Genomic DNA, 114,043 nt, shown 5'->3' with positions numbered 1-114,043 from the left:
CGCCCTGGCTATTGAGCTGCGCTGTGTTGTCGTTCTGAGTGGGCGATGTCCCAGTCTTCGGCCGGCAATTGTCATCATTGCCATTGTTGTTACCGAGCGAGTTGCTGCCGCCATTGACCGACCCGGTCGAATTGTTGTCGGTGCCGCCGCCGTTCGGGCCGCTGCCCTGGCTGTTGTGGGAGCCTGTTCCGCTCTGACCATTCGTATTGCCGGACATGCCGGTGCCGTTGCCGCCTGAATTGCTGCCTCCAGTGCCAGCGCCGCCGGACTGTGCAAAGGCCGATGAGGCCATGCCGAGAGCAAGCAACGACATAGCAATGATTCTCATGCGCATGATTTTCTCCTTGGGTTTCCTTACCGAGGGTCAACCATGCGGATATGAGAATGTTCCGATCACAAAAAATTCAGGAGCTTCTGGCCCTCACGCCTTGCGCCACCAATCGCGGCTCTCGTCGGCGATCTCAATTCCCGCAATGTCGGCGCGGACGAGCCAGTCGGCAACCGCCCTGCCCCTGACCACGAGTTCGGGCGCGATATCTGCAAGCGGCATCAGTACGAAACCTCGCTCCGTCATGCGCGGATGCGGCAGTTCCAGCCTTGGCGCATCCTGCTCGACGCCTTCATAAGTCAGCACATCGATATCGAGCGTGCGTGGTCCCCAGCGCTCGATACGCTCGCGCTTCATCTGCCGCTCGATGGACAGGCAGAGGTCAAGCAGCGCTTCCGGAGAAAGGCGTGTTTCCACCGCCGCGCAGGAGTTGAAGAAATAGGACTGGTCAGTCTTGCCCCAGGGCGGCGTCCGGTAAAGCCTCGACACGGCAGCCACTCGGCAATCCGGATGAGAGGCCAGCGCCGCAAGCGCCGACGCCATGGACTTGACCGGATCACCAATATTGCCGCCCAGGCCGAGCGTTGCGAGACGGAACGATTTATCAGGCACGATGCTCAACGGTCACCTGCACGAAGTCGAGCACGCCGGGGATCGGCGCATTCGGCTTGCGCACGGTGATCTTGGCCCGGATGATTTGCGGGAATGTCTTACAAAGCCCCTTGGCGATATCGAGCGCCAGCGCCTCGATCAGGTAACGCCGCTGGCCGACGACAATCTCCTCGATGATGGTGAAGGCGGTGCCGTAATGGACGGTCTCGTCGATGGAGTCGCTTTCCAGCGCACTGCCCGCTTCCACTTCCAGTTCCGCATCCACGAAAAAACGCTGGCCGAGAAATTCCTCCTCGGCATGCACGCCATGGCGAGCGAAGAAGGCGCAATTCTGCATCAGGATCGTATAGGTGCTCATGTCGGCCTCCCCCTAAAGCATGTCGCGCAAAAGTGTACAGCGGTTTTGCGATTAAGACATGCGAAACAAGACTGAAAGCATGTCGCGCAGAAGCATATGGCGGCTCTGCGATAATGACATGCGGAAAACAAAGACTTAAAGCTTGGCGGGCAAATCTGAAAGATCGCAGCTCGTTTTAGAATTATCGTTTCGTGCTGCCAGCATAGCATCGGCTACGGCAAGCGCATCCCTGTTGATTGCGACATTGTGTACCCGGAAAACAGCGGCCCCCTGCAGCCTGAGAAGCGCGCTCGTCGCAGCCGTCGCCACATCGCGCTCTGCCGGCTCCCGGCCGGTGATGGTGCCGAGAAACCGCTTGCGCGACGTGCCGGCGAGAAGCGGCAGGCCGAAGCGATGCAGCTCCTCGAAACGCGCCATCAGCTCGAGATTCTCGTCGGGCGTTTCCTTGGCAAAGCCGAAGCCGGGATCGAGAACGATACGGTCGCGCAGGACGCCGGCAGCAGAAGCGATCGCCAGCGAACGCTCCAGAAAGAAGACCTGGTCTTCGATGATATCGGCAAGCTTCTGCCGGTCGCGGCCGGTATGCATGATGCAGAGCCCCGCCCCGGTCTCGGCCGACAGCGCGGCAATGGCCGGCTCCTTCTGCAGGCCGAAGACGTCATTAACGATATGTGCGCCAGCACCCACGGCAAGCCGTGCTGTTTCTTCCCGATAGGTATCGACGGAAATCAACGCCTGTGTGTCTTTCTTGAGCGCCTCGATAACCGGCAGCACGCGCGACTGTTCCTCCATCGGACCGACCGGGGCGGCATTCGGCCGCGTAGACTCACCGCCGATATCGAGGATTTCGGCGCCGTCTGCGATGGCCTGCAGCGCATGCTCGACGGCGGCGTCGACCGTCTGGTAACGCCCGCCGTCCGAAAAGGAATCCGGCGTCACGTTGATGATGGCCATGATCACCGAGCGCTTGCCGAGCTCGATCTCGCGGCCATGCGCCAAGCGCCAGAAACTGCTGTCGAGCTGCTTCACCAGTCTAATCCCGTTGCTAGCGAAAAAAGCCGCTATCCGATATTGCGCTTGCGGTGGCTATGCCCCAAGCTCCGCCAAACTTCAACACGGGTTCAGTTCAGAATGCCGCTTGCATTGCGTTATATGCGCCTTTCCATAGCCTTTTCCATGACTGCCTTTTTTCTCTGCGGCCCCGCGGCAGCGGAAGTCGTTGCAACGAAAAGCTATTCCTACTTCGACATCAAGGGAAAGACGGCTGATGAACTGGACGACGAACTGAGCCGCCGCGGTCCGACGGCAAACGGCTCTTCCGCTCGCCACCCCGGCGCCACCAAGATCCGCTTCGGCGGCGAGGCGACCTATATCCAGGAAAATGGCCGTTGCCGCGTCGGCAATGTCAAGGTCACCGTCCATACACAGATCATCATGCCACGCTGGAGCAACCGCAAGGGCGCGAGCCGCGAGCTGTCGATGATCTGGGACGCGCTGTCGAGCGATATCAGGCGTCACGAGGAGCGCCATGCCGAAATCGCCCGCACCCAGGCACGCGTCATGGAGCGTGAACTCAAGGCACTGCCGTCGCAGCGCAATTGTGAGGCCATGCAGGAACTCGTTTCGAATGAGTCGGCTCGCGGAATAGAGGAGCATGACAAGCTGCAGGCCCGATTCGACCGCGTCGAGGCCGTCAATTTCCAGAATCGCATGCTGAGATTGCTCAACAACAGACTCGGCGGCAAGGGCGGCGAAAGATAAGCTTTTTTCCCGCTCGAAGCGAGCGAATATCGTTAGCTGCGCAATGAAACTTGTGCGGAACTTGTGCGCTTCCCAGCCTTTTACCGATCATTTTTCATTCTGGTAGACTCAACCGTAACGCGGTAATATGACTATATTAGAAAGTGCAGTAAGGCAGCTGGCTTTCGTGATTGTGTTCTCCTGGCGCGTTCCGAAGCCGCGGGTGTTCCTCCCTCATCCGTAGGTAATGCGCCCGCCTCGCCTCGCCCGCCCCTGGCGTGCGAGGCTCTCTTTTTGGAAAGAGCCGCGGCAGTATTGGAGTTAAGCTTGCCGTTCCGGGACGTGGACGATGAGGCCATCATAGGCGGCCTTCATCTTGATTTGACAGGAAAGCCGTGAGGTCGGGCGCACGTCAAAAGCGAAGTCCAGCATATCCTCTTCCATCGCTTCCGGCGCGCCGACGACCTCACTCCACTGCTCGTCGACATAGACATGACAGGTCGCGCAGGCGCAGGCGCCGCCGCATTCGGCCTCGATGCCGGGCACGGAATTCCGGACCGCATTCTCCATTACGGTGGAGCCTGGATCGACATCGAGGTCGAAGCGCGTTCCGTCAAAGGCGACGATAGTCAGTTTAGGCATCAGGAGTATTCCGGTTTCTTTGGGTGGGCGAATTTTCTTCCGACAATTCGGCGCATCAGTCAACATCGCCGGTCACCCTCGAACCTCGCAGATCGGGACAGGTTCCGCCATTCTCAATGCGTCATCGAGGAGGTCGTAAAAAGACCCGCCGTTCCCTATTGGAACAGCGGGCCTGAAGTCGTTTGCAGCCTGTCCTGCCTTATCCCCGGCAGAGTTTCAGAATGAAATTTTCGGCGTCCACAACAGCCGCACCGAGCGCCGCCATTGCGGCGATATCGCCATTATCCTTTTCGACGGCTTCCGCCGACTGCGAAACCCTAAACGCGCCGACGGCACTCGCGGCCCCTTTCAGGCGGTGCGCGGCCGCACCAACCTTCATCGTCTCGCCACTTGCAATCTCTTGCAGGCAGGCACGCGCCTGACGCGCAAACATCTGGAGAACCTCGATTTCCACCGCCTTGTCGCCCATCGTCTGGCGTGCAAGATGGACAAGGTCGATCGGACGAACCTTTGAGGGTGAAGGCCCTTTGGAATTGTCAGGTGTTTCGAACGCAACGCTCACTGCTGCCATTTGCCAATTCTCCTGCCTTACATCACCCGCGCTTTGATACTGTTGTGCGGTCGGAGAATGGACATCGCGTTAAATTCCGGCACATCCGACGCGGAAATCTGACCGTATGGTTAACATCCCTTAAATGTCGCTAAAATATCGGCTTTTGAGCCGCTTCTGAAATTCAAAGGTGTTAACAACGGGTTAAGAGGCGTGGAAACGCAAGGGTTCATTAATTGTGTAAGGCACCCAGATGTGTCACTACGATACTGTTGAGGCGAGCTCATGCCGCGCGCCTTTGCCGATAGAGTGGATAATGGTAGTGTTTTGATACCTTTCGTTTGAAAAATCGACTATCTACTCTGAAATGACATGCTTATCCGTCCGTCTTGGATGGAGGCTGGAACGGCGAAGGTTCTTCCGGGCGAAGGCGGTGGCCCGGACGCGCTGCCGGACTGGCCGGGAATAGCGAGGCGTATCGGAATGGCGAATAATAAGTACAATGAATCGATTGAGGACAAGGCGTTCAAGGCATTGGACGAGGCACTCCAGATCGATTTTGGCCAGGAGGACGCCCCGTCTCGCCGCGGTAATGCGTCCCACGCCCCGGAGGCAAATGTGACTGACCCATCCAACGCCCGTAATCAGTCTCAGGAAGAAGCGCAACGCCGTCGCGGCCGCACTGCCCGCACGGGTGATCAGCAGGCTCCAAGGTCGCCGGCCTTTGCCCCCGCCAATGATGCCAACCGCAATTCACCCGCCTCGCTTTTGAAGTCGCTGGAAAACGGCTCCAGCCGTCCTGCCTTGCGCACGGCCACTCTCGTCTCCATTTTGTGGGTGGTCTTCGGTCTCGGGCTGATGTTCATGCTCTACGCGCAGCAGATCGCTCAGATCCGCTCGCTGACCGATCTTGCCGCCTTGCCGGGGGTGATCGCCGGCACCGTCGGTATCATCGTGCCGGTCCTGATGTTCTATGCCTTCGCCATCATGATCGCGCGCGCCCAGGACATGCGCAATGCCGCCCGCTCTATGGCCGAGGTGGCACTCCGTCTTTCCGAGCCGGAAACCATCGCTTCCGAACGTATTATGACGGTCGGCCAGGCCGTGCGCCGCGAAGTCTCGGCGATGAACGAAGGCATCGAGCGCACCATTGCGCGCGCCTCCGAACTCGAAACGCTCGTGCATTCCGAAGTGAATGCGCTGGAGCGCTCATATGCAGATAACGAATTGCGCGTGCGTGGCCTCGTCCACGAGCTCGGCTCCGAGCGCGAAGCAATCGTCAATCACGCTGACCGCATTCGCTCTTCAATTGCCGGCGTACATGATCAGCTCAAAGAAGAACTGTCGCTTGCGACAGAAGAGATCGCCATCCGTCTTGCGACCTCGGGCGAAGCCTTCGCATCGCTGATCGATACGCGCTCTGCTGCGATTATGGAGAAGTCCGACAGCGCCATCCAGTCGCTTGGCACGCTGCTGGCCGCCAAGACCGATACGCTCCTCAATACGCTGACCGCCTCGGGCCTCGCGATCGGCAATGAATTCGACAACCGCCTGGATGCGCTGACCAATACGATCAATGAACATGGCGAGCGCCTGCTCACCCAGTTCGAAACGCGCGCCTCCACGATGGACGCCAGCACCGAGCGCCTGAACGCCGCACTGCAGGAGCGCACCCAGCAGCTCAACGAGATCCTGGTTTCCCGCACCCGTGAGATCAATCAAAGCCTGACATCGGGCGAGCGCACGATCACGGGAACGCTCGACGACGTGCTCTCCAGGCTGAACGCAGCGCTCGACGAAAAGGGCGCGAGCTTCCGCCAGAGCTTGCAGTCGACCGCCGACGATGCGGTCATGGATCTCGACGTGCGCTCCGGATTCTTCGAGGAACGCCTGCAGACGACCGTCGCCCAGCTTTCGACCGCCTTCGACGAACGCGTGGCCGAATTCACCGACGCGTTCGATAAGCGTGCCGGTTCGCTCGACACAAAGCTCATCGAAAGCCTCACCCGCATCAACGAGACGCTGTCTGGCAATGCCGATTCCATCGAAGGCATCCTCAATACCAATATCGATCGCCTCGGTTCGTCCATGAGCGAGCAGTCGCTGGCGCTGGCGACCACCTTTGCGACCGGGCAGGAAGTGTTGGAAAGCACGCTTGCCAACCGTGCGGAAGAGATTACCTCAGCCCTGGCGACCCGCACCGGCGAACTGAGCTCTGCCCTTGGCAATGCCACGTCCGAAATCTCGCTCGCACTTGCAGCCGGCACCTCCGAGATGCGGAACAACCTTGTCGCCCGGGCAAACGAATTCCGTGAAACACTCCAGGCGACCACGACAGAACTCGCCACTGCTGTCGATAAAGGCACCGAGAAGGTCACAGGGGCATTCGGCGGTCGCGCCGAAGAGCTGAGCAGCGTTCTCGCTGCCCGTGCCGCTGAGATCACCGATGCGCTGCAGACTGCCCATACCGGCCTCGACAGCGTGATGGCCGAACGCGGCGGCGCGCTGATCGGCGCTCTCGCCGACCATCACAGCCGTTTCGATGAGGCGCTCGCGAGCCGCTCGGAAGCCATCATCAATACGGTCTCAGGCACGCATGACCGTCTTGCCGAGACCCTCGACGAGAAGGCGATGGCGCTGGCGATCTCGCTGAACGAGACGCAGTCGCGCATTGAAGACACGCTCTCGACCCATTCGGAATCGCTCATCAACGCCGTCTCCGGCACGCATGATCGGCTCGCTGACACGCTCGACGAAAAGGCGATGGCGCTTGCCATTTCGTTGAACGAGGGCCAGGCGCATATCGAGGATACGCTTTCGACCCGTTCGAAGGCCATCATCGATGCCGTTTCCGGCACGCATGACCGCCTCTCCGATACGCTCGACGAAAAGGCGATGGCGCTCGCCATCTCGCTGAGCGAAGGTCAGGCCCGCATAGACGATACGCTGGCGACCCGTTCGGAGGCACTTATCAGCGCCGTCTCCGGCACCCATGACCGCCTCACCGAGGCGCTTGATGAAAGGGCCATGGCTCTTGGCATCTCGCTGAACGAGACGCAGTCTCGCATCGAGGACACGCTGACAAGCCATTCGGAATCGCTCATCAACGCCGTCTCGGGCACGCATGACCGTCTTTCCGAAACCCTCGACGAAAAGGCGATGGCGCTTGCCATCTCGCTGAACGAGAGCCAGAACCGCCTGGAAGACACGCTAACGGCCGGTACCAATGCTCTTGCCAATGCGGCTACCGGCACACATGACCGGATCGCCGCAGCGCTCGGAGAAAGCCAGCTCCGCATCGAGGAAGCGCTCACCAATCGCGCCGAATCCATCGTTCAGGCTGTTACGAACAGTGCGGACCGCCTCGCCGATACGCTCGACGAAAAGACAATGGCGCTCGCCATCTCGCTCGACGACGGCCAGAGCCGCTTCGAATCCGCTCTCGAAAATCGCAGCAATGCCATCATGGACACCGTTGCCAGCGCCGAAGAGCGCGTTGCTGGCGCCTTCGCCGACCGGACAGAGGCGATCCGCGCGGCCTACACGGACAATCAGGCCCGTCTCGAAACCGCGCTTGCCGAACACAGCGCTACACTCTCGGAAGCCCTGGATGCCGGCGGTGCGCGAATGGAAGGCATCATCGGCAGCATGACGGGCCGCATCGAGGATGGCCTGACTGAGGCCCAGAAGCGGATGGCCGCCCTTGCCAACGATGCCGCAAGCAGCGTCGAAGGCGGTCTCGCCGCAGCGCACGACCGCATCCGCGCTACGCTCGACGACCGTACCAATGCCATCAAGCTGACGTTGACCGAGGCCCATAACCTTATCAACGATACGCTCTCCGAACAGGCGACCTCGATCGGCACGTCGGTTGCGACGAGTGTCAGCATGCTCGAAATGTCGCTGGAAGATCGCGAGGCTGCGATCCGCCAGGCGATCGACAGCAGCGCCCAGACGCTCGAGGATCGCATGCGCGAAGGTGCGGGCCAGATCGCCGGCCGCTTCCAGGAAGCAGCCAACACGATCTCGCGTTCCGCAGCCGATTTCTCCGGCCATCTCGATCATTCCGTCGACAATCTCACCGGACGTTTCGCTGAAACCGGCGCCCGCGTCGAAGCCGGCCTTGCCGCCATCGAAGCGCGCATCGCCGACGGTGTCGGCGGCGTGGCGGATAAACTCGATGCTGCGGGCAATAATTTCTCCGGCGTATTGGACGACGGCATCTCCCGCCTCGGCGCAATCGGCGACGATGCAGCCCAGCGCATCGCCGCAACGCTCGGCAACAGCGCCGCAAACTTGACGCATGCGCTCGACAGCCGCAGTGCCAGCCTGACCGAGGCCCTCGATAGTCACACCGCCCGCCTGACGGACGCTTTCGACGGCCGCAGCGCCAGCCTGACGGAAGCACTGCGTTCTGGCACTGCCAACCTCACCCAGGCGCTCGATAGCAGCAGTGCAAACCTTACTCACGCGTTGGACAGCCGTCGGGCACAGCTTGCCGAAACGCTCGACAGCGGCAGCGCGACCATGGCGCAGTCGATTGACGGCCGCACTGCGGCGCTGAGTGACGTGATGGATCGCGGCAACGCGCGCATCGAAGAGCGTCTTTCCACCATGGACCGCGCTCTGACCGTTGGTCTGGATGCCGTCAATCGCACGATCGAAGGCAAGGCAGCCGGCCTCGCCGCAAGCCTGCGTAGCGCCGTCGCCGAAGCGGCCGAAGGCATGGATGGCGAAGCCGCGAAGTCCTCGGAACTGCTCAGTCGCACGGGCCAGCAGTTCGCCGAAGCAATGGACGAACGCTCCGCGCAGATCGTCAACCGTGTGGCTGAAGCCCAAAGCCGCCTCGCCGGTCAGGCTGCCGCCGTTGCCCAGACCTTCTCCGAAGCCGGCAATGTCATCGTCAGCAAGGTGGCGGAAGCAGAAAACATCGTCAGCAGCCAGGTCAGTGCCATCAACAACGCGCTTGCCGATGCGGGCCAGACGCTGGAAGCGCATGGCAATTCGATCCGCTCGACGCTGGCGGATGCCGGCAGTCAGATCACATCGAGCATGGCCGAAGTAGACCGGGCGCTCGAAGCCCGCAGCAGTATTATCCGCTCCAGCCTGGAACAGCGTGCCCGCGAAATCGATACGACGCTCACCGATATCGACAAGGCGCTGGAAGCACGCGGCAACTCGATCCGTACAACGCTCGACGAGCGCACCCGCGACTTGAACTCTATGCTTGCCGGCCGCTCCACCGAACTGACGCGCATCTTGGACGAGACGGCGCGTCCGATCATTGATCGCTACACCGATGCCGGCCAGGAAGCTGCAGCTCGCATCACCGCAGCCGCAAGCCTCAGCGCCGACCGTCTGCGTGCCGAAAACGATGCACTCACCCAGGCTGTCGCTGCACGCGCCGAAAACGTCGCCAATGCGGTCGCCGCCATCGAGAACAGCCTGACAAACAACGTCAACGGCCTCGTCCAGCGCCTGTCGGAAAGCAGCGCCGTAATGGCCGACATGATGACGCGCGCCGCCGATCAGCTGAGCGGCGTCGACAGCCGTCTCGGCGATACGACGACACGGTTCACCGACTCTGCCGCCAAGGCCGCCGAAATGGTCTCCGCTTCGACCCGCCTTCTCGAGGGCAAGGTCGATCGCCTCTCGGATATTTCCGGGCAGACGCTTGCCCAGGTCGGCAGCATCATCGGCCGCTTCGACGACCATTCGAAGGTTCTGGGCCAGGCCTCGCAGCTTCTCGCCGCCGCCCAGTCCGGCCTCGTTTCGACACTGGAAGAGCGTGAGACTGCCCTCCAAACGCTGGCAGCCGGCCTGGTTCAGCGTTCGAGCGAAATCGAACGGACCATGCGCGGCCTCGGCGGCATGATCGAAACGGTATTCGAACGCGCCGAGCAGCGCTCCAACCAGGTCACCGGCGCCTTGCGCCAGAGCGTTCAGGCTTCGTTTGCCGATATCGGCCGCGTGCTTTCGGACACCGAGAAGCGCGCCGAGGAAGCAGCCTCCACCATGCGCGAAGCGATTAACCGCGCCGGAGAGGAAGCCAATGCGACGATCGACAGCAGCTTTGCCAATGTCGAGCGCCGCTCGGGCGACCTTACCAACCGCCTGCGTGGCGGCCTGACGGCCTCGCTGTCGGAAGTCGAGCGCATGCTGGGCGAAGCAGGCCGCGCTTCCGACAGTGCGGCGCAGAACCTGCGTGAATCGCTTCGCGATGCAATCGATGAAGCCGTCAGCCGCTTCTCGGGCGCAACGGAGGAGATCCGCCGCTCCGCAGCCGATATTCGCAGCGAACTCGACAGCACCCGCGCCGAACTGAAGCGCGGCGCCTTCGACCTGCCGGAAGAAGCCAAGGAAAGCGCATCCGCTATGCGCCGCGCGGTCGCCGAGCAAATCAAGGCCCTGCAAGATATCTCGCAGATCGTCGGCCGCTCCAGCCAGCGGCTGGAACTCTCCGAACCGGTCGCTCGCACACTCGCTCAGGCCGAGCCTGCGCCGCGTGTCGCCCAACCGGTGATCCCGACGGCGCCGGCCCCGCAGCCGGCACCGACGGCACGTCAGTCGATCGAGTCCATGGGCCTGCGCGGCGCCATCTCACCCGCCGCGGCAGCAGCTCCGGCTCCCGCTCCCCAACGTCCGGTCGCGCAGGCTCCCCAGCCGGCGCCGGTTCGCCAGGAGGCTCCTCGTACGGAAGCCGCCAGCGGCGGCTGGATCAGCGACCTCTTGCGCGGCGCCTCGCGCGACGAGACGGAAGAAGCTCCGCGCGCTCCGGCCCGTCCGGCAACGGAAGCTGCCGCTCCGGCTCCTGCTCCCGCCCAGCGCGCCAATGACAGTCGCAACCCGCGCCACGTCGTCGAATCGCTGAACTCGCTCTCGGTCGATATCGCCCGTGCCATCGATCATGACGCATCGGTCGATCTTTGGCGCCGCTACCAGCGCGGCGAGCGCGACGTCTTCACCCGTCGCCTCTACACGCTAAAGGGTCAGCAGACCTTCGACGAGATCAAGCGCAAGTATGATCGCGAGCCGGAATTCCGTACCGCTGTCGACCGCTACATAGGCGACTTCGAAAAACTGCTCGCCGATGTCGCGCGCACCGATCCGAACCGCACTGTGACGCAATCCTATCTGACCTCGGATACCGGCAAGGTCTATACGATGCTCGCCCACGCTGCAGGTCGCCTGAGCTGAGCGGCGCAAAAGATCGGTGAGACAAAAAGGGTCATCTGTGGATGGCCCTTTTTTATTGCTCGAGCTCCTTCATTCCGTCACAAACATTCCCGATCCGCGTGGATCGACGGGGGGCAGCAGGCCCTCAAGCCAGAGTTTCGCCAAGCCAAGTGCTTGCCACGATAGAGACCGTAGACATTGATGACCAAGATGACCTCCCGGCTGATAGTCGCCGCCTTTTCGTCCGTATTTCTTCTGGGCGCGTTCATTGAGGCTGAAGCCGGCCAAGCAAGCTTCCTTGTGGACGTACAGTCCGGCCAGGTTCTGGAAGCGTCCAATCAGGATGATTTGAATTATCCGGCGTCGCTGACGAAGATGATGACGCTCTATCTCACTTTTGAGGCGCTGCGCGACAAACGCCTGACCTGGGATCAGAAGATCACTATGTCGGAGAATGCCGAGAGCAAGGAGCCCTTCAAGCTCGCGATCGGCGCCGGCCGTAAGGTCACCGTCAGGGAGGCGGTCGAAAGCATCGTCGTTCTCTCGGCCAATGACTCTGCTGTGGCGCTCGCCGAGCAACTCGGTGGCTCCGAACAGACCTTCGGGACGCTCATGACGGAAAAGGCCCGTCTGCTCGGCATGAAGGACACGGTTTTCAAGAACCCGTCGGGCCTGCCTGACCCGGAACAGGTCACCACGGCGCGTGACATGGCAACGCTCGGCGTTTCGCTGATGCGTGACTTCCCCGAGGAATTCAAGCTCTTCTCCATGCGCGGCTTCCAGTTTCGCGGCATGAAGTTTCGCGGCCATAACAACCTCATGTACCGCTACAACGGCGTCGACGGCATCAAGACCGGCTTCACCGATGCGTCGGGCTACAATGTCGTGACATCCGCTGCCAAGGATGGCCGCCGCGTCGTCGGCGTCGTCATGGGCGAAAAGACCGCCAACCTGCGCGACGACAAGATGGCCGGCCTGCTCGACAGCTACCTGCCTTCGGCCGCAAACGCGACCGCATCGGCAACGGGCGGCAACCCGACGATGACGGACGCCCAGCCGACCAAGTAAGCCCTCCGAACCGGAAACGAAAAAGCCCGAAACCGTCTGACGGTTTCGGGCTTTTTGTTGAAAGGCGAAGGCTCAGATCAACTTCAGCGTCCAGCCAACAATCTGGTCGGTGACCGATGTAAAGGCACGGCCCAACCCCTTGACGAAACTCACGTTGTCACCGCCTGCCGGAGCGGTTGCCCGGAAGACCTGCTGGGCGCGCACCGTGCCGTTGCGATCGTTGAGGATCTTGGCGGAAATCTCCACCACAGCCTTGTTGCCGGATGCCGCGTCAATCTCGAAGGAGCGGATGTCGGTCACGAGTTGATAGTCGATTGCAAGTCCCTGCCCCGGCTTTCCGACGCCGCCGAGCTTGCCGGAATTCTCGAAGGCTTGGACAAGTTTCGATTGCACCATCCGTGGCAGCGTATCACTCCACTGGGAGCGTGACAGATACTGAATTTCCGAGGGTGAAACGCGGATGACGATCTGGTCGCTGTTCAGCGCCTTCAAAGCCGTAGGATCGGCAATCAGGATCTGCTTGTTCTTGGCCGAAGGACCGGTGCCATCCACTGATGCTGCTGAAAGATCAAAGGTGTCGTTCTTGGCCGTCGATCCACAGCCGGTCAGAAGCGCTGCTGTCAGCGGCAAAATAATCGCCGTTCCACGGACCCAGGAACGGCGCGACATCACATGCGATAGACCCATATTACGCTACCCCTGACCTCTGTTTTTCTTTCCCGCAATTCCGGACCTAAAACCGCTACACACTTTTCCTGGAATTGCGCTAGCGCCGCGTGCGCCCATCATATTGCTTGACCGTTGGCCCGCCGAAGATGATCCGCTGCGGGTTCTGGTCGAAATTGGTAATGGCATTGTTGAGGTTGTTTGCCGTGCCGCGCAGTTCATTGACCAGCGTCTCGACATCGCGCAAGCCGCTGCCCGAGAACCGCTGCAGATTGTCGGCAATCGGCCCGATGCGCCCATTGAGATTGTCGGCGACCTTCTTGAAGGATTCCAGCGTGGCGCGTGCCTCAGTGAACAGCGAGTTGGTATTGTCGGAGCCGAGCAGTGCATCGACCTTGATGAGGATGCCGTCGACGCGCGTCGAAGCCGAATTGAGCTTGTTTGCCATCTGCTGGACGTCCTTGATCGTCTGATCGATGTCTTTCCGACGGTCCGCCACCGTATTCGAGACATCGCGGATCGACGCGACGGCCGCGCGCGCATCCTTCGTTGCCTGCGCGATGTCGTCGACGGAACCCTTGACCTTGTTGGGGTCGATGGCCGCAACCAGCGTATCGACACGATCGAGCGTCACCTGCGCCTTCTTGCCGAATTCGTTATAGGTCGTCACCGTCTGATCGATCTTGGCGACTAGGCCCTTGAGATTACCCGAGGCATCGGCCACATCACGGCTGACCTTTTCTGCATTGCCCAGGATCGTATTAATCTTCTGCGCATCGACCGCCTTCACGAGATCCTCGACCGCAGCAAGGGTGGAGTCGACGCGGCCCGAGACATTGCGCACCGTATTGGAGAGGTCGCCGACGCTCTGAAGGAAGCTGTCGATATTGCCGGAGTTCTTGGCAAGCGCGTCGGAGAAGGTTTCGGCATTCTGCAATGTCTTGGTCAGCGGCCCGCGCGCATCGCGGACAAAGCCCTGCACGTCGCCGACGGCATCATTGGCGCGGTCGAGGATCTTGTCAGCGGTTGCAAGCAGGTTGGTGACGCTCGACTGGTCGGCGACGATAACGGCACGTTTGCCGCTTTCCAGCGCCTGCTGGAGAATGTTCTTCTCTTCCTTGCGTCCGCCCGAAAGCTCGATATAGGCCGCACCCGTCAGGCCCTGGATTTCGAGAGCCGCCTTGGTGGAGGGGTAGATCGGCGCATCCGAGCGCACTTCGGTAAAGGCCAGCGAATATTGCGGGTCGTCGGCATCGATCGAGAGCGTCAGCACCGAGCCGACCTGAATACCGTTGAAGCGCACGGGTGAACCGACGCTGAGGCCGTTGGCGGAGCCTGGAATGCGCACGATCAGCTCGGCCATCGGCCCGCTGCGGCCGTATTCGGCCATCCAGTAGACGAAGCCGAATGCGGCCGCGATCACCAGAACGGTGAAAAAGCCGACGATCGTATAATTGGCCCTGGTTTCCATCGTCTCCGGTCACTTCCCGCTGTCATGCTGCGCCTGTGCCGGCGCGTGTTCCTGCGGCACGATCGAACGCGCCCGCTTGCCTTTGAAGTAAGCCTGAACCCACGGGTCGTCATAGGCCAGCATGTCGTCGATCGTCCCTTCCACCATTACCCGCTTCTTTCCGAGCACGGCAATACGGTCGCAGACCGAAAACAGGCTGTCGAGATCATGGGTGACCATATAGACGGTTAACCCCAGGCTATCGCGGAGATTGGCGATCAGCTCGTCGAATTCCGCAGCACCAATGGGATCGAGGCCCGAAGTCGGCTCGTCCAGGAAGACGAGTTCAGGATCGAGCGCCAGAGCACGGGCGAGAGCCGCACGCTTGATCATGCCGCCCGAAAGCTCGGACGGATATTTGTCGGCAGCATCCGCTGCCAGGCCGACCATCCGAATCTTCAGGTGCGCCAGCTCGTCCATCAGCGAACTTGGCAGGTCCAGATATTCGCGCATCGGCACCTGGATATTCTCTTTCACTGTCAGTGAGGAGAAGAGCGCGCCCTGCTGGAAGAGGACACCCAAGCGCATGTCGAGCGCATTACGCTCCGGCTCGTCCAGTTCGTCGAAATCCTGCCCGAGTATCTTGATCGTGCCGGAGCGGCGCGGCAAGAGGCGCAGAACGGTGCGCATCAGCACCGACTTGCCGGTGCCAGAAGCGCCGACGAAGCCGAGGATTTCGCCGCGGTAAATATCGAGATTGAGCTTGTCGAGGACGACCTTGGGCCCAAAAGCGACCGTCACGTCACGCGCCGACAGCACGATGTCGCGATTGTCGTTCTTGATCGTTTCGATCGGTTGCTGATTCACGTCGCCCGCCATGTCAGAAATCGATCGCTGCATAGAACATCGCAAAAAGACCGTCCATCAGGATGACGACGAAAATCGCCTTCACGACGGAGGCTGTAACATGCTGGCCGAGCGATTCGGCGCTGCCGCCGACCTTCAGGCCCTCGACTGCCGCGACGATGCCGATGACGAGCGCCATGAACGGCGCTTTGATCATGCCGGCAAGCACGGTCGAAAGCGTCACCGCCTCATGCAGGCGTGAGAGGAAAGTGGCGAAGGTAATGCCCGAATAGGCATAGGCGACACCGGCAGCGCCTGCCAGCGAGGCGAAGTTGGCTATCACCGTCAGAAGCGGCAAGGCCACGGTCAGCGCCACCAGCCGCGGGAAGATCAGAACGCCGATCGGATTGAGCCCCATCACCTTCAGAGCGTCGACTTCCTCGCGCATTTTCATGGAGCCGATTTCGGCTGTTATTGCACTGCCCGAGCGGCCCGCGATCATGATGGCAGTGAGGAGCACGCCGATTTCACGCAACTGCAGGATGCCGACGAGATCGACGACAAAGATTTCCGCGCCGAAATAGCGAAGCTGGAATGCGCCCTGCTGCGCGATGATCGCGCCGATCAGGAAGGACATGAGCAGGATGATAGGAACGGCGCGAACGCCCATATGATCGATCTGGTTGACGATCGAGGCCGGCGAAACGCCGCTGCCGCGGCCGAATTTCATCTGCGCGCCGCGCACCGCCGAACCAAGGATATACATGGAGGCGGCGACATTATCCCAGACGTCTAAGGTCATCCGCCCGATCGGCGCGAAGATGCGCTGAGCGATCGAAAGCTTTTCCTTCTGTTCCGGTTCCTGTTTTTCCGGTTCTTTAGAGAAGGTGGCGATCAGTTCGTCGATATGCTGGTTCGTGCCTTCGAAACGAACCGTCCGTCCGGCTGCCTCTTGTTGTTTCCTTAGCCGGCAAAGCAGCCAAATTCCTGCCGTGTCGATATCGGTTACGCCGGAAAGGTCGAGCGTCAGGTCGCCACTGTTGTTCCGCGCCAGCTTCTCGAAATCCTGCAGGACGAGATGGATGGTGGCGCTGCGCCAGTTACCTTCTAGATGCACATGCTGGTCCGAGCCCTCGACTCGGTCGTCCACATGCAGCGAGGCGGCGTTGCGTTTCTCGGACTTCAAAATATTTGTGTCTTTCAATGCTTGCAGCGACAGTCGCGACTCGCGAACATTATATTCGCCGCCCGGCGCGTTAATATACAGAAGCAACGGGCAATTTCCATGCTCGCAGGAGAGCAAATATGCCGCGCCACCTTGATATCCAAATGAATTCATTCCCGATTGCGGGCACCTTTACCATTTCGCGGGGGGCAAAGACCTCGGCTGAGGTGATCACCTGCACGCTCACGGAATCAGGCGCCGGGGGGCTGGGCGAATGCGTGCCCTATCGCCGCTACGGTGAGACGATCGAAAGCGTCATAGCCCAGATCGAATCGGCCCGACCGCTGATCGAGGCGGGCATCTCGCGCGCCGAATTGCTGCATGCCATGCCGCCGGGGGCCGCCCGAAATGCCATCGACTGTGCCCTCTGGGATCTCGAAGCCAAGCTGACCGGCAAGAGCGTCGCCTCCCGGCTCGATCTCCGCAAGCTGAAGCCGCTGACCACGGCCTACACGATCTCGCTCGGCGAACCCGATGTCATGGCGGCCCAAGCTCGCGAACATGCGCAGCGCCCGCTCCTGAAGGTCAAGGTCGGCACCGGCGATGATGAAAGCCGTATTCGCGCCGTGCGTGAAGCCGCACCGAACGCGGCCATAATCCTCGATGCCAATGAGGGCTGGGCGGAAGACCGGCTCGAACATCACCTGCGCATCGCTGCCGAAGTCAATATTGCGCTGGTCGAACAGCCGCTGCCGGCCGGGCGTGACGACATGCTGGCGGAGATTGCGCGCCATGTTCTCGTCTGCGCCGATGAAAGCGTGCATCACACCGGCGATCTCGCAAGCCTCGCCGACCGTTACGACGCCATCAACATCAAGCTCGATAAAACCGGCGGCCTGACGGAAGCGCTGGAAATGAAGGAGGAGGCACAGCGGCTCGGCTTCTCCATCATGATCGGCTGCATGGTCGGCACCTCGCTCGCCATGGCGCCCGCAGTGCTTCTGGCGCAGGACGCCGATTTCGTCGATCTCGACGGTCCGCTGCTACTGGCGCGCGACCGCGAGCCCGGCCTGACCTATGCCGGCTCCCTCGTATTTCCGCCCGAAGCCAGCCTCTGGGGCTGAAGATAATAGGCAATGATGACGAGGCCGAGCCCGAAAGCCGCGACGAGCGCCATGATGTAATAGCTGGTGAGACCGAAAGCGGCATAGATATAGCCGGACGCGATGGTCATCAGCCCCGAAGCCATGCCGATATGGAAGAAATAAGCGCCCTGGGCCGAAGCTTCCTGCGTTTCCTGCACCGTGGCGACGATGCGCCGCTGCACACCGGTATGCACGAAAGCATAGGTGAAGCCGTGCAGGCATTGCAGCATCAAGAAGCCGATGAAGCTCGTCTCCGTCGGAAAGAACACCCAGCGGCAGATGCTGACGGCGCACCCGAAACGGATCAGCGTCCACGCGTTGAAACGGCGATTGAGGCGCCGCGACAGGAAAAATACCGTCACCTCGGAAGCAACCCCCGCACTCCAGAGAAGGCCGACTTCGGTGCCGGAGAAGCCGAGCTGGTGCCAGTAGATCGAGGAAAAGGCATTGAGCAGCGCATGGCTTGACTGCTGGATCGAAACGCCGAGCAGCAGGAGCAGCAGATGCGGCTCGCGAAGCCCGCTGCCCGTCGTCGCCGGAAGATTGATAGGCTGGCCGCGCCGCCGCGTTGGCCCGATCCGCGGACAGAAGATCGCCATCGTAATGGTCAGCACGAAGCCGAAGATCATCACCGGCAGCACCATTTCGCCGCCCCAGCGCCCGACGAGTTCACCGCCGACGAGCGTCGATATGATGAAGGCGATCGAGCCCCAGACGCGCATGGAACCGTAATCCAGCCCCCAGCGGCGCACACCAGAAATCACGATCGATTCGACGACAGGCACATAAGGCGCGAAGGTCGCGCCTTGCAGCGCAAAGACGACCAGCACCGGCCAGAAATTCGTCGTCCAGAAGAGCGCGATCGCCGTCAGCAGCGACAGGATGCCCGACCACAAGAGCACATGCGCCCGCTCCTGCATGCGGTCGGCAAAGACCGCCACGATCGGCGCCACGAGAACGCGAACCACCATCGGCACGGCGAGGATAGTGCCGATCTGATGATCGTTGAATTGGTGCGTGGAAAGCCAGACGGGAAAGAAGGGCAGGACGATACCGTTGACCAGCAGCGGCGCGCTATAGCAAAGCGCGCTGAGCTGCCGGAAGCGCGGCGGCGCTCCCTCACCCGTGAAGGAATTTTGTGCGGGAATCATGATGGACCTGGAAGGAAACTCAGCGTTGCCTAACACATCCAATCAAACACGACTATGGCGAGAAATAGTCTTATCGAACCGATTCAAAAAATAAGCCGAAACGATTTAAAAAATAAATAGGGCCTGTCGCCAACCGGCAACGGCTAAATTGATAGTGCAACGGCAGCGACTGCCGGTGCGGTACGCACACATTAATCATGCAGCCTGCGGGGCGAGGCCGCCCTCTTCAATGAGTTCGACGGATGTCAGCGCCGGCACATTGCTGGTGAGCGCACGCCAGGTGATGAGTTCGAACCTGCCGTCTTCATGTTCCGCGATCGCCGTGCAGCTTTCGACCCAGTCGCCGGTATTGATATAGCGAATGCCATCCATGTCCTCCATCACGGCATGGTGGATATGGCCGCATATGACGCCGTCGGCACCACTCTTGCGGGCCTCCTCGGCCACCACGCGCTGGAACTCGCCGATGAAATTGACGGCGTGCTTGACCTGCAGCTTCGCCCAGGCCGAAAACGACCAGTAAGGCATGCCGAGCCGGCGGCGCACAGCGGCGAGAACCACATTGATACGGATCGCCGTGTCATAGGCCCAGTCGCCGAGATAGGCGAGCAGACGGGCGTTGCGCACGACGACATCGAATTCATCGCCATGCAGGATCAGGTACTTCTTGCCGTCGGCGCCGTCGTGAATGATGCGGTCGACGACTTCGATGCCGCCGAAATGCGTGCCCGGAAAGGCACGCAGGAATTCGTCGTGATTGCCCGGGATGTAAACGACGCGGGTACCCTTGCGCGCCTTGCGCAGGAGTTTCTGGACCACATCGTTGCAGACCTGCGGCCAGTACCAGCTGCGTTTCAGGCGCCAGCCATCGACGATATCGCCGACGAGATAGACGGTGTCCGCCTCGTGATAGCGGAGAAAATCCAGCAGGAAATCTGCCTTGGCGGCCTTGGAGCCGAGATGCACATCGGAAATGAAGAGGGTGCGGAAGCGCCGGGGTTCCATCATGTCTGTCACAAGCCTTTCCGCTCGTGTCCCATCGTTCTTCGTCTCGCCTTCCAAAATCAGACTCGTGTATCAGGAAGATGACAAACCGCAGGAAAGCCCTGCAAAGCCGTTCAGTCCGCTGGCCAATGTCCGCTCCGGTTGACCGTCAGGGCCAAAAAACTTCCCTGCCGCTATTTCCGTACTGTCCAGGCCGGTCGATTGATGTATGGAGGAGTCTTCAAAAGACTTCGAAGGACGATTGGACGCGGCGATGGATCACCAGGATAAAGCCCAGGAAAAGCACAAGACGGACAAAAACCTGACGGGCGGAAGCCTCGATGATCAGGCGCTTTTCTTCCACCGCTATCCACGCCCCGGCAAGCTGGAAATCCAAGCAACCAAGCCGCTCGGCAACCAGCGCGATCTGGCGCTTGCCTATTCTCCCGGCGTTGCCGCCCCCTGCCTCGCCATTCGCGACAATCCTGAAACTGCGGCCGATTATACATCGCGCGCCAACCTCGTTGCCGTCATCTCCAATGGCACCGCCGTGCTCGGCCTCGGCAATATCGGCCCGCTGGCTTCCAAGCCCGTCATGGAAGGCAAGGCTGTTCTCTTCAAGAAATTCGCCAATATCGACGTCTTCGATATCGAAGTGGATGCGACCGACGTTGATCAGATGGTCGCGACCGTCGCCTCGCTGGAGCCGACCTTCGGCGGCATCAATCTTGAGGATATCAAGGCGCCGGAATGCTTCCGCATCGAGAAGCAGCTGCGCGAGAAGATGAAGATCCCGGTCTTCCATGACGACCAGCATGGCACCGCGATCATTGTTGCCGCCGCCATCCTCAACGGCCTCGAACTCGCCGGCAAGAAGATCGATGAGGTGAAGATCGTCGCCTCCGGCGCCGGTGCCGCCGCCCTTGCCTGTCTCAACCTGCTGGTGACACTCGGCGCAAAACTCGAAAACATCTGGGTCCACGATCTCGAAGGCCTCGTCTATGAAGGCCGCGTCGAGCTGATGGACGAGTGGAAGGCCATCTACGCCCAGAAGAGCGACACGCGCACGCTTGCCGAAAATATCGGCGGCGCCGACGTCTTCCTCGGCCTGTCCGCCGCCGGCGTGCTGAAGCCGGAGCTCCTGGCGCAGATGGCCGAAAAGCCGCTGATCATGGCCCTTGCCAATCCGACGCCGGAGATCATGCCGGACCTTGCCCGCGCTGCACGCCCCGATGCTATGATCTGCACCGGCCGTTCCGACTTCCCGAACCAAGTCAATAACGTCCTCTGCTTCCCCTATATCTTCAGGGGTGCGCTGGACTGCGGCGCCGAGACGATCAACGAGGAAATGAAGATGGCCGCCGTGCGCGCCATCGCAGCGCTCGCCCGCGAGGAGCCGTCCGACGTTGCCGCCCGCGCCTATTCCGGCGAGACGCCCGTCTTCGGCCCCGACTACCTCATCCCCTCACCCTTCGATCCGCGCCTGATCCTGCGCATTGCGCCTGCTGTCGCCAGGGCCGCGGCCGAAAGCGGTGTGGCGCGTCGCCCGATCGCCGATTTCGACGCTTATCTCGATCAGCTGAACCGCTTCGTCTTCCGCTCCGGTTTCGTCATGAAGCCGATCTTCACCGCGGCCAAGGTGGCGGAGCGCAAGCGCGTGATCTTCTCCGAAGGTGAGGACGAGCGTGTGCTGCGTGCCGCCCAGGTGCTGCTCGAAGAAGGCATCGCCGAGCCGATCATCATCGGCCGTCCGCAGGTCATCGAAACGCGCCTGAAGCGCTACGGCTTGCGCATCCGTCCGCTGTCGGATTTCGATGTTATCAACCCCGAGGACGATCCGCGCTTCCGCGAATATGTCGATCTATATTTTTCGCTGGTCGGCCGCCGCGGCGTCATTCCGGAAGCAGCCCGCACCATCGTGCGCACCAATACGACCGTCATCGGTGCCTTGGCACTCAAGCGCGGCGAGGCTGATGCGCTGATCTGCGGTCTGGAAGGCCGTTATGAAAAGCACCTGCGCGACGTGCGCCAGATCATCGGCAAGCGTCCGAACGTGCGTGATTTCTCTGCACTCAGCCTGATGATCTCGCAGCGCGGCGCAACCTTCTTCACCGACACCTACGTGACTTTCAACCCGACAGCGGAAGAAATCGCCGAGGCAACGGTACTGGCAGCAGAAGAAATCAAGCGTTTCGGCATCACGCCGCGCGCCGCCCTCGTCTCGCATTCGAATTTCGGCTCGCGCGAATCCGAAAGCGCCACCAAGATGCGCAATGCCCTGCAGCTCGTGCGCGAGGCGGCCCCCGATCTCGAAGTGGATGGTGAAATGCATGGCGAAAGCGCGATCTCCGAAGAGCTGCGTCGCCGCGTCATGCCGCACACGACGCTGAATGACGAAGCCAACCTGCTGGTCTTCCCGAACCTTGATGCCGCCAACATCACGCTCGGCGTCGTCAAGTCGATGACCGATGGCCTGCATGTCGGCCCGATCTTGCTTGGTGCGGCAATGCCAGCCCATATTCTGGCGCCGTCCGTGACCTCGCGCGGCGTCGTCAATATGGCCGCACTTGCTGTCGTCGAGGCATCGCAGCCGGCGTAAGCTCAGCTGCGGCCCTCTGCGAACCACGGCCGTTGGCTTCTGGCTTTCAGGCACGCCGTATTGATCGGCGTCCCTGATCCGACAGCCTATCAGCGCGTTCATTACCTTCAATGCCGGAATGGCCCTTGCACCAGGCAATCGCTATCAGGGGATTCTCTAATAGTTTGATATCGAGGACTTTCCAGAGTTCTGCATCCGATATCGCCCGATTTCTGGCATAACCATTCGGGTTGCTTTTCTTCCAGCCATTGTTCTTCCAGATCGGACGCCAGCTGTTGCAGCCTTCGACGGCGTAGATGGAATCGGACCAGATAACCGCTGCTACGTCCGGTGCGGTGCGGCCGATCCAGATTGCCGCCTCGAGCACGGCGGTCAGTTCCATCGCATTATTGGCGGAATTCTCCGCGCCGCCGAAGCCGGACGCGATTTCGACGCCATTCCGGTACGCGACGAAGGCCCACCCGCCATGCCCGGAACGAGGCTCAAAACAGCCATCCACGAAAACGTGAAGACCGTGCCTGATTTCGGGTATTCCCGACGGCGTTTCAGTGGAGCGGATTTCGACGGGAATACCTGTCATATCTGTTATCTGTCTACCGATAGGCCCGCGCGATTGCAGGAGCGACGGGATGGAAGCGTCAGGCTTGCTGGATAAGATCGCAAAAATGCGCTAGGAATTACGCCAAGCTTATTAAGAGACATACGTTAAGACAAAGCGCGGTGGATTGAAGATGCAATTCACCGATAGATGCTTTTCTTACTCCGGGACGACGTCGTGAAGCGCCGAAACCTGTATCTCGTTTTCTTGCTGGCGCTCGCGGTTCCGGCGCAGGCGCAGACCAATGCGATCTGTGAGGATTTGCGCGGCCGGCTTGCCGACCTGCCCCAATCGATCGGCAATAGTAACGGGGGGGAGATGCGCCAATATGCAGGCGCGCTTACCGAACAGAACCTCGAATTGCGTAAGGTTCGCAGCGATCTGCGCCGGTATGGCTGCACCTCCGGCAGCATGGTCGTCGTCGGCGGCGACAATGCCGACCTCTGCAGCGAGCTGGAGCAGTCCGAAGCCAGGATGGTGGACAATATCCGTTACCTGCAGGGCCGTCGCGACGAACTGCGTCAGTCGGGCGCCGATCCTGCCCGACAGGGGCTGATGGCCGCGCTCGAAGACAATGGCTGCAACAGCGACAGCTTTAGTGAACCGGCACAGGGCGATGCCTATGCGCCTGCTCCTTCCATTGAGGATCAGGCCATGCGCGGCGACACCTTCATTCCGCTCGGCGGCGGCGAACGTTACGGCCTGCCGCGCGCCGAAATGCTCTCACCCGTCAGCACCATTTGCGTGCGCACCTGTGACGGCGGCTTTTTCCCGATCAGTAACAATGCCACCTCGGTCGATTTCGGCCGCGATGCCGCGACCTGCGCCAAGATGTGTCCCGGCGTCGAGACCGAGCTCTATTATCGCGACATTTCCAGCACCGAGGCCGCAAACATGATTTCGACGGCAACGGGTGCCCCCTACGGCGCGATGAAGAATGCTTTCGCTTACAAGACTCGCGCGCCCGGCGAGAAATCCGCGTGCTCCTGCAATCTCAGCGCCTATTACGAGGAAATGCGCAAGAGCAAGACGGCCTCTGCGCCGGCGCCTGAGCCCAAGGGTTCTATCACCACGATCCGAACGGAAGCCCCGAAAGCCGCAGGCGACCCGCCGTCCCCGCAGACACAAGTGCCGGATCGCCCCTATGATCCCGCCAGCAACAAGGTGCGCCAGGTCGGCCCGCAATTCCTGGCCGGCGATCAGGGCAAGATCGATCTCGCCAATCCGGCCGTATCAGGCCCTCAGCCTCAACAGCAGTGAGCGGCTAACGGCCCTGCTGCCCCCAGCCGTCATGGAAAACCAGCTCTTCCAGCGCCACCCGCTGCCGCCAGCCTTTGACCGCCAGTTCCGGTTCCTCGTAGAGCCGGTCGACGAAGCCCGCACAAAGCCAGGCGACGACTTCGATATGATCGGGAATGCCGAGGATTTCCTTGAGGTCACCCTCGCGAAAGATGCTGACCCAGCCGATGCCGACGCCTTCGGCGCGCGCCGCGAGCCACAGGTTCTGGACGGCGCAGACGGTGGAATAGCTGTCCATGCGCGGATTATGCGTGCGCCCGAGCACGACGCTGCCGCTGCGGGTCGGATCGCAGGTCACGCAGATGCCGAGCGGCGCCTCGACGATGCCTTCGAGCTTCAGCGAGCGATAGGCCTGCCGCCGCTCGCCTTCAAACATCAAGGCAGCTTCCTCATTGGCCTTCACGAAGGCATCGCGCACCCGCGCCCGCACCTCGGCGTTCCTGACCAGGATAAAGTTCCATGGCTGCATGAAGCCGACAGAGGGCGCGTGATGCGCCGCCGTCAAAAGCCGGGTCACAAGATCATCCGGCAGGGAATCAGGCTGGAACTGGCTGCGCACGTCGCGCCGCGTCATGATTGCGTGATAGACGGCCTCGCGTTCGGCCGCAGAGAAGCTGGATGCCGGACAAACGGCATCATCAATGGGTCGCATCGTCAAATCCCCAACAACGCAACCGCCCGCCGTCCGCGCGGGTTGGGTCTATCTTGCCAGGCCGGTCTTCTGACTCGGCGTCAGCCACTTGGCCGCAGCCTTCCCGGCCCTGCGGCCAGTGGCGTTCTATGCGGCAAGCGTCGGCCTTACAGCGTTGGGCACGTTCCGGTCTTGCACCGGATTCCCGATTCTCCCGCTTGGAAAGGGCGGGCACCTGACATCAGATCTATGGCGCGGAAACGCCATGGCCGCAAGCCACATGCGACATTCATTTCGCGAATAGACCTGGAGCGGAACTGCTTCTCGGCCCTTGCCCGGTAAGGGACTGTCATCTGTAAAATTCTACGTGACAATTCGTTTCCGGATAGCTACATACCCAGCATGTCGATTTCGTCCGTTTACGCATCGCGATTTTATTCGTACCGCTGCTCCCAGCGGATGCGGGTCTGTGCGTAACCGAAACTGACGCGACGACAACCCGAACAGCCGCTAGTCTACCTGGCGGCTTTTTTGTTCCGCACGGTATGACCAAACAGGAGAGCATACCGTGACTGACACCATTGATGATCTGCGCATCGTCGAGATCACCCCGCTGACCAAGCCTGCCGACATCATCTCGGAAATCCCGCGTGACCGCGCGATTACCAAGACCGTGACCGGCACGCGCGACACGATCCACGACATCCTCACCGGCAAGGACGATCGTCAGCTCGTCGTCATCGGCCCCTGCTCGATCCATGATCCGGCCGCTGCCCGTGAATATGCGTCCCGGCTCGTCGAGCAGCGACGACGCCTGGCCGGCGAGCTCGAAATCGTCATGCGTGTCTATTTCGAAAAACCCCGCACCACCGTCGGCTGGAAAGGCCTGATCAACGACCCGCATCTCGACGGCAGCTACCGTATCGAGGAAGGCCTGCGCCTCGCCCGTCGCCTGCTGCTCGACATCAACGCCATGGGCCTGCCGGCCGGCTGCGAATTCCTCGATACGATCACGCCGCAATACATCGCCGACCTCGTCAGCTACGGCGCCATCGGCGCGCGCACGACCGAAAGCCAGATCCACCGCCAGCTTGCCTCGGGTCTCTCCTGCCCGATCGGCTTCAAGAATGGCACGGATGGCGGCGCGCGCATCGCGCTCGATGCCATCGTCGCAGCCTCTCAGCCCCACCACTTCCCGGCTGTGACCAAGGATGGACAGGCAGCGATTGCCTCCACCACCGGCAACGAGGACTGCCACATCATCCTGCGCGGCGGCAAGCGCCCGAACTACGAGGCTGCCGACGTACAGGCTGTCATCGCCGAGGCCGTCAAGCTCGGCGTCGATCCGCGCATCCTCATCGATGCCAGCCACGCCAACAGCAGCAAGGATCCGATGAACCAGCCGAAGGTCGTCCGTGACGTCGTCGGCCAGATCGTCGCCGGCAACAGCCATATCAAGGGCATGATGATCGAGAGCAACCTCGTCGCCGGCCGCCAGGATCTCGTTCCGGGCAAGCCACTGGTCTACGGCCAGTCGATCACCGACGGCTGTATCGATTGGAATACGTCTGTCGAGGTTCTCGAAGATATCGCCCAAGCCGTGCGCGACCGCCGCAAGGCCGCCGTCGCGGCCTGAAAGCGACACTATCAAGCGCGGCGGGCAGAACACCCGCCGCCCATTCACTGGGAAGTGTAGTGGTCCCTTTGGGCCCGCCCGCCGTCACTCCTGGAGATCGGCATCGTGAACCTTTTTCAAACCGTCACATCCGCCAAGTTCTTTTACGGCGGTGGAAGCCCATTCCCGCACCTGGTTTTCAGACAGTTGCAAGTTCTCGTCTCCATCCTGCGCCAGCTGTTTGATGGTCGCGTCCTGCATTTTTGCGATGGCAGTCTCATACACTGTATAGATCTCAGTTCCAGGTCCGCACCCGTGCTTCTCAAGATATCCCAAAAAGCGTGGCCGCATCGGCTTCGGCTCTGCCATGCAGAGTCTTTCTGCGAGAACATGCATAATCAGCGCGTAATCAAGTGCCATGAAGCGCCCTTCCACCGGCTCATCGGGGGCGTAGCCTCTAGTACATGAGCTTATTGGCGCGGCATGGGCTTCAACGAGCGGCAGCAAGACAAGTATTAGGGCGAAAAATCTCATTCTGATCCTCCTACCCACCGTTAAATCCATAAGTGGACGGCCTGAGTAACAACGCATTGCTCAACGAAACTTTGGTACACATTCGACTTCATTGGGCTGACCAACATGCCCGCCTGTGACGAGCTTCATTTCCGAGGGTGGGCATGAATCGTCGGTGACGATTACCTGTTGCCCTTGCCTGAGCGCGCCCTTGTCAGGAACCTTGTCTACAACCGGGGGACTGCAACTAGCGAGCGCGGACAGACACAATATGAATGGCGCACCACGAGTCATTTGTTATCCCATTCGCCAATAATGGCGGTGCGCCGCTCTCAAGATCTCGCCGGGAAATACCGCACATAAGCGAATTCATCGCCTTCGGGCGACCAGTTCGGCACATTGACCGTGCCCTGCCCGCCGAAGAGCTCAAATAGCGTCGTCAGGTTGCTGCCATCCATGTCCATCATCCTGAGCCGCACATTCAGATCACGCGGATGGTCGAAGACATTAGGATCGTAGGAGAGGATCAGCACCTTGTCGTTGTTGGGCGACGGATGGGCAAACCAGTTGCCGTAATTATCCGATGTCACCTGCTGGAGACCCGTGCCGTCGGGGTGGATGCGCCAGATCTGCATCAGTCCGGTGCGGCTGGAATTGAAGTAGATCCACTGTCCGTCCGCCGACCAGTCCGGGCCGTCATTGCGGCCTTCGCCATGCGTCAGCCGCTTCTCCTCGCCGCCGTCGACCGAGATCGTGTAGATGTCGAAGACGTCGTTGCGGATGCCGCAATAGGCAAGCTCGCGCCCGTCGGGCGACCAGCCGTGCCAGTAGGACGGCAGGTTCTTGGTGATCAGCCGCGGCTTGCCGCCCTCGATCGGCAGGATATAAATTGCCGACTTGCCGAACTCGGTCTTGTCGGAAATCACGATCTCCTCGCCGTCAGGCGAAATGCCGTGGTCGTTGTTGCAGTGAACCGCAAAGCCGGTATCGACCCGCTCCACCAGGTCGCTGCCGTCGAGACGCAGCCGATAGAGCAGCCCGTCGCCATTGATCAGCAGATAGGCGCCGTCACGGGAAAAGTTCGGCGCCTCCACTAGCGCTTCGGTCTGCCAGACGACGCGGCTTTCGCCGCGCCTCACGTTGTAGATCTCCACCGAACTGCGCATGTATCCCTCCCCAGATCCTTGAGGCGTCTCAGCGATCCCGGAATCGGTTGGTGATCGGGTAGCGCCGGTCGCGGCCGAAATTCTTCTTCGTGATCTTCACGCCCGGAGCCGACTGGCGGCGCTTGTATTCGGCGAGGTAGAGCAGATGTTCGATGCGGTGCACCGTATCGACATCATGGCCGCGCGCCACGATCTCCTCGACGCCCATTTCCCGCTCGACCAGACATTCGAGAATGTCGTCCAGAACAGGATAAGGCGGCAGCGAATCCTGGTCCTTCTGATCAGGGCGGAGCTCGGCTGACGGCGCCTTGTCGATGATATTTTGCGGAATGACCGCGCCCGAAGGGCCGAGCGCATCCGGCGGCACATTCTCGTTGCGCCAGCGGGCCAGCGCATAGACCTGCATCTTGTAGAGGTCCTTGATCGGGTTGAAGCCGCCGTTCATGTCGCCGTAAAGCGTCGCATAGCCGACAGACATTTCCGACTTGTTGCCTGTCGTGACCACCATCGAGCCGAACTTGTTGGAGATCGCCATCAGGATCGTCCCGCGCGCACGGCTCTGCAGATTCTCCTCGGTAATGCCGCTGTTCGTGCCCTCAAAGAGGTTTGAGAGCGCCGAAGAGAACCCGGTCACCGGTCCTTCGATCGGCACGATGTCGTAGCGGCAGCCGAGCGCCTTGGCACAATCGGCCGCGTCCTTCAGCGAGTCCTCTGACGTATAGTGATAGGGCAGCATGACGGTGCGCACCCGTTCTTCGCCGAGCGCATCGACGGCAATCGCCGCGCAGATCGCCGAATCGATACCGCCCGAGAGCCCGAGCACGACATTCTTGAAACCGTTCTTATTCACATAATCGCGGAAACCGAGCAGGCAGGCGCGGTAATCGGCTTCTTCGCTTTCGGGTATGCGGGCCATCGGCCCTTGCGAGCAATGCCAGCCGTTTTCGGTGCGTTTCCAGGTGATCACGGCCAATGCCGTTTCGAACTGGCTGAGCTGGAAGGCGAGCGACTTGTCGGCATTGAAGGCGAAGCTTGCGCCGTCGAAGACGAGCTCGTCCTGGCCGCCGAGCTGGGCGGCATAAACCATCGGCAGGCCGGTTTCGATGACCTGCTTCAGCACCACCTGATGGCGGATATCGACCTTGCCGCGATAATAGGGCGAACCGTTCGGCACGAGCAGGATTTCCGCGCCGCTTTCGGCTAGCGTCTCGCAGACGCCGAGATCGCCCCAGATATCTTCGCAAATCGGAATGCCGATGCGCACGCCACGGAAATTCACCGGCCCCGGCATGGCGCCCTGATCAAAGACGCGCTTCTCGTCGAACTCGCCGTAATTCGGCAGGTCGATCTTGTCTCTGATCGCGATGACCTTGCCGCCATCGAGAACGGCGACGGAATTATAGCGGCCCGTTTCGTCCTGGCGCGGGAAGCCGATGACGACGCCCGGTCCGCCATCGGCGGTGTCGGCCGCAAGGCTTTCCACAGCCTTCCAGCAGGCGCGAATGAAGGCCGGCTTCAGAACCAGATCTTCCGGCGGATAACCGGAGATGAAAAGCTCGGTCATCATCAAAAGATGTGCGCCCTGCCGCGCCGCATCGGCGCGCGCCTCGCGCGCCTTGGCAAGGTTTCCGGCGACATCGCCCACTGTCGGGTTCAGTTGGGCGATGGCGATGTTGAACGTTTGGGAGAGAGCATTTTCCTGTGTCATGCCATTCATTTAGTCCGCCCCGTCGTGCACGGCAATAAGCCGCTTGAAAAGCCGTAGCCATCCGCCGCAAAAATTTGATGAAGGCGGGACTGTCCTTGCTTCATCCCTCAGTTTGCCTTGCGTGACGCCGATACACATTGCAATTTGCAGCGACGGCGGAATACTGCGCCCAATTCGATCCATTCTCGGGGCAATGCCATGCATAATCTTCCAAATTTCGTTCACCTGCATTTCGGCAAGCCGGCCGAAGAACTGGGCGACATAGAAAAGCGCGTTCTCGCCAAGGCCCATGAGCGCAAGATCATCTCCACCGACGTCAATGCCGCCTTTTCCGCCGAAGCCTCTTTCGGTGAGCGGCTGGCTGACAGTATCGCGCGCGTCGGCGGCTCCTGGTCTTTCATTCTGGCCTTCCTCGCCTTCCTTGTCGTCTGGACGATCGTCAACACGGTCATCCTGCTGAGCAGGGCCTTCGATCCCTACCCCTTCGTCTTCCTGAACCTCATCCTTTCCATGCTGGCCGCCATCCAGGCGCCGATCATCATGATGTCGCAGAACCGGCAGGCCGAACGCGACCGTTTCGAAGCCGCCAAGGATTATGAGGTGAACTTGAAGGCCGAGCTCGAGGTTCTGTCGCTGCACCAGAAGATCGACATGCGGGTGCTGACGGAACTGACCGCACTGCGCGAGGACGTTTCCCGGCTGAACGCCATCCTCGCAGAGCGCGGGCAAGCCTGAAACTGCTGAAACAGAAAGACTAAACGTTTGAGATAGCGCGCAATCCCAAGTTTTCAACTTTGCAAAGAAATATTTGCAAAGGTTCGTTTGCAGTGCTAGGCTGCCGCGATGAAAACACCTGTCCCTACATCAGCGGCAGCGACATCCCGCAGCGTTAGCCAGATCGTCCCTGATGTTACCGCGCTTAAGGCGCTCGCCCATCCCGTTCGTTTGCGCATGCTCGGCATGCTCCGCGTCGACGGCCCCGCCACGGCAACGCAGCTTGCCGCACGGCTCGGCCTCAACAGCGGCGCAACGAGCTATCATTTGCGTCAGCTGGCCCAGTACGGCTTCATCGAGGATGCGCCGGGACCGTCGCGCCGTGATCGCTGGTGGAAGGCGTGCCACGAGCTCACCTCGGTAAGGCCGGCGGAAACCGAAGGCGAAGCCTTCGATATGGATGTTGCCTTCGCACAGGCGGTCCTCTCACAGCAGGTCGGCCAGATGCAGAAGGCGGCAGAGGAATATGCCGAGCTGCCGCTCGAATGGCGCAAGGCCAGCACCGCAAGCGACATTATCATTCCGCTGACCTCCGAACAGGCCGAGGCGCTGACGAAACGGCTGAACGATATCCTCCTGGAAGCAATGAGCGAGGCCCCGCCGCTGGGCGAACCCTTGCCATCGGGCACGGTGCCCTTCACGGTCATGTTGCACGCCTTTCCCTATCCGGGCCGTTTGCCCCATGGCGAGGAAGGGAGCGAGCCATGAGCCGTCGCCCCTTCGTCGCGCTTGCGATTGCCGAAACCCTCTCCCTTTCCGGCACGCGGCTTTCGGGTGTCGCCATCCCCTGGCTGGTGCTGAGCACGACGGGCAGTCCCCTGCTGACCGGCCTCGTCGCCATGATGGAGATGCTGCCTTATGTCGTTGCCAAGGCGCTCGGCGGCCCGCTGATCGATCGCCTGGGTCCCAAGCGCATTGCCATCCTCTGCGACAGCGCCTCGGTGATTGCGGTCGGCTTCTTGCCGCTGCTGCATCTCCTCGACCTGCTCACCATGCCTCTCCTGCTTCCCATCGTCTTCGCCATGGGCGTGCTACGCGGCCCCTCGGATGCCGCCAAACAATCCATGGTACCAAATATTGCCGAGCTCGCTTCCGTGCCGCTGGAGCGTGTCACTGGTGTCGTTGGCGCCATCGAGCGACTCGCATCGACCGCCGGGGCGGCAGGCGCGGGCGCGCTGATTGCCCTCGTCGGCCCGAGTCAGGCGCTTACCGTCAACGCCCTCACCTTCGCCGCATCCGCCCTGATCGTTGCGATCGGCATCCCCGTTTCTCCGCGTGCTCCTAAGGCCGAAGCAGCCGGCATCCTCGCCTACGGCCGGGAACTGGCCGAAGGCTGGCACTTCATGCGCCGAGACGGGGTGCTCGTCGCGATCGTCCTGATGGTGGCGACGACCAATCTGCTCGATCAGGCCTACTTTGCCGTCCTGCTGCCGGTCTGGACACAGCATTCCGGCCAAGGCGCCGCCCTGCTCGGCGCCTTGTTTGCCATCTTCTTCGGCGCCTCCATGATCGGCGCGGCGATTGCCGCTCTGATCGCCGATCGTATGCCGCGCCTTCTCGTCTACACGGTCGCCTTTCTGCTCGCAGGATTTCCGCGCTTTTTTGTCTTTGCGGTGGATTCACCCCTCGCTACGATTTTCGCAATTCTTGCGGTTGGCGGCCTCGCCTCGGGCTTTCTCAATCCGATCATCAACGCGGTATTGTTCGAGCGCATTCCGAAGCCGCTGTTGGGCCGTGTTACCTCGTTGAACGCTGCGCTCTGCTGGGCGCTCATTCCCTTTGGTGGCCTGGTCGGCGGCGCTTTGATCGATGCATCGGGCCTGTCCGCCGCAATGCTTATCACCGGCCTCGCCTATCTCGCTGTCACGCTTGCTCCACTCGCGCATGGCAGCCTCCGCGGTTTCGACAGGAAAAAGCTTGCGGATAACATAGTGTCTTCCTGAGGTTCATACGTCTTATGGCGCATTGCCGTCATGATAGCTTTGCATCAATTTACGACGGTCAATTCGCATCCTCGCCGGAAGTGGGTCAGCGTGTCTTCGTCGAAGAGGCGCGAAGAAGCCCACACGGAGGTGATCATGCCCACACCTATGAATAGACGCAGCATGCACTGACGGCAGATGCCATGCGGCGAGACGTTCTCCGGCAGGCGCCGCAATTACGGCCAGCGCCTGTCGAAAGCCACCCTTGCCACGACCAGTCCACATCACCAGAAAATCGGAGCCAAACCATGCCTTTCATCAAGACTACGGACGGAACTGAAATCTTCTATAAGGATTGGGGTTCGAAGAATGACCAGCCGATCGTCTTCCATCACGGCTGGCCGCTCAGCGCCGACGATTGGGACAACCAGATGATGTTTTTCCTCGAAAAGGGTTTCCGCGTCATCGCCCATGATCGCCGCGGCCATGGCCGTTCCACCCAGACCTTTGACGGCAACGAGATGGACACCTACGCGGCCGATGTCGCCGCACTGACGGATGCCCTTGACCTTAAGAATGCCATCCATGTCGGCCATTCCACGGGCGGAGGCGAAGTCGTCCATTACGTTGCCCGCGCCAAGGAAGGCCGCGTCGCCAAGGCTGTCATCATCGGTGCGGTGCCGCCTGTCATGGTCAAGTCGGACAAGAACCCCGGCGGCCTGCCGCTCGAAGTCTTCGATGGCTTCCGCGCGGCCCTCGTCGCCAACCGCGCGCAGTTCTTCCTCGATATCCCGACCGGCCCCTTCTACGGCTTCAACCGTCCAGGCGCCAAGGTCAGCCAAGGCGTGATCGAAAACTGGTGGCGTCAGGGCATGATGGGCGGCGCCAAGGCCCATTACGATTGCATCAAGGCTTTCTCGGAAACCGACTTCACCGACGACCTCACGAAGATCACCGTTCCTGTTCTCGTCATGCATGGCGACGACGACCAGATCGTCCCCTATGCCGACTCCGCACCGCTTTCCGCCAAGCTGCTCAAGAACGGCACGCTGAAGACCTATCCCGGCTTCCCGCACGGCATGTGCACCACGCATCCTGAAATCATCAACCCGGACCTCTTGGCCTTCATCCAGGGCTGAGGTGTCTTCGTCAATACCGGGAGGCGCAACCTCGCTCCCCTAACACGACGTCATCCTCGGCCTTGTGCCGAGGATGTACTACGGATCGGCGCGCCCTGTGTGCATTACAACCACCGGTAGCAGATGCTCGGCACAAGGCCGAACATGACGGAAGAAATATTTCCTTCTCAACCAGTCCCGGCTCAAATCAAAGCGCTCGCTGTCGCGTCATTTCTTGCGAATACAGCCAATACGTTTATTAGCTAAAGCAAAATTAACAAATGCTGATTTACAGTCTCAACGGCTGGTCGAGAACGGAGCTCGGCAGCAAGCGAGGTGAAACATGAAGCTGTATCGCCGTTTCCACGCCAATAGTGCAGGCGCCGCCGCCATCGAATTTGCGATCATCGCGCCGCTCTTCATCCTGATCGTGCTGACGATGATCGCCTACGGTATCTATCTCAGCGCAGCCCATTCCATTCAGCAATTGACGGCCGATGCCGCGCGCACGGCTGTCGCTGGTCTCACCAGCCAGGAACGCACACAGCTCGTCAGCGACTTCATTTCCCGATCGACCATCGACCACCCGCTGCTCGACCGCTCGAAGCTGCAGGTCAGCGTTACCACCGATCCGACAAATGCCAACCAGTTCACCGTCTCTGCGACCTATGACGCGTCCAACCTTCCGATTTGGAATCTCTACACATTTCCCCTGCCCGACCACGTGATCCATCGTTTCGCCACGATCCGGATGGGGGGCATCTGAGATGTCGAGATTTTGTGCCTGGCCGGCCCGCTTCGCGGTCGATGCGGGGGGCAATATTGCCATCACCTCGGCCCTCTGCGCGCCGCTCGTTCTTTATACGCTCGGCCTCGGCATCGACTACGGCATGATGACGCTGCAGCAGCGCCGCCTGCAGGAATTGAGCGATCTCGGCGCTATCGTCGCCGCCTCCGATATCAACCACGCGGCCCAGAACCTCGTCACCAATTTCAGCCAGAACGGCTTGAACGTCGCCGTCAAAACCGCAAACGGCTATGAAACAAAACAGGGCGTAAAGCAGCTTTCGGGAGCCGACCTCGAGACATTCGATGCTGTCGCAAACCTGGTGCCGGGCACCTATGTCGCCGATATGTCCATGGCACTCGGCAGCCGGTTCTCCCCCGGTATACAGCCTTACGACGCAGCGAGAGTGGATCTCAGCCAGAAGGCCGAGCTGGCATTTGCCGCCATCTTCGCCTCTGCGCCGACCCTGAGTGCCACGGGAACGGCCTCCGCCTCGAAGCTCGTCGCCTTTTCCATCGGCTCGCGGCTTGCGAGCCTCAATGACGGCGTGCTGAATGAGCTGCTCGGAAGCCTGCTCGGCACCACGATTTCCCTCAAGGTCGCCGATTACACCGCACTTGCAGCTGCCAATGTCGAGTTGCTCTCCTTCCTCGATACTCTGGCGACCGATCTCAATCTTACCGCCGGCAGCTATGACGATGTGCTGGCGACGGAGATCTCCTACCCTCGCCTGCTCACAACGCTGAAGAAAACCCGCGGCTTGACATCCACGACAACCAAGGCGCTCGATGCCATCGAGAAGGCACTCGGCACCACGCAGGTCAAACTGAAGCTGGAAGACCTTTTGAACCTTGGCACGACGGGCGAGAGGCTTATTGGCAGCGGCTCGCATCTTTCCGTCGATGCCGGTGTGATGGATATCCTCTCAGCCGCCGCGATCGCCGCCAACCAGAAGAAGCAGGTCGCCGTCAATCTGAATACCGCCATCCCCGGTCTTGCCGCCGCGAAGCTCACGCTTGCGATCGGCGAGCCGCCGAAGGAGATGGCCTCCAATGCCGTCGGCACGACCGGCACTGCCGTGCGCACTGCCCAGGTGCGGCTCGCAATCGAGGTGAACGCTCTCGGCATTGGCTCGATTGCAGGCATCAAACTGCGCGTGCCGCTCTATGTCGAAGCCGCCTATGCTGAGGCCAAGCTCGCGAATGTGTCCTGCCTTGGCGCGACTGCTCAGAACGCCAATGTCGGCATTGATGTCGTGCCCGGTGTCGCCGAACTCGATCTCGGCGATGTCGACACCAGCGCTTTTGCCAATTTCGGCAGCAAGCCGCGCGTCTCCCGCGCCAAGATCATCGACGCCACGCTGCTCAGCGTCTCCGCGCTCGCCGAGGTCAACGTCACCAACCAGAGCAAGACCCGGCTGACCTTCCAGCCACAGGATATCGCTGCCAAGACCATCAAGAATGTCTCGACTAAGGATACACTGACCTCGACCGTCGCCACCCTGCTCGCCAACACCGATATCCAGGTCACCATCCTCGGCCTTGGCATCGGCCTGCCGAAATCGGCCATTCAGGGTGCCGTCGCCGATACGCTGGCCGGCCTCACCAAGCCCCTCGACGAGTTGCTCTTCAACACCCTGACCCTACTCGGCATCAAGATCGGCGAAGCCGATGTGCGGGTCACGGATGTGCGATGCCAGCAGTCGGTATTGGTGCAATAGAGGGCGGCGCGTCAGGTCACGCCATGGGCGTGCCTTGATGGAAGACGATTTTCCAACCTTCCTCAGCGCGACGCCAGATCGTCGAATGGCGCGTAATGCGCTGCGGCTCTTCAAGCGTGTAGGACAGAAGGTAGAGCCCGTCTGCCAGCACTGTTATGGTGAAATCCCGGCAGGGCCAATCATGCGGCTCCGGGCCGTTCTCGTATCGCGCAAGCGATGTTTCGATAACATAGCCGCGCTGATAGACTTTCCCGCTCGCGCCAATTTGCCAGAAGTCGTCGTCGATCATCCGCTCGAGCTCGGCCCGCGAGGTGCCGAACTCCCGCCGGTGGAAGATCGGCTCGCGGGCAGCAAGGTCTCTAAGGATTTGGTCAAGATCGAGGTCGCTCATGCCGCCAGAATGCATGGGCCGACGGGCGACTGCAACGCGAAAAGCCGCTTTGACAGGCACGTGAGAAAATGCGGCCGGCTGTCGAGCCTGTCGCCGAGCGGGGACTATTCCCGAAGATCGCGATCATTGCGGTGCCCAGATCGTCGAGGGCTGCCGCCTGATCGGGCCCAACCATTGCATCGCGGTATGTTCATCGCCAAACAGGACAGGCTCTGCCCCGACCGCGGATCAATGTCACCTCCCTTGCCCTTGCCGAAGCACGTCATCTTCAGCCACTGTGCGAAACCGCGCGGCTGCCCCGCGTGCGATGGAGGAGCTGTCCATGGAAATTCCCGAGCAATTCCATGTATGCGAAACGACCGGCTGGCTCGTGAACCATCGCATCAATTCCGCCCTTCCCGGCTATCTCATGATCAGCTCCCGAAGTTTCACCAATGATCTCTCGGAACTTTCTCTGGCGCGAGTTTGGCGAACGGACCGAGCCGCCGCCGATCGAAGGACCATCCGTGACCGAGACGATCGAATTGCTGAGAAAGGCAATGCGCGCATGATATTTGCAGATGAAGCGTTTAGCATACCCATCGACCACATCCATTGCCGTCTTTCGGGGGAATTCCAGCTCGCCGCAGCAGTAGAGGCAGAGCGGAAGTCGGTCTGGGACCGTCTTCTTGCCAGACATCCTGCCGCCTTTGACGGCCGGCTCCTGCGCATGGCTGCCTACGGTATCGAAGACGGCCGGCTGACCATCACCGCTGAAAGTACATGCTTTTCCGCCTATGTGGCGACCCGCCATCCGGACTTTGCGGCGGCGCACCCGCAGGCTGAACGCGCTGATCCACTTGGTCTCACCGTCGTTTTGATAACGGCAGACCAGCAGGTGATCACTACCAAACGAAGCCTTGCCGCCGAGCAGAATCCCGGTGCCCTCTATTTTGTCGGCGGTTATGCCGAGCCCGCGACCGGCGAAGAAATCGATCTCTTCGACGAGGCTGCCCGTGAACTTGCCGAGGAAATCGCCGTTACCGATATCGAGCGTTCGCGGTCCTATGCCATCGGGCTCGCCTATGATCCCGTCTTCTGCCATCCGGAGCTCCTGCTGCTGATGGCAAGCCGATCCACCGCCGCCGATATCCTCGATGGCGCCCATCACGCGCCAGATCGCAACGAGGCCGCCGAACTCTTCGCGTCACCGCTGAGCGACATCCTGAATGACGACGATTTTCTGCCAGGTGCCCCGCGCACATGGAGCTTCCTCAAGGCCCAGACTTTCCTGCAGCACCATTTCCGCCAGCGCCACTCTCTCTAGAGCGAGTTCCCTTCATCACACCATCTGCGTGACGAAAGGCCTCGCTCCCGAGTGCATCATGGTTCCGGCTGCAGGAGCACGTGTCTCTTCCTGCCGACCGACAGGCGGATGACGCCGTCCCTCATGTCCGCATATCCGAGCTGCATGGTCTCGTCGAGCACAGCGCGGCTATTGACCCGCACGCCGCCGCCAAGCACCAGCCGGCGGCCTTCGCTCTTCGACTTGGCAAGTCCGGACATCACAAGCGCATCCGGCAGCGGCATCCCGTCCTGCAATGCCGCGCCACTCACCCTGACAGTCGGAAGGCCGTCCGCGGTCTCGCCCTCTTCGAACATGCGCCGCGATGTTTCGGAGGCTTCCCCTGCCGCATCTGCGCCATGGCAGAGCCGCGTGACCTCGTCAGCTAGCACCTTCTTCGCCACATTGGCCTCGGCGCCTTGCAGCGCATCCAGCCGCGCGATTTCATCGAGGGGCAGCTCGGTAAAGAGCCGCATGAAACGGCCGACATCGGAATCTTCAGTGTTGCGCCAGAACTGCCAGAATTCGTAGGGCGACAGGCGGTCGGCATTCAGCCAGACCGCCCCGGAGGCACTTTTGCCCATCTTGGCGCCCGAAGACGTGGTCAGCAACGGTGCCGTCAATCCGAACAATGTCCGCCCGCCCGCACGCCGGCCGAATTCCACGCCGCTGAGGATATTGCCCCACTGATCGGAGCCCCCGAGCTGAAGCCGGCAGCCATGCATTTCGGCAAGCACGTGAAAGTCATAGCCCTGCATGACCATGTAGTTGAATTCGAGCAGCGAGAGAGACTGTTCCCGCTCGAGCCGCTGGCGCACGCTTTCTGATGTCAGCATGCGGTTGACCGAGAAATGCGGGCCGACGTCGCGCAGAAAATCCAGGTATTTGAGGCTGCTAAGCCAGTCGGCATTGTTGACCATGAGCGCACTGGTCGGCCCATCGCCGAAGGTCAGAAACCGTTCGAAGATGCGCTTGATACTGGCGAGATTTCGCGCGATCTGCGCCTCGCTCAGCAAGGGACGCGACGTGTCGCGAAAACTCGGATCGCCGAGCCGGGTCGTGGCGCCGCCCATCAGAGCGATCGGTCTGTTGCCGGTCTTCTGGAACCAGCGCAGCATCATGATGGGGATGAGATGTCCGACATGCAGGCTGTCGGCGGTGAGATCGAAGCCGTTATAGGCCGTGCCGATCCCGGCGCTGAGCCAGCTGTCGAGCGCTTCGAGGTCGGTACATTGTTGGATGAAGCCGCGCTCCACGAGGACACGCAGGAACTCCGATCGAAGCTTGGTGGACGACTGAAAATTGATGCTCATAAAAGTCTCCATGAGGGCCGATCAGGCCGGAGACCTTTGCTGAAACACGCCGCCGCCGACCGTGCGGCGTTTCGGGTTTTCGAATAGATGACCGTCGCCGCTCTATGGGAGCAGCGTGTAATACAGGCCGGAAGGGGTCGGTACACAGGTCATGTATCTTGCATATATGGCGGGCGGCATATCGACAAGGGTCTTGTCTCTCCATATCCGCCGGGAACAATCCCCTTGTGTCACTATCCATGACAATGGCGAGGCGGCGTCATCCTCGGCATTGTCTCGAGGATCGGCCGCGTTTGCAGATGTTAGAGACAAGCCCGAACGTTAGACTGGCTCCACAAAACAAAAAGCCCGGCGCTGGGCCGGGCTCCCGATCTCTATCCGCAGTGCTCTCACGCGCTGGCAGCCATCCGCTTCTCATCGCGGCCGCCCTTCATGCGCTCCGCCAGCAGGAACGCCAGTTCGAGCGCCTGGTCGGCATTGAGGCGCGGGTCGCAATGGGTGTGGTAGCGATCCTGCAGGTCCTCGGCGGTGACGGCGCGGGCGCCGCCGGTGCATTCGGTCACGTCCTTGCCGGTCATTTCGATATGGATGCCGCCCGGGTGCGTGCCTTCGGCGCGATGGATCTGGAAGAAGCTTTCGACTTCCGAGAGGATCCGCTCGAAGGGGCGGGTCTTGTAGCTGTTAAGCGTGATCGTGTTGCCGTGCATCGGGTCGCAGGACCAGACGACCTTCCTGCCTTCGCGCTCGACGCCGCGGATAAGCTTCGGCAAGCTGTCGGCGACCTTATCGTGGCCGAAGCGGCAGATCAGCGTCAGGCGGCCGGCCTCGTTGGTCGGGTTCAGCACATCGATCAATTCGATCAGGTTGTCGGGCGTCAACGACGGGCCACATTTCAGGCCGATCGGGTTTTTGATGCCGCGGAAGTATTCCACATGCGCATGGTCGAGCTGGCGCGTCCGGTCGCCGATCCAGATCATGTGGCCTGACGTCGCGTACCAGTCGCCAGACGTGGAATCGACGCGGGTGAGCGCCTCTTCGTAACCCAGCAGCAACGCCTCGTGACTGGTGAAGAAATCGGTCTCCCGCAGGCTCGGATTGTTTTCGGAGGTGATGCCGATCGCCTTCATGAAATCCATGGTTTCGCTGATGCGGTCCGCGAGCTTGCGGTAGCGCTCGCCCTGCGGGCTGTCCTTGACGAAGCCGAGCATCCACTTATGCACGTTTTCGAGATTGGCGTAGCCGCCCATGGCGAAGGCGCGCAGGAGGTTCAGCGTCGCAGCAGATTGGCGGTAGGCGTCGAGCTGGCGTTCCGGGCTCGGGATGCGGGCTTCAGGCGTGAATTCGATACCGTTGACGATATCGCCGCGATAGCTAGGCAAGGAAACGCCATTCTGCGTTTCCATCGGTGCCGAACGCGGCTTGGCGAACTGGCCGGCGATGCGGCCGACCTTCACGACGGGAAGCTGGGCGCCAAAGGTCAGTACGACGGCCATCTGCAGGAAGGCGCGGAAGAAGTCGCGGATATTGTCGGCGCCGTGTTCCAGGAAGCTCTCGGCACAATCGCCGCCCTGCAGCAGGAAGGCGTTGCCCTCAGCCACGTTGGCGAGTGCACTCTTCAGGCGGCGGGCTTCCCCGGCAAAAACGAGCGGCGGATAGGTGGAAAGCACGGCTTCCGTCGCCGCCAGCGCGGCCGCATCGGGATAGTCCGGAACCTGCTGGATTGGCTTGTTCCGCCAGCTGCTCGGGGTCCAATTCTGTGCCATGTCACTCATCTGCTTCCCCACCCGGTCTATCCCGGATGCCTGCCCGTTTAATAGTCCGGCGGCTTATAAACCTTTCGGCTCCCCTTGCCTAGCGCATTCGGCGCCCCAAAAACGCCGGCCTGAAAATCGGAATCGATTTTCAGAAAGCCTGATGTTTGAATTCAAAAGTCAGGATGACCGAATGAGCTCACAGCGCTCCGGCAGGCGTTTCTCCGCTGCTGCAAATGCCCGGCGAACGAGCGGAATAGCTAGCAGTTACAACCATTAAACCGAAATATACCATCCGATTTTCCAGATAATTTAGATTTCCCTTGTAGATCGGACCCTAGATATTAAGGGGATACGGCATGGGCATCCTTTCGTCCACTTTTCTGGCGGACCGATCAGGTAATTTCGGAATCATGACGGCACTTTTGATGGTTCCGCTGGTCGGCACCGCCGGCCTTGCGCTGGACTATGCCCATGCGCTGAGCCTGCGCACCCAGCTCTATGCCGCCGCCGATGCCGCCGCCGTAGGCTCGATTTCCGAAAAATCGGGTGCGGTGGCAGTCGCAATGACCATGCAGGGCAACGGCACCATCTCGGTCGCCAAGACGGACGCTCGCAGCATCTTCTTCTCGCAGATGTCCGGCGAGCTGACCTCGGTGCCGGTGAATTTGAGCATTGACGTCACCAAGACGGCCAACAAACTTAATTCGCAGGTCACCTTCAGCGCCTCCGTGCCCACCACCTTCATGCATGTCCTCGGACAGGACTCGATTACCATATCGGGCACGGCGACGGCGGAATATCAGACCGCCTCCTTCATGGATTTCTACATCCTGCTGGACAATACACCCTCCATGGGCGTCGCCGCGACCCCGACGGATGTTGCCAAGATGGAAGCCAAGACCGGCTGCGCTTTTGCCTGCCATCAGGTGGATAAGAGCGTCAACAATTATACGATTGCTAAGGACCTCGGCGTGGCGATGCGCATCGACGTGGTGCGCCAGGCAACCCAGGCGCTGACCGATACGGCCAAGACTGAGCGCGTCAGCGCCGACCAGTTCCGCATGGGTGTCTACACCTTCGGCACCAAGGCCGAGGATGCCAAGCTGACGACGATCTCAAATCTCACTTCGGATCTGACGACGGTGAAAAACTATACCAACGCCGTCGACCTGATGACCATTCCCTACCAGAATTACAACAGTGACCAGATCACCAGTTTCGACAGCGCCATGACGCAGATGAATACCATCATCGATCCGGCCGGTGACGGAACGTCGAACATCAGTCCTGAGAAAATCCTGTTCTTCGTGGCGGATGGCGTCGGGGACAGTTACAAGCCTTCGACCTGCACCAAGAAGACGACGGGTGGCCGTTGCCAGGAGCCGATAGACACGTCCTTCTGCAAGCCACTTAAGGATCGTGGCGTCAAGATCGCCGTGCTCTACACCACCTACCTGCCGCTGCCGAGCAACAACTGGTACAATACCTGGATTAAGCCCTTCCAGAACGAGATACCCTCACGCATGGCCGCCTGCGCCTCGCCGGGCCTCTATTTCGAAGTGACGCCGACCGAGGGCATTGCCGATGCGATGAAGGCGCTGTTCTTCAAGGTCATCCGCGCGCCGCGCCTGACGAGCTGACCAACTGCGACTGGCCCTTTATTCCGCACCGGAATTCTGGATCAGAGGCGCTGGCCGTCGCGGACGCGGTAGCTCGGCGCATACATGGTCACCAGTTCTTCGGCGGCCGTCGGATGCAGCGCCATGGTGCGGTCGAAATCGTCCTTGGTGCAGCCGGCCTTCAGCGTGATGCCCAGGATCTGCGCCATCTCGCCGGCATCGTGACCAAGGATATGGGCTCCCACTACCTTGCGGCTTGCGGCATCGACGATCAGTTTCATCATCATCTTTTCCGCCCGGCCCGACAACGTGGCCTTCAGCGGCCGGAACTGGGCGCGATAGACTTCCAGCTCCTGGTAACGTTTGCCCGCCTCCTCCTCGGAGAGACCGACCGTGCCGATCTCCGGCTGGGAGAAGACGGCGGTCGGAATGAGGTCGTAATCCGGCTTGGTCGGGTTATTCTTGTACTCGGTCTCGATGAAGCACATGGCTTCGTGGATTGCGACCGGCGTCAGCTGGACCCGGTCGGTGACATCGCCGAGTGCATAGATATTCTCGACATTCGTACGCGAGTAATCGTCGACGATGACGGCGCCGCGTTCGTTCACCGCAACACCCGCCTTTTCCAGCCCCAGCCCTCTCGTATTCGGATCGCGGCCGAGCGCCAGCATAACGATACCGGCATTGAGCGTCTCGCCTTTCATGGTCTCGATGACGAGGCCATTTTCGCCTCTTGTCACCTTCTCCATCACATCCTGGCAGAGGATGCGGATGCCCTTGGCAACCATGGCTTCGTGCAGGCCGCGACGCAGGTCCTCGTCGAAGCGAGAAAGGATTTCGGTGCCGCGGTAGATCAGTGTCGTCTCGACACCGAGCCCATGGAAGATATTGGCGAACTCGACGGCGATGTAGCCGCCGCCGGCAATCAGGATGGACTTCGGCAGCTCTTCCAGATGGAAAGCTTCGTTGGAGGAGATGCAGAGCTCGTGGCCGGGTAGTGCCGCATGCGGGTTCGGTCTGCCGCCGGTCGCAATCACGATGGTTTTGGCCGTCACCGTCTCGCCGGTCCTCAGAAGCTTGATCGTATGGGCATCGACAAGTTCGGCGCGGGTTTCCAGGATTTCGGCATTGGCGCCGGCAAGCCCTTTCTTGTAAAGCCCCTCAAGCCGCGCGATCTCATTATCCTTGGCCGCGATCAGCTTCTTCCAGTCGAACGCGCTTTCGCCGACTGTCCAGCCAAAGCCAGCTGCATCCTCAAAATGCTCGTGGAACTGTGAGGCATAGACGAAGAGCTTCTTCGGCACGCAGCCGCGGATCACACAGGTGCCGCCGTAGCGATATTCCTCGGCGATCGCCACCTTCTTGCCGAGCGAGGCCGCGACGCGTGCGCTGCGCACCCCTCCTGAACCGCCGCCGATGACGAAGAGGTCGTAGTCGTAGGAAGGCATGATGATCTCCGGAGGGAATCGCTGGATGGGTCGTTCACATATAGAGCAATTCCAGCAGAAGTGTGCAGCGGTTCTGCGTCCGGAATTGCGTAAGGATAGTAGAGCAATTCCAGCAGAAGTGTGCGGTTCTGTGTCCGGAATTGCTTGAGAACAAAAGAGATAGGGGCGGCGCCACAAAAACAAAAGCCCGGGCGAGCCGGGCTTTTGTCGAAATGAAAGATAGTCTTACTTCTTGGCGGGTGCCGGTGCGGCCGCCGGAGCCGGAACCGGGCTTTCCGTTGTCGGCGGCGGAGCCTTGATGACCTTGGAAAGCTCGGCGTTGCTCTGCTTTTCCAGGTCGCGGGAAATGCCCTGCGCCCAGATATCAGCAGCCTTGGCGGTTTCGCGCGAGGCGACCGGGCCGTCACGCAGCAGCTTCTTTCCGACGTCGGAATTGTAGAAATCGGCAATTGCCTTCAGCTCGTCGACGGTGAAGGCTTTGGCATAGGTGAGAGCCGCTTCCTTTTCGAGGTCGGCGCGGCGCGGTGCCAGAGCCAGCGCCTGCTTGTCAACGGTCGCAGTGATGACATCCTGGTAGTTCGGCGAGTCCTGTATGAGACCTGCCTTCAGGCGCTCGGCAAGACCCGGCAGGATGTTGTCATACTGGGTGGTTGCGCCGATCGCGTCCATGGCTGCGCGGGCAGCCTTAAGCTGCTCCTCGGAAACTTCCTGCGCTCTTGCGGCAGAGCCGAAGGCAAGCCCGGAAAGAACGATGGTCGCAGCGGCAAGACGGCCGAGGCCTGCAATGTTCATCATGAATTTCTATGCTCCTGTTATCTGTTTGCCTGCAGCGTGCGGGCACCTGCAGGACCAGCAATGATCGCAAGCGCCGCCATGTTGATGAAAAGCCCGTGCTCTACGACACCGGGTATGGAATTCAGTTCCCTCGAGAGCGCCTCTGCATCAGGAATGCGGCCAAAAGATGCGTCGATGATGTAATGTCCGCCGTCTGTCGTAAACTCTCCATCCCCGGACTGACGCAATGTCAGTTCGCCTGAGAGACCGAGGCGCGAGGCGGTCTTTTCGATGGCCATCCGCGTCGAAAGGAGGCCGAAGGGATTGACCTCGATCGGCAGCGCGAAGGCGCCGAGCGTCTCGACCAACTTGCTTTCGTCGGCGATGACGATCATCCGCGTCGAGGCGGCCGCAACGATCTTTTCGCGCAGCAGCGCGCCGCCACCGCCCTTGATGAGCCGGAGCGCCGCATCGACTTCGTCGGCGCCATCGATGGTGAGATCCAGTTGCGGCAGTTCGTCAAGCGATTTCAAGGGTACGCCGAGTTCGACGCACAGCCGCGCCGTTCGCTCGGAGGTCGGAACGCCCTCGACTTTGAAGCCGGCTGCGACCTTTTCGGCGAGCAGACGAACAAATTCCTCCGCGGTGCTTCCAGTCCCGATTCCGAGACGCATGCCGTATTCGACGTGGACGAGTGCTGCCTCGGCGGCCTTGATCTTCATTTCGCGGGCATCCATGCGCCGCCAGCTCCTGATATTGCGTTGGATGTGCTGTTTACACGGCTCGTATTGCAAACGAAAGCCAAAATCATCGTCTTGCGATTGAAAGCCACGCGTTTCGGCTGCGACTTTTCTGTCAGCCGTCCTGGCGTTGCTTTTCGCCGGTTCATCGCCTAATCCCGGATAATCCTACCCTGCAAAGAGGCCTCACTTTGACCCCCGCTCCCGAAAATGCCGACCAGGCTCTTCCCAAGGATAAAGGCCTCGTCGTCTTCGATCTCGACGGCACGCTTCTCGACACCCATGTCGATCTGGTCGAAAGCCTGAACTACACGATCGCAGCTCTTGATCTTGAGCCCGTCACCTATGACAATCTCACGCATCTCGTAGGCCAGGGAGCGCGCGTGATGATCGAGCGCGCCTGCAACCTCCAAGGTCACCCGTTGACATCGGATGAGGTTCCTAAACTCGTCGAGCGTTTCGTCGCGCATTATAATGCCAATATGCCGGGTCATACCGAGCCCTACCCGGGTCTCGTCGCCGCCATGGAACGGCTGAAGGCGTCCGGATACCGCCTCGCCGTCTGCACAAACAAGCTGGAAAGCCTTGCCACCGGCCTGATCGGAAAGCTCGGCCTGACGCATTATTTCGACGCGATTACCGGGGGCGATACGTTCGAATACCGCAAGCCCGATGCCCGGCATCTAACCGGCACCATCGAACGCGCTGGCGGTCACGTCTCTCGCTCGGTCATGATCGGTGACAGCATCAACGATATCGCTGTGGCTAAGAATGCCAACGTGCCTTCCATCGCAGTGCCCTTCGGCTATTCGGATGTGCCGGTTTCGAGCCTCGATCCGGATATGATCATCACGCATTTCGATGAGCTGACGGCAGAACTGGTGGAGATGTTGTTCCGGAAATCTGCGGCGAAAGTTGCTGTTTGAGGGCTGGTACGCCTGATGCGCTGGCGACCCGAGCGCCTCCTTTTCATTCCGATCCAATAATACAAAAAAACGAAACGGGCGGCCCGAGGACCGCCCGTCCAAATGCCCATCTGGCGCTAGCGTCAGATCTGCGCCTCACGCGATTTCGTCGTCACATCGAACGCCTTGTCCACATAGGCGTCGCGACCATACACGTCGTCGAAATATTCGATCACTCCATCCTTGTTCGGCCAGGCGGTGAAATAGGATACATAGACCGGGATCTTCTGCGGCACTTTTACGGCATGGTTCTGGCCGGTGGCGATCTGTTTGGCGACCTCATCGACCGTCGTACCGAGAACGGCAGCAGCCATCGCGCGCGGATCCGAAAGGCGCACGCAGCCGTGGCTGAGAGCCCGCATGTCACGCTTGAAGAAGCTCTTCGAAGGCGTGTCGTGCATGTAGATGGCATGGCTGTTGGGGAACAGGATTTTCAATTCACCCAGCGCATTGTCGCTGCTTGGCGGCTGACGAACCGAAATATTCTGTGTCGAGCCGTACCAGTCGACGCTGGAGGACGGAACGGCACGGCCGCCGACCTCAACCTGATAGCCCAACTGATCGAGATAGTCGGGGTTGGAACGCAGCTTCGGCAGCATTTCGTTGATGATGATCGACTGCGGCACGCCCCAGAACGGGTTGAACTCGACCGTTTCGATCTCGTCGTCGAAGAAATAGGTCTGGTTGTTCTTGCCGCCGACAACGGTGCGCATCGCAAGCTGCTGTTTGGAGTCGTTGAAATAGTAGGCCATGAAGGCGGGCTGGTTGATCATCACGTAGCGTGGGCCGAGATCGGCGGGCAGCCAGCGCAGCTGCTCCATCGCTATGATGAGCTTGTCGATCTTGGAGGCATTGTTGTCGCCGCCGGTCATCATGCGCACGGTTGCCTGACCGATTACGCCATCGGGCTTCAGGCCGCGCTCCTTCTGAAAGTCCTCGACCAGTGACACGATCTCGGGCGAATAATCGCTGCTGCCGGCATAAGCCGAGAAGGTGGCCGCATGCGCGGACTTCAGCTCTGCCGAACCATGCTTCTGGATCGCCTTGACGATGTTGGCGACTTCCGGCGAGCTGTCGCCCGGGTGCAGCAGGGAATCGAGGGAAATGGTGATCCGCTCCTCGTTGCCACCATCGGCTGCGCGCAGCTTGGCGAGTTCGGCCTTCAGCGCCAGGAACTGCGTGCTGTCGGGATTGCGGCTGGACAGATAGGCCGCAACGTCGGGGCTCAGGCGGGAGAGTTTCAGCACGGGATCGAGCTTTACGACCTTTCGCTGGAAATCATGGTAGCCAGACAGCTTGTTGGGGTCGACGCGGCCGCGCGTCGTGTCCTGCACGTAAGAGAGAACCTTCGAGGAAAGTGCGAGTTCGAACTGCGTCAGCGCCTTGTCGCGAGCGTCCGGGTCCGGATTGGCCGGATCGATTGCCGGCTCGGCGACGGCGTAATCGGCGGGGTCGAGGCCAACGCTTGCTGCATCTGCAAGCACGCTCATCGCTGCCTTGCCGCGTTCATTGACGCCCTCGCCGGAAACCCAGACGAGGGGATTCTTGCCGTCGCCGTAATAGGCCTGCAGGGCCCTCGCGACATCGGCATTGGCGCGAACCTTGGCCTCCGTCAGGAAGTGACGCTGCGGAGCGCCGTCAGTCGCGGCAGCACCGGAGACGTCCGCGACTGCGCCGGTCACGACAGGATCGGCAAACTTCGTCGTATCGACGGGCACCAAAGGTTCGGCCTTGTAAGTGTAGTAGCGCGGGCCGGAAACCTTCGGCAGCGCAGCTTCGGGATCAATGTCGCCGCCAAGGCCGCCGTTGCGATTGCCCGGAGTGCCGCGGATCGGCGCCGAGGGGTCCATGATAATGGTGCTCTGGCCCCTTGCCCGGTCGCCGCGCAGCATATCCATCAGCGTATAGGCATGCGCAGGAACCGCGCCAATCACGCAGGAAAGTGCCAATGCGGAAACCGCGCTTTTCAAAACGAACTTCATCTTGTCTTCCAGTTCCAGTATCATGCTGTTGTCGAGCAAAAGGCTCAGATCAATTCTTCCAGAATTCCCGGCAGCCGCGGCCCATTCATCAGAAATCGGCCCGCGACGCCAGCGCTTTCAGCACTCAACTTCGTGTGACGGAGTCGAACGCAACGCCGGCCGTCAGTTCACACAAAATTATGAAATTATTAGTTAATTTTTTACCGAATTTTCCAGTTCGAGAAAGGGTGCTTTCTGACGCTTTCTGCATTAATTTTCGGGCGTGACCGAAAGAACACGCCGGATGAAGCACAGGTGGATGACGTAAAACATGAGGCCAATATTCAATATTTAGCATTGGATCTGGTTTTCTTGTTAAGCGTTCCACCCTATAAGTCTCTCATCTTCAAGGACTGCCCTAAAGAGCATGTGACAGGAAGGCACCAAGCCATGAGTTCCACCCGCACCGAAACCGACACATTTGGCCCGATCGAGGTCGCCAGCGACCGCTATTGGGGCGCGCAGGCGCAGCGTTCTCTCGGCAATTTCAAGATCGGTTGGGAAAAGCAGCCGCTCTCGATCGTGCGCGCGCTCGGTATCGTCAAGCAGGCGGCAGCACGCGCCAATATGGCGCTCGGCCAGCTCGATTCCAGCATTGGCAAAGCTGTCGTGGATGCCGCCCAGGAAGTGATCGACGGCAAGCTGAACGACCATTTCCCGCTGGTCGTCTGGCAGACCGGTTCCGGCACGCAATCCAATATGAACGCCAACGAAGTGATCTCCAATCGCGCCATAGAAATGCTTGGCGGCGTCATGGGTTCCAAGAAGCCGGTACACCCGAACGATCACGTTAATATGAGCCAGTCGTCGAACGATACTTATCCGACGGCCATGCACATTGCCTGCGCCGAACAGATCGCTCACCACCTGCTGCCGTCCCTGAAGCATCTGCATGCGGCCCTCGACATGAAGGTCACGGAATTCAGCCACATCATCAAGATCGGCCGCACGCATACGCAAGATGCCACGCCGCTCACGCTCGGCCAGGAATTTTCCGGCTATGCCGCGCAGGTCGGCTCCGCGATCAAGCGAATCGAGATAACCCTGCCCGGCCTCTGCGAACTCGCCCAGGGCGGCACCGCCGTCGGCACAGGTCTCAATGCGCCGGTCGGCTTTGCCGAGAAGGTCGCCGAAGAGATAGCCGCTATCACCGGTATGCCCTTCGTGACCGCGCCGAACAAATTCGAGGCGCTCGCATCGCATGATTCAATGGTCTTCGCCCACGGCGCGATCAACGCGGCAGCCGCCGCCCTCTTCAAGATCGCCAACGACATCCGTCTGCTCGGCTCCGGCCCGCGCTCGGGCCTCGGGGAGCTGGCCTTGCCGGAAAACGAGCCCGGTTCCTCGATCATGCCCGGGAAGGTGAATCCCACTCAGTGCGAAGCGCTGACGCAGGTCTGCATCCACGTCTTCGGCAACCATGCGGCGTTGACCTTCGCCGACAGCCAGGGCCATTTCGAGCTCAACGTCTACAATCCGATGATGGCCTATAACTTCCTGCAATCAGTCCAGCTCCTCGGCGACGCCGCCGTCTCCTTCACCGACAATTGCGTCGTCGGCATCGAAGCCCGCGAGGACAATATCAAGGCCGGCCTCGAACGCTCCTTGATGCTGGTGACCGCGCTCGCCCCGAAGATCGGCTATGACGCGGCTGCCAAGATTGCCAAGACGGCGCACAAGAACGGCACGACGCTGAAGGAAGAGGCACTGGCGAGCGGGCTGGTGACGTCTGAGGAATATGACGCGATCGTGCGTCCGGAGACGATGATCAGCCCGAAGTAATTGGGTTCGCATGAGTATCGGAGGTCGGCGCTGTGCCGGCCTTTTTGCTTTTGCGGCAGACGCCGCCGCAGAGGTCTGGCGCCTCACCTTCCTTATCGAGTCAGGTAATGGGCCACGGCGCACCACGTTCCTCGTTGATTGACTTGAGGAGCAGCGAAAGCACCGCGGCATTTTTGCCGCCAATCCCGCCTCCTCCGTGATTGATTTTGGCATCCGCCACAATTAGACCGGTTCCAAACTATCCCACCCAGAAAGGTCACTTCGATGACTGACGATCTCTTTCCCCTTGGCGCCGACACTACCCCTTACCGCAAGATCAGCAGCGACTATGTCTCTGTCGATACGTTCAAGGGCCAGGAGATCCTCTCGGTCGATCCCGGGGGCATCCGCCTGCTCGCCGAAACCGCCTTTGCTGACATCAACCACCTCTTGCGCCCAGGCCATCTGAAGCAGCTCGCTGCGATCCTCGATGATCCCGAAGCCACCGACAATGACCGCTTCGTCGCCTATGACCTGCTGAAAAACGCCAATATCGCCGCCGGCGGCGTGCTGCCCATGTGCCAGGATACGGGTACGGCGATCATCATGGGCAAGAAGGGTCGCCGTGTGTGGACCGAGGGCGGCGATGCGGCAGCGCTCTCGAAAGGGGTGCTCGACGCCTATGAAAAGAAGAACCTGCGCTATTCGCAGCTCGCGCCAATCAAGATGTTCGAGGAAAAGAACACCAAAAACAATCTGCCGGCGCAGATCGATATCTATGAGGAAGGTACCGACAGCTATGACTTCCTCTTCGTCGCCAAGGGCGGCGGCTCGGCCAACAAGACCTTCCTCTTCCAGGGTACGCCGTCGCTTCTAACGCATGAGCGCATGCTGGACTTCCTTAAGGAGAAGATCCTCACGCTCGGTACGGCAGCCTGTCCCCCCTACCATCTGGCCATCGTCATCGGCGGCACTTCGGCCGAGATGAACCTGAAGACGGTCAAGCTCGCCTCCACCCGCTATCTCGACGACTTGCCGACGGAAGGTTCCGAAAGCGGCCATGCCTTCCGCGATCTCGAGATGGAGAAGGAAATCCACAAGCTGACCCAGAACCTCGGCGTCGGCGCCCAATTCGGCGGCAAGTATTTCTGTCATGACGTGCGCGTCATCCGCCTGCCCCGCCATGGCGCCTCGCTGCCGATCGGCCTTGGGGTTTCCTGTTCCGCCGACCGTCAGGCCAAGGGCAAGATCACCCGTGACGGCATCTTCATCGAGCAACTGGAAACCGATCCGTCGAAATACATGCCTGACATCGACGAAGCGAAACTGTCGGAATCCGTCGTGCGCATCGACCTCAACCAGCCGATGGTCGGTATACTCTCGGAGCTTTCCAGGCATCCGGTCAAGACGCGCCTATCGCTATCGGGCACGATAATCGTCGCCCGCGACCTCGCCCATGCCAAGATCCGTGAACGCCTGGAAAAGGGCGAAGGCATGCCAGCCTACATGAAAAACCACCCGGTTTATTATGCCGGCCCGGCGAAGACGCCAGCTGGTTACGCGTCCGGCTCCTTCGGTCCGACGACGGCAGGCCGCATGGATTCCTATGTCGACCAGTTCCAGTCCTTCGGCGGCTCCATGGTCATGCTCGCCAAGGGCAATCGTTCGCGCGCGGTGCGCGAGGCCTGCAAGAAGCACCGGGGCTTCTATCTCGGCTCGATCGGCGGTCCGGCCGCACGCCTGGCGCAGGACTGCATCCGAAAGGTCGATGTGCTGGAATATCCCGAGCTCGGCATGGAAGCCGTCTGGAAGATCGAGGTCGAAGATTTCCCGGCCTTCATCGTTATCGACGACAAGGGCAACGACTTCTTCCAGGAGCTGAATCTCGGCTGATACCTAGAGCAATCAGCTACCGGACCGAGCCGTCTGGGCCGTATCGATAGTGGCCGCCACTGGTTTTTCCATGGCGGCGATATCGGATGTACTGAGAACGTCCTCCGCCTTCACACTGGCGAGGATGTCGGTGCTGAAGATGCCATTGAAGAAGCCGCTCTGCTGCAAAAGGAAGATACCGCCGGCGAGGACGGCGACTGCGAGAATGACCGGCGAAGTATCGCGAGACGATTCCATGATCTCATGCCTTCGAAAGGGAGCCGTAAACCGCTCCCCGTAAATCAGGATTCACGAAAGAGAATTTGTCATTTCGCCCTGCCTGCCAGTAGACCAAAGAACAGACACCGACAGTCAACGAAGCAAAAACAATCCTCGAAAAGAGAAAAAGACTGAACTTTTTGGGACGTCTCGCGCATAAGAGGTGTCTCTTTCGCAGTCGAACTTACAAAATTCTGAGAAAAATCATAGGAGTGATCGTAGTATTGATGCCCATCAAACTTATCGTATGTAATCTTTGGTATATGTCGCTTTAATCTTTTCCCAAGAAATCTAAGCTAACAAATAGAAGATTGCTTAAGAATTGGATGAGGAGTTGCCGGAATGAATACGGCCGTTGCGCCCAAGGTGCAGGTTCCCGATGTGGCGGGTCAGATCACCTATGCCATGCGTGCCATGGGCGTTGCACCAATTCCCCGCAATTATGAACTCTTCTACGAGGCTTATATCGGCTCCAACCCGGCCCTCACCCGCGACCTTGCTGCCCTCGGCAGCCAGGCGACGCAAGCCGAGCTCGATGCGCTCGGTGCTCAGCATTGCGCCCATACGGCACCGGCAAAGATCTTCGATGACGCGCATAGCCGTATTGCCGGCGAGCTGGAAGGCCTGCTGCGTGTGCTTCGCCAGGAACAGACTTCGCTCGAAAGCTATAACAGGCTGCTCAACGAGACCTGCAAGCGTATCAGTTCCAAGAGTTCGACGAGCGCCGACCTCATCGAAAATGCCATCGATCTCCTCACCCAGGCAACCGGCGATACGATCAGCCATGGCGAAAAAACCGTAGAAGACATGGTCCAGCGCTCACAAGAGATGGACCAGGTTCGCAAAGAACTCGATGAATATAAGCGCATCGCCAACACGGATTCGCTGACGCGCCTTTCCAACCGCCGCGCCTTCGACGACCGCCTGGCCGCCGTCTTCAACAATCCGGCGCTGCGCCCGGTCACGGCCCTGCTGCTTGCGGACATCGACAATTTCAAGAAGATCAATGACACCTATGGCCACCCGGTCGGTGACAAGGTTTTGGCGACGGTCGCTTCCGTCATCCGCGCCAATGTCCGCCGCGACGTTTTTGTCGCCCGGACCGGCGGCGAAGAGTTCGCTCTCATCATCGACGGCAACACGCTGGAGGAAGTGACTGCGATTGCAGAGCGCATCCGCCGCACGCTCGAAGCCACACCCTTTAAGAATTCCCGCACGCGCGTCAATTACGGTCCGGTCACGGTCTCCATCGGCATCTGCATGGCCTCGCACGCCGAGGATGCCGGCGAGCTCTATTCCAAGAGCGATATCGCTCTCTACAGCGCCAAGAATGCCGGCCGCAACTGCACCGTCGTCTATGAAGACGGCATGCAGAAGGAATTCACCAAGAGCTGGCTGATCTACAAATCGTAATATCAGGGACATTCCCGGCCGCTTGTGCTGTCGTCACGCGCTCACCGGGTGCGTTACTCAAGGCGGGGAGATCGGCAGTGATCGCCCGCTCTCACGCCACCTCTACTCTGAAATCCACCCCTTCCCAGCGCTGCGCATCCGTCCAGAAGATCGTGAAATCGATCGAGCCGGCTGGAAGCGCCTCGGTATGCAGGTCGAAAACGTAGGTGCCGAAACCGCTGTCGTGGCATGGCGTGTCCGAGGCATTTGCCCATTGGTCGATCGACCAACGCACCCTTGCCGGCGCAGGCAGTTCGATGCGAAGAACCCTCCCCGCCGGCATCCGCTCGCGCCGGTCCGTCGGGCGCCAGGAAAAAGGCGGCGATACCGGTTCCGTTGCCGCGACGTAGCGGGCAAATGTCTGTGGCGGCATGTCGAAGACCACGCCGTCGCGGAGCGACCGCAGCAGTTTGATATGTTCGGCATGCGCCCAGACCAGCGGCATGGCGCTGCCGGAGGGGCGGCCAAGGAAAAGCTCGCGTTCCGGCACATCCTCGCTGTCCCAAATCTGTTCCGGCAACAACCCGCCCTCGCTGGCCGATGCTTCGAGCGCAGCCAGCATCCGCCGCGCCTCGTCCACCCGCCCCGCGGCAAGCTCGTAATGGGCGCGCTCGCCTGTCAGCAGCGGCCAGAGCCTGCCGACACCGCTCCCGGCGAAGGGTGCGCCGCCGATGCGCTCGCCATAACCGTCGTCATTGTAGCGATACCAGTAGGGCCCGGCTGGAAGGTCGCGCCGCAGCTCCGCATCGATCGCCGCGACCGTGCCGAGAATACGCGGATCGTCTGCCGCCCTGAGGCCAAAGCGCACCAGGGCCAGCGCATCCGGGCTGATCAACAGATCAGCCTCAAGCACCTCGCCGAGATCGTCGCGATTACGGATCGGAATGAAGTCACGCCTCAATGATAAGCCGCCGTCGGTACCCGAGGCGATGCGCACATAGTATCCCTCGATGCCAAGCCTGCGCGACAGTTCCGTATCGGTGGCGTATGTCCATTCCTCGATCCGCTCGTTCCATCCGTCTGCTACCTCGCGCAGATAGCGCGCCGCATCCACCCGCCCGGCAGCCTCCACGGCATCGGCGGCCGCAAGCAGGCCGGCGATCTCGACGGCGAGCGTGAAGGGCGAATAGCCGGCATCCTCCTCCCAGCGGTCCTCCTGTGTGGCGGGACCGTTTCGAACGATATAGCCTGCCGCCGCCTCGATCATCGGCAGGTACCGGTGGGCCTCCGACGCGCCGATTTCGCCTGATCGCAGCAGCATGTCGTAGAGAAGGATCGGAAAGGCCGTCTCGTCCATCTGGATGCCGTTCCAGTAGGGCCGCCCGTCGAGCCAGGCGTTCTGTACCCAATGGCCGTCCGCTTCCTGGATGACAGTGAGATAGTCGAGCACCGAACGTGCGTCCGCCGCCGCCCCGGCGGCAAGCAGACCGCCCGCCGTCTCCACCAGATCGCGGGTCCACACGAGGTGATAACCGCCAAGGTCGTCATCGCTCTTATTAAAACCCCACGGGATGGAAAGACTGGCGATAATGGCGCCCGAGGCATCGTCGCGGTGGGTTGCGAGCACGCTGGTACTGACGCGGTAGCGGTTCAGCTGGTTCGGATCATGCGGCTCGTCGAGCGAAAGCAGACCGGCCTGCCACTCCCGCCAGCCGTTGCGATAGTGTTTCAGCGCCGGCTCGACGCCCTGTTCCAGGCTGAGCAGCGCCCGCACGGCGGCTTCCTCCGGCTGCGTGCCGAAGCCGATGGCGATCAGCGCCCTTCCCGCATTCCCTTGGCCCTGGCCCGCCTGAATATCGAGCGTTCCCGACAGTGCGATATTGCCCGACGTGGCGCAGCAATAGTCCTGTCTGAGCCCCTCGCCGCGCGACAATGTCTGCCAGCCGTCGGAAAAGCCGACATAGCCCACGGAACGGGTAAGCCAGGGTACAGAGGCGGCGATTGCGAGCGACCGCCCGGACCCTTCAGCAAAGAGCATCGGCTTGCGTTTGAAATCGGCATACCAGCCGGTGTTGTCGGCGCCGCCATTGACGAGATGCGGGGCGGCCAGGGCATGCAGCCGGTAGTCGGAAAGATTGCCGGTCAATGCCTCGAAGCGGATATCCTGCAGCACGACCTCGCGCTCGGGGTCTGAAAAGATGATCTTGGTGATGCGATAGCGGCCGTCACGGGCGGTATTGATTAGGCGGAAGGCCGGGACCCCATCCTCGATCGCCTCGACGCGGTGATCGGCGTCGCGTTTCTCCTCGGAGAAATAGCCCTCTGCCGTGACGATGAAACCGAAATCGCGCATGCAGGCCATATCCAGCCGCGGCGCGTAGATCTCGTTGAGGATGCCATGGCTTGCCGTGAACCAGACGCAGCTCGCAGCGCTCACGGCGGTCCCGACCGCGCTCTTGTCGCTGGAGGTCCAGCGAGGCTGGATGCCTGGCGCGCCTGTCGGTACGGCGGAACGGGGTTGCAATGTCGCAATGGCCAAGTGCAGTTCCTCCGTTTCGCGATGCTCCTGCGAGCATGCCATCCTGAGACGAAATCAGGCGATCCGCAATATACCGGCCTTGACAGCGGGCGACGATCTTGCGCCGGATAAAAGTAAGCAGGGAATGAAGCGGGTATCGCGCAGGGAGGAGCGCCAGCATGGCCGACATGATGGAAACATCCGAGGCAAAACAGACCGGTGAGAACCACAAGCCGGAGGCGGCATCCGGAAGCCGCATCGTCTTGGCTGTCGACATAGGCGGCTCGCATGTGAAAGCGGAACTCAGCAGCGGCAGCGAGCGGCGCTCGGTCGCTTCAGGGCCTAAGATGACTGCGAAGAAGATGGTGGACGCACTCCGCGATCTCACCGCTGACTGGCATTACGATCTCGTCGCCATGGGCTATCCCGGTCCCGTCGCCGCCCACCGCCCCGCAGCCGATCCGTTCAACCTCGGACCGGAATGGAAGGGGTTCGACTTCGAGGCAGCTCTCGGCAAGCCGGTGCGTATGGTCAACGACGCGCTGATGCAGGCGATCGGCAGCTACGAAGCCGGCCGCATGCTCTTTCTCGGCCTCGGCACCGGACTGGGCTCGGCCATGATCGCCGAGAACGTCTGCCTGCCGCTCGAACTGGCGCACATGCCCTACAAGAAGGCGACCTTCGAAGACTATGTCGGCGAACGAGGGCTAGAGGGGCGCGGCAAGGGCAGATGGCGAAAATCGGTCTTCGACGTTACCGATCGCCTGGCTGCTGCCCTGCAGCCCGATTACATCGTTATCGGCGGCGGCAATGTCGACCGTCTCAAGGAAATGCCGCCGAAATGCCGGCGCGGCAGCAATGACAACGCCTTCCGCGGCGGTTTCCGGGTCTGGCTGGACGATAGCCTGCGGCTGTGAGCGGCGCTCGGACAGGCAAGTCTGACGGCAGCTTTGGGCGGATTTTGATTATGGCCTGATCGAACCCCAAACCAGTTTCGTCTTGACGACGAAACTCAGTCTTTCGTTGGATGCGTAGGGAGCTAACATTTCACGGAGTTCCAGATCGAACTCGCTCATCCTATCTGCCAGCCGTGCCGGTGCGAATGTATCGCGCGAGTGCTGGCAGCGAATGAAGTCTTCGACCTTCTGTTCAAATGGCGAGGAAAATTCTTCGGAGCCGTCGATATCGAGATAGGTTTTGTATGCCAACCAGTTCTCTTGCTTGCCGATGGGATCGAATGCCTCGCCTGATATTGCAGGAACCCATTTGCCGAGAAAAGACTGCCAATCTGCCTCCCAAGCCGGCTGGAACGGCGCGTCGCCGGAAATCACCGCGACCTTGTGATCGGAAGCGGCATAGGTTCTCAGCCTCGCAAAAAGCCGCTTATGATCCATCCAGTGGATGCTGGCGGCGGCGACGATGAGATCGGGGCGATCGGAGATATCGACATCCTCGGCGAAACCGACGATCCAGTGGAGATTGCGTGCCCGTCCCTCCTCCAGGCTCTGGCCGAGTTCGATCATGTGGCGCGATGGGTCGATGGCAATGATCTTTTCGAACTGCCGCGAGAGAGGTCGCGAAATCTTTCCCGGACCGCAGCCTATATCCAGCAGGCAATCGCGCTTTGGCGCTATTGCCACCAGCTTCTCGTAGACGTCATCGGGATAAGATGGACGATAGGGATAGTTGCTGACGACATCGGCATCCTCGAAAGATACCCCGGCTCGTTCCCGCAGTGTCCCGGCCATGATAGGCTCCACACTCTGTTTCCGTCGAGAACCACCCGTTAATTCAACAAGATGTCAACATAGTAACAGGCGCGATGGCGAATTTCGAAATCGAAAGGCTTGAAGGCCGGATAAACGGCGTCTTCGTCACGCGGCCGGGTGCCGGAGAGACCGGTGTCGTCGTGCTCAGCGGTTCCAGTGGCAGGATTGATACCGATCGTGCCAAACTCTTTGCCGAGGCTGGCGCGAAAGCATTGGCGCTGCAATGGTTCGGCGGTCCCGGTCAGTCACCCGGCATCTGCGAAACTCCGCTGGAAACCTTTTGTGATGCCGCGGACGATCTGATTGCTAGAGGATGCCGGCGCATCATCTTCATTGGAACGTCGAAAGGCGCCGAAGCGGCCTTGCTGACATCCATCGTAAACCCTCGCATCAGCGCCGTGATTGCGATCAGCCCCACCTCGGTCGTGTGGGGCAATATCGGTCCCGGCAAGGATGGCATCGCCTGGCCGGAACGCTCGTCATGGTCATGGAAGGGAGAGCCGCTGGATTTCGTGCCTGCCGCGCCCTCTTGGAAACGGGTCTATCGTGATGGGCTGGTATCCTATCGCTCCTTCTTCCAACAATGCCTGACGACGGACGAGGAAACCCTGCGACAGGCGCGGATTCCGGTCGAGAGAGCCGCCGCGGACCTTGTGCTCATAGCTGGCGCAGACGATGCGCTCTGGCCGTCGGATGAATTCGCGCGCGAGCTAGCCCGTCGCCGCGAGGACAGCGGCAGGCCAGTGTCACTGATCGTTGACCAGGAGGCAGGCCATCGCGTATTACTCCCCGGCGAAGCGACGCCTCGCTCCAGCCTTCATGCCCATGGCGGAACCGACATTGCGGATGCTAGGCTGGGCCGGGCGGCATGGGCGGCGGTGCAAGCCGCTTTGCTATAGAAGCGTTTCCCGGCAGATACAGTTCAGGCGACGACCTGCAACAGAATCGCACTCGCCGCCATCAGCAGCACGACAATCCATGGCGGCGCCTTCCAGACGACCAACAGAAGGAAGCCGGAGAGCGCGAGGGCAAAATCGGCCGATGTGAGAACCGCGCTTGTCCATACCGGGCTGTAGAGTGCCGCACCCAGCACGCCGACTACGGCGGCGTTTGCGCCTCGCATCGCTGCCTGTGCCAGCAGATAGGCGCTGAGCCTGTCCCAGAAAGGTAGCGTCCCGAGCAGCAGCAGAAAGCCGGGCAGAAAAATGGCGACCAGAGCGATAGCAGCACCGGTGATGCCATTGGGAGACGGCCCCGTCACGGCCCCGAGATAAGCCGAAAAGGTAAACAGCGGACCGGGCACCGCCTGCGCAACGCCATAACCGGCGAGAAACGCGTTTTCCGAAACCCAGCCCGGCCTCACCACTTCGGCCTCGAGCAACGGCAGGACGACATGCCCGCCGCCGAATACCAGCGCGCCTGAGCGATAGAAGGCATCGAAAAGGCGCAGCCCCTGCGTATCCAGGATGGAGATGATGAGCGGCAATCCGAACAGCAGGAGCAGGAAGACCAGCAGGCAGGCGAGGCCCGCAGATCTCGATATTCCGAACGATAAACCTTCCTTGTGCTCGACTGCGACCCCGCGGCAAAGGACGAGCCCTGAAACGGCGCCTAGCACGATGGCTGCAAGCTGGCCGAACAATCCCCCTGAGATAACCATGAATATTGCGGCCAGCGCGATGCCGGCGCGCGGCTTGTCGGGCGTCAGTGATCGCGCCATGCCCCGGACGGCCTGCGCCACGACCGCAACGGCGACGAGCTTCAATCCGTGCAGCAGGCCCTGCCCGGCGGGATTGTCGAGTGCGGTGGCGGCCGTCGCGAAGATGAACAGGATCAGCGCGGACGGAAGCGTGAATGCGCTCCACGCCGCAAGCGCCCCAGCGGCCCGCCACGCATGAGACCCATGGCGAAACCGACCTGGCTCGATGCGGGACCGGGAAGGAACTGACAGAGGGCGACGAGATCGGCATAGCCTTTCTCGTCGATCCATTTCCGCCGCGTCACGAGTTCGTCGCGGAAATAGCCGAGATGTGCGATCGGTCCTCCAAACGACGTGAGGCCCAGCTTGAGGAAGGCGCCGAACACCTCATGAGGCGTACCTGTCCGCGGAGCTGCGGTCCTCTCTCTGGTCATTTCATTTGCATCCACGCCATCATCCCCAATCGTGCCGACCGATATCCTCATCATCAATGACGGCACGATGACAACCGGTGATTTTCGATGTCGGCGGAATAAGCGCCGTCACCAGGTGGTCATAAAGGATCAGGCAGTCTGACGGGCACGCGCTCGGGCGGGCAGCGTCATGGCGTGAGATGCCGATCAGGCCAGGCCGCCAGGGCTCTTCCGAAACGATCCGGTCGATGTCATAGATGGTGCCAACAGAGGAGGAGGACGATATGACTGAAATGACGGTTCTTGCATTCGCGCTCGTGGCATTCATCGGCATCGCCACACCCGGCCCGACCGTGCTTCTCGCCCTGACGAACGGCTCGAAATTCGGGGTGCGCAGGGCGATGTCAGGCATGATCGGTGCTGTCCTGTCCGACTTCGTGCTGCTCGGCGCGGTCGCATTGGGTCTTGGCGCCCTGCTCGCCGCCTCGGAATTGTGGTTCACCGTCGTCAAATGGGTCGGCGTCTGCTATCTCGCCTTCCTGGGTGTCATGCTGCTGCGTTCGAAGGGAACGCTGGATGTCTCGCTGCGCTCTGAAAACGCAAACGCATCCGGCTCAGTGGCGGCGATCTTCCTCAAGAGCTTTCTCGTCGCCGTCACCAATCCCAAGGGCTACCTGTTCTTTTCGGCCTTCCTGCCGCAATTCATTGATCCCGCCGGTCCGCAGGTCGAGCAATATGCCATGCTCGCCCTGGTCTTCGCGGCCATCGATTTCATGGTCATGTTCGGTTACGCAGCGCTCGGCTCGCAGGCCGTCCGGCTGCTACGGAAATCGGGCGCGCTCTGGCTCGATCGGATCTGCGGCGGCGCCTTGCTGACGCTTGCCGGCTCCTTGGCGCTCTACCGGCGCGCGAGCGCGTAATCTCCTGCCGGTTTACAGCGAGTCTACAGTAACGTACTTATCCCAACTCCCCCGATCTGTATTTAATAGCCCCGAGAGGCGCCATATCGGCTGCCGCAGCAGGAGGGCTTGTGCATGTCTGGAATAGGGAGACTGATTGGCGCGGCGGCGATCACCGTCATCGCCGGGACGAGTGCCGCGAAGGCCGACACCATCAGCTATGCCGATGCGGTAACAGTGCTTGCCAAGGATTGCGGCGCCGACATCAAGAAGCTCTGCAAGGGGCTGAACCTCGGCAACAACAGGATTGCCGATTGCCTCGCGCAGAATGCCGCCAAGGTTTCGCCAACCTGCACATCCTCGCTTGCCACTGTTGCGGCATCGATCCAGAAGCGCGAGCAGGCCCAGGCGGATTACAGCAAGCTCTGTGCCACCGATATGGCGCGACGCTGCAATGGTGTCGTCGGCGACGGCTACATTCTCGCATGCCTGACCAAAAAGCAGAAAACGATCAGTGCCCAGTGCAATCAGGCGATATCGGATGCAGGGTGGAGGTAAGGTCATGACGATGAGAAAATCCGCTCTTGCCGGCTTCGCCGCCTTTCTTTTGCCCGCCCTTGCGTTCGCTCAACAGGTCTCCCAGGAACGAATTGTCTCCGGTCTCGGAAAGCTCCAGGGGGCAGCGCCCATCGTCGACGTCGAACTGCTGAGACAAGAGGCGATGAACGGGTCCGGAAAACAGATGTCCGGCCTTCCGAACTGGAGCAAAGTCTCGCGCCTGCCGCAGATGGTGGTCGAGATTGCCTTCGCCAACGACTCGGTCGCGATCGAGCCGGAATCCTACCGCACGCTCGGCATGATCGCCGATGCCCTGCACCACCCGAACCTCTGGGCATACAAGTTTCTCGTCGTCGGCCATACGAGCTCGACGGGCACGGACCAGCACAATCTCGAACTCAGCCAGCAGCGGGCCGACGCGATAAAGGAGATCCTCTCGACGACATTCGCTGTCGATCCGGGACGCCTCTATGCGGTGGGCGTGGGCGAGTATTTTCCGATCGACGGCTCGAAGTCGGAGGCTGCCAACAACAGGCGTGTCCAGCTCTACAATCTCGGGGTCTTTACCAGGAAACAATGATCGGACGGGATCGGATCTGCCATCATGGACTTCCTCCGCGATCTCGCCGGCTGGAGCAGGCTGGCCGTCGGCGTGATAGCGCTTGACGCGCAGCTTCTCGCGCAGGGGATCGGCTATGACGTCGGGGCCGGCCGAAAGACAAATATTCCGGCCAGACGGAAATGTCGACGTGGTCGTTGCGTTTTTCACATTACGCCGTCGCGGAAGCTCCGGCTGCCTCCGCGACGGACTTACGAGGACTATTGCGGCGCGAGCCGCTCCAGCTCGTTCAGCCGTTTCAGGGCTGCCTGTTGCCGCAGCAGCCCGTAGTTGATGCCGCTGGCATTTAGCGAGCTGCCCTCCTGGTAGGGATACTGATCGAAGTCGGAGAAGAACTCCTTGATTTTCCCCTGTATCGGAACGAGTAGCCATATGTTCCGGGCAAGAAAGTCGGTCGCGCCGCCGCCTTCATCCATGCCCCGTTCATAGGGGTCCATGCGCAAGTTGGAAATCAGGGCCCAGCTTGGAACCTCGCGTGTCGCCGTGGCGATGTTGCCATGGCTGGCGATTGCGAAGCTGAGCTTCCAGTCGTTCCACCTGATGGCGTTGAGGTTTCCGCCCTGGTCGAAATAATAGACCGTCTCGCGCGGACCGCTTTGTACCTCGCCCTTCAACAGAGGCATCAGATTGTAACCGTCGAGATGTACTTTGAAGGTCTTCGCGCCGGCCTGGAAGCCTGCCTTCATCTGCTCTTTGAGATCATCCATACCGGCCGCTGCCGCAAATGTCGGCATCCAGTCCATCAGCGTGACGATGTCGTTGATCTCGGTGCCGGCTTTGACGACGCCCGGCCAGCGCACCATCATCGGAATGCGGAAGCCGCCTTCCCATGTGGTGCCCTTTTCACCGTGGAACGGCGTCATCGCGCCATCTGGCCAAAGAGCGATCTCGGCACCGTTGTCAGTCGTGTAGAGGACGATGGTGTTTTCGGCGATCCCTAGATCATCGAGTTGATCGAGAAGTTGGCCGACATGGCCGTCATGCTCCACCATTCCATCGGCATGGATGCCCTTGCCAGTCTTGCCAAGCGAATCCGGTTTCAGATGGGTGAAGACATGCATACGGGTCGAGTTGAACCAGCAGAAGAAGGGCTTGTCCGCCTTCGCCTGGCGATCGATGAAGTTCTTGGCGGCTGCCAGGAATTCCTCGTCCACGGTTTCCATGCGTTTGGTGTTCAGCGCACCCGTATCTTCTATCTTACCGTCGGCCGTCGATTTGATCACGCCGCGGGGGCCGTACTGACGGCGGAAGGCAGGATCCTTCGGATAGAAATAGCCCTCCGGCTCCTCCTCGGCATTGAGGTGATAGAGATTGCCGAAGAACTCGTCGAAGCCATGTTTGGTTGGCAGGTGCTGATCCTGGTCGCCGAGGTGGTTCTTGCCGAACTGGCCGGTCGCATAGCCCTTGGTTTTCATCACGTCGGCAATGGTCGGCATCCAATCCTGAATGCCATGTGGATCGCCAGGCATGCCGATGGTGAGAAGGCCGGTACGGAACGGCTCTTGCCCAAGGATGAAGGAGGCGCGGCCGGCCGTGCAGCTCTGCTGCCCGTAGGAATCCGTAAAGATCGCCCCCTCCTTGGCGATACGGTCGATATTCGGCGTCCGGTAACCCATCAGCCCCATCGTATACGCGCTGATCTGGGGAATGCCGATATCGTCGCCGAAGATGACGAGAATGTTCGGTGGTTTTCCCAAACCACTGCTACCTGCCGGCGCCTTCTGCTGTGTTTGCGCCGCAGCCTGATCGATCGCGGACGAGACGGCGAGAGCCGTGATCGCAAGCGACGTGCCACCAAGCAAAAGATTACGGCGGCTGACGGGTGCCAACGTATCATCCTGCTCTTGAGTTTCGACGTCCTTCATCGAATTTCCTCCTTGAGATGAAACTTGCACGCGAATATTTTGCTTAATTCAGGGATTGCGTAAGTACGTTACGGTAAACACCGGGCGTAAACGGCCGCGTTAACGGCTCCAGCGCGAATAACGAGGTTTTGCAGCACCGGATCGGCCGTTTCGAGAAGGTGCCAGCTGTTGGAAAAGAGCGCTGACGATACGGAATGGAATATCGGCGAGCCGCTCGCCGCGACGAATTTTATCATCACCCGAAGCAGGCGAATAACCGGCGAGCCTGGCGGTCAGCGCGACCAGGGATCGGCCTCAAACTCGCTGCCTGCCTGCAAGCCTTGCAGGATAGCGATAAGCTGCGGCGCCATTTCTCTGATCTCGGTGAGATGAATGGCGGTCAGCCGCTTCAGCACATCGATCGCCTTTTCGGTCAGTTCCAGCGTCTGGCGGCGCTTGTCAGCCGGGTCAGTGCGGCGGGATACGTAACCGGCTGTGACCAGCCGGCCGACGAGTTCTGTCGCCGAATGCGGCGCGATCAGCAGGCGCTCGGCAAGCAGACCGATCGTCATCGCGTCTTCGCCGCGATGGCCGCGGATGGCAAGCAGCGCCTGATGCTGCTGTGCCGGCAGGCCCTCCTCCTGAGCGGCCGAGGCGCTGAAATCCATGAAGCGGCGCAACGTATAGCGCAGGTTGGACAGCGCCTCGTAATCGGCATCCGTCAGATCATCCTTCGGCTTCTTCACCATGCGTCCCCTGCGATCACTGCATCCATGCGGCCACTTCCATCCGCCGGTGATCCTGCAGCATGCGCAGCGCCTGCATGAGTTCCGGTGCCATCTCGCGGATCTCGTAGAGATGGGCTGATGTCAATCGACGCAATAGCCCTTCTGCCTGTGCTGTCAACATGACGGTTGGCCGGCGCTTCTGCTTCGCAACTACGGAAACAAGGCCTGCCTCCTGCAGCGAAGCGGTGAGTTCGGCGGCTTGAGCCGTCGAAAGAAAGAGCTTGTCCGCGAGACCCGACAGGCTCATGCGCCCGCCGACGCCTAGCCCCTTGATGACGAGCAGCGCCTGATGCTGCTGCCGCGTCAGCCCGAGCTTTTCGGCCGCCCTCCCGCTGAACTGGCGGAACTTGCGGATCCTGTATCTGAGATTGGCGAGCGCCTCATATTCGATTTCGGACAAGGCCTGGTCTTTGTTCGACATGGTTCCAGCTCCCGATTTTGTCTGTTGATTTATATCGCACTACGATATATTTGCCGGTTGAACCAAGCCGTCAACAGGATCTGCAATGCCATCCCAGAAAAACACGCATCGCCCCCATGATTTCATGGGCGGCCTCTCCCGGCGCGAGGCAGGGGATTTCACCACCGACAAACGTGTTCTCGCCCTCGTGGGCATGGCTTTGATCGTCGGCACCGGCGGCGCCTTTGCCGCCTGGGTCCTCGTCAGCCTCATCTCGCTGGTAACCAACCTCGTATGGTTCCATCGCTTCAGCATCGCCGCCGTCTCGATGACTGACGCGCCGCGTTCGGTCTGGATGGTGCTTATCCCCGTCGTCGGCGGCCTCGTGATCGGTTTGATGGCCCGCTTCGGCTCCGAGAAGATCCGCGGTCACGGCATTCCGGAAGCGATAGAGGCGATCTTGATCGGCGGCAGCCGCATGTCGCCGAAAGTGGCGATCCTCAAACCCCTCTCCTCGGCAATTTCGATCGGCACGGGTGGTCCCTTCGGTGCGGAAGGCCCGATCATCATGACGGGCGGCGCGATCGGATCGCTCTTCGCCCAGTGTTTTCACCTGAGCTCGGCCGAGCGAAAGACACTGCTGGTCGCAGGTGCCGCTGCCGGCATGACCGCGATCTTCGGCTCGCCGATCGCTGCCGTCATGCTCGCCGTCGAACTGCTGCTGTTCGAATGGAAGCCGCGCAGCTTTATCCCCGTTGCCGTCGCGGTCTGCGTCTCGATCGCCTGGCGCCCCTTCCTGTTTCAGGCAGGCCCGCTCTTTCCCAAGCAATTCCATATGGACCTCCCCTGGTGGGGCATCCTGCTCTGCGCCATCATGGGCATCATCGCCGGCCTGCAATCCGGTATCCTGACGACACTGCTCTACAAGATCGAGGATCTTTTCGAAGCCCTGCCGATCCACTGGATGTGGTGCCCGGCCATCGGCGGCGTCGTGATCGGCCTCGGCGGCCTGATCGAGCCGCGCGTACTCGGCGTCGGCTATGACATTATCGACGGCTTGCTGAACAGCTCTATCGTGCCGGCCGCCGTGCTGACCATTCTCTTGGTGAAGGCGACGATCTGGCTTGTCGCTCTATCCTCGGGCACATCGGGCGGCGTGCTGGCGCCGCTCCTAATCTTCGGCGGCGCGCTCGGCTGGCTGGTCGGCCTTTTCCTACCAGGCGATCCCGGCTTCTGGGCCCTCCTTGGCATGGCCGCCATGATGGGCGGCACCATGCGTGCGCCGTTGACCGGCACCTTCTTCGCTGTGGAGCTGACGGGCGATGTCTCGTCACTCCTGTCGCTGCTCGCGGCGACCGTCTCCGCCTATGCGGTCACGGTGCTGCTGCTGCGCCGCTCGATCCTGACGGAAAAGATTGCACGCCGCGGCCAGCATATCACCCGCGAATATGGCATAGACCTTTTCGAATTTGCCCGCGCCCGCGACATTATGATCAACCATGTCGACACGTTCCCGGCTGATATGACCGTCGGCGAGGTGACCAATTTCTTCGTGGCGACACCGAAAACCCACCGCGTCTATCCGGTCGTCGATGGCAAAGGCATCATCAAGGGCCTGGTCTCGCGCGGCGATGCGCTGCGCTGGCAGCAAGACGGTACGCAGGCCGACCTGACACTCGGCGATTTCGTCTCCGACAGCTCGCTGCCGACAGCCCACCCAGATGACACGGTGGGTTATGTCGCCGATCTGATGCTGGCGACCGACGCCGGGCGCGTCCCGATCGTCGATGCCGAAAGCGGTGAGCTGCTCGGCCTTGTCGCCCGCAAGGACCTGCTGCGGTTGCGCCATTCTCTCAGGGCCACCGAGACGGAGCGCCAACCCTATTTCGGACCGCGAAGGCAGATGGAAGAAGGACGTACGTGAGGTCGCACACCGATTGTATCGTGAAGGCCGCCGTCAGCTGTTGATGGCAGCGACGCGGCGTTCACGGGCCCGCCCTATGCCTGCGATCTCTCATGGCCTCTTCGCAACGCCCGAAAGAGGAAGAGACCTAGAGTGACGGCGGCGAGATTATAGAGCGTCGCGGCCGCGAAAGCTGTTCCGTAGATACCGGCGGCTCCAATAGCAGAACCGGATTCATGGCCGCTCCCGTCAGTCATGCCGAAGAGGATCATGCCGACGATCGTCACGCCAAAAGCCGAACCCGCAGTCTGTATTGTGCTGAAGACGCCTGACGCCATACCGGCTTCGGCATTTGTAACGGTGCTCAGAACCATGTTGAGCAGCAGCGGGATGACAATTCCCTGACCGAAGCCCTGGAAGATCACCGAGACGGCCAACACTGATCTCCCTCCTCCGTCAAGGCCGTCAACGACTGCCAATAACAAGCCTAAGGTGAAGATAGCCATGCCCAGTGTTGGCGCCTGATGCTGCAACCGCTTCGCAAGCGGGGCCGACACTACGGAGCCGGCGAAGAAGGCGACCGTGGATGGCAGGAACAGCATGGCCGCCTGCAGAGGGCTTTGGCCGAGGCCGACCTGCAGGAAAATCGTCAGCGACAGCGAGAATGAACTGATAGCCGAGAAAAACAGAAACGACGCCGACATGCCGAGGGTCACACCGCCGTTCCTGAACAGCGAAGGATCGATGATCGGAACGCCGTCGCGCCGTATCAAGCGATTTTCATAGGCGACGAAGGCCGCAAACAAGGGCACCGACGACAACAGGCTGATGAGCGCCCACCATGGCCAATGTTGTTCGTGTCCTACCATCGCCGGCAGGAGGACCGCCGTGAGTGCTGAGGCGCCGAGAAGTGCGCCCGTGAGATCGAGCCTTGCCGATGTCGCTCCTCTGGTTTCGACGATGAACCATTTCCCGGCGATGAGGGCATAGGCAGCGATGGGCAGGTTGACGAAGAAGATCAGGCGCCAACCTAGGCTGCCGATATCGAGCGCCATCAGGCTGCCGCCGAGCAGCTGCGAGGTGGCGCCGGCGATACCCTGTACCGCTCCCATCACGGCAAAAGCCCGTCGGCGCTCATCACCATCGAACAATAGCCGCAGAGACGCGTAGACCTGCGGCATCAGCAGAGCCGCCCCGATGCCCTGCAGTGCGCGTGCGGCGATAAGGCTCCAGGGCGACAAGGCCATGCCGCACATCAAGGAAGCCAGCGCGAAGATTGCCATGCCGGAGAGAAAGATGCGCCGCCGGCCATAAAGGTCGCCCAGTCGTGCTCCATTGAGCAACATAGCGCCATAGGCGACGCTGTAAGCCACCATGATCATCTGCAACTGGGCGTTCGATGCCTGTAACTCCCGCTGAATATCGGGCAACGCCACGTTGACTATGAAGAGATCGAGGATTGTGACAAAGTTTCCCGCCAACAGCACTGCAAGCGAGGACTTTGCTCCTGCGCCTCTCCGTTCCCCCTGTATCAATGTCATTTTCGTCTCCGTAAAAACAGGAACTGGACGCGCCTGCGCGGACGACGATATCCCGTCTCAAATCTTGGGCAATTACCCAGAATGGACTTACATTCAGGACAAAAAGTCCTTAATGATGAGGGATGGATAGTCTCAGCAGTCTTTCTGCCTTCGTTCACGCCGCCGAACGACAGAGCTATGTGGCGGCGGCCCGCGTCGCCGGTGTGTCTCCATCGGCCATTGCCAAGTCTATCTCTCGCCTTGAAGCCCGGCTTGGCGTTCGGTTGTTCAACAGAACGACGCGCAATATTAGCCTCACGGAGGAAGGCGCTGTTTTCTATGAGCGCTGCAAGCGCATCATCGATGACCTAGAAGATGCGGAGGCAAGTCTTATAGAAAGCCGAAAGCGCCCGAGGGGGCGCCTGCGCGTCAGTGTCCCGCACATTGTCGGCCGTCATCTGTTGATGCCGATCCTGCCGGCCTTCGTTGAACGATATCCCGAGATAGAACTGGATATCGACTTTGAAGATCGTGTGGCCGATCTGGTCGCAGAGGGGCTGGATGTCGCCGTTCGCAGCGGAGAACTCGCCGACACGAGTCTGATCGCCCGCCGGCTCGGCGAGCAGCATTTCGTCGTTTGCGGCAGCCCCGGCTATTTCGATCGCCGCAAAGTACCAATGGTGCCGGCCGACCTCGCGGAACATGCCTGCATCCATTTCAAATACCCAACCAGCGGCCGCCTGGCGCCTTGGGCCTTTGCTCCTCACGACGAAAAACTGATCTTGCCGCGCAGCCTGACGTTCAACAATACGGACGCCGGCTTGCGGGCCGCACTGGATGGTTTGGGAATCGCTCACCTGCCGATCTATGTAGCGGCAGCGCATATCCGCCGCGGATCGCTTGTGCCCGTCCTGACGTCGTACATGGTCGCGTTTGGCTCATTGTCCCTCGTCTGGCCGTCAAATCGCCAATTATCGCCGAAGGTTCGCGCCTTTGTGGATTTTGTAGCCCAGCGCCTTGCCGCTCGTCCTGACGCTTTCCAAGCAGCCGCGGCTCGACCGCGAATTACGTGATTTGATCGGCCGGCGCGACACTTTGACCTTTCCTAAACAGCTTCGCAGGATGCCGGCGAGCAGGCGCATGATTGCGGCGCGAACCACGACTCCCCGGCCGTGGTTGCGAACGATCATCCTGCCGAACGATCACGTGAGAGCCTTGGATGTGAAGAAACGTTCCAGCTCCTCGGCAAGCGCTTCCGGAGCCTCCTCCGCCATATGGTGTCCGCTATCGATCCCGGCCCCTGTTACCGTCTGTGCCGCCCATGGCTGCCACACGGAAACCACATCACCGTAGAGCTCTTCCATGTCGTCCCGTTGAGACCAGAGGACATGCACCGGGCATTGGAGCTTGCGGCCGGCCACGCGATCCTCCCGGTCATGCTGAGGATCGACGCGGATACCGGCGCGATAATCGCCAAGCATTCCTTTGACCGTTTCGGGATCATGGATAGCCGCCTGGAAATCTCTGTAATTCTCCGCGCCCATTGCTTCTGCCGAGCCGCCATACCAGGCATCGGGATCGGCGAGGATTGCCTGCTCCGGCTTGTGGCGCTGGGCAAAGAAGAACCAGTGCCACCATTTGGATGCAAAATTCGCGTCACAGCGTTCGAGTGCATCCAGGATCGGCACACCGTCGAGCACTGCAAGCTTCGACACGCTGGACGGATGGTCCATGGCGGTACGGAAAGCCGTGTAGCTTCCCCGGTCATGGCCTGCCAGATGAAAGCGGTCGAAACCCAAATGCTTCATGAGAGCCACGCAATCGCGCGCCTTTGCCCGCTTCGACGATGCCTCGTCATCGTCAGCATCATCAGGCTTGCTGGATTGGCCGAAGCCACGCAAATCCGGGCAAACCACGGTAAAGCGCCGGGCAAGCAGTGGCGCGACCCTGTGCCAGGTCGTATGCGTTCTCGGATGCCCGTGCAGCAGCAGGATCGGCGGACCGGAACCGCCGTGGCGCACACGAAGCGTCGCCTCCGGCAATTGAATCATGTCGAGTTCGAAACCCGTAAACATCGCGCCTCCTGCCTATGAACAGGTGGAGCAACGGCCATCTTCGTGCTTCGTTCCCTATCTGAGCAGTCAGCCATTGCGGCAGACGTCGCTGCCGGACACGAAGCGTCACCGCCCGAGCCATCGATATTCCTCGATCGACGCCTTTCCGGTTTTCTTGTCGTAGAGGCAGATCAGGTTGACGTTCTTGACCTTGTTCTTGCCCTTGCCCATCGAGCCGCGCAACAGCACCGCGACCTTGCCCGTCGCATCGTCGAAGACAACAGGAGCGGTCGCCTCCGGAGTATCCAGGCCTGATTGGCCGATGCAGGTGCCGTTCACCTTGGCGAAGAGCGTGCTCCACGCGGCATCGCTGGAGGCGCCGGCATAGTGAGCCGAAAGCAGCATCGCCGCGGCCGTGATCGTCGTTTTCTTGATCATTCTCAAACCCTTGTTGAACGGAAGAATAGCTGATTGCGTAGACCTTTTGGTGATAGGCGAGCTCGGCCAAAAGAAGGCGGCGGTTGGTCATCGTGCTCGCTCTTGCAGAACCTTGCTTGCCGCGCGGGGCTCGCTATCTCCCAACAATTAAGGGAGGGCCTCGAAACTAAGAGATCGAGTTCCCAACCGCTGCTATCATATTGTGCTTATAGTGTCCTCGTGAGAGGTTATGACATACGGGAGGTAACTGTGATGAACGGTGCAGACAGCCTGTGTGATACGCTCCTGGCAAACGATGTGAGCGTATGTTTTGCCAATCCCGGTACGTCGGAAATGCATTTCGTGGCGGCGCTCGACCGCAAGCCCGAAATGCGCTGCGTTCTCGGTCTTTCCGAGGGTGTGGTGACGGGAGCGGCTGATGGATATGCGCGCATGACCGATCACCCGGCGGCGACATTGCTGCACACTGGGCCGGGCCTCGCCAACGGCCTTGCCAATCTTCACAACGCACGGCGCGCCAGGGTACCCGTCATCAACATCGTCGGCGATCATGCCTCCTATCATCTTCCCCTCGACGCGCCGCTGACCTCCGATATCGACAGCCTGGCGGGGACGATGTCCAACTGGGTGCACCGCATTCGCGGTCCGGAAGATATCGCCGGCGGCACAGAGGCCGCCTATCGTGCCTCGTTGTCACCGCCCGGTGTGGCAACGCTCATCCTGCCGGCGGACGCAGCATGGGGCGATGTCGAATTGGCTCGACCGATCAAGCTGTCCCGGCCGCTCCCTCATGCCGTGAACATGGACGCCGTGCGCGAGGTTGCCGCCGCCATCAGAGATCTGCCCGGCGAGGCTGGAATTCTGGTCAGCGGTGCGGCTGCCCGCGCCAAGGGCCTGGAGATCGCGGGCGCAATTGCGGCCGCCAGGGATGTACGCCTCTTCTGCGAGATGCAGTTGCCGAGGGTCGAGCGCGGCCGCGGCCGGGTTGCGCTGACCCGCATCCCCTACCCGATCGACGCTGCCCTTGCTCTGCTGGCCGATATCGACGTTCTGGTATTGGTTGGCGCCCCCGAGCCTGTCGCCTTCTTTGCCTATCCGGGCAAGCCGGGGCGGCTGGTGCGGAAAGGCTGCAAAGTTCTGACCCTTGCGAGACATGGCGATGATCTGCAGGGCGCACTGGAAGCACTGAGGGACGAACTCGGTGTCCGGCAGTCACCGCCTCCGGCGCGATCCGGGGGGCTGTCAGACGATATCGTTCCGTTCGGGCACCTGACCGAAGATGCGATCGCCGTGATGGTGGCGGCAAGGCTTCCCGACAATGCCATCGTCTGCGACGAGGGTGTCACTTCCGCCCGTCGCCTTTTCGAACTTTCGACCGATGCGGCGCCACACGACTACTTGATGAATACAGGCGGCTCGATCGGCTGCGGCATACCGCTTGCGACGGGTGCAGCGATCGCCTGTCCTGACCGCAAGGTTATCAATCTGCAGGCGGATGGCAGCGCCATGTATACGGTCCAGGGCCTGTGGACGCAGGCGCGTGAAAATCTCGACGTGATCACGGTCATTTTCGCCAACCGCGCCTATGCCGTGCTTCATGCCGAGATGCGCAATGTGGGCGTCAGCGGCATCGGCGAGAACGCCCGGCGGATGATGGATCTCAATCACCCCGCCCTCGATTGGGTGTCGATCGCCAAGGGCATGGGCATCGATGCCGCAGGCGCGCACAGCTGCGAGCAATTTGCCGATCTCTTCGAAAGCGCGCTCAGGCGGCGCGGACCGTTTCTTATCGAAGCGATCATCTGAGCTTTCACACAAACCCGGTTGGCAAGCCGGTCTTTGAGACGTAGCATCCGGTCTCAAGCCGCAAACCGGGGCCGATCATGACCGCTTCAACCCTGCAGACGTCGCCGCAGATCCTGTTGACCAGTGCCGGGCGTGCATGGAGCGGGCTCATGGCCGAGTTCGTGCATATTCCGCGCGGCCTTTCGCATGTACCGGGCGGTGACATGCATCGTCTGGGCATCCACTTCGGCCCGCCCGTCAATGCCGATTGCCGCTGCGGCGGACGGCGCATGCGCCGCGTCCAGAAGCCGGGTGATATCGACGTTATCCCTGCCGGTCTCGACGGATCCTGGGAGGATGACGCCGATTGCCGCATCCTGCGCGTCAGTCTCGATCCTTCGCGGCTGGAGCAGGTCGCGGAAGATCTCGGGCGGGATGCCGGCCAGATCGAGCTGCAGCCGAAATTCCAGCTGCGCGATGCCGGCATCGAGGCGATCTGCCGGGCGATCAAGGCGGATCTGGAAGCCAAAATCCCGTCCGATCCGCTTTATGTCGACCTTCTCGCCAATGCGCTCGCCATCCGGCTGATCGAGACCTCTAGCGACGGCGCGCGCGGGCCTGAGATTGACGGCGAACCGAAGCTTTCGGCCCGGCAATTGCGGATGCTGACGGAATACATCGAGACCCATCTGGACCGGAAGCTGCATCTGGCAGACCTTGCGGTCGTCGCCGGCGTCAGCGTCACCCGATTGAAGAACCTGTTTCGCAACAGCACCGGCGTGCCCGTGCACCAATATGTTATCCGCCGCCGTGTCGAATATGCCCGTGCCCTGATGACCACGACGGATATGGCCGCAAGCGAGATCGCACTTGCGGCAGGCTTTGCCCATCAGAGCCATATGGCGGCGACTATGCGCCGGCTCATCGGCCAAACGCCAGGCGAGATCCTGCGCGAAGTCGGCGAATTCCGTCCGAAACTGCAAAGACCGGCCTGAATTTGTGCGACGCCTTTGGTGCGTCCTTTTAGTCCTTGCGCATCATCAGCAAGGAGAAACAGATGATTGCAATCCTGGGGGCCGCTGGAAAGATCGGCTATTCGACCGCTAAGGCGCTGCGCGAGGCAGGCGTGCCGGTGCGGGCTATCCTGCGCGATCCGGCAAAGGCTGACCGCCTGACCGGCATCGGCTGCGATGTCGCGCTTGCCGATCTGCAGGACGCCAAGGCGCTCGCCGGAGCGATGTCGGGTGCCGACAGCGTCCAGGTCATTCTGCCGGCCGACCCGCGGGCCGAAGACATAAAGGCCGACATGCGCCGCTCGATCGAAAGCATTGCAGATGCATTGGAAGAAGCGCGGCCTGGCCTCGTGCTTGCCATTTCTGATTACGGCGCCCATCTCGGCGAGGGCTTCGCCATACCGAGCATGTTCCACATGTTCGAACAACGCCTTCGTCAACTGGATATGCGCCGGATATTCCTGCGGTCGGCGGAGCATATGGAAGGCTGGGGCCGCGCCGTGCCGGCGGCGATCGCAACCGGCATCCTGCCGAGCTTTCACGACCCGGTCGAAAAGCAGATCCCCAACGTCTCGGCGCAGGATGTCGGCCGGATTGCCGCAGATCTTCTGCTTCGGCCCGAGATCGAAACGCGCGAGCAGATCGTTCACGCGGAAGGCCCGCGCCGCTATAGCGCGAGCGACGTGGCCGCGGCACTGAGTCAGCTGCTGGGGCGCACGATCACCGCCAAGCCCCTGCCCCGCTCGCAATGGCGCGAAAGCCTGGGCCGGGTGGTGAGCGCCAGCGCCGCCGATCTTCTGACCGAGCTTTATGAGGTTCACAGCCGGGGCGGCCTTATCGACGTTGAGCCGAACGCAGGCGATGTCCGCTACGGCACGACAGAGTTGATCGACGCGCTTCGGCCTGTTGTCTCCGTAGGGTGACGTTAAGAGAGATCGTCCCGCAAAGCCGGAACCAGATGGGGCTGAGGGGATTTACTCCTCAGCATAGGAGGTTCAGATGATCCGCAAACTGAAGTCAGGCGAATATCGTCTCTATTCCCGCAAACCCGATGCAAAGACGCATAGACGCAAGAACCTTGGCACCTTCAAGACCCGGGAAGCAGCCGAGAAGCATGAGCGTGAGGTGCAGTATTTCAAGCATCACTAGTGAATCTCGGCAAAGTGTCGAGCGAATGCCCAGCCGGCTGCCAGGAGGTCGGCTGCGCCTCAGCGGCCGATCACGCCCTTCGGATCGTTCCGATAAGGGTCGCTGCGGTTGGGATCGCTGTAATAGGTCCGGTAACCGCCGCTCGAATAGGTCTCGCGATAAGTGCCATTAAGTTGCTGATGCGTCTGCGAGTAGAGATCTCCGTTTCGATACGTATTGTAGCCGCCGCCGAGATTCTGCTCTCTGATATAGGTATTGTCCGAACTGTCAGTAGAGCACGGAGCCGCAACCAGTTCGCAGGAAGCGGACGCGTTCCCGGCAGTCAATAACAAGATCCCAAACAAAACCAGCTTCATACAAACTCCTGAAAAATCGGCGCCGCGCACGGGCAATGTAACTGAACGGCGAAAAAGAACAAACGGAAAACATCTCGGCTCTGCACACCTCATCGCCGCCTCTTCTTGCTGAAGCAGCTCGGCCCTATTCCCTCACAAAGGCGCTCCGCAGCCAATCGAGGAAATGGCTTGCGGCCGGTGACAGCGCCCTGCCCGGCTGGATGACCGCCACGAAGCCGCCTTCATAGGTCAGGAATTCCGACCGCTCCACGAGCTTTCCGCTTTTCAGCTCATTCAGCGCAAAGCGCCGCTCCACCAACGCCACGCCGAGGCCGGTCACGGCAGCGCTGACGCAAAGATACATATGCGGGAAATAAAGTTCCGACTGCACCGAAACCCTGTGCCCGGTCGCAGCCTGCCAGTTTGTCCATTGTTCGCTCATATTGTCGGGCGAAATGCGTGTCGGAAAGCTGAAGTCGTCGCCCTCTTTGTGAAAGGGATAGTCCGGTGCTGAAACCAGCCCAAACGAGACGGAGGCGAGTGGGATATGCTCCCGCCTCATCTGCGGCCGCGACAGGCGATCCCAACTCAGCATGATGTCCGCCCCGTCCCTCGCCCGGTTCGTGCCGCCATCACGCGCGCTCGAAGACATAGATAGCTGCACGCGACAGTTCGGATAAAGGCTGTAGAATTCCGCCAGACGCGGCACGAGCCAGACCATGGCGAAGGTGGCGCTGCAGGAAAGGTGCACGCTCGCTTCGTTGCGGCTCGACTTCAGCTCCTGGTAGCGCTCTTCCAATAGATCGAAGGCGCGCGACACGGTGGCAAAGAAGGCCGCTCCATCCTCGTTCAACCGAAGCCCGGTCCCCGATTTCTCGAACACCGGAAGCCCAAGCTGCTCCTGCAGCAGCTGCAGCTGCTTCGAGACGGCCCCATGCGTGCGGCCCAATTCATCGGCCGCGCGTGTCACCGACCCGAGACGTGCGGTGGCCTCAAAGGCTCGCAGATAAGAGAGCGGCGGTAGATTGCGGGCCATAGCTTCCACGTATGTGAGTTTTTCTAACTGATAGTGTCAAGATAATGCGCTTTTCCATCATCTAATACCGACGTAAAACCACTTATAGATCAGCAAAACAAGTGGAGTGACCGCTTCGGATCTCCAATAACTATAGGTGAGTTTTGCCAACAGAGAAAGGAAATTTGATCATGCACGTGACAGATACGCTCCGCCTGTGGCGCGAACGCTGGAGCGAACGCCGCCTTTTCGCGCGCGAACTGGATATGCTGCCCGACGAGACGCTCAAGGATTTCGGCATGACCCGAGAAACCGCCTATGAGCAGAGCCACCGCCCCTTCTGGCGCGCGTAATCGCTTAAGAGAAATCAGGCCGGCAATTGCCGATGCCATAAGAGCTCGACCGGATGGAAGGCAACCAGTGAGATTCGGTGCAGGCTTGCGCTCATCGGCTGCCAGAGGCCCATCGCCCCGCTGATTGCCGCTCCTGCCTCCTCGAGGGTCAATTGCTCCCCGAGCGTCACATGCGGCACCCAGTTTCCTGGCAGGTAATAGGACCAACACGCTGCCCCGGCCGAGTCAATAGCCGTATGGAAATCCCGATGCAGGGCAAGCAACTCGGCGGAGACGACGGGCGCTGCGAAGAGGACAGGTGCCGATCCGGGAAAGAGACCAAGACTGGAAAGCCTGACGACAGGCGAGCGCATGCCGTCGCTGAACTGGTCCAGCGCTTTGATAAGCGGCTCGGGGTCGAGCCCGTCGTAAACGGCAAGCGATATATGCGGCTCGATATTCAGCCGACGCGGGGTCCTGGCACTGGGCGAAATACGCTCGACATGCTCGACGATCGGCTGGAGCTCCGCGGCGCTGTATGAATCCAGCTCCATATGGACGGCAAAAGGCAAGACGTCACCTGCATGTTGGAAGCAGCATCGGTGACGCCATTATGGGTTCAATCGGAGTCGTAGCAAGCGGGTTGCCGCCGGCATCTTCGCATTCCCTACGCTGGTGGCATCTTCTCGAATTTCGGCACGGCCGGATCGAGATTATCCCAGGCGTATCCGGCCGCGGTCCAGGAGACCAGCTGCGGCTGGTAGCGGCTCGGGTCGTCGAGGCTTGCCGGTGTGACGATGAAGACTTCTGGCATATCGGGGAACGTCATGTAGACGGCTGAGCCGCATATCGGGCAGAAGCCGCGTTCTTTGACGGTTCCGCCGTCCCCAATCGCCTGCCATGTGGATGCCTCTCCCTCCACCTTAACTTCGGCCGCGACAAATGTCAGATGCGATTGATGCCCGGTGCCGCTGGAACGCTGGCATTGCCGGCACTGGCAATCGACCATGACGGCCGGTTCGCCTGATATCTCGTAGCGGACCGCACCACAGGCGCAACCGCCGGTGTAGGACTTGCTCATGTCTTTCTCCTGTTTTTTCAATGCAGCGTTTGCGAAGAGGCCTGCTCGGAGACGACGGCGTCGAGCCGCTCGACCACTTTCTTCCAGCCCTCGCTCATGTTGCGATAGGCGGTATCGTTCTTAGGAAGCACGAAGCCGGAATGGACGAGACGCAGGCGCGTGCCTTCCTCGGTCCCGGCAAGGGTGAAGGTGACGACTGTTTCCAGTTTAGAGCCATAGCCGTCATCGTTGCTCTCATGGCCGCCCTTCCACGCGTAGGACAACCGCTCGTTCGGCACGACCTCGAGCACCTCGCAATGGATGGTGCCGTCCCATTCGCCCGCCGGCCTGGTCTGGAAGGTAAAACGGTTGCCGGGAACGGGTGCGAAGCCGGTTGGCTCCATCAGCCAGCGGCCGATCAACTCACCGCTGGTCAGCGCTTTCCATATGACCTCGGGCACATGGGGGAAGACTTCGTCGACCACGATGGCCTGTGTGGCGGAGGCGTGCCTCTCGGGCTGAATGACTTGGTTCATGGGTCGATTTCCTTCAACAACTTTCTGAGATCGGTGAAGCGTTCGCGCCAGAAGGTGCCGTAATGGTTCATCCAGTCGGCCAGCGGTTCAAGACCACCAGGCTCGGCGCGGTAATAGACCTTGCGGCCCTCGGGGCGCTCGCTGACGAGGCCGGCCTGTTTCAGCGATTTGAGATGCTGGGAGATGGCGCCCTGCGTGACATTGCTGCCGCGCGTCAGCTCGACCACGGTGATCTCCTGGGAATTGACGATGCGCTCGAACACGGCCCTCCGCGTAGGATCGGCAAGGGCGCGCATGACAGCGGTGATGGTTTCGGCTTCGATCATGACAAATCAAATAGCGCACACTAATCAATTAGTCAATGCTATTGAATTTAATCGCATCGAAAACGGGTGATGCAACCGGCACTTCGCCCTACGATCTGGTATCGGTGAGATCATCCTGCTCGGCTCGGGCGCGGCCCGCCGCATCGAGCGCCTGCACACTGACGGCGGCAACGAGGCCTGTCAGCACGATGCCGCAAAGGCCGATCGGCACGATCAGGATGCGTGCTATCGTATCCTTCGGCGCAAGGTCGCCATAGCCGATCGTCAGGCCGGTGACGAAGGTGAAATACACGCTTTCACCGATGCCCCAACCCTCGATCCAGCCGATAATGCTGCCTGCCCCGAGCATGACGATCAGCACGCCGGAAAAAATCGGCCAGAGGATGCGGATCTGGTTGAAAAGTGCTGCGAAAAACAGACGCCTCATCCGTGTGCTCGATTGAAATGTCGTGCCGATTTTAGTCGTCATGTCCCTGCTTTTCCCTTCCTGCAATCCATAAGGCACGCGTCCGTGGTTGCCATTCGGCGGGGCGAACGATCAGGATGGGCTTGCCGGCGGCAGGACGAACAAGGTGAAAGCGAAAATCCCGTAAAGCGCGAGAGCCATGACCCCTGCATACCAGGCGCCGCGTCCGCCATTGGACAAGAGGGTAGCGGCAAGCGTGGCAACAATCATCATCGTCACCGCGCCACGCCAGAACTGCAGCGTCATGGGTTCCGGGCCGATGAAATAGCTGACGAGCACCAGCACGGGCGCGACGAAGAGCGCGATCTGCGCTGCACTGCCGAGCGCAATGCCGACGCTGAGATCGAGCCGATTGGCACGCGCCGCCGAAAAGGCCGTCGTCATTTCTGCAGCCGCACCCACCAGCGCCACGACGATGAAGCCGACGAAGGCCGGCGTCATGCCGAGATGTTCGGCGGCAACCTGCACCGATCCGACGAAGATTTCGCTGACCAGCGCCACCAGTAGCGTTACGACGACGAGCAGGACGAGAGCCAGCGTCATCGGCCACGGTTTCTCCTCTTCACCGCCATGGCTGACGCTAGCAAAAAGCTCCTTGTGCGTGCGCAATGAAAAGAACATGCCGAGCGCGTAGACGACGATGAGCAGGATCGAAAGCCCGAGGCTCAGCGTCTGCGACACCTCGGGTGCCGGCGGCTGGTCCACTTCGCTGATCAGCGACGGGACAAGAACCGCAATCGTTGCTAGGAACAGCATGCAGGCCTGGAAGCGCGCATTGACCCTGTTGAATTCCTGAATGTGATGCTTGAGCCCGCCGAGCAGGAAAGAACCGCCCAGCATGAACAGCGTATTGGTGACGATCGCGCCCGCAATCGACGCCTTGACCAGTAGATATTGCCCCGCCTGCAGCGCCGCCAGCGAAATGACAAGTTCGGTCAGGTTTCCGAGCGTCGCATTGAGCAGCCCGCCGACCGCGTCTCCGGTCTTCGCGGCAACCGCCTCGGTTGCCCGGCTGAGAAGTGCGGCAAGAGGTATGATCGCCACGACGGACATCAGGAACAACAGCGTGTGCGCGTCGGGCGTGAGCCGCTCCAGCACGATGACGACAGGCACGAAAACGATCAGCGCGAGAATCGGCGATTGACGGATTTCGTCTACAATGGCCTTTCCCACTGATGATGAAGGCGGAATCGAAGACCCTTCTGCAAGCTTGCCCATGCCTCATCCCCCACAAGACGAGCAATCAATGCCTGATTCTACCACTGTCTCCGGTTGTTGTCGCGGAATTCCCATACCGGCTCATCGGCTGCCACACAGATACCTGACCGGGCGGAAGACGCGATCCAACTCGCCTTGCGGCGGGTGGCCGGCGCCGCATGGGCGATCAGCCCGCCACATGGGCTTGAAGCCCCATATCAACCGCCCTTACTGCGCGTTTTCGTTTTCGTCGTAGAGCCGGACGTTCGGAATCGGCGGCATCCAGGGTTCACGTCTGACAGTCCAGACCTCGACCATCGGCCGGATATCGTTGGGCGCCTCGTCCAGCGTTCCAAGGAACACTTCCACGCCGTCGTCGAACGTGAAGAACAGCCGCGATCCGCAGATCGGGCAGAAGGATCGCTTGTCATAGGTACTGATCTCGCCGTCCATCTTGAAGTTCGAGCGGCGCCAGTTCGCCGTTGCCGAGAAAATTGAACCAGTCAGCTTCCGGCAATTGGTGCAGTGGCAGAGACCGGATTGATAGGGTTCGCCTTCGACTTCATATCTGACCGCGCCACAGGCACAGCCACCTGTTCTGACAGAATCCACCGCCATTGCTTCCTCCGAACATGCCTCAACCGCAGGATAGCCGATATCGCGCCGAAAGCAGCCCGCCTATCCAGGCAATCGCGCCGCTGCCAGCAAGGTTGATGTGGACCTTGATGGCGCCTCAAGGGAGGGTATTCGCGCCTGCCCTCGCCGCCGCATCACCGCCCGGTGATCTCCTCCCTCACCACATGGTCTTGGCGGCGCGCGCCGGCCATTCGCGGTCGTAGGTCTCGTGATCGAAATCGCCGACCGCGTCCTTCAGCATCTGGCCGGGCGTGGGCAGGCTGGCCGGGTCGACGAAATGATCGCTGTTCCACAGTTCGGCGCGCATCACGGCGCGGGCGCACTGGAAATAGACCTCGACAATGCTGATGACGATGACGGTACGCGGATGTTTGCCGTCCATCTCGAAACTCGCCAGCAGTGTCTCGTCGTTGGAGACGACACCACGGCCGTTGATGCGCATGACGGTGTTGGAGCCGGGAATGAGGAACATCAGCGACAGGCGTGGATCGCGCACGATGTTGGAGAGCGAATCCACACGGTTATTGCCGCGCCAGTCGGGCAGATGCAGCGTCTCATCGTCGATGATGCGCACCACACCGCCGACATCGCCGCGTGGCGAACAGTCGAGTCCTTCCGGGCCGACAGTGGCGAGCGCCACGAACGGCGAAGCCTCGATCATCCCGCGATAGAGCGGCGTCAACCTCTTCGTCACCTTGTCGACTGAAGCCTGCGACAGCCCTCCGCCATAGATTTCGTTGAGCTCTTCGATCGTGCTGATGATCTTCATCGATATCCCGTCCGGTTGACGGCCGCCTGACCTGCGACCGGGCGGACGCTACACCGATGCGCGGCGTGCCGGAAGCTCAAAAATCGGAATGATCTCAGCATCTTTTTTGATATCTTCTTCGGCAAGGAAGGCCGCGATTTCGCTGAGAACAGGACCTGCCGACATGATGCGGCGATGGCCGAAGCCGTTCGCCCAGGAAAGCCGTACGTGACTGCCCGAGGCCGCATAACGGCGCGCATGGGCGGCGCTCACTTCCTTGTCGTCCTCAGCGTGAATGATCAGCAGCGGCTTGCCGATACTGGCCGACTTCCTGCCCACATCGAAATCCTCAAGTCTCCGTCCGGTGATACGCTGAACGACATCCTCGAGGGCAGCTTGCGCGGCCGGCTTCAGCCGCAGCATCCGGCCGAAATCGGTAAACAGCCATTGCATTTCGCTCGGCGAGCCGATCAGCACCATACGCTCCGCCGAGACCGGCTTCACATCGGGCAATATGGACAGAGACGACACCATCAGCGCCGCGCCACCGAAGGAATGGCCGATGACGGCATCGAAGCGGCCGAAACGCGCCTCGGCTGCGGCGATTGCTTTGACTGCCAGCGCCATATGCAGGAAGCGTCCGCCGGATCGCCCATGACCCGGAAAATCAAGCGCGATCACTTCCGCGCCCGTTGCCGCCAGCATCTTGACGAGATCGGCCATATAGGCCATGCCGGAACCCCAGCCATGGGTGACGAGGTAGCGCTTTCGCCGGCCGAGCGCGCCGCCATTCAAGCGGTAGGCATGGGCGCGCCTGCCATCGACGGCCAGCATGAAACGTTCCGCATCGGCAAGCTTGGCGACACCCGCCGCATGCGCTGCCTTCGCCTTCTCGCCTTTCGGTCTCGCAGAGGGCGTGCGGCAGAACAGCCGGAACGCGGCCTCGCCCGCCAGACGCGGGGAAACGGATTGCATGAGCGAAAATCCGAGGCGCGTGACCTCCAGCGCAAAGTTTGCCATGATGGGATTCCGATAATGTTCAACACTGAACAATAAAGTACAACTATGAACAAAAATCAATCCCTCCCCTGGGATCATCCGCGTTTTCGCAGCTGGATCGCGGTGGCTCGCGCCTGCCAGCTCATGCAACAATCCCTGACGCGCTCGCTATCGGATCTCGATATCAAGCCGCCGCATCTCGACATTCTCGTCAATCTCTACCGGTTCGAAGGCATTTCGCAGCAGGAGCTGGCAAGAAAGCTCCTGGTCGGCCGCTCCAACATGAGCATGCTGCTGCCACAGATGGAAAAGCGCGGCCTGATCATCCGCCGCGACGATGAACGCGACAAGCGCGTGCTGCGCCTGCACCTTACGCCGGAGGGCCGCAAGCTGACCGAGGAGGCCATGGCCATCCAGACGGCCCTCATCGAGCGCACCTTGTCGGCCGAGCCGATCGAACAATGTATGGCGACCGCCGATTCGATGGAGCGCATCATCGGCGTGCTGCTGCAGGATTTGAGGGACGAGGATTAGCTAGTGAAGCACCGGTCCGGCCGGCACACGCGTCAGCGATTTATACTCCCACGCCGCAACGATGATCAGCACCAGCGCCGCCAGGATGCCCATCACATAAACCTGCATGAAGGGTGCCAGGAAGGCGCAGAGGATCAGGATCACGATGCCGGCGAGATGCGAGAGTGGCATTCGCCCGCTGGTCGCCCCTTTGAACCAGAGATTGCCGATCAGGAAGAGGCCTGATCCGCCGAGCACGGAGGTGGCGATGGCGAGATTGCCGGTCTCATGCGGATGTTCGAACATGAATTCCACCGCAACCGCATGCACGATAATACCGGCAAGGACAGGAATGTGCGCATAAGTAAAGGCCTGGCGCGCGAGGCTTCCGGGCGCATCCTCATGCTCGATGCGATGCGCCGCCCGTTCATGGCCGAAGCGAAAATAGAGCCACCACATGGTGACCGTGCCGACGAAACCGATCAGGAAGACCACGCCGGTCATGATCGAGAATTCCATTTCGGAGAAGGTGCGGCCGGACACCAGGATCGCTTCGCCGAGGCAGATGATGATGAAGAGCGCGCAGCGCTCCGCCATATGCGCACCGGAAACGTCCCATTCCTCCGTCTTCGACTTGCCCAGGCCCGGTACGGCAAAGGCGAGCGCCGGCCCTGAATATTCGATCAGAAGCGCGATCACCCAGCAGATTAGCCGCGCCTCGTGCTCCAGCAGACCGCCCGCGATCCAAAAGACGCCGGCAACGGCAAGGTAGGCCGTGATGCGCACGAAGTTGATAGTGGCAGAACGGCTGGAGGCGCGCATCGCATAAGTGGTGAAGGCCGAGCGGCCGACCTGCATCAGCACATAGGCCGAGGCGAAAAGCAGGCCCTTGTCGCCGAAGGCTTCGGGAATGGAGGCTGAGAGAACGAGGCCGAGCAGCATCAGCACGATCAGCATCGAGCGCACCGGCATGCGCTCCGGATCGAGCCAGTTCGTCACCCAGGCGGTAAAAATCCACACCCACCAGACGGCAAACATCATCAGCGCGGCTTCGACGGCACCGAGCGGCGTGTAATGCGCAAACAGCGCATGGGAGAGCTGGGAGACGGAAAAGACGAAAACGAGGTCGAAGAAGAGTTCCAGGAATGTGACCCTACTGCCGGTATGCCCGTGGGCGCGCAGCCAGCTCTTTTTATGCGTTTGCGTCATCTGCCCCCGTTTGCCCCCTCGTGCCTGTTGATATCAGCGCGGCTTTTCCGCGACGTCCCGGCTCATTCCCTTGGCTGCAAGCTCTTCCTCGTAGGCGGAAAAGAGCTCGAAGCCGCGCTCGCCGAGTTCGCGCAGATAAGTCCAGGTGTAGATCCCCGTATCGTGCATATCGTCGAAGCCGATGCGTACGGCATAATTGCCTGTGGGTATGACGGAGACGATGGCGACGTTGCGTTTGCCCGGCACCGTGACCTTCTGCCCCGGCCCGTGCCCCTGCACCTCGGCAGATGGCGATAATACGCGCAGGAGCTCGGCCGAGAGATCGAAGCTCTGCCCGTCGTTGAAACTTACCACCAGCCTCTGGCGGTCTTTCGAGACCCGGATTTCGGTCGGCCAGATATCGCTCATCTTTATGTCCTCTTCTTCTGCGAGGAGTAGGCGCTGATCTTTTTCGGCGCAAGCGCAAATTCGCTTGCCGCCGAAGCCTGTTTCCCTTGACGACACAATAGCATATGCCCATGTTGGAACGAGTGCGGAGATAGAAGTGAACAGCATAGTCGGAACGATAGGCAATGCCGCGCCGCTTGTTGCGGACGCCGCCCCGATGGTCGATCCGTTCGGGCGGGCGGTTACCTATCTGCGCGTCTCCGTCACCGACCGCTGCGATTTCCGCTGCACCTATTGCATGGCGGAAAACATGACCTTCCTGCCGAAGAAGGATCTGCTCACGCTGGAAGAGCTGGATCGGCTCTGTTCTGCCTTCATCGCCAAGGGCGTGCGTAAGATCAGACTGACCGGCGGAGAGCCGCTGGTGCGCAAGAACATCATGCACCTGGTGCGCCAGCTCGGACGCCACCTCGGCAGCAATACCGGTTCTGGCCTTGAAGAACTGACGCTCACCACCAACGGCTCGCAGCTTGCCCGTCATGCCGAGGAACTCTACGATTGCGGTGTACGCCGCATCAACGTTTCGCTCGACACGCTCGATCCGGACAAATTCCGCAAGGTCACCCGCTGGGGCGATTTCGGAAAAGTGATGGAAGGGATCGATGCGGCCCAAAAGGCTGGTTTGAAGATCAAGCTCAATGCCGTGGCGCTTAAGGATTTCAACGAAACGGAAATGCCCGACATGCTGCGTTTCGCGCATGGCCGCGGCATGGATCTGACCGTCATCGAAACCATGCCGATGGGCGAGATCGAAGAGGACCGCACAGACCAATACTTGCCGCTCTCGGAACTGCGCGCCGATCTGGAACGGCAGTTCACGTTCACCGATATCGATTACCAGACCGGCGGCCCTGCCCGCTACGTGACCGTTGCCGAGACCGGCGGCCGCCTCGGCTTCATCACGCCCCTCACCCATAATTTCTGCGAGAGCTGCAACCGCGTGCGCCTCACCTGCACCGGCACGCTCTACATGTGCCTCGGCCAGAACGACGCCGCCGACTTGCGAGCAGCGCTCCGCGCGACCGAAGACGACGGGCTGCTCCATGCTGCGATTGACGAGGCGATCACCCGCAAACCCAAAGGCCACGATTTCATCATCGACCGCACGCACAAACGGCCGGCCGTTGCCAGACACATGAGCGTTACGGGTGGGTGAGGCCCGGTGCTGCGGAGCGGCAGCAAATCGATCCGGCAAGGTCCGGTGCCGCGCAGCGCCAGCAGTGTCTGTCAAATTTCTGCATATCTTTGATCGTGCTTCACGGATCGGGACAGGTGTGATCAGCAACAACGATATCCCGACGAAGCAGGCGCGCCGCACCGATCGGCTGCTGCTGCGCCCGCCGACGATCGCGGATCTTCCTTTTCTGACGGAGTTGTTCGCAAGGCCTGAACTGGTCGCCCACCGGCCCGTGCCTCAGCCGGACAGTCCCGAAGAAAGCGCTGCACGACTGGCGAAGGACATGGCGCACTGGAAAGAGCACGGCTTCGGCCGCTTTGCAGTACTCGCCAAGGGTGAGCTGATCGGTTTTGGCGGAGTGACCGTGTCGAACGAATTCGATGGTCTGAACCTCTCCTATCACCTCGATCCGCGAAGCTGGGGATACGGTTACGCAACCGAACTCGTTTCCGGCATACTGAGCTTTGCCGTTGGAGAATTGGGTGCCCGCCGGATTATCGGGCTGGTACGTCCGGCCAATCCCGCATCTCGCCGCGTTCTCGAGAAATGCGGCTTCGGCTTTGAGCGCGAGGTCATGCTCCACGGTGCACCGACGACCTCTACAGCCTCATATCCTGAGGCTTCGGAACAGACCCTCAAAGCCTGGCATTGCCTTACTCGAGGATTGGCACATGCGGCGCTGCTGAGCGCGGCAAAACTCCGGTCAACCGAGGATCGTCCGTGACCTCGATCATGAAGGCATAGGGCTTGAAACCGGACCGTTGATAGAATGGCAGTGCATTCGGATGGTCGAAATGGCAGGTGTGGACCCAGAGCCGCTCGATCGGACGCGCCCAGGCGATGGATAAAGCATGGTTCATGAGGTAGCGCCCTGCCCCGGTCCCAATGGCGTCCTTGCCAACGCCGAAAAAGACCAGTTCACATTGGCCGGCCTGTCGAAAATCGAGCTCCAGCATTCCGACTTGCCGACCGCCTGAGAACAGCACGTATACCTCCACCAGGGGGTCGCAGATGATGGCCTTCAGCGCTTCATCGGTCATGACCAGCCGAGAAACCCACAACCAGTCTTCGCCGATCGCCCGGAAGAGCTGACGGTATGTCTGCGGATCAGGCGCCGGCATCCTCTCCAGGGAAAGTCCTGCGCTGCTCTCGGCCTCCCTCAGTTGCGGCTTCGCGGTCATTTCCAGGCAGGTGACCGCGTTTGCAAGTTTGCCCCTGGGAACCGGGGAATATCCCATGGGGAGCTCCGGGTTTGACTTCTCTGGTTTTTCCGCAGTGATCATGGCTCTTAAATCCTGTGTTCTGTTCCAAGTATCTAATGGAGAACAGGATTCGGCTGTAGCCTCAACTCGCTTTGCTGCGGCTAAAACCGGCACGAAAAAGCCCCACGTAAGCGGGGCAGAGTGTTTCTGAATAAAGTACTGATGTCTGATTTTTATCAGTGCCAGGTCTGGCTGTCGTACCAGGTATCGACATCTCTGCGGATGCGATCCTTTTCGTAACCGTAACGCTCCTGCAGCTTGCCTTCGAGCTGCTCGCGGCGTCCGTTGATCTGGTCGAGGTCGTCGTCAGTGAGCCTGCCCCACTGTTCCTTAACCTTACCCTTCACCTGCTTCCAATTGCCTTCAACACGGTTCCAATCCATCACAGTCATCTCCTTTGTTGGACATGTGTTGAAAACGAACGAAAAGCTCAAATGTTCAAAAGAAAGAAACCCGATGTCCGAAGACCGCGGGCCTCTCCAGTCTCATCTGAATTGTCGTGTCAGGCAGCCCTGCCCGCCCAGCGACCCTCGGCACGGCCATAACCATGTACCTCGCCTTCGTCGCCGGTACGGAAGCGGTTGATCTTGTCTGCGAGCATGTCCACGCGCTGGCGCAGGCCGTGGATTTCGGCATTGTTCTCTTCAACCATCGCGGCATTCTGCTGAGTGATCAGTTCGACGTCATGCACGGCCCTACTGACCTCATGAATGCCGGTCGACTGCTCGCCGGTGGCCGCCGAAATCTCGGAGACGAGGCGCTGTACGCCGCTGACATGGCTGATGATTTCAGCAAGCGCCTTGCCGGTTTCCTCGACAAGCTCCACGCCGCTCTGCACCTGGCCGGAACTTGCCGAGATCAGTTCCTTGATCTCGCGGGCGGCCTTGGCGCAGCGCTGCGCCAGTTCGCGAACTTCCTGCGCCACGACCGCAAAGCCGCGTCCCGCTTCGCCGGCGCGTGCTGCTTCCACGCCGGCGTTCAGCGCCAGAAGGTTGGTCTGGAAGGCGATCTCGTCGATCACGCCGATGATGGTGGCGATCTTTTCGGACGAGCGGTTGATTTCGCCCATGGCATCGACCGCCTTGGCGACGACCTCGCCGGAACGGGTGGCGAAAACCTGCGTCTCGTTGACCGATTGCGCCGTCTGCTTGGCACGGTCGGCAGTGGAGCGCACGACATCGCTCAGGTGGCGTAGCGCCCGCGAGCTTTCTTCCAGTGCCGCGGCCTGCTGTTCTGTGCGACGGGCAAGGTCGTCGGCAGAGGATGCGAGATTGCCCGTGCCGCCCTTGATCTCAACGGTGGCGCCGCGCACGTCAGCGAGCGTCTGGCGCAGTGCCTCGACAGCATGATTGTACGTATCGGCCATATCGACGAAATCGGCGGAGAGATCCCGGCGCATGGTGACTTCCAGATTGCCCTGAGCCAGCGCATGCAGCACATCGGAAAGCGCATTCAGCGCCTGCTTCTGCTCGGCCTCGATACGGGCGCGCTCAGCGGCGCGACGGTTGGCCTCGTCGGCGGACAGCGCACGCGCGCTTTCCGCTTCCCTCTCGAGCCGGACGTTTTCGACGGCCGCATCGCGGAACACGGCGACCGAGCGCACCATGTCGCCGATCTCATCGCCGCGATTGCGGCCTTCGATGGCCACTTCGAGATCGCCATTGGCAAGCCGTGTCATGACGTCGGAGACACGCTTCAGCGGGCCGCGCAGCGTCTCCACCAGCATCAGGCTGCCGACGATCGCAAGCAGCGTGCCGAGGATCATCGCGAAGACGGAGACTTGCGCCGAACGCTCGCTGTCCTCCTTGCCGATTTCCTGCGCCTGGCTGACGAACTGACGAAGCGATGCCATGGCGCCGGAGAGGATTTCCGAGGACTGCTGGCGGGCAGCCTTCCAGTCAGCAGCCGCCTTCAGCATGTCGGCCGAGCCTGAGCTCAGAGAAGCCGCGGCGGGAGCAACCTTGTCGGCGAAAGCCTTCATGACGGCGTCATTGGCGCCGAGCGCAGAAATCTTCTTGGCGGTTTCTGTCAGCACCCTGAGGTCGGCGAGAACCACGTCGCGAACAGCGGCATCACGCGCACTCAACATCTGACTGACATGCACCTGTAACCGGTCGGCGCCCTCACGCACCTGATCGACGGAGGTCAAGAGCTCGCGCTGTTCGGCAATGCTCTTGTCGAGGCTGACGAAACGGGCCGACGCCGTGTCGCTGTTCTTTGCCGACTGCAGCGTCATCTGCCCCTCGGTATTGACGAAGCCGGTGAGCAGCGGCGCCATACCGGAGGCTTTCTCATCCGGTGTGCCTTTGCCTTTCAGGAGTGCATCGAGCTTTCCAGCCGTCTCCGCCACCTGCCCAATCAGCGGCTGGCCATCCTTGGAGACCATCGCCCTTGCGGTATCGAGCTGTTTCAGGATCTCGGCGATATGCTGCTGGGCGGCTTCGATCTGCTCCTCGGGCGTAAAGCCCATCTGGATGTCGACGCGCATTGCCCCCATGATATCGGTGAGCGACTTGAAGGCGGCAGAATCGTAAAGCAGCGCCTTGGCGAAAACTTCCTTGTCGGTGAAATCCTTGCGCACGATATCGGTCTGTCGGCCGGCTTCATCGGCCGCGGCCGAGATTGCCTGCACCGTCTTGTTGATGGCGCTGACACTTGCGTCCTCGCTCTGGCGCAGACCCCACAGCAGATCCTGCTGCTTGCGCATGGCGCCGGCAAGACCGCTGACCTTGGTAAGTTGGCTGCGCTGGTCATCGGTCTTCAGGAGGCCGTTGAGACGCACCACGCCGCTCTCCTGCGCATCGATCGCCTTGCCGAGACCGGCCTTGCTCGCATCCGACGGTTCGGAGACGAATTCCTGGAGTGCGGCCTGCAGGTTCTCGAAATCGGAGATGTTCTCGATCGTCGCGCGGGTCACCGTCATGTGCCCGTTCAGGATATTGGCGGTGTGGTAACCAAGGATGCCGACGCCGGCAATCAGCACGACAAGCGGGATGACGAACAGCAGGACCTTGGTGACGATACGACGGCTTTGCAGAAGTCGGTCGATGAAGTGCATGGGAGCGGCGCCTTGAAACGATGTACCGTCCATTCCGCAATCATTCCGGATGGTTCGGCGGCACCCTCCATCATGGAGAGTGGTCGCATCTTTCGCCGAATCGATTGATACAACCTTAATCCGTAACCGAAATATCTTAGAATTATCCTTATATTTCTTATATTTGCCGCAACTGCACAAGGATTCGCTCACCTAACGGCAAGTTGCGTTGCAGTGCAGCGTCGAATTATTGAGAGTGTGACATTCCATCGATTCCCTTGCCGCCCTTTCCCTTCTAAAAAGGCCTGCAAGGTAAGGAATCCCCAGCATGCCCCGATCACGCAATACCGAAGGCGCCATCTATATGAGCATGGCTATGGCGGGCTTCTCCTCGAGCGACGCACTTTCCAAATCCGTCATAGCCTATATGAATGCCGGCGAGATCATGTTTCTGCGTGGCCTCTTCACCAGCATCCTGGTTTATCTGATCGCCTGGAAACTCGATGCGCTGCGGCCCTGGCGCGTCATGCTCAAACCCGTCATCGCGCTGCGCATCACCTGCGAGATCATCGCCGCCGTCACTTACATTACAGCCCTTGGCATGATGCCGATCGCCAACGCCTCGGCGATCCTCCAGTCCCTGCCGCTGGTCGTCACCTTTGGCGCGGCACTCTTCTTCAAGGAACCGGTCGGCTGGCGGCGCTGGATGGCAATCCTTGTCGGCCTCGTCGGCGTGATGATCATCATCCGCCCCGGCCCGGAAGGCTTTACCGCCGCAGCCTTGCTCTGCGTTGCCAGCGTCGCCGCCACCGCCGGCCGCGATCTTGCCACCCGCGGGATCAGCAAGGACATTCCCTCGCTGATGATCACGACGGTCACGGCGGTCTCGGTCGCGATCTTCGGCGCGCTGATGATCCCTTTCCTCGGCGGCTGGGAACCGGTCAGCGTCACCTCGCTTACGCATCTTCTGCTTGCCTCAGTGCTGGTGCTCGTCGGCTACCAGTCGGTCATCCTCGCCATGCGCACCGGCGAGATCTCCTTCGTGGCGCCCTTCCGCTATACGAGCCTGATTTTCTCGGCCCTGCTCGGCTTTTTCTTCTTCGCCGAAGTGCCGGATTTCTGGACGCTGGCGGGCGCCGCCATCGTTATCGCCTCAGGCCTCTATACGTTCTATCGTGAGGCCAAGCGCCATGTGCCGCCGGTCGCGCAGGAATCGGCGCCCCGCTCACCTGTATAAGATGCCCCCGGTGAGAGACTGAGGTAATGTCATGACTGACTTCGTGCTCGACCAATCGACTATTCCGGGTGTTGTCCTAGCCGGCGGGCGCTCGTCCCGCATGGGCCGCGATAAGGCAGCTGTCACCCTTGGCGGTCGCAGCCTGCTTTCGCACGTTCTGTCCCGGCTTGAGCCGCAGGTGAGGCAGATTGCCGTCAATGCCGATGCAGCTGACGGACACAACCTGCCTGTCATCTCCGACCGCATTCCCGGCAAGGCAGGGCCGATGGCCGGAATCCATGCCGCCATGGTCTATGGAGCCGGCCTGCCCGCCACCCATGTCGTCACCGTCTCGGTCGATTGCCCGTTCTTTCCGGCCGATCTCGTCGGCCGGCTTGCCGCTGCCATCGACCATCCGGAACAGATCGCCATCGCTGCTTCCGAAGGCCGCAGCCATCCGGTCTTCGGCCTCTGGCCGACCGCGCTTGCCGGCGATCTGGAGGAATGGATGAAGACCGATGACAAGCGCCGCGTACGCGACTTCCTCTTGCGTCATGACGTTACGGAAGTGCCCTTCCCGTTGCATCCGACCCGCGCCAGCGTTCTCGATCCCTTCTTCAACATCAACACATCAGACGATTTAATCGAAGCCGAACGCTGGCTGGGGGCACTTCGTCCATGAAAGACACCGGTGCATGAAGGAAGATAGGAAGATGACACAGAAGATCTTTGGCATCGCCGGCTGGAAGAACTCGGGCAAGACCGGGCTTGCCGTCCGCCTCGTCGAGGAATTCACCCGTCGCGGCTATCGCATTTCCACCGTCAAGCACGCCCACCACGATTTCGACATCGACAAGGTCGGCGCCGACAGCTATCGCCACCGTCAGGCCGGCGCCCATGAGGTGACGATCGTCTCCGGCACCCGTTATGCCATCATGCACGAGCTGCGCGGCGCGCCCGAACCGAGCTTCGAGGAGATATTGGCGCGGCTGGCGCCTTGCGATCTGGTGCTGATCGAGGGCTACAAGCGCGAGCCGATCCCGAAGATCGAGGCGCGGCGGCTGGAGGCGGCAAGGCGCGATCCTCTGGCCTCTGACGATCCGCACATCGTGGCGATTGCCGCGGATCATCCGGTAGAGGATGCCGGCGGGCTGGCGGTGTTTGATCTCGACGATACGGTCGCAATAGCGGATTTTGTAGCGCGTACGGTTGGGCTTGGGACGCCGGCAGAGGCTTGAGAAAACTCGCAGGTGCCTACCGAGATGAAATGGCTGACGGAGCGCCAAGCGATACCCCCTCTGCCCTGCCGGGCATCTTCCCACAAGGGTGGAGATCGACAAGTGGCTTGACCTTTGCACATCTCTAACCTCGTGCAGCCTGCAACGCTGATTGTTTGGGGAAGCCGCGCCCCCAAGCCACTCTCCCCACCTGTGGAGAGATGCCCGGCAGGGCAGAGGGGGTATCCGACGGCAGGCCTTGTCCTCCTTCCAATATCCACAAAACAAAAAGGCAAGGCCTCGCGACCCCGCCCTCCTTAATCGATATCGGTAACTAATTACCTCTGCGCCACAGGCCGCACCAGAGGCGTCACACGCCGGATGGTCACGCGCCGGTTCTCCTGGTTCGGCCCCAGCGTATTCACTTTCAGATACTGTTCGCCATACCCCTGCGTCGCGAGGTTCTCAGCCGGAATGCCATAGACATCCGTTAGGACATTGGCGACCGATTCGGCGCGCTGGTCGGACAGGATCAGGTTGCTTTCGGCCGACCCCACCGCATCCGTGTGGCCTTCAATCAAGAAGGTCTCGCTCTTGTTCCTGTCGAGCACTTTATTGATCGCATCGGCCACTTTGCGCAGCGTCCGGGCCTGGCTCATCGGGATTTCCGCGCTGCCCGTCGCAAAGGTTATCGTGTCGAGGTCGATGCGGCGGACCTTGTCGCGTATGCGGGCAGAATATTTCACCTCGTTCAGCGAATAGACGCGCTCGACGGGTTCCACAGGCGGCTCGCTCAGGAACTCGTAATAGTCTCGGTCAGGCTCGGTGCTGGTGTCGATGATATAATCGTCCAGCGGCACGCGCAGGCGCATCGGCGGCAGCTCAGCACCCGGATCCTCGAAATAATCGCGATTCGGATCTTCGTAGAGTTCGGGCGAGTAATAGAGAACGTCCTCGCGGCCGCGGGCATCGATACGCGAACGCTGGATGATGTCTCCGTAGCGATTGCGGATCGTCACGATGCGATAGCCCTCGGGCCGTACGATCGTCTCGCGGTAGCGGTCATCCGGAAGCTCCTCATAGATTGGCCGTTCACCGTCGCGTAGGAAACGGCGGTCGTCATCGCTCCGAACCACCGTTCGGTCGCCCAGCTGGATGATGATGCGGCTATCGTTGGTTTGCTCGACGTAATTTGCGCCCTCCGGCCGGGCGAACTGCGGGCGGCTGTCTATACGACGGCCCTGCTCAGCGGTGACCGCTTCCATCTGCACCGGCGCACGCTGCTGCCTGCTGAACGTTTGGGCTTGAGCGTCCGACTTGGGCAGTTGCACCTCCTGGCTTTGCGCGCGCTGAAGGTCGAGGTTGCGACGACCCTCCTGGCCCTGCCTGCGGAAGGCATCCTTGTCGCTGTCAAGGACAGCGGCACCATTTTCGACCGGCAGGATGACCGTCTCGTTGCTCTTGGCCGGATCCTTGGCGATCTCCTTGCGGCGCTCCAACTCCTGCGGTGTCACCTTTTCCGGTGCCGGTATGGTTTGTTCGGCCTGCTGGGGCGCGCCGGCAGCCGGCTGTTCGCCCGGCTGGGGTGCGTTTGCGGCAGGCTGTTGGGGCTGCTGACCGGGTGCCGGCGGCACGGCTTGGCCGGTGGCCGGTTGCTCGCCGGCGGCAGCAGGCTTTTCGGCTGTCGCAGGCTTCTCTGCAGGCGCAGGCTGTTCGGTCCCTGCGGGTTTTCTGGTCGGCGCAGGCGCCTCGCCTGATGGTGCCGCCTGCTCGGTGGCAGCGGGCTTCTCTGCCGGAACAGCAGGCTTCTCAGCAGCGGGCTTCTCCGCCGGCACGGGTTTTTCAGCCGCTGCGGGCTTTTTGGTTGGCGCAGGCGCTTCCCCTGACGGCGCCGTCTGCTCGGTGGCGACGGGCTTCTTGCTACCCTGCTGCGGCTGGGCAGGCGGTTCCGCGGTCTGCTCCGCCGGCTGTTCGGCGGCCTTGGGTTTCTGGCGCGGACGCTGCTTTTCGGCGGGCTGCTGGGCCTCGCCGGCCACAGGGGCCTGTTCGGCCGGCTGCTGCGCCTCCGGTGCTGCCTGCTTGTTACGGTCGCGCGGGCGCTGGCGTGCCGGCTGTTCTGCCTTGGGTTGCTCGGCTTGGGGTTGCTCTGCCTGTGGTGCGGCCGGCTGTTCCGGCTGCGCCTGGCGCTGGCGACGCGGACGCTGGAGATCCTCGGCAGGCGCCTGTTGTTCGGGTGCTGCCTGCTCGGGCTGTGCCTGGCGTTGGCGCGGACGAGCGGGTTCTGCAGCGGCCGGGGGCTGAGCTTCCGGTGCGGCCTTCGGTTCGGGCTCGCGTTGACGCTTGGGCTGCTGTTCCGGTTCTGGCGCGCGCTCGGCGGGTGCTTCACTCTGCCTGGGCTTTTCGGCTGGCGCTTCCTTCGGCCGTTGCTGCTCCTCTTCCAGCTTCTTCTTCCTTTTCAGAAGCTCCTCTTCCGAAGGCGCATCCTGTGCCACCTCATAGCTTCCTTCGACAACCGGGCGAGCTGCGCCCTGCGCTCCACCGCCGGCTGCGGCGTAAGCGCCCATCGGCGGCACCGCCAAGGCAAGGGAAAGCAGCGGAAAGGCCGCGCTGGCAAACAGTCTGGATTTCATGCCCATCAGGGATTCCTCGTCCTTATTCGACTTCAACCGGGACTGACTGTCCCGCAATCACGGCATTTTGTGCACCAAGCGAAGCACAAATCGTTAGAATGCCGATTTGTTCCGAAGGCTAGGAAAGGCGGGATTAACCTTCCCTGAACATCGCGGTCGGCCCCCGTTCATGTCCGCTGTCGGTTGCAGCGCACAATTGCGCGGGGAATTCCTGTTGCAATTTTGCGAAAAAAGGTTTGATTATCGCCGCGAGACGGTGGTGGCACCGTCGAAGTGTGCGGCCGCCGGCGAACAACAAAAAGACCCGGCGATACCAACAGAGAGGATCCTCATGCGCATTTCCACCAAGCTCCTTGCTGCAGCCTCGCTCGCGGCAATGTCCCTTTTTGCCGGCGCGGCTCTCGCCGACGGCGAAAAATACGTGATCGGCACGGACTCGACCTATCCGCCGTTCGAATTCGTCGACGCCAGTGGCACGATTCAGGGCTTCGACATCGATATCGCCAAGGCGCTTTGCGCTCAGATGAAGGCTGACTGCACCTTCGTCTCGACCGACTGGGACGGCATCATCCCGGCGCTGAACGCCAAGAAGTTCGACATGATCGTATCGTCCATGTCGATCACGCCGGAGCGCCTCAAGCTCGTCGATTTCTCCAACAAGTACTACAACACCCCGCCGGCAATCGCCGTGCCGAAGGACTCCAAGGTCACCGACGTTGCCGGCCTCAAGGGCAAGGTCATCGGCGCGCAGACTTCCACGACCCATGCCAACTACGCCGAGAAGCACCTCCCCGACACCGAACTGAAGCTCTACCCGACGGCTGACGAGTACAAGCTCGACGTTTCCAGCGGCCGCGTTGACGCGGTCATCGACGACGTCGTCGTTCTCTCCCAATGGGTCAAGTCCGACGCCGGCTCCTGCTGCAAGATCCTGACGACCCTGCCGGTCGACAAGGAAATCAATGGCAACGGCGCCGGCATCGCCATCCGCAAGGGCGACCCGCTGAAGGAAAAGCTGAATACCGCGATCGCCGCGATCCGCGCCAGCGGCGAGTACAAGAAGATCCAGGACAAGTACTTCGATTTCGACGTTTACGGCGAATGATAAATTCGCTATCTGGCCGATGAAGGAAATGGCGGGAGGCTTGCTCTTCCGCCATTTTTGTTTGACAAAGGTGGCAAGATCAAAACGGCAAAAGCCGTGAGGGGAATTCTGGCATGGGCGGATTGTTTTCCGCGCTCGGCTCCTTCTGGAGCCTGCTTGTGCACATTTTCGACCCGCTCTGCGGACCTGTCGGCATCTTCACGTGGTTTGGTCAGTCGACGATCCTGGCCTGCGGCGACGTCGGCTGGGGCGACGAGATCGCGCTTGGCCTGCAGGTCACCGTTTCGGTGGCGCTCGTCACCCTGCCGATCGGCCTTTTCATCGGTTTCCTCGTGGCGCTCGGCCAGCAGTCAGAGGAAAAGTCGCTCAGGCTGGCGACCGGCATCTACACGACGATCTTCCGGGGGCTGCCGGAGCTGCTGACGCTCTTCATCATCTATTACGGCATGCAGATGCTGATACAGTCTCTTTTGGAACTTGCGGGCTATGAAGGACCACCGGTCGAGATCAACGCCTTCCTCGCCGGCGTCATCGCGCTCTCGGTCGTCTTCTCCGCCTACTGTTCGGAAGTGCTGCTGTCTGCCTTCCGTGCCATCCCCAAGGGCCAGTATGAAGCCGGAGATGCGCTCGGCCTGCATCGCGGCAGAACGCTACGCCTTATCGTCCTGCCGCAACTGATCCGAATCGCCCTGCCCGGTCTCACCAATCTCTGGATGGTGCTGCTGAAAGACACCTCCTATGTCTCGATCATCAGCCTTTCCGATATCCTGCGCCAGACAAGTGTGGCGGTGCGTGTGACTAAGCAGCCCTTCTTTTTCTACGGTATTGCCTGTTGCCTCTACCTGGCGCTCGCCATCCTCTCATCGTTCCTGCTTGTCTATATCGACCGCTGGGCCAAGCGTTCTGAGGTGCGTCGATGAGCTACGCCGAAACGATGATCCCGCCGCAGCCAGCTCCCCGTACAGTGGCAAAGCCGATCACCGGATCCCGGATCGGTGGTTGCATTCTCGTCGCCTTCTGGTCGCTGCTGGCAATCCTCCTGGTCTACACTGTTATTGCTGGCTGGGATCCAGACAAGTTCGCCCGCTACGGGCCGCGCTATCTGAACGGCCTTCGGGTGACGCTCAGCATCGTTGCGCTGTCCGTCTTCTTCGGCGCCATTCTGTCGCTGCCGCTCGCCATGGCCCGCATGTCGAAGGACCCGCTGCTGAATTGGCCGGCTTATGGCTACATCTATTTCTTCCGTGGCACGCCGCTGCTTGCCCAGCTTTTCCTCGTCTATTACGGCCTGGGCTACTACCGCTCGGCCCTGGAAACGATCGGTCTCTGGTGGTTTTTCAAAGATGCCTGGTATTGCGGCGTTTTCGCCATGACCATCAATACTGCCGCTTATCAGGCGGAAATCCTGCGCGGCGCGATCGAAAGCGTTCCGCACGGCCAGCGTGAGGCGGCCGCTGCCCTCGGCATCCACAAGAACATCGCCTTCTGGAAGATCGTCCTGCCGCAGGCGCTGATCGTGGCGTTGCGCCCCTACGGCAACGAGATCATCCTTCTCATCAAGGGATCGGCGGTCGTCGCCATCATCACTGTGCTCGATCTCATGGGCGAGACGCGCTACGCCTTCTCGCGCACCTTCGATTACCAGACCTATCTATGGGCGGCGATCTTCTACCTCGCCATCGTGGAATCCTTGCGCCACGTCTGGAACTGGCTGGAACTACAGCTGACACGTCACCTGAAGCGGTAAGAAGCTTGGCAGCACTCTCCTCTCGCTGCTGCCAAGTCTTTGAAATCAAAAATAAATGGCTCTTTTGCTTCGCATCTGTCAAGCTTCGGTTAACCACGGCATGATTTCATATCATGCTGCGCTAATAAGCGCGGAGTGGGAACAAGAAGAAGTGAGACAAAATGCACAAGGACATGGAAAAGCAGCTTCAGGGTTATGGGCTGACAACTGCCCAGATCCTCTACCGCATGCCGGATCACCCGGCCCTTCTCCAGACCTATATCTGGCAGGACTACGACCTCGCCCCGGACTTTCCGGAAATGCGCGGCTTTCTGAAATTTTGGCAGGAGAAACTGGACGGGCCGCTGCACTCGGTCCGCTATATCCACCGCAGGCTCATTTCGGCAACGGAGTGGCGCTCCCTTAAGGGCGAATTCATATTGCACTGAGATTGCAGTTGCGATGGTAAGCTGCGGGCTCTAAAACGCCCGCATGAGCAAAAAGAAGATCGACGAAGAGGCTCTCGCGGAAGCCTATAACCGCGCTCTCGCGCTTGAAAAAGCCGGTGATATCGATGCAGCCGTGGACGCCTATCAGGAAGTCCTGGCAATCGATCCCGACGACCACGGCGGCGCCGCCGTCCGTATCGCCTCCATGGGCCGCGGCGAAACGCCAGTTCGCGCGCCAGACGCCTATGTCGAAACTCTCTTCGACCAGCATGCCGAAGTCTTTGAAGACGTGCTGGTGGAGCAGCTCGGCTATCATGTGCCGATGCTCGTGCGTCAGCGCTTGCAGGACCTGAAGCTCGGCCCCTTCAAACGCATGCTCGATCTCGGCTGCGGCACGGGTCTCACCGGCAGCGCATTGAATGATCTCTGCGAAGAGATGGTCGGCATCGATATCTCCGAAAACATGGTCGTCATCGCCGACGAGAAGGAAGTTTACGAGACGCTCTTCGTCGCCGAGGTCGAGGATTTCCTCGACGACAATGAAGAAGACCCTTTCGACCTCATCACCGCTACCGATGTGCTGCCCTATCTCGGCGCACTGGAGCCGCTCTTCTTCGGCGCCGCCGAGAATATGAACCCCGGCGGCATCTTCATCTTCTCCTCGGAAACCCTGCCAGAAAAGCTGGCGGACGGCCGGCCCTACATGGTCGGCCCGCACCAGCGCTTCATCCACACCGAGACCTATATCCGCGAGCGCCTCGCCGCCACCGGCTTCGAACTCATCGAGATCTTGGAGATCAACGTGCGCATGCAGGAAGGGCAGCCGAGCCCCGGCCATCTGGTGACGGCGCGCTACACCGGCTGACGGCCATCTGGCTTTTTTGGGGCGCCTTGCTAGTTTCCTGACCTGAAATTCTCAGGAAAGGTCAACGTATGGCGCTTGTTCTCTACCAGCATCCGCTTGCCTCCTTCTGCCATAAGGTGCTGATCGCGCTTTACGAAAACGCGACACCCTTCGAAAACCGCTTCGTCGATCTCGCTGACGAGCAGTCGAGCGCCGACCTTCTGCGCTTCTGGCCGGTCGGCAAGATCCCGCTTTTGCGCGACGAGACGCGTGACAGCACGGTTCCCGAGACCAGCATCATCATCGAATATCTGGACCGGCACTATCCAGGCCCCGTCTCGCTCGTACCCAAGGAGACGAATCCCGGAATGCAGGTGCGTCTCTGGGATCGCTTCTTCGATCTCTATGTGCAGGTGCCGATGCAGAAGATCGTCGTCGACCGGCTGCGGCCGGAAGGATCGAGCGATCCGCATGGCGTCAACGAAGCGCGCGGCATGCTGTCGCTTGCCTACGACATGGTCGAAAAGCAGATCGACGGCAAAGCCTGGGTTACCGGCGACGCCTTCACGATGGCAGATTGCGCCGCCGCACCCGCCCTCTTCTACGCGAGAACGCTGGTGCCGTTTACGGAGAAGCGGCCAGGACTGGAGGCCTATTACCGGCGTCTCCTGGAACGCCCTTCCTTCGCACGCGTGCTGAAAGAGGCGCTGCCCTATTTCAAGTTCTATCCCTATAAGGAGGACCTGCCGGAACCTTTTCGGCCGCGGTAAGCGGCGGGTTAAGCCTACGGAAAGGCAAGCCGCTCATCGACTGTCGCAGCGATCTCTAGCATATCGGTGTTAGGGACACCTTCGGCAACGAATGGATCGTCCTTTACACGCATTTCCAACTCTTCGCGGCCATGCCGTGGGCAAGGATTGCACCGCGCCTTGGAAACAACGGTGGCTCAGTGACCGCCGTCACTGCCGAGGATCGCCGACAGCAGCCGTCCTTCGAGCTCGGCAAGCGCCGGATTGCCGTGGCGGCGCGGATGCGGATAGGGAATGGCGAGATCGAGCGCAATGCGCCCCTCCTCCAGCACGATTACCCGGTCGGCCAGATGCACCGCCTCGCTGACATCGTGGGTGACGAGCACCGTGGTGCATCCGAGTTCGCGCCAGACGCGGTTCAGCAATTGCTGCATGCTGATGCGGGTCAGTGCATCGAGTGCGCCGAGCGGTTCGTCGAGTGCCAGAACGCCGGGCTTGCTGACAAGGGCGCGAGCAAGCGCCACGCGCTGACGCTGACCGCCGGAAAGACGCGCCGGCCATTCGCCGGCTTTTTCGGCAAGCTGCACTTCATCGAGTACAGCCTTGGCTTCTTCCAGTGCGCGCTTCTTCTCGATACCTTCGCCGAGACCGACGACGACATTGTCGGCGACACTGAGCCAGGGCAGAAGCCGCGGCTCCTGGAAAACGATGCGGGCATTGGGCTGGGTTTCGCCACCATCGGCGCCTTCGAAGCGCAACTCACCATCAGTCGGCTCATCTAGGCCCATCAGGATACGCAGCAGCGTGCTCTTGCCGCAGCCGCTCTTGCCGATGACGGCGATGAACTGGCCGGCCGGAATATGCAGGTTGATGCCGCGCAGCACCCGGTTGGCGCCAAAGCTCTTTTCGAGGCCGGAGAGCGTGATCGCTGCGGCACCGGCGCCCGCCGCAATGCTCGGGCTCTCATTATATTCTACTGCTTCCGAAGGATGGAAACGCTCATGCGTGATGACGGTCATGATTTGTCTCCTGTTTGGCCTATTTCGCGTAAGCCGGGTTCCACTTGAGCGTCTGGCGCTCCAATGCGCGGGCAACGACATCGGCAAGCTTGCCGAGCACCGCATAGATGACGAGCGCCAGCACCACGACATCGGTCATCATGAATTCTCGGGCATTGTTGGCCATATGACCGATACCCGAGGAAGCGGCGATCGATTCCGAGACGATCAGCGTCAGCCACATGATTCCGAGCGCATAACGCAACCCGACGAAGATCGACGGCAGGGCGCCGGGGAAGATCACCTTGCGGAACAGCGTCCAACCACTCATGCCGTAGACCTTGCCCATCTCGATCAGGTCGCGATCGACGTTGCGCACGCCATGATAGGTGTTGAGATAGACCGGGAAGAGCACGCCGAGCGAGGTGAGGAAAAGTTTCGACTCCTCGCCGATCCCGAACCAGAGGATGACCAGCGGGATCATCGCCAGATGCGGAATCGTGCGCAGCATCTGCAATGTCGTATCCGTCAGCTGCTCCGAAAGCTTCGAGACGCCATTGGCGATGCCGAGCAGGAAGCCGATGGAGCCGCCGACGAGAAGGCCGGCGAAGGCGCGCGCGGCGCTAACCAGCACGTCCTGAGGCAGCTGCCCGGAAACCGTCGTCGTCCAGAAGGCGGCGGCGACATCGGCGGGCGATGGCATGATGCGCGAGGAGATCCAGCCGGCGGAACAGCCGAGCTGCCAGAGTGCGACGATTGCAACGGGCACCAGATAGGGCAGCAGCTTGTCGCGGCCGGGCAGCGGCAGGCGGAAACCCGCCCTGCCCCGATTCGCTCCGATCTTTTCAGTGCCGGCGGCAGCCCGCGCAAACGGCGTATCGAAAGTCGACATGAATATCTTCCTCGCGCTTTGCTTCAAAGCAATTCCGGGAAACCGTGCGGAGTCTCTTGTCGGAAATTGCACTAGAAAAACCGACTCCCATCAGGAGCCGGAAACGACCTTCAGGTTGCCGCCATGGCTGCCGCCGGCAAAAACCTTCTTGCGGCCGAACTCGTTGTTGAAGCTCAAACGCTGTTCGTCCCTCTCGATGCCGAGTTCCGGGAAGAGCAGTTCGGCAACGCGATAGGCCTCTTCCAGATGCGGATATCCGGAGCCGATTACCGTATCGATGCCGACGTCTTGATATTCCCTGAGGCGTGCGGCGACTGTCTTCGGCGAGCCGACGAGGGCGGTACCTGCGCCGGCACGGACCAGGCCGATACCGGCCCAGAGGTTGGGCGACACTTCGAGCTTGTCACGCCGGCCGCCATGAAGAGCTGCCATGCGCTTTTGGCCAACCGAGTCGGATTCCTTGACAAAGCGCTCCTGCGCTTCGGCGATCGTCTGGTCATCGAGATGGCGGATCAGGCGGTCTGCGGCTTCCCATGCCTCCTCGTCCGTCTCGCGGACGATGAAATGCAGGCGGATGCCGAAGGAAACGTCGCGGCCCTTGCCGGCAGCAGCGGCGCGTACCTTCTGCACCTTCTCGGCAACCTGTGCCGGCGGCTCGCCCCAGGTAAGGTACTTGTCGACGCGGCCGACGGCGAAGTTGATGCCGGCATCCGAGGAGCCGCCGAAATAGAGCGGCGGTCGCGGCGACTGCACCGAGGGGAAACCGAGGCGAGCCTCGGTCGCCTTGATATACTTGCCGTCATAGCTCGCGACGCCCTTTTCGAGCAGCTCTTCGAAGACATGGAAGAATTCGTCGGCATGGGCGTAACGCTCGTCATGCTCCAGATGGATGCCGTCGCCGGCAAGCTCGGCCGGGCTGCCGCCGACAACGATGTTCAGCAACAGGCGGCCGTTGGAGATGCGGTCGAGAGTGGTGGCAAGGCGCGCATAGTAAGCCGGGGACGCCGTGCCCGGACGGATCGCCACCAGAAATTGCAGCTTCTCGGTTTGGGTCGCGAGCGCCGAGGCCATCACAAAGGATTCCTCGCAGGCCACACCCGTCGGCAGCAGCACGCCGGAATAGCCGAGGCGGTCCACAGCCTGGGCGATCTGCGTCAGGTAGCCGATTTCAGGGGCGCGATTGAGATCGGATGAGCCGAGATAGGTTCCGTCACCCGACGTCGGGATGAACCAGAGGAAATTGATCGGGTCGGATGAAGCGGTCATGAGCGCATTCCTTTCTTATAAATGTCTGAAATCGGCTGATATGAGTGATCAGCTTAACCGGCGGCTGTCAGCTCGCCCGGCGGCTGTCAGCTCGCCTTGGGGTGCCAGACGATATCGGCGATCTTGAGCGGCTTCGGCACGATCTTGAGCTTGTAGAAATCGTCGGCGAGCGCCTGCTGATAGGTGAGCGCGGCATCGGGAACGAGAGAAACCTTACCGAGGTCGGCCTGGCTGCGGGTAAGCGTGACGCGGGTAATATTCGCTGGTACGCCGGTGATCTGGGCAAGCGCCTTTACCGTATCGTCGAGATTGGCCTGGGCAGCAGCACCCACCTTGGCAAGCTCGTCGATCACATCGACGATCACTTCCGGATTGGCATTGGTGAAGGCGCCGTTGCCGAGGAAATAGCCCCAATTGTCGAGCAAGCCTTCCGACGTCGTCAGCACCCGCGTGTACGGATCGGCCTCGGCCACCGCGAAGAAGGGATCCCAGATCGCCCAGGCATCGATGCTGCCGGTCTTGAAAGCAGCGCCTGCATCCGGCCGCGGCAGATCGACTTCGGTAATATCGGAGAGAGAAAGCCCTGCCTTGGCGAGAACCTTGAGCGCGAAATTATGGGCGCTGGAGCCGCGCTTGTAGGCGACCTTCTTGCCCTTGAGGTCTTCGAGCTTCTGGATCGGCGAATCCTTCTGCACGAGCAGACCGTGGAAGGCAGCCGGCCCACGATAGGCGCCGACATAGAGAAGGTCGCCGCCGGCAGCCTGGGCAAAGAGCGGCGGCACATCGCCGGTCACACCAAAATCGAGCGCGCCGGCCCCGACGGCTTCGAGCAGCGGCGGGCCCGAGGTGAATTCGTTCCACTGAACGGACACCCCCTTGGCATCAAGCCGTTTTTCGAGCGCACCCGCAGCCTTGGCCAGCGGCAGCACGCCGAATTTCTGCCAACCGATGCGGAGCGTCGTTGCCGCAGCTTTTGCGGAGCGAACCTTCGGCAGAACGGTAGTGGCGGCCGCAGCACCGAAAAGGCCGAGCGTCTGTCTGCGTGTGAACATGAAATCTCTTCTCCGTTCTGACGGCGTTCGGCCGTTCCCTCTTTCAAACCGATATCGCGAACCGGTCGCGTCTGGCCTTGCAGAGATACTGGCATAGACGACCAATTATATCGACAATATCAGTTTGCTATTCTAATTGGGTCTGGAGAATAATTTTTCCCGATTCCGCGGCATGGGTTCGCTCCCATGCCGCGGTCGCGGGATCCCACCCCAACGCCACCCCTAGCTGCAGGTGAGATGAGCTCGCCCCGGAGGCTGTTAGCTCGCCTTGGGATGCCAGACGATATCGCCGGTCGTGAGCTTCTTCGGAACGATGCCGAGATCGTAGAATTCATCGGCCAGCGCTTGCTGATAGCCGGCTGCCGCATCGGTCACCGTCGTCACGCTGCCGAGATTGGTGCCAGGACGCTGCAAGGTCACACGCGTAATGTTCTCGGGCACGCCGGTTATCTCCGAGAGCTCCTTGACCGTCGCATCGAGATTGTCCTGCGCCGAGCGGCCGACCTTGGCGAGCTCGTCCAGCACATTGACGATGACGGTACCATTTGCGTCGGTGAAATCCTTGTTGGCAAGGAAATAGCTGTAGGATTCGACGATCCCTTCGGCGGTCGTCAGGATGCGCGTATCGGGATCAGCCTCGGCGATCGCGAGATAGGGATCCCAAATCGACCATGCGTCGATGCTGCCGTTCTTAAAGGCTGCGGCCGCATCCGGCGGCGCAAGATCGACTTGCACGACATCCTCGGGCTTCAGCCCCGCCTTTCGCAAAACCTTGACCGTCACATTATGGGCGCTGGAGCCGCGCTTGAAGGCGACCTTCTTGCCCTTCAGGTCTTCGAGCGTCTTGATCGGAGAGTCCTTGCGGACGAGAATGGCCGAGGCCGCCGGACTGCCCTTGTAGATGCCGACATAATAGAGCGCCCCGCCCGCAGCCTGCGCAAAGAGCGGCGGCACATCGCCCGTCGCGCCGAAATCGAGCGCGCCCGCACCGAGTGCTTCCAGAAGCGGCGGGCCTGACGTGAATTCCGACCAGCTCACCGTTATCCCCTGATCGGCAAGCCGTTTTTCCAGGGCGCCACGGCGCTTGGCGAGTGCCAGCACGCCATTCTTCTGCCAGCCGATGCGGAACTCTTTCGCCGCGGCCCGTGCCGGCTGGACGGACGGCAGAATCGCGGTTGCGGCCGCGGCCCCGAAAAGTCCGAGTGTCTGTCGACGTGTAATCATCTCAATCCCCTTCCTTTGGCGGCCGTCGCTCCTGCTGCTCAGCCTGCCCGTTTCGATGGATGAATGATGATTTACTCTATAAATTGGATCGACAATTAAATTTATCATATTCGCAGTATCTGAAACTTTCCTGTCTCCGCTTCTCGACCGTTTGTGAAATTTTGTTCCAGGCAAGGCGGCTTCCTCCGCTCTCCTGGCTTTCCGTGCCCGGTCGTTTCCGCTAATCCTCTCACCCTGTTTGCAAGCGGTTATGGAGGACAGCATATGGCGAAAGTCGCTTTCATCGGTCTCGGCGTCATGGGGTTCCCGATGGCGGGGCATCTGAAAACAAAGGGCGGCCACGATGTCACCGTCTATAACCGCACGGCTGAAAAGGCGGCCGCCTGGGTGGATACATTCTCCGGTAAGTCCGCCCCTACCCCGGCTGAGGCAGCCGATGGCTGCGATTTCGTCTTCGTCTGCGTCGGCAATGACGACGATCTCCGTCAGGTGACATCGGGCGAAAAGGGTGTACTGAGCACCATGAAGCGCGGGTCCGTTCTCATCGACAACACCACGGCAAGCGCCGAAGTCGCCCGCGAACTCTACGAGGCCGCCAAGGCAAAGAGTGTGGATTTCATCGATGCCCCTGTTTCCGGCGGCCAGGCCGGTGCCGAGAATGGCGTGCTCACCGTCATGTGCGGGGGTGATGAGGCCGTCTTTGAAAAGGCAAAGCCGGTCATCGACGCCTATGCCCGGATGGTTGGCCTCATGGGTCCGGCAGGTTCTGGCCAGCTCACCAAGATGATGAATCAGATCTGCATTGCCGGCGTCGTGCAAGGGCTTGCCGAAGCGGTGCATTTCGGCAAGCGCGCCGGTCTTGACATCGAAAAGGTGGTCGACGTCATCTCCAAGGGGGCGGCTGGTTCCTGGCAGATGGAAAACCGCCACAAGACCATGAACCAGGGCAAGTATGATTTCGGCTTCGCCGTCGACTGGATGCGCAAGGATCTCGGCATCGTGCTGACCGAAGCCCGCCGGAACGGCGCCAAGCTGCCGCTGACCGCCCTCGTCGACCAGTTCTATGGGGATATTCAGGCGCTCGGCGGCAACCGGTGGGATACGTCTTCCCTGCTCGCCCGCCTCGAAAAATGACCGGCTCTGCAGAATGATTGGCCCTTCTTCGAGCGCAGCCGAACTGATTGCGCATCTGCACACGCTGCGCTCTGAAAGCAATATCGCCGGCATGGTGCGTTTCGGCATCGTCACCGAAAACGCCATCGGCATTTCCAATCCTGATCTGCAAAAGATCGCCCGGTTGGCAAAGAAGGATCACATCAGGGCGAAAGAGCTCTGGGCAAGCGGCGTCCGCGAAGCCCGTATGTTGGCACTCTACACCTTCGACCCGAAGAGGCTGACGGAAGCCGAGGCACGCACCCTGGCCGCTGACTTCAATTCCTGGGAAATCGTCGATTGCGCCGCTGATCTCTTCGTGGAAGCGGATCTTGACGCTCTCATCCCCGAATTCGCTGCCGATGAGCGCGAATTCGTCAGGCGAACCGCCTTCGCCATGATCGCGGGTATGACTGTGCACAGGAAGAAGGACACGGACGCAAGCTTGCTAACCTACCTACCGCTGATCGAAGCCCACGCGACAGACCCGCGCAACTTCGTTCGCAAGGCCGTCAACTGGGCGCTTCGCAATATCGGCAAGCGCAGTCATGCCTGCCACGGTCCGGCGCTGGCCCTCGCCGAACGCCTTGCCGCAAACGTCGACAAGACGGCCCGCTGGATCGGCAAGGACGCCGTCAGGGAATTGACGAGTGAGAAGCTGCTGGCGCGCCTCTGAGCCTACTGGGCAGCAATCGCCGCAGTCGTCGTGACGATCCGGTGCTGCTTGGATTTCTCGACCAGGAAATCGATCAGCGCGCGTACAGCCGGCGGCATGCCCTTGGTCGTCGTGAAGACGAGATAGAATTGGCTCTCTACCGTCTGCCACTCCGGCAGCACGCGAACCAGCCGGCCCGCCTGAATATCAAGGGCACAGGCATGTTCGAGAATGAGCCCGTAGCCCACGCCTGCGCGCGCAGCGTCAAGGATCGCCGTCATGCTGCGGCAGGTGAGCCGCGGCTGGTGCCGCACGATCTTCCTCTCCCCATCGGGGCCGACCAGTTCCCAGGTATGGAAGGACATCCAGCTGGACATGGCAAGTGTCGGTCCATTGCTGAGTTCGTCGACGCAGTCGAGTTCGCCCATGCGTTCGACCAGCGAAGGACTGGCGACGAGAATGCGTCGCGCCCGGTCGAGCTTGCGCATCGTCAGGCTCGTCTGTGTTTCCGGCTCGTTGGCCGCCCGCACTTCGACATCGATGCGCTCGTTGATGAGGTCGGTGCGCCGGTCGGAGCCGATGATCTGCAGCTTGATCTTGGGGTAGCGCTCCAGAAATTCGGGCAGAACCGCGCCAAGTGAAATATCGACGAGACCGAGCGGGCAGCCCATGCGCACGATCCCCTGCGGATCGGATTGAGCTTCCGTCACGATCGACTTGGCGCGATCAGTTTCTCTCAGAATCGTCTGACATTGCTCGTAGAAGGCCTGACCGATCTCTGTCACCCGGAAGTGACGTGTGGAGCGCTCGATCAGCCTCGCGCCAAGGCAATCCTCCAAACGGCTGACACGCCGGCTGAGCTTGGAGCGCGGTATTTTCAAAGTTCTACTTGCGGAGGCAAATCCACCGCTAGAGACGACGGCTGCAAAATAAAAGTAATCGTTAAGATCGTCCATTATCGAAACCTACCCGAGAGTAGTAATGAATGCCAACCCCGAAATGCTTATAGCGCCTCACCGGTTACGTTACAGTCACATTATCGGCATCAAATCCAAGAGGATAAAATCCGGCCGGTATACTGTTTGCTCGAAGAGGTGACGCAATTGTAAGTTGCATTTGCCGCAACAAAAGCGTGCGATCAATCAAGGGCAACGAATATGTTGATAATTTTAAATCCGCTCGATCATCGAGGAAATTTCCGCAGGAAAGCCCGCTTAATGTCGAGTGAAATCGCCAGGCGTGGCGGCGCGCCTTTGGCTTCACATTGGCCTTCGACTGCAAAGGACTGGCCCAGCAGGGAAAACCGGACCAGTCCCTCGTTACTGATCGGAGGTCATTCTGATCAGAAACTCGTGGGTTGGAGACCCCCGGCACAGGGCCGGGGGGTCCTTCGTTCAGATTAGAACGAGCGCTGCAGACGGAAGTAACCCGTCCAGGAGTCGTCCTGATGTTCCGGCTTCAGGTACTGGACGGAAGCCTTGGCGTAGAAGTTGTCGACGATCTGATAGTCGAGCGTCAGACCGGCCTTCCAGGCATCGTCAAGACCGTCGAAGTCATCCGGAACAGCCTTGGAGCCGCCGAAGTAGTTGCCGTAGTACTGAACACCGGGGGTGATCTTCAGCTTGTCCGTTGCCTTGATGGCGTATTCGGCAGCAACTGCCCATTCAGCTGCCGAGTAGTAGGAGTTCGGGCCGCTGGAGTAGACAGCAGCAAGGCCGAGCGTGCCCGGGCCGATATCAGCCGTACCCATAGCACGGATTGCGCCGTCTTCGTTGTCGAAGTCCCAGCCGCCGGTGACCTGGTAGCTGAAGGCGCCAGTCTTGCCGCCGATGCCGAAGGCAACGCCGACGTTGTTCGGGCCTTCGTCAGCCTTGAAGACACCATCTTCCAGTTCGTCGACGCTGAGGCCAGCGTAGAAGGAACCGGTTTCGTACTGATAACGGATCGAGTTATGCAGCGTTTCGACCGAACCGATGTCGTCCGTTTCGCCGGAGAGACCATCGTCCCACCAGGAGTAGAACAGACCGGCGCGGAAGCCGGCGACGTCGAGGTAGGCCGAGTCGAGCTTCGTGTTCTGGTAGGCCGACGATGCAGCGTCGGCATTGGCCTGGAGAACGATGACGCCGGTAAGCGGGCCGTATTCGGTGTCGCTCTTGGCCGTGAACTGAACCTGACCGCGGGTGAATGCATCCCAGTCAGAGTCGTTGCCGGCTTCGCCGTGATCGGCATTCTGGCCGACGTCAACCTGGAAACGGATGTAGCCTTCGATCTTCAGGCAGGTTTCCGTGCCCGGGATGTAGAAGTAGCCGGTGCCGTAAGCGTCGCAGACGCGAACGTATTCAACCGGTTCCGGCTCTGCAGCAACGATTGCGTCAGCTGCGAGTACCGGGGTCGATGCAGCAAATGCTGCTGCCGACGCAAGCAATACCATCTTGATGTTCATTGTAGAATTCCACTCCTTTGTCGATCGGGGCTCTACCCTGTCTCCGAAGATCCAAAGCCGACCCGTTTGAACAGCCTCACGGCGTGCGGATCGATCGAACCGCCGAACGTTCATCCCACAGACATCTGACTGTAGCAATTCGTGAACCGTACCAACCCACAGCCGGAGCATGCTTTCTGCGCCAAGCGTGGTTTTTATACAACAATTTCAAGGGGGTTGGATAGGAAACGCACAGATGCCGCCGCGATAACCAACGGCTATCGCAAGCGGCTGAATGATCCTCCCAAAGGCACCGCAAAATTGGAGCAAGCTCGAACAATCTAACGACGCGGTCGAACTGTAGCGCCGGCTAAGGACTATATAAAGATAGGAGAACAGGACATGGTGTCCTGAAATCGAACCTAATGGTGCGGATGGCGACCACTAATCGATTTCAGGCCTGCTTTTTGCTGTATAAACAACGGAAGGCGTCACTTAAGCGTTTCGCCGAACGCACAAAAAAACGGTGCATAGCGCGATATCGCGCTGCACGAACATTATAAAAGTGTTCCAGATACCCCCAGACACTACCCTGAACTAGCCCCCGTGCCTCCCAACGCCCAGGCCAATTCACGGCTTGCGTGGATTCGCATAGCTCCATGACAGCAAGATTACAATTTGGAAAGGTTTTCCGCCGCCGTCAAGTGGCCGATGCCTCAGGAGCACCCTCAAAATTCACGGATGAACTTTCCTTGAGTCTCCCTGCGCAGCTTACCTGCGCAAATGTCTCCAGGGGAGCGTCTGCTCTCGCCAAAGCAGGCGCGATTCGCTCGCGCCTGTCCGACATCATGTACGCTGTATTGAGGACCTGCCCTGCTCAGTCCTCATTGGACTTGGCGTTTTCGAGAAGCATGTAGTCGAGCGGCAGCTGCGTCGAGTACTTGATCTGCTCCATCGCGAAGGCAGACGAGACATCGCGAATCTCGATCTTGGCGATCATCCGCTTGTAGAAGGCGTCATAGGCGGCGATATCGGGCACCACGACGCGCAGCAGATAGTCGACATCACCGCTCATGCGGTAGAATTCCACCACTTCGGGGAACTCCGCCACGACCTCGGAGAAGCGGCGCAGCCATTCGATGGAATGGGTCGCGGTGCGGATCGACACGAAGACCGTGACCTTGGTGTTGACCTTTTCCGGATCGAGGATTGCCACGCGGCGCTTGATGACGCCGTCTTCCTCCATCTTCTGGATACGCCGCCAGCATGGTGTCGTAGAAAGCCCCACCTTCTTAGCGAGGTCGGCAACGGCGAGCGTCGAATCTTCCTGGAGCAGGCGCAGTATCTTTCGGTCGAGGCGGTCCATGCGAAATTAAGTCCCTTTCGAATTATTTTCTCTGTATAGCGCGATTCCGGCCGACGAAAAGAATTTTGTTTCAGCAGGTGAGCATTTTGATTCGCCGTCGCAGTTCAGGCAGCAGCTCTTCTTCGAACCACGGATTCCGCTTTAGCCAAGCCGTATTGCGCCAACTTGGATGCGGCAGCGGAAGCAACGCCGGCTGACGGTCGGATTCCAGGCTGTTGCGCCAGGCTCGCACCGTCTCGGTCATGTTTTCGCGCCGCATCGCGCCCATGTGCCAGGCCTGCGCATGTCCGCCGACTGCAAGCACCAGTTCGATCTGCGGCATGACCGAGAGCACGCGGTCCTGCCAGACCGGCGCGCATTCCCGGCGCGGCGGCAGGTCGCTGCCGTTGGCATCATAACCTGGAAAGCAGAGGCCCATCGGCACGATCGCGAATCGATCCCGGTCGTAAAAGGTCGGCCGGTCCACATGCAGCCATTGCCGCAGCCGGTCGCCCGAAGCATCGTCGAACGGCAGGCCGCTTTCATGCACGCGCAGCCCCGGCGCCTGGCCGGCAATCAGCACTCGGGCGCGCCTCGAAAGAACAGCAACCGGCCGCGGCTCGTGCGGCAGGCGATGACATAGGCCGCGTATCGGCGCATCGCGACAGATCCGACAGGCGGCGATCTCGTGGCGCAATGCGTCCAGCCCGTCATCGGGCTCACTATCAGTCATTCCCATCCTGTCCATTCGCCGATTAGCCGCTGCAGGCCGAAGCTTTGATGCCGAGCCTGGTCCCTGACGTCACGCGGCATCTCGAAACGGCCAGCCCAGAGCCCGAGCTTTTGCGCCTTCGCCTGCCCTTCTTCCTGCTGATAACCGCCATAGGCAACCGCCATGCCCGACGCCACCATGCGCGCATTGATATCGCCGGCATGATTGCGGCAACTTACCAGAAGCCGGCCATAACGATCACGTTCGCTCCCGCCACACTGGGTACCATCTTCCGAAACCAATTGCTGCAGCGCGCGCTGCGCCATTATCCCGCACGGCCAGTCCTGCCCTGCCCGCTCGCATCTCTGCGACAATTCCGGCGCATCGACGCCCTTGAGCCGCATGCGCTCCCCATCAAGAGTGAGGCTGTCGCCATCGGCGGCACGGAAGGCGCCTTGGATGTCAGGCCTGTCGTTCAGTTTGGCCGCGATTAATGCAACGAAGACAAGAAAAGCAAGGGCGGTTGCACCGTCTCGGGTCAACGCGAGAAGCCGTGCCACGCTTTTGCCTCCTTGAAAAACAAACCCTTGGCAAAGATGGCAAACATCTTCTTAAGAATTTCCGATTAAGCTCTTATTCATCTGCAGGCAAAGTTTCAACGTGCACATGAGTACCGGCGTCAGCACCTCAACCGACAAGAATATTGTCGATAAATCGCGCGGCCACCGCAACAAGGCGGTATCCAAGGCCGTGCGGCAGACGCGCGAACGCCTGCAGTCCGGTCAGGCTTCCAGTTCTGCTTTCGATCGCGACGTGCTGCAGATGTATGTCGCTGCAGTGCTGCAAGGCGCAGCAATCATGCCGCTCTTCATCATCATCGTCGCGGCACTCGGCACTTATTTCACTGAGGATGCGAGCCTCTTCTTCTGGGCGTTGCTGACCCTGACCTGTCATACCGTCAACATTCTTCTGGCACGCCGCGCCAGGAAGCAGGAAACTACTGCTGATGGCGTGCGCCGCTGGCGCAATCTCTTGCTGGCGGCCCAGTTCCTGATCGGCTGCTGCTGGGCGGTCTTTGCCCTGCAAGACTGCTCAGTCTGCGAACCTTCGAACTTCACCCTCTATAAAGGCGCCACCCTGTTGATCGCTTTGTCGGTCACGACCATGTCGAATTTCATGCTGACGCCTGCCGTGCTCGTCGGCTTCGCGCCTGCCGTCGTGGCGCTTGCGGCAAAAAGCGGCCTGTCGCGGGATATTCTCGAACTTTGCCTGACCGCGGTTTTTACCACGACAGTCGTTTTCTTCAATTACATCAGCGACCGACTCTTCCAGTCGAGCCTGAAAATCCTTTCTTTCCAGTCGGAAAAGGACGATCTGATCGCTGAGCTGGAAGTGGCAAAATCCATGTCGGACGAGGCGCGGCGCCGTGCCGAGGAGGCAAACCTCGCCAAATCGCGTTTTCTCGCTTCCATGTCTCATGAGCTTCGCACGCCGCTAAATGCCATTCTCGGCTTTTCCGAAGTCATGTCGGCCGAAGTCATGGGGCCGCTCGCAAACCCGATGTACAAGGAATATGCCGGCGATATCCATCGTTCCGGCCAGCATCTGCTCGATCTTATCAACGAGATCCTCGACCTCTCGCGCATCGAAGCCGGCAAGTATGAGTTGAGTGAAGAAGCGGTTTCTCTGCTCGATATAACAGAGGACTGCATCGGTATGGTGCAGTTGCGCGCACGCGCCA

At 60.6% G+C, this 114,043-nt stretch carries 105 protein-coding genes, 3 pseudogenes and 1 riboswitch (2 of these 109 only partly in view); of the genes and pseudogenes, 46 read left to right on the top strand and 62 right to left on the bottom strand.

Going from position 1 to position 114,043, the window contains the following annotated elements:
- The 4 genes from FHX15_RS10910 to folP all read right to left on the bottom strand — a co-directional run.
- On the bottom strand, positions 1–334 hold the 5' portion of the coding sequence (locus tag FHX15_RS10910; RefSeq protein ID WP_184396696.1) for a hypothetical protein. 11 nt of this gene lie to the left of the window's left edge; 334 of the gene's 345 nt are visible here — the first part of the coding sequence; its start codon is at positions 332–334; its stop codon lies beyond the left edge, outside the window.
- Positions 335–421: 87 nt separating this feature from the next.
- On the bottom strand, positions 422–949 hold the full coding sequence (gene folK / locus FHX15_RS10905; protein WP_210290651.1) for a 2-amino-4-hydroxy-6-hydroxymethyldihydropteridine diphosphokinase: 528 nt from the start codon (positions 947–949) through the stop codon (positions 422–424).
- Positions 933–1,298 (bottom strand): dihydroneopterin aldolase, encoded by a 366-nt coding sequence (folB, locus tag FHX15_RS10900; protein WP_184396691.1) that lies wholly within the window; start codon positions 1,296–1,298, stop codon positions 933–935. The genes folK and folB overlap by 17 nt, the downstream gene beginning before the upstream one ends.
- Before the next feature lie 135 nt (positions 1,299–1,433).
- On the bottom strand, positions 1,434–2,363 hold the full coding sequence (gene folP / locus FHX15_RS10895) for a dihydropteroate synthase (RefSeq protein ID WP_409527009.1): 930 nt from the start codon (positions 2,361–2,363) through the stop codon (positions 1,434–1,436).
- Positions 2,364–2,429: 66 nt separating this feature from the next.
- On the opposite strand from folP, the gene FHX15_RS10890 reads away from it, so the two are divergent.
- Positions 2,430–3,059, top strand: coding sequence for a DUF922 domain-containing Zn-dependent protease (locus tag FHX15_RS10890; protein ID WP_184396685.1), 630 nt, complete (start codon positions 2,430–2,432; stop codon positions 3,057–3,059).
- Positions 3,060–3,359: 300 nt separating this feature from the next.
- On the opposite strand, the gene FHX15_RS10885 is transcribed toward FHX15_RS10890, so the two are convergent.
- Together FHX15_RS10885 and FHX15_RS10880 are read right to left on the bottom strand one after the other, a co-directional pair.
- Positions 3,360–3,680 carry a 2Fe-2S iron-sulfur cluster-binding protein gene (locus tag FHX15_RS10885; protein ID WP_184396682.1) on the bottom strand — a complete coding sequence of 107 codons (321 nt, stop codon included), beginning with the start codon at positions 3,678–3,680 and terminating at the stop codon, positions 3,360–3,362.
- 199 nt (positions 3,681–3,879) lie between these two features.
- The gene (locus FHX15_RS10880; RefSeq protein ID WP_184396679.1) at positions 3,880–4,251 is read right to left on the bottom strand and encodes an Hpt domain-containing protein; all 372 of its coding nucleotides are present in this window, start codon (positions 4,249–4,251) and stop codon (positions 3,880–3,882) included.
- A gap of 462 nt (positions 4,252–4,713) precedes the next feature.
- On the opposite strand from FHX15_RS10880, the gene FHX15_RS10875 reads away from it, so the two are divergent.
- On the top strand, positions 4,714–11,427 hold the full coding sequence (locus FHX15_RS10875; RefSeq protein ID WP_184396676.1) for a hypothetical protein: 6,714 nt from the start codon (positions 4,714–4,716) through the stop codon (positions 11,425–11,427).
- A gap of 180 nt (positions 11,428–11,607) precedes the next feature.
- Entirely contained in the window at positions 11,608–12,474 is an 867-nt protein-coding gene (locus FHX15_RS10870) for a D-alanyl-D-alanine carboxypeptidase family protein (protein WP_184396673.1), read from the top strand.
- Between the two features lie 72 nt (positions 12,475–12,546).
- Here the strand turns inward: FHX15_RS10870 and FHX15_RS10865 are convergent, their stop codons facing one another.
- The 4 genes from FHX15_RS10865 to FHX15_RS10850 all read right to left on the bottom strand — a co-directional run bounded on the left by FHX15_RS10865 (position 12,547) and on the right by FHX15_RS10850 (position 16,640).
- Positions 12,547–13,161: an ABC-type transport auxiliary lipoprotein family protein gene (locus FHX15_RS10865; protein WP_184396670.1), complete on the bottom strand. Its 615-nt coding sequence runs from the start codon at positions 13,159–13,161 to the stop codon at positions 12,547–12,549.
- 79 nt (positions 13,162–13,240) lie between these two features.
- Positions 13,241–14,611 carry an MlaD family protein gene (locus tag FHX15_RS10860; protein ID WP_184396667.1) on the bottom strand — a complete coding sequence of 457 codons (1,371 nt, stop codon included), beginning with the start codon at positions 14,609–14,611 and terminating at the stop codon, positions 13,241–13,243.
- A 9-nt stretch (positions 14,612–14,620) separates the two neighbouring features.
- Positions 14,621–15,469, bottom strand: coding sequence for an ABC transporter ATP-binding protein (locus tag FHX15_RS10855; protein WP_184396664.1), 849 nt, complete (start codon positions 15,467–15,469; stop codon positions 14,621–14,623).
- A 1-nt stretch (position 15,470) separates the two neighbouring features.
- A complete protein-coding gene (locus tag FHX15_RS10850) occupies positions 15,471–16,640 on the bottom strand; it encodes an ABC transporter permease (RefSeq protein ID WP_184397175.1) in 1,170 nt (389 codons plus the stop codon).
- A 101-nt stretch (positions 16,641–16,741) separates the two neighbouring features.
- Here FHX15_RS10850 and dgcA point away from each other — a divergent pair, with 101 nt between their 5' ends.
- Positions 16,742–17,725 carry an N-acetyl-D-Glu racemase DgcA gene (gene dgcA, locus FHX15_RS10845; protein ID WP_184396661.1) on the top strand — a complete coding sequence of 328 codons (984 nt, stop codon included), beginning with the start codon at positions 16,742–16,744 and terminating at the stop codon, positions 17,723–17,725.
- On the opposite strand, the gene FHX15_RS10840 is transcribed toward dgcA, so the two are convergent.
- A complete protein-coding gene (locus FHX15_RS10840) occupies positions 17,677–18,897 on the bottom strand; it encodes an MFS transporter (protein ID WP_184396658.1) in 1,221 nt (406 codons plus the stop codon). The genes dgcA and FHX15_RS10840 overlap by 49 nt on opposite strands.
- Positions 18,898–19,092: 195 nt before the next feature.
- Positions 19,093–19,905, bottom strand: coding sequence for a UDP-2,3-diacylglucosamine diphosphatase (locus FHX15_RS10835; protein WP_184397173.1), 813 nt, complete (start codon positions 19,903–19,905; stop codon positions 19,093–19,095).
- A gap of 250 nt (positions 19,906–20,155) precedes the next feature.
- On the opposite strand from FHX15_RS10835, the gene FHX15_RS10830 reads away from it, so the two are divergent.
- On the top strand, positions 20,156–22,480 hold the full coding sequence (locus FHX15_RS10830; protein ID WP_184396655.1) for an NADP-dependent malic enzyme: 2,325 nt from the start codon (positions 20,156–20,158) through the stop codon (positions 22,478–22,480).
- Between the two features lie 46 nt (positions 22,481–22,526).
- Here the strand turns inward: FHX15_RS10830 and FHX15_RS10825 are convergent, their stop codons facing one another.
- Positions 22,527–23,060: a ribonuclease H gene (locus tag FHX15_RS10825; RefSeq protein WP_184396652.1), complete on the bottom strand. Its 534-nt coding sequence runs from the start codon at positions 23,058–23,060 to the stop codon at positions 22,527–22,529.
- 195 nt (positions 23,061–23,255) lie between these two features.
- On the opposite strand from FHX15_RS10825, the gene FHX15_RS10820 reads away from it, so the two are divergent.
- Entirely contained in the window at positions 23,256–24,338 is a 1,083-nt protein-coding gene (locus tag FHX15_RS10820; protein WP_184396649.1) for a DUF2865 domain-containing protein, read from the top strand.
- A gap of 4 nt (positions 24,339–24,342) precedes the next feature.
- On the opposite strand, the gene bluB is transcribed toward FHX15_RS10820, so the two are convergent.
- The gene (bluB, locus tag FHX15_RS10815) at positions 24,343–25,029 is read right to left on the bottom strand and encodes a 5,6-dimethylbenzimidazole synthase (RefSeq protein ID WP_184396646.1); all 687 of its coding nucleotides are present in this window, start codon (positions 25,027–25,029) and stop codon (positions 24,343–24,345) included.
- Between the two features lie 41 nt (positions 25,030–25,070).
- Positions 25,071–25,262: riboswitch (cobalamin riboswitch) on the bottom strand.
- 314 nt (positions 25,263–25,576) lie between these two features.
- Between bluB and FHX15_RS10810 the strand changes: the two genes are divergently transcribed.
- Positions 25,577–26,644: a 3-deoxy-7-phosphoheptulonate synthase gene (locus tag FHX15_RS10810; RefSeq protein WP_184396643.1), complete on the top strand. Its 1,068-nt coding sequence runs from the start codon at positions 25,577–25,579 to the stop codon at positions 26,642–26,644.
- A gap of 84 nt (positions 26,645–26,728) precedes the next feature.
- Here the strand turns inward: FHX15_RS10810 and FHX15_RS10805 are convergent, their stop codons facing one another.
- The 4 genes from FHX15_RS10805 to FHX15_RS10795 are packed head-to-tail and all read right to left on the bottom strand — an operon-like array spanning position 26,729 to position 30,010.
- Positions 26,729–27,157, bottom strand: a complete 429-nt coding sequence (locus FHX15_RS10805; RefSeq protein WP_184396640.1) for a hypothetical protein — start codon at positions 27,155–27,157, stop codon at positions 26,729–26,731.
- 60 nt (positions 27,158–27,217) lie between these two features.
- The gene (locus FHX15_RS31760; RefSeq protein WP_409527006.1) at positions 27,218–27,430 is read right to left on the bottom strand and encodes a DUF6719 family protein; all 213 of its coding nucleotides are present in this window, start codon (positions 27,428–27,430) and stop codon (positions 27,218–27,220) included.
- 38 nt (positions 27,431–27,468) lie between these two features.
- On the bottom strand, positions 27,469–28,302 hold the full coding sequence (locus tag FHX15_RS10800) for a PD40 domain-containing protein (protein WP_184396637.1): 834 nt from the start codon (positions 28,300–28,302) through the stop codon (positions 27,469–27,471).
- Positions 28,303–28,330: 28 nt separating this feature from the next.
- On the bottom strand, positions 28,331–30,010 hold the full coding sequence (locus tag FHX15_RS10795; protein ID WP_184397171.1) for an NAD+ synthase: 1,680 nt from the start codon (positions 30,008–30,010) through the stop codon (positions 28,331–28,333).
- A 198-nt stretch (positions 30,011–30,208) separates the two neighbouring features.
- Here FHX15_RS10795 and FHX15_RS10790 point away from each other — a divergent pair, with 198 nt between their 5' ends.
- The 6 genes from FHX15_RS10790 to FHX15_RS10765 all read left to right on the top strand — a co-directional run bounded on the left by FHX15_RS10790 (position 30,209) and on the right by FHX15_RS10765 (position 36,331).
- The gene (locus tag FHX15_RS10790) at positions 30,209–30,745 is read left to right on the top strand and encodes a DUF1003 domain-containing protein (protein WP_184396634.1); all 537 of its coding nucleotides are present in this window, start codon (positions 30,209–30,211) and stop codon (positions 30,743–30,745) included.
- 108 nt (positions 30,746–30,853) lie between these two features.
- Positions 30,854–31,492 (top strand): winged helix-turn-helix domain-containing protein, encoded by a 639-nt coding sequence (locus tag FHX15_RS10785; protein WP_184396632.1) that lies wholly within the window; start codon positions 30,854–30,856, stop codon positions 31,490–31,492.
- A complete protein-coding gene (locus tag FHX15_RS10780) occupies positions 31,489–32,727 on the top strand; it encodes an MFS transporter (protein WP_184396628.1) in 1,239 nt (412 codons plus the stop codon). Before FHX15_RS10785 ends, FHX15_RS10780 begins: the two co-directional genes overlap by 4 nt.
- A 287-nt stretch (positions 32,728–33,014) precedes the next feature.
- The gene (locus FHX15_RS10775; RefSeq protein ID WP_184396625.1) at positions 33,015–33,845 is read left to right on the top strand and encodes an alpha/beta fold hydrolase; all 831 of its coding nucleotides are present in this window, start codon (positions 33,015–33,017) and stop codon (positions 33,843–33,845) included.
- Between the two features lie 322 nt (positions 33,846–34,167).
- Positions 34,168–34,590, top strand: a complete 423-nt coding sequence (locus FHX15_RS10770) for a TadE family protein (RefSeq protein WP_184396622.1) — start codon at positions 34,168–34,170, stop codon at positions 34,588–34,590.
- A gap of 1 nt (position 34,591) precedes the next feature.
- Positions 34,592–36,331 carry a pilus assembly protein TadG-related protein gene (locus tag FHX15_RS10765; RefSeq protein ID WP_184396619.1) on the top strand — a complete coding sequence of 580 codons (1,740 nt, stop codon included), beginning with the start codon at positions 34,592–34,594 and terminating at the stop codon, positions 36,329–36,331.
- 16 nt (positions 36,332–36,347) lie between these two features.
- Here the strand turns inward: FHX15_RS10765 and FHX15_RS10760 are convergent, their stop codons facing one another.
- Positions 36,348–36,722, bottom strand: a complete 375-nt coding sequence (locus FHX15_RS10760; protein WP_184396617.1) for a DUF4440 domain-containing protein — start codon at positions 36,720–36,722, stop codon at positions 36,348–36,350.
- 322 nt (positions 36,723–37,044) lie between these two features.
- Here FHX15_RS10760 and FHX15_RS31755 point away from each other — a divergent pair.
- Positions 37,045–37,176 (top strand): annotated as a pseudogene (locus FHX15_RS31755) (HIT family protein); the annotation flags it as partial.
- Positions 37,177–38,084: 908 nt separating this feature from the next.
- On the opposite strand, the gene tyrS reads toward FHX15_RS31755, so the two are convergent.
- Positions 38,085–39,359, bottom strand: a complete 1,275-nt coding sequence (gene tyrS / locus FHX15_RS10745; RefSeq protein ID WP_246778925.1) for a tyrosine--tRNA ligase — start codon at positions 39,357–39,359, stop codon at positions 38,085–38,087.
- Between the two features lie 389 nt (positions 39,360–39,748).
- Positions 39,749–41,122 (bottom strand): class II 3-deoxy-7-phosphoheptulonate synthase, encoded by a 1,374-nt coding sequence (locus FHX15_RS10740; protein WP_184397169.1) that lies wholly within the window; start codon positions 41,120–41,122, stop codon positions 39,749–39,751.
- Positions 41,123–41,469: 347 nt separating this feature from the next.
- On the opposite strand from FHX15_RS10740, the gene FHX15_RS10735 reads away from it, so the two are divergent.
- Complete coding sequence (locus FHX15_RS10735) at positions 41,470–42,753, top strand: TadE/TadG family type IV pilus assembly protein (RefSeq protein WP_184396609.1); 1,284 nt, start codon at positions 41,470–41,472, stop codon at positions 42,751–42,753.
- 41 nt (positions 42,754–42,794) lie between these two features.
- Here the strand turns inward: FHX15_RS10735 and gor are convergent, their stop codons facing one another.
- The 3 genes from gor to rpiA all read right to left on the bottom strand — a co-directional run bounded on the left by gor (position 42,795) and on the right by rpiA (position 45,691).
- Complete coding sequence (gene gor / locus FHX15_RS10730; protein WP_184396606.1) at positions 42,795–44,180, bottom strand: glutathione-disulfide reductase; 1,386 nt, start codon at positions 44,178–44,180, stop codon at positions 42,795–42,797.
- Positions 44,181–44,405: 225 nt separating this feature from the next.
- Positions 44,406–44,975, bottom strand: coding sequence for a DUF2059 domain-containing protein (locus tag FHX15_RS10725; protein ID WP_184396603.1), 570 nt, complete (start codon positions 44,973–44,975; stop codon positions 44,406–44,408).
- A gap of 17 nt (positions 44,976–44,992) precedes the next feature.
- The gene (rpiA, locus tag FHX15_RS10720) at positions 44,993–45,691 is read right to left on the bottom strand and encodes a ribose-5-phosphate isomerase RpiA (protein ID WP_184396601.1); all 699 of its coding nucleotides are present in this window, start codon (positions 45,689–45,691) and stop codon (positions 44,993–44,995) included.
- Positions 45,692–45,885: 194 nt separating this feature from the next.
- On the opposite strand from rpiA, the gene FHX15_RS10715 reads away from it, so the two are divergent.
- A complete protein-coding gene (locus FHX15_RS10715) occupies positions 45,886–46,620 on the top strand; it encodes an HAD family hydrolase (protein WP_184396597.1) in 735 nt (244 codons plus the stop codon).
- A gap of 122 nt (positions 46,621–46,742) precedes the next feature.
- Here FHX15_RS10715 and FHX15_RS10710 read toward each other — a convergent pair whose 3' ends face one another.
- Entirely contained in the window at positions 46,743–48,641 is a 1,899-nt protein-coding gene (locus FHX15_RS10710) for a murein L,D-transpeptidase (protein WP_184397167.1), read from the bottom strand.
- A gap of 429 nt (positions 48,642–49,070) precedes the next feature.
- Here FHX15_RS10710 and fumC point away from each other — a divergent pair, with 429 nt between their 5' ends.
- Entirely contained in the window at positions 49,071–50,462 is a 1,392-nt protein-coding gene (gene fumC, locus FHX15_RS10705; RefSeq protein ID WP_184396593.1) for a class II fumarate hydratase, read from the top strand.
- Positions 50,463–50,726: 264 nt separating this feature from the next.
- Entirely contained in the window at positions 50,727–52,334 is a 1,608-nt protein-coding gene (locus FHX15_RS10700; protein WP_184396590.1) for a fumarate hydratase, read from the top strand.
- Positions 52,335–52,346: 12 nt separating this feature from the next.
- Here the strand turns inward: FHX15_RS10700 and FHX15_RS10695 are convergent, their stop codons facing one another.
- Positions 52,347–52,571 carry a hypothetical protein gene (locus FHX15_RS10695; protein ID WP_184396586.1) on the bottom strand — a complete coding sequence of 75 codons (225 nt, stop codon included), beginning with the start codon at positions 52,569–52,571 and terminating at the stop codon, positions 52,347–52,349.
- A 363-nt stretch (positions 52,572–52,934) separates the two neighbouring features.
- Here FHX15_RS10695 and FHX15_RS10690 point away from each other — a divergent pair, with 363 nt between their 5' ends.
- The gene (locus FHX15_RS10690; RefSeq protein ID WP_184396582.1) at positions 52,935–54,005 is read left to right on the top strand and encodes a GGDEF domain-containing protein; all 1,071 of its coding nucleotides are present in this window, start codon (positions 52,935–52,937) and stop codon (positions 54,003–54,005) included.
- 91 nt (positions 54,006–54,096) lie between these two features.
- Here FHX15_RS10690 and FHX15_RS10685 read toward each other — a convergent pair whose 3' ends face one another.
- On the bottom strand, positions 54,097–56,523 hold the full coding sequence (locus tag FHX15_RS10685; protein WP_246778924.1) for a glucan 1,4-alpha-glucosidase: 2,427 nt from the start codon (positions 56,521–56,523) through the stop codon (positions 54,097–54,099).
- Positions 56,524–56,681: 158 nt separating this feature from the next.
- Here FHX15_RS10685 and FHX15_RS10680 point away from each other — a divergent pair, with 158 nt between their 5' ends.
- Complete coding sequence (locus tag FHX15_RS10680) at positions 56,682–57,419, top strand: ROK family protein (protein WP_246778923.1); 738 nt, start codon at positions 56,682–56,684, stop codon at positions 57,417–57,419.
- Between the two features lie 48 nt (positions 57,420–57,467).
- Here FHX15_RS10680 and FHX15_RS10675 read toward each other — a convergent pair whose 3' ends face one another.
- Positions 57,468–58,250, bottom strand: coding sequence for a class I SAM-dependent methyltransferase (locus tag FHX15_RS10675; protein ID WP_246778922.1), 783 nt, complete (start codon positions 58,248–58,250; stop codon positions 57,468–57,470).
- Positions 58,251–58,324: 74 nt separating this feature from the next.
- Here FHX15_RS10675 and FHX15_RS10670 point away from each other — a divergent pair, with 74 nt between their 5' ends.
- Complete coding sequence (locus FHX15_RS10670) at positions 58,325–59,170, top strand: acyl-CoA thioester hydrolase/BAAT C-terminal domain-containing protein (RefSeq protein WP_184396576.1); 846 nt, start codon at positions 58,325–58,327, stop codon at positions 59,168–59,170.
- Positions 59,171–59,193: 23 nt separating this feature from the next.
- Here the strand turns inward: FHX15_RS10670 and chrA are convergent.
- A pseudogene (gene chrA / locus FHX15_RS10665) lies at positions 59,194–60,404 on the bottom strand (chromate efflux transporter).
- Positions 60,405–60,667: 263 nt separating this feature from the next.
- On the opposite strand from chrA, the gene FHX15_RS10660 reads away from it, so the two are divergent.
- The 3 genes from FHX15_RS10660 (at position 60,668) to FHX15_RS10650 (ending at position 62,420) form a co-directional block, all read left to right on the top strand.
- Positions 60,668–61,303: a LysE family translocator gene (locus FHX15_RS10660; RefSeq protein ID WP_184396574.1), complete on the top strand. Its 636-nt coding sequence runs from the start codon at positions 60,668–60,670 to the stop codon at positions 61,301–61,303.
- 114 nt (positions 61,304–61,417) lie between these two features.
- On the top strand, positions 61,418–61,840 hold the full coding sequence (locus tag FHX15_RS10655; protein WP_184396571.1) for a hypothetical protein: 423 nt from the start codon (positions 61,418–61,420) through the stop codon (positions 61,838–61,840).
- 4 nt (positions 61,841–61,844) lie between these two features.
- A complete protein-coding gene (locus FHX15_RS10650) occupies positions 61,845–62,420 on the top strand; it encodes an OmpA family protein (RefSeq protein WP_184396568.1) in 576 nt (191 codons plus the stop codon).
- A 239-nt stretch (positions 62,421–62,659) separates the two neighbouring features.
- On the opposite strand, the gene FHX15_RS10645 is transcribed toward FHX15_RS10650, so the two are convergent.
- The 3 genes from FHX15_RS10645 to FHX15_RS10635 form a co-directional block, all read right to left on the bottom strand.
- Positions 62,660–64,324: an arylsulfatase gene (locus FHX15_RS10645; protein ID WP_184396565.1), complete on the bottom strand. Its 1,665-nt coding sequence runs from the start codon at positions 64,322–64,324 to the stop codon at positions 62,660–62,662.
- 272 nt (positions 64,325–64,596) lie between these two features.
- Positions 64,597–65,052 (bottom strand): MarR family winged helix-turn-helix transcriptional regulator, encoded by a 456-nt coding sequence (locus FHX15_RS10640; protein ID WP_184396562.1) that lies wholly within the window; start codon positions 65,050–65,052, stop codon positions 64,597–64,599.
- A gap of 13 nt (positions 65,053–65,065) precedes the next feature.
- Entirely contained in the window at positions 65,066–65,512 is a 447-nt protein-coding gene (locus FHX15_RS10635; RefSeq protein ID WP_184396559.1) for a MarR family transcriptional regulator, read from the bottom strand.
- A gap of 85 nt (positions 65,513–65,597) precedes the next feature.
- Here FHX15_RS10635 and FHX15_RS10630 point away from each other — a divergent pair, with 85 nt between their 5' ends.
- On the top strand, positions 65,598–67,415 hold the full coding sequence (locus tag FHX15_RS10630; protein ID WP_184396556.1) for a chloride channel protein: 1,818 nt from the start codon (positions 65,598–65,600) through the stop codon (positions 67,413–67,415).
- 74 nt (positions 67,416–67,489) lie between these two features.
- Here FHX15_RS10630 and FHX15_RS10625 read toward each other — a convergent pair whose 3' ends face one another.
- Positions 67,490–68,935 carry an MFS transporter gene (locus FHX15_RS10625; RefSeq protein WP_184396553.1) on the bottom strand — a complete coding sequence of 482 codons (1,446 nt, stop codon included), beginning with the start codon at positions 68,933–68,935 and terminating at the stop codon, positions 67,490–67,492.
- Between the two features lie 122 nt (positions 68,936–69,057).
- On the opposite strand from FHX15_RS10625, the gene FHX15_RS10620 reads away from it, so the two are divergent.
- Positions 69,058–69,987: a LysR family transcriptional regulator gene (locus tag FHX15_RS10620; RefSeq protein ID WP_184396550.1), complete on the top strand. Its 930-nt coding sequence runs from the start codon at positions 69,058–69,060 to the stop codon at positions 69,985–69,987.
- 129 nt (positions 69,988–70,116) lie between these two features.
- Here FHX15_RS10620 and FHX15_RS10615 read toward each other — a convergent pair whose 3' ends face one another.
- Positions 70,117–70,989: an alpha/beta hydrolase gene (locus FHX15_RS10615; RefSeq protein ID WP_184396547.1), complete on the bottom strand. Its 873-nt coding sequence runs from the start codon at positions 70,987–70,989 to the stop codon at positions 70,117–70,119.
- 105 nt (positions 70,990–71,094) lie between these two features.
- Positions 71,095–71,406 carry a hypothetical protein gene (locus FHX15_RS10610; RefSeq protein WP_184396544.1) on the bottom strand — a complete coding sequence of 104 codons (312 nt, stop codon included), beginning with the start codon at positions 71,404–71,406 and terminating at the stop codon, positions 71,095–71,097.
- A 252-nt stretch (positions 71,407–71,658) separates the two neighbouring features.
- On the opposite strand from FHX15_RS10610, the gene FHX15_RS10605 reads away from it, so the two are divergent.
- The 4 genes from FHX15_RS10605 (at position 71,659) to FHX15_RS10590 (ending at position 75,353) form a co-directional block, all read left to right on the top strand.
- Complete coding sequence (locus tag FHX15_RS10605) at positions 71,659–73,212, top strand: acetolactate synthase large subunit (RefSeq protein ID WP_184396542.1); 1,554 nt, start codon at positions 71,659–71,661, stop codon at positions 73,210–73,212.
- A gap of 77 nt (positions 73,213–73,289) precedes the next feature.
- The gene (locus FHX15_RS10600; protein WP_184396540.1) at positions 73,290–74,186 is read left to right on the top strand and encodes a helix-turn-helix transcriptional regulator; all 897 of its coding nucleotides are present in this window, start codon (positions 73,290–73,292) and stop codon (positions 74,184–74,186) included.
- A gap of 62 nt (positions 74,187–74,248) precedes the next feature.
- On the top strand, positions 74,249–75,127 hold the full coding sequence (locus tag FHX15_RS10595) for an NAD(P)H-binding protein (RefSeq protein WP_184396538.1): 879 nt from the start codon (positions 74,249–74,251) through the stop codon (positions 75,125–75,127).
- Between the two features lie 76 nt (positions 75,128–75,203).
- The gene (locus FHX15_RS10590) at positions 75,204–75,353 is read left to right on the top strand and encodes a hypothetical protein (protein WP_184396536.1); all 150 of its coding nucleotides are present in this window, start codon (positions 75,204–75,206) and stop codon (positions 75,351–75,353) included.
- Positions 75,354–75,412: 59 nt separating this feature from the next.
- On the opposite strand, the gene FHX15_RS10585 is transcribed toward FHX15_RS10590, so the two are convergent.
- Both FHX15_RS10585 and FHX15_RS10580 read right to left on the bottom strand, forming a co-directional pair.
- Positions 75,413–75,709, bottom strand: coding sequence for a hypothetical protein (locus FHX15_RS10585; protein WP_184396533.1), 297 nt, complete (start codon positions 75,707–75,709; stop codon positions 75,413–75,415).
- Positions 75,710–75,833: 124 nt separating this feature from the next.
- A complete protein-coding gene (locus FHX15_RS10580; RefSeq protein ID WP_184396528.1) occupies positions 75,834–76,724 on the bottom strand; it encodes a LysR substrate-binding domain-containing protein in 891 nt (296 codons plus the stop codon).
- Positions 76,725–76,894: 170 nt separating this feature from the next.
- On the opposite strand from FHX15_RS10580, the gene FHX15_RS10575 reads away from it, so the two are divergent.
- Positions 76,895–77,056, top strand: coding sequence for a DUF1127 domain-containing protein (locus tag FHX15_RS10575; RefSeq protein ID WP_184396524.1), 162 nt, complete (start codon positions 76,895–76,897; stop codon positions 77,054–77,056).
- A gap of 14 nt (positions 77,057–77,070) precedes the next feature.
- Here FHX15_RS10575 and FHX15_RS10570 read toward each other — a convergent pair whose 3' ends face one another.
- From FHX15_RS10570 to FHX15_RS10530, 9 genes are all read right to left on the bottom strand, one after another.
- A complete protein-coding gene (locus tag FHX15_RS10570; RefSeq protein WP_184396520.1) occupies positions 77,071–77,607 on the bottom strand; it encodes a 2'-5' RNA ligase family protein in 537 nt (178 codons plus the stop codon).
- A 95-nt stretch (positions 77,608–77,702) separates the two neighbouring features.
- Positions 77,703–78,116 carry a GFA family protein gene (locus FHX15_RS10565; RefSeq protein ID WP_184396517.1) on the bottom strand — a complete coding sequence of 138 codons (414 nt, stop codon included), beginning with the start codon at positions 78,114–78,116 and terminating at the stop codon, positions 77,703–77,705.
- A 17-nt stretch (positions 78,117–78,133) separates the two neighbouring features.
- Entirely contained in the window at positions 78,134–78,631 is a 498-nt protein-coding gene (locus FHX15_RS10560; RefSeq protein WP_184396514.1) for an SRPBCC domain-containing protein, read from the bottom strand.
- Positions 78,628–78,957, bottom strand: a complete 330-nt coding sequence (locus FHX15_RS10555; protein WP_184396510.1) for an ArsR/SmtB family transcription factor — start codon at positions 78,955–78,957, stop codon at positions 78,628–78,630. The genes FHX15_RS10560 and FHX15_RS10555 overlap by 4 nt, the downstream gene beginning before the upstream one ends.
- Positions 78,958–79,045: 88 nt before the next feature.
- The gene (locus FHX15_RS10550; protein WP_246778921.1) at positions 79,046–79,426 is read right to left on the bottom strand and encodes a potassium channel family protein; all 381 of its coding nucleotides are present in this window, start codon (positions 79,424–79,426) and stop codon (positions 79,046–79,048) included.
- A 69-nt stretch (positions 79,427–79,495) separates the two neighbouring features.
- A complete protein-coding gene (cax, locus tag FHX15_RS10545) occupies positions 79,496–80,641 on the bottom strand; it encodes a calcium/proton exchanger (RefSeq protein ID WP_184396507.1) in 1,146 nt (381 codons plus the stop codon).
- A 207-nt stretch (positions 80,642–80,848) separates the two neighbouring features.
- Positions 80,849–81,238: a GFA family protein gene (locus FHX15_RS10540; protein ID WP_184396503.1), complete on the bottom strand. Its 390-nt coding sequence runs from the start codon at positions 81,236–81,238 to the stop codon at positions 80,849–80,851.
- Positions 81,239–81,413: 175 nt separating this feature from the next.
- A complete protein-coding gene (locus tag FHX15_RS10535) occupies positions 81,414–82,025 on the bottom strand; it encodes a pyridoxamine 5'-phosphate oxidase family protein (protein WP_184396501.1) in 612 nt (203 codons plus the stop codon).
- A 48-nt stretch (positions 82,026–82,073) separates the two neighbouring features.
- Positions 82,074–83,024, bottom strand: coding sequence for an alpha/beta hydrolase (locus FHX15_RS10530; RefSeq protein ID WP_184396498.1), 951 nt, complete (start codon positions 83,022–83,024; stop codon positions 82,074–82,076).
- A gap of 45 nt (positions 83,025–83,069) precedes the next feature.
- Between FHX15_RS10530 and FHX15_RS10525 the strand changes: the two genes are divergently transcribed.
- Positions 83,070–83,537 (top strand): MarR family winged helix-turn-helix transcriptional regulator, encoded by a 468-nt coding sequence (locus FHX15_RS10525; protein WP_184396495.1) that lies wholly within the window; start codon positions 83,070–83,072, stop codon positions 83,535–83,537.
- Here the strand turns inward: FHX15_RS10525 and FHX15_RS10520 are convergent, their stop codons facing one another.
- Positions 83,538–84,725 (bottom strand): low temperature requirement protein A, encoded by a 1,188-nt coding sequence (locus tag FHX15_RS10520; protein WP_184396492.1) that lies wholly within the window; start codon positions 84,723–84,725, stop codon positions 83,538–83,540.
- Positions 84,726–84,758: 33 nt separating this feature from the next.
- Entirely contained in the window at positions 84,759–85,133 is a 375-nt protein-coding gene (locus FHX15_RS10515) for a gamma-butyrobetaine hydroxylase-like domain-containing protein (RefSeq protein ID WP_184396489.1), read from the bottom strand.
- A gap of 136 nt (positions 85,134–85,269) precedes the next feature.
- Here FHX15_RS10515 and moaA point away from each other — a divergent pair, with 136 nt between their 5' ends.
- Positions 85,270–86,328 (top strand): GTP 3',8-cyclase MoaA, encoded by a 1,059-nt coding sequence (gene moaA / locus FHX15_RS10510; protein WP_184396486.1) that lies wholly within the window; start codon positions 85,270–85,272, stop codon positions 86,326–86,328.
- 118 nt (positions 86,329–86,446) lie between these two features.
- Positions 86,447–86,956, top strand: a pseudogene (locus FHX15_RS10505) (GNAT family N-acetyltransferase); the annotation flags it as partial.
- 46 nt (positions 86,957–87,002) lie between these two features.
- On the opposite strand, the gene FHX15_RS10500 reads toward FHX15_RS10505, so the two are convergent.
- The 3 genes from FHX15_RS10500 to FHX15_RS10490 form a co-directional block, all read right to left on the bottom strand.
- Complete coding sequence (locus FHX15_RS10500) at positions 87,003–87,632, bottom strand: GNAT family N-acetyltransferase (RefSeq protein WP_184396480.1); 630 nt, start codon at positions 87,630–87,632, stop codon at positions 87,003–87,005.
- Between the two features lie 155 nt (positions 87,633–87,787).
- Positions 87,788–87,994 (bottom strand): CsbD family protein, encoded by a 207-nt coding sequence (locus tag FHX15_RS10495; RefSeq protein WP_184396477.1) that lies wholly within the window; start codon positions 87,992–87,994, stop codon positions 87,788–87,790.
- Between the two features lie 119 nt (positions 87,995–88,113).
- On the bottom strand, positions 88,114–90,669 hold the full coding sequence (locus FHX15_RS10490) for a methyl-accepting chemotaxis protein (protein ID WP_184396474.1): 2,556 nt from the start codon (positions 90,667–90,669) through the stop codon (positions 88,114–88,116).
- 307 nt (positions 90,670–90,976) lie between these two features.
- Here FHX15_RS10490 and FHX15_RS10485 point away from each other — a divergent pair, with 307 nt between their 5' ends.
- The 3 genes from FHX15_RS10485 to mobB are packed head-to-tail and all read left to right on the top strand — an operon-like array spanning position 90,977 to position 93,102.
- Positions 90,977–91,885: a DMT family transporter gene (locus tag FHX15_RS10485; protein ID WP_184396470.1), complete on the top strand. Its 909-nt coding sequence runs from the start codon at positions 90,977–90,979 to the stop codon at positions 91,883–91,885.
- A 31-nt stretch (positions 91,886–91,916) separates the two neighbouring features.
- Complete coding sequence (mobA, locus tag FHX15_RS10480) at positions 91,917–92,546, top strand: molybdenum cofactor guanylyltransferase MobA (RefSeq protein WP_184396467.1); 630 nt, start codon at positions 91,917–91,919, stop codon at positions 92,544–92,546.
- A 31-nt stretch (positions 92,547–92,577) separates the two neighbouring features.
- Positions 92,578–93,102 (top strand): molybdopterin-guanine dinucleotide biosynthesis protein B, encoded by a 525-nt coding sequence (mobB, locus tag FHX15_RS10475; RefSeq protein ID WP_184396464.1) that lies wholly within the window; start codon positions 92,578–92,580, stop codon positions 93,100–93,102.
- 317 nt (positions 93,103–93,419) lie between these two features.
- Here mobB and FHX15_RS10470 read toward each other — a convergent pair whose 3' ends face one another.
- On the bottom strand, positions 93,420–95,717 hold the full coding sequence (locus FHX15_RS10470) for an OmpA family protein (protein ID WP_184396461.1): 2,298 nt from the start codon (positions 95,715–95,717) through the stop codon (positions 93,420–93,422).
- A 325-nt stretch (positions 95,718–96,042) separates the two neighbouring features.
- Between FHX15_RS10470 and FHX15_RS10465 the strand changes: the two genes are divergently transcribed.
- The 6 genes from FHX15_RS10465 (at position 96,043) to FHX15_RS10440 (ending at position 100,605) form a co-directional block, all read left to right on the top strand.
- Positions 96,043–96,816 carry a transporter substrate-binding domain-containing protein gene (locus FHX15_RS10465; RefSeq protein WP_184396458.1) on the top strand — a complete coding sequence of 258 codons (774 nt, stop codon included), beginning with the start codon at positions 96,043–96,045 and terminating at the stop codon, positions 96,814–96,816.
- Between the two features lie 113 nt (positions 96,817–96,929).
- Positions 96,930–97,736: an ABC transporter permease gene (locus tag FHX15_RS10460; RefSeq protein ID WP_184396455.1), complete on the top strand. Its 807-nt coding sequence runs from the start codon at positions 96,930–96,932 to the stop codon at positions 97,734–97,736.
- Positions 97,733–98,563, top strand: coding sequence for an ABC transporter permease (locus FHX15_RS10455; protein WP_184396452.1), 831 nt, complete (start codon positions 97,733–97,735; stop codon positions 98,561–98,563). The genes FHX15_RS10460 and FHX15_RS10455 overlap by 4 nt, the downstream gene beginning before the upstream one ends.
- Before the next feature lie 161 nt (positions 98,564–98,724).
- Positions 98,725–98,991, top strand: a complete 267-nt coding sequence (locus FHX15_RS10450; protein WP_183830578.1) for an usg protein — start codon at positions 98,725–98,727, stop codon at positions 98,989–98,991.
- 43 nt (positions 98,992–99,034) lie between these two features.
- The gene (locus tag FHX15_RS10445; protein ID WP_184396449.1) at positions 99,035–99,856 is read left to right on the top strand and encodes a class I SAM-dependent methyltransferase; all 822 of its coding nucleotides are present in this window, start codon (positions 99,035–99,037) and stop codon (positions 99,854–99,856) included.
- A 68-nt stretch (positions 99,857–99,924) separates the two neighbouring features.
- The gene (locus tag FHX15_RS10440; RefSeq protein WP_184396447.1) at positions 99,925–100,605 is read left to right on the top strand and encodes a glutathione S-transferase family protein; all 681 of its coding nucleotides are present in this window, start codon (positions 99,925–99,927) and stop codon (positions 100,603–100,605) included.
- A gap of 176 nt (positions 100,606–100,781) precedes the next feature.
- Here FHX15_RS10440 and FHX15_RS10435 read toward each other — a convergent pair whose 3' ends face one another.
- The 5 genes from FHX15_RS10435 to FHX15_RS10415 form a co-directional block, all read right to left on the bottom strand.
- On the bottom strand, positions 100,782–101,603 hold the full coding sequence (locus tag FHX15_RS10435) for an ABC transporter ATP-binding protein (protein ID WP_184396444.1): 822 nt from the start codon (positions 101,601–101,603) through the stop codon (positions 100,782–100,784).
- A 19-nt stretch (positions 101,604–101,622) separates the two neighbouring features.
- Positions 101,623–102,474: an aliphatic sulfonate ABC transporter permease SsuC gene (gene ssuC / locus FHX15_RS10430; protein ID WP_184396441.1), complete on the bottom strand. Its 852-nt coding sequence runs from the start codon at positions 102,472–102,474 to the stop codon at positions 101,623–101,625.
- 90 nt (positions 102,475–102,564) lie between these two features.
- Complete coding sequence (ssuD, locus tag FHX15_RS10425) at positions 102,565–103,740, bottom strand: FMNH2-dependent alkanesulfonate monooxygenase (RefSeq protein ID WP_184396437.1); 1,176 nt, start codon at positions 103,738–103,740, stop codon at positions 102,565–102,567.
- 86 nt (positions 103,741–103,826) lie between these two features.
- A complete protein-coding gene (locus FHX15_RS10420) occupies positions 103,827–104,792 on the bottom strand; it encodes an aliphatic sulfonate ABC transporter substrate-binding protein (protein ID WP_184396435.1) in 966 nt (321 codons plus the stop codon).
- Between the two features lie 258 nt (positions 104,793–105,050).
- Positions 105,051–106,016 (bottom strand): aliphatic sulfonate ABC transporter substrate-binding protein, encoded by a 966-nt coding sequence (locus FHX15_RS10415; RefSeq protein ID WP_184396431.1) that lies wholly within the window; start codon positions 106,014–106,016, stop codon positions 105,051–105,053.
- 264 nt (positions 106,017–106,280) lie between these two features.
- On the opposite strand from FHX15_RS10415, the gene FHX15_RS10410 reads away from it, so the two are divergent.
- A complete protein-coding gene (locus FHX15_RS10410) occupies positions 106,281–107,150 on the top strand; it encodes an NAD(P)-dependent oxidoreductase (RefSeq protein WP_184396428.1) in 870 nt (289 codons plus the stop codon).
- 13 nt (positions 107,151–107,163) lie between these two features.
- Positions 107,164–107,844, top strand: coding sequence for a DNA alkylation repair protein (locus tag FHX15_RS10405; protein ID WP_184396425.1), 681 nt, complete (start codon positions 107,164–107,166; stop codon positions 107,842–107,844).
- A 2-nt stretch (positions 107,845–107,846) separates the two neighbouring features.
- Here FHX15_RS10405 and FHX15_RS10400 read toward each other — a convergent pair whose 3' ends face one another.
- From FHX15_RS10400 to FHX15_RS10380, 5 genes are all read right to left on the bottom strand, one after another.
- The gene (locus tag FHX15_RS10400; protein WP_184396422.1) at positions 107,847–108,779 is read right to left on the bottom strand and encodes a LysR substrate-binding domain-containing protein; all 933 of its coding nucleotides are present in this window, start codon (positions 108,777–108,779) and stop codon (positions 107,847–107,849) included.
- Between the two features lie 443 nt (positions 108,780–109,222).
- Positions 109,223–110,266 carry a porin gene (locus FHX15_RS10395; RefSeq protein ID WP_184396419.1) on the bottom strand — a complete coding sequence of 348 codons (1,044 nt, stop codon included), beginning with the start codon at positions 110,264–110,266 and terminating at the stop codon, positions 109,223–109,225.
- A gap of 856 nt (positions 110,267–111,122) precedes the next feature.
- Positions 111,123–111,611, bottom strand: a complete 489-nt coding sequence (locus FHX15_RS10390; RefSeq protein ID WP_007816294.1) for an Lrp/AsnC family transcriptional regulator — start codon at positions 111,609–111,611, stop codon at positions 111,123–111,125.
- A gap of 70 nt (positions 111,612–111,681) precedes the next feature.
- On the bottom strand, positions 111,682–112,323 hold the full coding sequence (locus tag FHX15_RS10385; RefSeq protein WP_184396416.1) for a uracil-DNA glycosylase family protein: 642 nt from the start codon (positions 112,321–112,323) through the stop codon (positions 111,682–111,684).
- Positions 112,320–112,862 (bottom strand): thermonuclease family protein, encoded by a 543-nt coding sequence (locus FHX15_RS10380; RefSeq protein WP_184396413.1) that lies wholly within the window; start codon positions 112,860–112,862, stop codon positions 112,320–112,322. The genes FHX15_RS10385 and FHX15_RS10380 overlap by 4 nt, the downstream gene beginning before the upstream one ends.
- 106 nt (positions 112,863–112,968) lie before the next feature.
- Between FHX15_RS10380 and FHX15_RS10375 the strand changes: the two genes are divergently transcribed.
- Positions 112,969–114,043, top strand: partial view of a HAMP domain-containing sensor histidine kinase gene (locus FHX15_RS10375; RefSeq protein ID WP_184397159.1) — the 5' portion only. The gene runs 461 nt beyond the window's last position; the window shows 1,075 of its 1,536 coding nt (coding positions 1–1,075); its start codon is at positions 112,969–112,971; the stop codon falls past the right edge of the window.

The organism is Rhizobium sp. BK650 (genome assembly GCF_014195325.1).
In the GTDB taxonomy this organism is placed as follows: domain Bacteria; phylum Pseudomonadota; class Alphaproteobacteria; order Rhizobiales; family Rhizobiaceae; genus Rhizobium.
Note: the sequence above shows the minus strand (reverse complement) of the source record. Positions and strands in the feature narration are given on the sequence as shown.

Bases quoted from the DNA above. Each gene is read 5' to 3' on its own strand.
- folB (WP_184396691.1), bottom strand. From the start codon at position 1,298: ATGAGCACCTATACGATCCTGATGCAGAATTGCGCCTTCTTCGCTCGC.
- FHX15_RS10890 (WP_184396685.1), top strand. From the start codon at position 2,430: ATGCCGCTTGCATTGCGTTATATGCGCCTTTCCATAGCCTTTTCCATG.
- FHX15_RS10885 (WP_184396682.1), bottom strand. From the start codon at position 3,680: ATGCCTAAACTGACTATCGTCGCCTTTGACGGAACGCGCTTCGACCTC.
- FHX15_RS10880 (WP_184396679.1), bottom strand. From the start codon at position 4,251: ATGGCAGCAGTGAGCGTTGCGTTCGAAACACCTGACAATTCCAAAGGG.
- FHX15_RS10875 (WP_184396676.1), top strand. From the start codon at position 4,714: ATGGCGAATAATAAGTACAATGAATCGATTGAGGACAAGGCGTTCAAG.
- FHX15_RS10870 (WP_184396673.1), top strand. From the start codon at position 11,608: ATGACCAAGATGACCTCCCGGCTGATAGTCGCCGCCTTTTCGTCCGTA.
- FHX15_RS10865 (WP_184396670.1), bottom strand. From the start codon at position 13,161: ATGGGTCTATCGCATGTGATGTCGCGCCGTTCCTGGGTCCGTGGAACG.
- FHX15_RS10860 (WP_184396667.1), bottom strand. From the start codon at position 14,611: ATGGAAACCAGGGCCAATTATACGATCGTCGGCTTTTTCACCGTTCTG.
- FHX15_RS10855 (WP_184396664.1), bottom strand. From the start codon at position 15,469: ATGGCGGGCGACGTGAATCAGCAACCGATCGAAACGATCAAGAACGAC.
- dgcA (WP_184396661.1), top strand. From the start codon at position 16,742: ATGCCGCGCCACCTTGATATCCAAATGAATTCATTCCCGATTGCGGGC.
- FHX15_RS10840 (WP_184396658.1), bottom strand. From the start codon at position 18,897: ATGATTCCCGCACAAAATTCCTTCACGGGTGAGGGAGCGCCGCCGCGC.
- FHX15_RS10835 (WP_184397173.1), bottom strand. From the start codon at position 19,905: ATGATGGAACCCCGGCGCTTCCGCACCCTCTTCATTTCCGATGTGCAT.
- FHX15_RS10830 (WP_184396655.1), top strand. From the start codon at position 20,156: ATGGATCACCAGGATAAAGCCCAGGAAAAGCACAAGACGGACAAAAAC.
- FHX15_RS10825 (WP_184396652.1), bottom strand. From the start codon at position 23,060: ATGACAGGTATTCCCGTCGAAATCCGCTCCACTGAAACGCCGTCGGGA.
- bluB (WP_184396646.1), bottom strand. From the start codon at position 25,029: ATGCGACCCATTGATGATGCCGTTTGTCCGGCATCCAGCTTCTCTGCG.
- FHX15_RS10805 (WP_184396640.1), bottom strand. From the start codon at position 27,157: ATGAGATTTTTCGCCCTAATACTTGTCTTGCTGCCGCTCGTTGAAGCC.
- FHX15_RS31760 (WP_409527006.1), bottom strand. From the start codon at position 27,430: ATGACTCGTGGTGCGCCATTCATATTGTGTCTGTCCGCGCTCGCTAGT.
- FHX15_RS10800 (WP_184396637.1), bottom strand. From the start codon at position 28,302: ATGCGCAGTTCGGTGGAGATCTACAACGTGAGGCGCGGCGAAAGCCGC.
- FHX15_RS10795 (WP_184397171.1), bottom strand. From the start codon at position 30,010: ATGACACAGGAAAATGCTCTCTCCCAAACGTTCAACATCGCCATCGCC.
- FHX15_RS10790 (WP_184396634.1), top strand. From the start codon at position 30,209: ATGCATAATCTTCCAAATTTCGTTCACCTGCATTTCGGCAAGCCGGCC.
- FHX15_RS10785 (WP_184396632.1), top strand. From the start codon at position 30,854: ATGAAAACACCTGTCCCTACATCAGCGGCAGCGACATCCCGCAGCGTT.
- FHX15_RS10780 (WP_184396628.1), top strand. From the start codon at position 31,489: ATGAGCCGTCGCCCCTTCGTCGCGCTTGCGATTGCCGAAACCCTCTCC.
- FHX15_RS10775 (WP_184396625.1), top strand. From the start codon at position 33,015: ATGCCTTTCATCAAGACTACGGACGGAACTGAAATCTTCTATAAGGAT.
- FHX15_RS10770 (WP_184396622.1), top strand. From the start codon at position 34,168: ATGAAGCTGTATCGCCGTTTCCACGCCAATAGTGCAGGCGCCGCCGCC.
- FHX15_RS10765 (WP_184396619.1), top strand. From the start codon at position 34,592: ATGTCGAGATTTTGTGCCTGGCCGGCCCGCTTCGCGGTCGATGCGGGG.
- FHX15_RS10760 (WP_184396617.1), bottom strand. From the start codon at position 36,722: ATGAGCGACCTCGATCTTGACCAAATCCTTAGAGACCTTGCTGCCCGC.
- tyrS (WP_246778925.1), bottom strand. From the start codon at position 39,359: ATGAGCATCAATTTTCAGTCGTCCACCAAGCTTCGATCGGAGTTCCTG.
- FHX15_RS10740 (WP_184397169.1), bottom strand. From the start codon at position 41,122: ATGGCACAGAATTGGACCCCGAGCAGCTGGCGGAACAAGCCAATCCAG.
- FHX15_RS10735 (WP_184396609.1), top strand. From the start codon at position 41,470: ATGGGCATCCTTTCGTCCACTTTTCTGGCGGACCGATCAGGTAATTTC.
- gor (WP_184396606.1), bottom strand. From the start codon at position 44,180: ATGCCTTCCTACGACTACGACCTCTTCGTCATCGGCGGCGGTTCAGGA.
- FHX15_RS10725 (WP_184396603.1), bottom strand. From the start codon at position 44,975: ATGATGAACATTGCAGGCCTCGGCCGTCTTGCCGCTGCGACCATCGTT.
- rpiA (WP_184396601.1), bottom strand. From the start codon at position 45,691: ATGGATGCCCGCGAAATGAAGATCAAGGCCGCCGAGGCAGCACTCGTC.
- FHX15_RS10710 (WP_184397167.1), bottom strand. From the start codon at position 48,641: ATGAAGTTCGTTTTGAAAAGCGCGGTTTCCGCATTGGCACTTTCCTGC.
- fumC (WP_184396593.1), top strand. From the start codon at position 49,071: ATGAGTTCCACCCGCACCGAAACCGACACATTTGGCCCGATCGAGGTC.
- FHX15_RS10700 (WP_184396590.1), top strand. From the start codon at position 50,727: ATGACTGACGATCTCTTTCCCCTTGGCGCCGACACTACCCCTTACCGC.
- FHX15_RS10695 (WP_184396586.1), bottom strand. From the start codon at position 52,571: ATGGAATCGTCTCGCGATACTTCGCCGGTCATTCTCGCAGTCGCCGTC.
- FHX15_RS10690 (WP_184396582.1), top strand. From the start codon at position 52,935: ATGAATACGGCCGTTGCGCCCAAGGTGCAGGTTCCCGATGTGGCGGGT.
- FHX15_RS10680 (WP_246778923.1), top strand. From the start codon at position 56,682: ATGGCCGACATGATGGAAACATCCGAGGCAAAACAGACCGGTGAGAAC.
- FHX15_RS10675 (WP_246778922.1), bottom strand. From the start codon at position 58,250: ATGGCCGGGACACTGCGGGAACGAGCCGGGGTATCTTTCGAGGATGCC.
- FHX15_RS10670 (WP_184396576.1), top strand. From the start codon at position 58,325: ATGGCGAATTTCGAAATCGAAAGGCTTGAAGGCCGGATAAACGGCGTC.
- FHX15_RS10660 (WP_184396574.1), top strand. From the start codon at position 60,668: ATGACTGAAATGACGGTTCTTGCATTCGCGCTCGTGGCATTCATCGGC.
- FHX15_RS10655 (WP_184396571.1), top strand. From the start codon at position 61,418: ATGTCTGGAATAGGGAGACTGATTGGCGCGGCGGCGATCACCGTCATC.
- FHX15_RS10650 (WP_184396568.1), top strand. From the start codon at position 61,845: ATGACGATGAGAAAATCCGCTCTTGCCGGCTTCGCCGCCTTTCTTTTG.
- FHX15_RS10645 (WP_184396565.1), bottom strand. From the start codon at position 64,324: ATGAAGGACGTCGAAACTCAAGAGCAGGATGATACGTTGGCACCCGTC.
- FHX15_RS10640 (WP_184396562.1), bottom strand. From the start codon at position 65,052: ATGGTGAAGAAGCCGAAGGATGATCTGACGGATGCCGATTACGAGGCG.
- FHX15_RS10635 (WP_184396559.1), bottom strand. From the start codon at position 65,512: ATGTCGAACAAAGACCAGGCCTTGTCCGAAATCGAATATGAGGCGCTC.
- FHX15_RS10630 (WP_184396556.1), top strand. From the start codon at position 65,598: ATGCCATCCCAGAAAAACACGCATCGCCCCCATGATTTCATGGGCGGC.
- FHX15_RS10625 (WP_184396553.1), bottom strand. From the start codon at position 68,935: ATGACATTGATACAGGGGGAACGGAGAGGCGCAGGAGCAAAGTCCTCG.
- FHX15_RS10620 (WP_184396550.1), top strand. From the start codon at position 69,058: ATGGATAGTCTCAGCAGTCTTTCTGCCTTCGTTCACGCCGCCGAACGA.
- FHX15_RS10615 (WP_184396547.1), bottom strand. From the start codon at position 70,989: ATGTTTACGGGTTTCGAACTCGACATGATTCAATTGCCGGAGGCGACG.
- FHX15_RS10610 (WP_184396544.1), bottom strand. From the start codon at position 71,406: ATGATCAAGAAAACGACGATCACGGCCGCGGCGATGCTGCTTTCGGCT.
- FHX15_RS10605 (WP_184396542.1), top strand. From the start codon at position 71,659: ATGAACGGTGCAGACAGCCTGTGTGATACGCTCCTGGCAAACGATGTG.
- FHX15_RS10600 (WP_184396540.1), top strand. From the start codon at position 73,290: ATGACCGCTTCAACCCTGCAGACGTCGCCGCAGATCCTGTTGACCAGT.
- FHX15_RS10595 (WP_184396538.1), top strand. From the start codon at position 74,249: ATGATTGCAATCCTGGGGGCCGCTGGAAAGATCGGCTATTCGACCGCT.
- FHX15_RS10590 (WP_184396536.1), top strand. From the start codon at position 75,204: ATGATCCGCAAACTGAAGTCAGGCGAATATCGTCTCTATTCCCGCAAA.
- FHX15_RS10585 (WP_184396533.1), bottom strand. From the start codon at position 75,709: ATGAAGCTGGTTTTGTTTGGGATCTTGTTATTGACTGCCGGGAACGCG.
- FHX15_RS10580 (WP_184396528.1), bottom strand. From the start codon at position 76,724: ATGGCCCGCAATCTACCGCCGCTCTCTTATCTGCGAGCCTTTGAGGCC.
- FHX15_RS10575 (WP_184396524.1), top strand. From the start codon at position 76,895: ATGCACGTGACAGATACGCTCCGCCTGTGGCGCGAACGCTGGAGCGAA.
- FHX15_RS10565 (WP_184396517.1), bottom strand. From the start codon at position 78,116: ATGAGCAAGTCCTACACCGGCGGTTGCGCCTGTGGTGCGGTCCGCTAC.
- FHX15_RS10560 (WP_184396514.1), bottom strand. From the start codon at position 78,631: ATGAACCAAGTCATTCAGCCCGAGAGGCACGCCTCCGCCACACAGGCC.
- FHX15_RS10555 (WP_184396510.1), bottom strand. From the start codon at position 78,957: ATGATCGAAGCCGAAACCATCACCGCTGTCATGCGCGCCCTTGCCGAT.
- FHX15_RS10550 (WP_246778921.1), bottom strand. From the start codon at position 79,426: ATGACGACTAAAATCGGCACGACATTTCAATCGAGCACACGGATGAGG.
- cax (WP_184396507.1), bottom strand. From the start codon at position 80,641: ATGGGCAAGCTTGCAGAAGGGTCTTCGATTCCGCCTTCATCATCAGTG.
- FHX15_RS10540 (WP_184396503.1), bottom strand. From the start codon at position 81,238: ATGGCGGTGGATTCTGTCAGAACAGGTGGCTGTGCCTGTGGCGCGGTC.
- FHX15_RS10535 (WP_184396501.1), bottom strand. From the start codon at position 82,025: ATGAAGATCATCAGCACGATCGAAGAGCTCAACGAAATCTATGGCGGA.
- FHX15_RS10530 (WP_184396498.1), bottom strand. From the start codon at position 83,024: ATGGCAAACTTTGCGCTGGAGGTCACGCGCCTCGGATTTTCGCTCATG.
- FHX15_RS10525 (WP_184396495.1), top strand. From the start codon at position 83,070: ATGAACAAAAATCAATCCCTCCCCTGGGATCATCCGCGTTTTCGCAGC.
- FHX15_RS10520 (WP_184396492.1), bottom strand. From the start codon at position 84,725: ATGACGCAAACGCATAAAAAGAGCTGGCTGCGCGCCCACGGGCATACC.
- FHX15_RS10515 (WP_184396489.1), bottom strand. From the start codon at position 85,133: ATGAGCGATATCTGGCCGACCGAAATCCGGGTCTCGAAAGACCGCCAG.
- FHX15_RS10500 (WP_184396480.1), bottom strand. From the start codon at position 87,632: ATGATCACTGCGGAAAAACCAGAGAAGTCAAACCCGGAGCTCCCCATG.
- FHX15_RS10495 (WP_184396477.1), bottom strand. From the start codon at position 87,994: ATGGATTGGAACCGTGTTGAAGGCAATTGGAAGCAGGTGAAGGGTAAG.
- FHX15_RS10490 (WP_184396474.1), bottom strand. From the start codon at position 90,669: ATGCACTTCATCGACCGACTTCTGCAAAGCCGTCGTATCGTCACCAAG.
- FHX15_RS10485 (WP_184396470.1), top strand. From the start codon at position 90,977: ATGCCCCGATCACGCAATACCGAAGGCGCCATCTATATGAGCATGGCT.
- mobA (WP_184396467.1), top strand. From the start codon at position 91,917: ATGACTGACTTCGTGCTCGACCAATCGACTATTCCGGGTGTTGTCCTA.
- mobB (WP_184396464.1), top strand. From the start codon at position 92,578: ATGACACAGAAGATCTTTGGCATCGCCGGCTGGAAGAACTCGGGCAAG.
- FHX15_RS10470 (WP_184396461.1), bottom strand. From the start codon at position 95,717: ATGGGCATGAAATCCAGACTGTTTGCCAGCGCGGCCTTTCCGCTGCTT.
- FHX15_RS10465 (WP_184396458.1), top strand. From the start codon at position 96,043: ATGCGCATTTCCACCAAGCTCCTTGCTGCAGCCTCGCTCGCGGCAATG.
- FHX15_RS10460 (WP_184396455.1), top strand. From the start codon at position 96,930: ATGGGCGGATTGTTTTCCGCGCTCGGCTCCTTCTGGAGCCTGCTTGTG.
- FHX15_RS10455 (WP_184396452.1), top strand. From the start codon at position 97,733: ATGAGCTACGCCGAAACGATGATCCCGCCGCAGCCAGCTCCCCGTACA.
- FHX15_RS10450 (WP_183830578.1), top strand. From the start codon at position 98,725: ATGCACAAGGACATGGAAAAGCAGCTTCAGGGTTATGGGCTGACAACT.
- FHX15_RS10445 (WP_184396449.1), top strand. From the start codon at position 99,035: ATGAGCAAAAAGAAGATCGACGAAGAGGCTCTCGCGGAAGCCTATAAC.
- FHX15_RS10440 (WP_184396447.1), top strand. From the start codon at position 99,925: ATGGCGCTTGTTCTCTACCAGCATCCGCTTGCCTCCTTCTGCCATAAG.
- FHX15_RS10435 (WP_184396444.1), bottom strand. From the start codon at position 101,603: ATGACCGTCATCACGCATGAGCGTTTCCATCCTTCGGAAGCAGTAGAA.
- ssuC (WP_184396441.1), bottom strand. From the start codon at position 102,474: ATGTCGACTTTCGATACGCCGTTTGCGCGGGCTGCCGCCGGCACTGAA.
- ssuD (WP_184396437.1), bottom strand. From the start codon at position 103,740: ATGACCGCTTCATCCGACCCGATCAATTTCCTCTGGTTCATCCCGACG.
- FHX15_RS10420 (WP_184396435.1), bottom strand. From the start codon at position 104,792: ATGTTCACACGCAGACAGACGCTCGGCCTTTTCGGTGCTGCGGCCGCC.
- FHX15_RS10415 (WP_184396431.1), bottom strand. From the start codon at position 106,016: ATGATTACACGTCGACAGACACTCGGACTTTTCGGGGCCGCGGCCGCA.
- FHX15_RS10410 (WP_184396428.1), top strand. From the start codon at position 106,281: ATGGCGAAAGTCGCTTTCATCGGTCTCGGCGTCATGGGGTTCCCGATG.
- FHX15_RS10405 (WP_184396425.1), top strand. From the start codon at position 107,164: ATGATTGGCCCTTCTTCGAGCGCAGCCGAACTGATTGCGCATCTGCAC.
- FHX15_RS10400 (WP_184396422.1), bottom strand. From the start codon at position 108,779: ATGGACGATCTTAACGATTACTTTTATTTTGCAGCCGTCGTCTCTAGC.
- FHX15_RS10395 (WP_184396419.1), bottom strand. From the start codon at position 110,266: ATGAACATCAAGATGGTATTGCTTGCGTCGGCAGCAGCATTTGCTGCA.
- FHX15_RS10390 (WP_007816294.1), bottom strand. From the start codon at position 111,611: ATGGACCGCCTCGACCGAAAGATACTGCGCCTGCTCCAGGAAGATTCG.
- FHX15_RS10385 (WP_184396416.1), bottom strand. From the start codon at position 112,323: ATGACTGATAGTGAGCCCGATGACGGGCTGGACGCATTGCGCCACGAG.